Raw genomic sequence first — 113530 nt, 5'->3', positions numbered from 1 at the left:
GGCGCGGTCGTCGAAACCGTGCGGGAAGTCGTTGACGATCAGCAGCTGTTCAGCGGTGTCGAGGTCCGGGGGCAGCGAGTCGGCCGCTCCCCCACGCACCGCCATCTGCACCAGGTCGACGCGCTGGGTGAGCCGGGCCAGGACGTCGGCCACCCCCGCGGCTCCGACGGTGGGCGGGCCGTCGAGCACTCCCGACCGCACCAGCGGCGTGAGGGAGGAGGCGCCCGACCCGGCCGGATCTATGACGTGCACCGTGAACTCGCCCGGGGGATGCACCGCGAGCAGCCGCCCGGCATGCGCCACCGCCGTGTCCATGGCGAGGCGACGCAGTTCGTCGGAGTCCGCGAGCGAGTCGCCGAGGGCGGCGCGGCCGCTGTCGATCCACAGCCCGCGCTCCAACGGCAGCCGGACCAGCATCGGAATGCTCAGACTCTCACTCTCCGGCAGACGGAGATCACCCAGGCGCAAGGCCATCGGAACCTCCATGGGCACCCGGTAGCCGTGCCAGACCGGGTTGTCCCAGCGCGCGTACGCGGCGGGCAGCGCGGGCTCGACGACATCGGCCTCGGCACGGAGTTGCGCGAGGTCCCGGTCGAGGGCGGCCCGGGCCTGGTCCACCAGCTGGGCGTGCTTGGCCTGAGCCGCCTCGCGCGCGGCATCGCCCTGCCCGCCGATGCGGCTGCGCGGGTCGGACAGGACCTTGTCGAGCTCCTGCTCCATCCGCGAGTCGGCGAAGTCGACGGCGCTGCGATACGCGGCGGTGGTGCGGGCCAGGTCCTCGAACATGCCCCACACCTGGTTGTAGAGCCGCTCCTCCATGGACCAGCCGGTGGCGTCGCCCGCGACGGGCTGGGCGGGCTGCCCTGGCTGTGCGGGAGGTGCGGTCGGCGGGGGCGGAGGCGGCGCGGCGTTCTGCCTGCCGGGGTGGGTGTAGTTGATCGGATCGCCGGCGCCGGGTGCGGACGGCTGGGTGACGGCGGACGGGTCGGCCTGCGAGGCGCCCGCGGGGTAGTTCGTCTGCGGGGCTGTGGTGCCCTGCGCACCGGGCAGGTCGTACGGGGACTGCGGCGGCGATACGTTCCCGGAGGCGCCCTGGGGCGGTCCCGCGTACGGCTGGTCCCCTCCCGTCGCCGAGGTGGCCGCCTGTCGTGAGCGGTCCGCGTCCGGCGTACGGGGCGGGGGTGCCGCCACCGAGCGGGCCAGTCCCTGGGCCACCGCATCGTTGATGCTGCCCGCGAGCTGCTGCGCCTCGGGCAGGCCCTGGTCGGCGAGGAGTTCCGCGAGACCGCCCGCGTATCCCTGGCCGACCGCGCGGACCTTCCACGCGTCCTGTCTGCGGTAGAGCTCCAGGGCGACGACGGCCGATTCGGCGTCCAGGCCGGTGACGGTGTAGCTGGCGACCTCGGAGCCGTCGAGCCCGGTGACGGCGACGAAGGGGGCGGCGACGGCTCCGAACCGGACCGGGCCGCCGACCCCGGAGGGCAGCGCGAGCAGCACACTCACCCGGTGCACCGCCTCCGACAGGGCGTCCAGGTCGAAGGCGAGGCGGTGGTCGGCCGCCGCCTGCCTGGAGACCTCGAGTCCGGGCAGAGTGGGCGCGCCCGGGTGGGCCACCCACTCGACGCCGCGGACCCTGCCCTGCTCATCGCTGAGCGTGGCCCCGGCCACGATCGGCTTGCCGGCCGAAACGCGGACCTCAAGACGGACCTGGGAGAGCGGATGGTTCTGCCCCCGGACCAGCTCGGCCGTCATCGCCTTGTCCCCCTATGTCGCTTCGTGTGCTGCGCGCCGGGCTGCCTACAGCTGCGGCAGGATCGCGGGCATCAGGTCCTGGAACGTGCGGCCGTTGGCCGGCGTGCCGATGGCCGTCATCTGCCAGCCCGCACCCGCCCGGTGCACCTTCGCCATGATCTGGGCCGTGTACTGCCCACCGCCTGCGAGCGTGTAGCGGGCGAGCTCCTGGCCGTTGGTCTCGTCGACCAGACGGCAGAACGCGTTCTGCACCTCCTGGAACGTCTGGCCCGTGAAGGAGTTCACGGTGAAGACGATCTGGTCGATGTGGACCGGGATGCGCTGCAGGTCGACGAGGATGGACTCGTCGTCGCCCCCCTGACCCGCACCGCCGACGAGGTTGTCACCGGTGTGCCGCACGGAGCCGTCGTCGCTGACGAGGTGACGGAAGAACACGACGTCGACGGGCTGCTTGTCGGCGAACAGCACGGCCGAGGCGTCGAGGTCGATCTCCCGGGTGCGCGAGCCGAACAGGCCGCGCCGGGGTGCCGCCTGCCAGCCGAGCCCCATCCGCACCGCGGTGAGGGTGCCCCCGCCCTTCTTCTCCAGACTGATGGCCTGACCCTTGGTCAGATTGACGCCAGGCCCACCGGGCGTACCGCCCTTGGATACGTCGACCACGCGCAGATCCCCTCTCGAACTGTCCCCTGTTTCCGCGGAGTCCGCGGATGACCAGAACCCTACGCAGCGGCACTGACAGTGCCGAACCCTGGGGCGCACTTTGTGTCGGTCTTGCAACACAGTGCGTACAGGCCGGGGTCCGGCACCGGTATAAGGGCGTCAGGCGAGCCCGCCTTCCTTCATCTGCCGCAGCTCCTTCTTCATCTCGGAGACCTCGTCACGCAGCCGGGCCGCGATCTCGAACTGGAGATCGGCCGCCGCGGCACGCATCCGCGCCGTCATCTCCTCGATCTGCCCGGCGAGTTCGGCCGCGGGGCGGTCGGTCGGAACCGTCTCCTTGCCCTTGCCCTTGGCGGACCTGGCCGCCTTGCCGCCGAGGGCGGGCACCGGGGCCTTGGCACCCTTGCCCTCGCTCCCCTTGCGGTAACCCGAGCCGAGCAGCTGCTCCGTGTCGACGCCCTCGCGGGCGATCTGCGCCACGATGTCGTTGATCTTCTTACGGAGAGGCTGCGGGTCGATGCCCCTCTCCTTGTTGTAGGCGACCTGCTTCTCCCGGCGGCGGTTGGTCTCGTCGATGGCCTTCTCCATCGCCGGGGTGATCTTGTCGGCGTACATGTGGACCTGACCGGAGACGTTGCGCGCCGCACGGCCGATGGTCTGGATGAGAGAGGTGCCCGACCGCAGGAACCCCTCCTTGTCGGCGTCGAGGATCGCCACCAGGGAGACCTCGGGCAGGTCCAGGCCCTCACGGAGGAGGTTGATGCCGACCAGGACGTCGAACTCGCCCGCGCGCAGTTCCCGCAGCAGCTCGACGCGGCGCAGGGTGTCGACGTCGCTGTGCAGATAGCGCACCTGGATGCCGAGCTCCAGGAAGTAGTCGGTGAGGTCCTCGGCCATCTTCTTGGTGAGCGTGGTGACCAGGACGCGCTCGTCCTTCTCGGTGCGCTTGCGGATCTCGTGCACCAGGTCGTCGATCTGGCCCTCGGTGGGCTTGACGACGACCTCGGGGTCGACGAGACCGGTGGGCCGGATGATCTGCTCGACGAAACCGTCCCCCCGCGAGAGTTCGTACTTCCCCGGGGTAGCGGACAGATAGACCGTCTGCCCGATGCGCTTCTGGAACTCCTCCCACTTCAGGGGGCGGTTGTCCAGCGCGGAGGGCAGCCGGAAACCGTGGTCCACGAGGGTGCGCTTGCGGGAGGCGTCGCCCTCGTACATGGCGCCGATCTGCGGGACCGTGACGTGCGACTCGTCGAGGACGAGCAGGAAGTCGTCGGGGAAGTAGTCGATCAGTGTGTTCGGCGGGGAGCCCGGCTCACGGCCGTCGAAGTGCATCGAATAGTTCTCCACGCCGGAGCAGGAGCCGATCTGGCGGAGCATCTCGAGGTCGTAGGTCGTACGCATGCGCAGGCGCTGGGCCTCCAGGAGCTTGCTCTGCTTCTCCAGCTCGGCGAGACGCTCCCCCAGCTCCTTCTCGATGTCGTTGGCGGCGCGCTCCAGTCGCTCGGGGCCCGCGATGTAGTGGGACGCCGGGAAGACGTGCAGCGAGGTGTCGTCACTGATGACCTCGCCGGTGAGCGGATGGAGCGTGGAGAGGGCCTCGATCTCGTCGCCGAACATCTCGATGCGGACGGCGAGCTCCTCGTAGACCGGGAAGATCTCGATGGTGTCGCCGCGGACCCGGAAGGTGCCTCGCGCGAAGGCCACGTCGTTGCGCGTGTACTGGATGTCCACGAAGCGGCGCAGCAGGTCGTCGCGGTCGATCTCGTCGCCGACCTTGAGCTGGACCATCCGGTCCACGTACTCCTGCGGCGTACCGAGGCCGTAGATGCAGGAGACCGAGGCGACCACGATGACGTCGCGGCGGGTGAGCAGCGAGTTGGTCGCGGAGTGGCGCAGGCGCTCCACCTCCTCGTTGACCGAGGAGTCCTTCTCGATGTAGGTGTCCGACTGCGGGACGTACGCCTCGGGCTGGTAGTAGTCGTAGTACGACACGAAGTACTCGACGGCGTTGTTCGGCAGCAGCTCGCGGAACTCGTTGGCCAGCTGGGCGGCCAAGGTCTTGTTCGGTGCCATGACGAGCGTGGGGCGCTGGAGCTTCTCGATCATCCACGCGGTGGTGGCGGACTTGCCGGTGCCGGTCGCACCCAGCAGGACGACATCCTTCTCACCTGCGCGGATGCGCTTTTCCAGCTCGGCGATGGCCGCCGGCTGGTCACCGCTCGGCTGGTAGGGGCTGACGACCTCGAAGGGCGCCACCGAACGTTCGATCTTGGATACGGGCCGCATGGAATCAACCGTACGACCCCGCACTGACAACGGTGCCGGATCACCAGTTCTGCGGGGTACGGGAGCTCCGGCGTCCACGGTCCCGGCCGGGGCGGAGCGGCGGGCGGCGGCCGGAGTGCGGGACGGCCGGGTGGGCGGGGATGCCCGGCCTGTTGTCCTTGGGCGTCCAGTCGGGCTTCCCCATGACCATCAGGGGGTCGAACATCACGACGACGCCCGCCAGACAGAGGAAGACCAGCGGGCCGATCATCATGGGCGCGATCAGGGCGGCGGTCGAGTCCCCGACGGGAGTGCTGGACGTGCTGTGCAGATGGACGCTGAGGGCGGCCATGCCGGTGTAGTGCATGCCGGTGACGGCGAGCCCCATGACGAGGCTGGCGCCCACGCTCCAGAGGAATCCCCTGACCTGCCCGGCGGCCCACAGGGCGGCGGTGGCGGCGACGACGGCGATGACGACCGAGGCGGAGACGGTGAGGGTGTTGTACTCGAGCCTCCCGTTGAGGCTGATGCTCGCCATGCCCAGGTAGTGCATCGAGGCGACTCCCAGGCCGGTGATGGTGCCCCCGGTGAAGAGCGCCGTACCGGTGGCTCCCCGGTAGCCGACGATGAAGATCCCGACGCCGACCATCACGATGGCCACGCCCAGGCTCGCGAAGGTCAGCGGTTTGTCGTAGCGGATCGGGGTCTCCTCGACCGTGAACCCCATCATCGCGATGAAGTGCATGGTCCATATGCCCGAGGCGATCGCGGCCGAGCCGAGTGCGAGCCAGCCGGCCCGCCAGGAACGGGCGACGAGAAGCGATCTGGTGGTGCAGCGCAGCCCCAGCGCTCCTCCCAGGCAGGCCATGAGATATGCCACTACCGGTGTGACGAGTCCGTAGCTGAAGCCGTCGACCGTGCCCTGCATGCGCGGCTATCCTTCCCGCCCGGTTTCGCCCGGAATTTTCTGAATTGCCCCCACCCGCGGGACCGTAAGAACGGTCAGGGTTGAGGCAGAGAGTATGACCCCCACTGGAACGGTCGAACGATTTTCCGGCAAAGAAACACGGCCTCGCCCCACTTGTGCGGCGCCAGTGTGTGGACTCGGCCAACTCCATTCAATATGTGGCCATCCCGTACCCCTTTTCCGTTGACCTTCCTGTGTCACGCCGGCACCGGCCGCACCTGCTGACTCTCCGCCGTCACGCTCATGCTGTCCGTGTCCGGTCGCGGGGCGTTGTCAGTGGTGCGCCGTACGGTGGATCGCATGAACAGCCACGGGCAGAACGAGCAGCAGGTCGTGTGGGCGGTCGTCGGCACGGACATCGGTCCGCTGCTGCTGGCGGCGACGCGCGACGGCCTGGTGAACGTCGTGTTCCACGCCACGGACGCGGTGCGCGACAAGGCGCTCGACCGGCTCGCCTCACGTCTGGGCAGCGAGCCCGTCGAGGCACCCGGCTCCCCGCTCCTGGCCGAGCCGATACGTCAGGTCACGGCGTACTTCGCGGGCGAGCGGCGTGACTTCGAGCTGCCGCTGGACTGGTCGCTGATCTCCGGGTTCAACCGCCAGGTGCTGCGCGAGCTGGCGTCCGGCGTCCCGTACGGCGCGGTCGTGGGCTACGGCGACCTGGCAGGCCGGGTCGGCCAGCCGGGCGCGGCGCAGGCCGTGGGCGTGGCCATGGGCTCGAACCCGCTGCCGGTCGTCGTGCCGTGCCACCGGGTCGTCGAGCGCGACGGCGGCATCGGGGGCTTCGGGGGCGGGCTGGAGACCAAGCGGAAGCTTCTCGCGCTGGAAGGGGTGCTTCCGGAGCCGCTGTTCTAGGCGGAGCGGGCCCTGCTCTTCCAGGCGGAAGCGTGCCCTGCGCCGAACAGGCCCTCAGAGGCTGATGTGGTACGCCTTGCGGAGCGTCTCGTGAACGGTCCAGGTCGTGCGGTCGCCCTCGCGCAGGATCGCCGCGTCGCCGGGGCCCACCTCGATGACGTCGCCGTCCTCGACCTCGATCGTGGCACGGCCGCTGACGACGACGAAGAGCTCGTTCGCCTCGGTGTCGGTCACCACGCCGGGCGTGATCTGCCAGATGCCGCGCAGCTGCTTGCCGTCGGCCGACTCCCACAGCACCTTGCCCGTCACGACCGGGTCGCCGGAGACGATCTGGGCCGGGTCGAGCGGCTCCGGCTCGAGCTCGGCATCGGGGATGTGCACGGCGAAGGACGGCGTGGCCTGGGTGTTCGTGGTCATGAGCGGTCACCTTAAGGGCAAGCCGCCATCAGGGACCAGAAACCCCTGGCGCGAAGGGTGGCCGGACCGCACGCCTGGTAGCAGACTCCGCCATGCGCACAGCCGCTGACGTCCGAAGCAACGGGGCTGAAAGGACGGCGAACAGGCATGACCGGAAACAGGGCAGTCGCGTATCTCAAGCCGGGTGCGGTGGAGGTCAGGACCATCGACCACCCGACGCTTGAACTGCAGGACGGGCCGGGAGTGGCACCCGACAACGTCGGCCGCAAGTGCCGGCACGGGGTCATCCTCAAGGTGCTCGCCAGCAACATCTGTGGAAGCGACCAGCACATGGTGCGGGGCCGTACGACCGCGCCCGAGGGGCTGGTCCTCGGACACGAAATCACCGGAGAGGTACTGGAACGCGGCCCGGACGTCGAGTTCGTCGAGGTCGGGGACATCGTCTCGGTGCCGTTCAACATCGCCTGCGGGCGGTGCCGCAACTGCAAGGAACAGAAAACGGGCATCTGCCTGAACGTCAACCCGGCCCGGCCGGGCGCCGCCTACGGCTACGTCGACATGGGCGGCTGGGTCGGCGGGCAGGCCGAGTACGCCATGGTCCCGTACGCGGACTTCAACCTGCTGCGGTTCCCCGACCGGGACCAGGCACGGGAGAAGCTCCTCGACCTCACCATGCTGTCGGACATCTTCCCGACCGGCTTCCACGGCGCGGTCACCGCGGGCGCCGGGGTCGGCTCGACGGTGTACGTCGCAGGAGCGGGCCCGGTCGGTCTCGCAGCCGCGGCTTCGGCTCAGCTCCTTGGTGCCGCGGTCGTCATCGTCGGGGACCTCAACGCCGAACGCCTCGCCCAGGCACGGAGTTTCGGCTGCGAGACCGTCGACGTGTCACGCGGCAGCGTGGAGGACCAGATCGCGCAGATCCTCGGAGAGCCCGAGGTCGACGCGGCCGTCGACGCGGTCGGCTTCGAGGCCCGGGCCCACGGCCTGAACGCCCAGGAGGCGCCCGCGACCGTCCTCAACTCGCTGATGGGCATCACGCGCGCGGGCGGCGCCCTGGGCATACCCGGGCTGTACGTCACGGACGACCCCGGCGGGGTCGACCAGGACGCCCGGACCGGGACGCTGAAGGTGCGGCTCGGCCTGGGGTGGGCGAAGAGTCATCAGTTCACCACGGGGCAGTGCCCGGTGATGCGTTACCACCGGGGGCTGATGAAGGCGATCCTGCACGAGCGCGTGCACATCGCCAAGGCGGTCAACGCCACGGTGATCAGCCTGGACGACGCACCGCGCGGCTACGCCGAGTTCGACCAGGGCGCCAGCCGCAAGTACGTACTCGATCCGCATGGGGCACTGGCCGGCGTACGGCCGGTCTGAGGTCCTGAAGGGGTGCCCACGCGCGCGTGGGCACCCCTTCGCGCGCTACTCGTAGTGCCGCGCCTCGAAGACGTTTCCGTCCGGGTCACGGAAATAGAAGCTGCGCTTGGCCATTCCGCGGGCGCCGAAGGAGTCGTAGGAGAATTCCGAGACGGGGACGGTCCGCTCCTCCAGACGGGTCCGCAGCGCCTGGAAATCGTCCCCCTGGAGGGACAGGCATACGTGGTTGACCGGGTGGCCGGCGCTGTCGGCACCTCCGGGGACCATGTTCATGTACGCCGCCATGGGGAGCGGCATGAGATCGAAAATGGTCTCTTCATTGAGGCGTACGGAGGGGAACGGCGCCTTTCCCGCGGCGAATTCGGTGACCCTCAGGGGCTCCAGGCCGACCGCCTCCTCGTAGAAGCCGGCCGAGGCGACCGGATCGCGCACCCAGAGGACGACATGGTCGAGACGTGTCGAGTTGTCCGTCATGCCCCCAGGCTGAGGGCGCGCGGCGGTGGCCGCAAGGGTTTGACCTGGCGTGCCGCTCGCCAGAGATGAGGAAAGACGACCGACCAAACAGGAGGCAGACGCGTGATCGTGGTGTCCCAAGAGGTGCGAGAGGCGCTCGACGCGCGCCGGCCGGTGGTGGCCCTGGAGTCGACGATCATCGCGCACGGGTTGCCGCGCCCGCGCAATCTGCAGGTCGCTCTGGAGCTGGAGGATGTCGTACGGCAGGAGGGCGCCGTCCCCGCGACGATCGCCGTGCTCGACGGGCGGCCCCTTGTCGGACTGGACAAGGAGCAGTTGGAGCGCGTCGCCAACGAGGACGGGATCCGCAAGCTGGGGCACCGCGATCTGCCGCTCGCCGTGGCGTCGGGAGCGAGCGGGGCCACGACCGTGTCGGCGACGGCACTGCTGGCCGCCCGCGCGGGCGTACGTGTGTTCGCGACGGGCGGGCTCGGCGGGGTGCACCGGGAGTGGACGGTGACGCAGGACGAGTCGGCCGACCTGGGCCTTCTTGCGCGTACCCGGATCACGGTGGTGTGTGCGGGCGTCAAGTCGATCCTGGACGTGCCCGCGACGCTGCAGCGCCTGGAGACGCTGGGCGTGGCGGTGGCCGGATACGGCACGGAACGGTTCCCCGGCTTCTATCTGTCCGACTCGGGGCATCCGGTGGAGTGGACGCTTCGGTCGCCCGGGCAGGTGGCGGATGTCATGCGCGCGCAGGACACGCTGGACGGTCCGGAGTCGGCGCTCATTGTCGCGAACCCCGTCCCTGAAGAGGAGCAGCTCGATCCCGCGCTCCACACGCGCGTGCTCGCCGACGCACTGCACGCGTGCGAGGCGGAGGGCGTGACAGGGCAGGCCGTGACGCCGTTCCTGCTCGACTATCTGGTCCGGCACACGGACGGCGCCTCGCTGAGCGCCAACCTCGCGGCGGTACGCGGCAACGTACGCCTCGCGGGACGGATCGCGGCCGCCTGGGCCGGAGCGGCGTGAGCGCCAGACATCACGCGGCTGCCGGGAGCGCGCGCACGGGGGCGCTGCTCGTCGTCGGTGACGTGGTCACCGACGTCGTCGCCCGGCACCGCGGCCCGCTCGCGACGGGCACCGACACCGCCGCCACGATACGTACCCTGCCGGGCGGGGCAGGCGCCAACGTCGCATGCTGGGCGGCGTACTGGGGCTGCGCGGACGTGCGGTTGCTGGGACGGGTGGGTGCGGACGCGGCCGTATGGCACGAGCGTGAGCTGGCGGCTTGCGGAGTACGTCCTCTTCTCGTCGTCGATCCGGAGGCGCCGACGGGGACGGTCATCTGCCTGGTGGACGCGGGCGCCTCGGCGGAGCGCACGTTCCTCACGGACAGCGGAGCCGCGCTGCGGCTCGAACCCGGCGACTGGTCGGCCGCGTTGCTCGACGGGGTCGCGCGGCTGCATCTGTCGGGTTACCTGCTCTTCTCCGAGTCGGGGCGGGCGCTGGTGTCGGTGGCGCTGGAGTCGGCACGCGCGCGTGGCGTATCGGTGAGCCTGGACCCGGCATCGGCAGGGTTCCTCACGCAACTGGGCGTGGACCGCTTCCTCGCACTCGCCGAGGGCGTCGACATCCTGCTGCCCAGCCGTGACGAGGCCTTCCTGCTGACGGGGCTGCCCGATCCGGCGGACGCGGCGGCCAAGTTGAGCCACCACGTCCCCCTGGTCGTCGCCAAGCAGGGCGGCGACGGAGCCCTGGTGGCCCGTGCGGGCGCCGTCCACGCCCGTGTTCCGGCGTCGCCCGCCACACCCCACGACACCACGGGCGCGGGCGACGCCTTCACCGGAGCGTTCCTCGCCGCCCTGCTCTCGGGCGCGGAGCCCGAGGAGGCAGCGGTGGAGGGGTGCGGGGCGGGGGCGATGGCGGTGGAACGGGTCGGAGGAAGACCGCCGGCAAGTGCGTGACCGCGCTTTGCCGACTCCCTTCTCATTCCTAACCCTTGCGTCCCCAGGCCGAGATCATCGGTGCCGTCGCCAGGTCCAGGGAACCGGAGGCCACATTGGCCAGGTGGCGGTCGATCTCCTCGTGGGTGGCGAGGCCCGCGGTGACGAGCTGGTCCCGGATCTGACGGATCGTCGCGGATTCGAGCTCGGCGCAGGCGGGCGAAGTGACGGGGAAGTACGCGTCGGCCTCCACGCCGCGCAGCCCTGCCTCGCGGAGCAGCCGCGGGAGCTTTCGGCCGTACGCGAGATCGGCGCCGCGCTCCGCGAGAAGGCTGCGCAGTCCCTGGCGCAGCCGGTTCGCGAGCTGCTGCTCGGGGCCGTACTCGTCGAGGCAGAGCAATGGCTGCAGGGCGGGGTCGGCGTCCTCGACGAGGAGCCGGCCGCCGGGCCGCAGAGCCTTGATCATCGACCGCAACGCCCGCTCCCGGTCCGGCACATGAACCAGCACGAGCCGGGCGTGCACGAGGTCGAAGCCCTCACCCGGCGGCTCCTCGGCACCCACGTCGTGGACGCGTACCTCGACCGGCGGACGGGCGGCGGGCGCCACCAACGACGTGTCGATGTCGGTCGCGACGACCCGTCCGGTGGGGCCGACCTTCTTGGCCAGCCAGGACACCACGGACGTGCCGCCCGCGCCGACCTCCCAGCAGCGCCAGCCGGACCCGATGCCGAAGCGCTCGAGGTGCCGGAACGTCGTGGGGTCGAAGAGAGTGGCGAAGGCGTCGAAGCGCTGTCCCGCCTCGGTCTGTCGGTTGTCGAGGAGATACCCGTCGGTTCGCGTCATGGCGAGATCATCCCAGTTGGACCGCTTGTCCGGAATCGCCGACGCTCCCGTTGGCGACACTCACCCACAGCCCGGCGTATCGGCATACCGGAACGGAATGCTCCGTTCCCACAGGCTTCCCCGGCGAGCGAACCGGCCTGGCAAACTGGCACGCCAAGGCGCAAAGTGCGGCGCGAGGGGATCCACGCAAGGAGATCCAGATGTCCATGGCAGGGAATCTGCGGAAGGTCGCGGGCCTCGACAAGGTCAGCGGCCTCCGCAAGGTGGCGCGGCTGGCACGGCGACACACCCGTGTCGACCTGAGCCACCCCGCCCGGTCCCCGCTGGGTTCGGCGGTAGTGAACTGCGTGGCCTACCAGGACGGCGCCAGAGTCCCCGGCGGCCGCGATCTGGTCGACACCGTGGAGCGGGTCCGCAAGAAGAGCGACGGGTTCGTCTGGCTCGGGCTGCACGAGCCGACGGACCGGGAGTTCGCGGGCATCGCCGACCTCTTCGACCTTCACCCCCTGGCCGTCGAGGACGCGGTGGAAGCCCACCAGCGCCCGAAGCTCGAACGGTACGGCGAGACGCTGTTCGCGGTGTTCAAGACCGTCTGCTACGTCGAGCACAAGGAACTGACAGCGACCAGCGAGGTCGTGAACACCGGCGAGATCATGGTCTTCGTCGGGCCCGACTTCGTCATCACGGTGCGGCACGGAAGGCACGGGTCACTGGGCCCGCTGCGCGAGGAGCTGGAGTCCGATCCCCAACAGCTCTCCAAGGGGCCGGCCGCGGTGCTGCACGCGATCGCGGACCATGTGGTCGACGACTACGTGAATGTCACGGACTCGGTCCAGGCGGACATCGACCAGGTCGAGGCCGACGTCTTCGCCGAGAACGGCGCACGGGCCGACGCGGGCCGTATCTACCAGCTCAAGCGTGAACTCCTTGAACTGAAGCGGGCCGTGGTGCCGCTCGCCCGCCCGGTCCAGGAGCTCACCACCCGGCCGATACGGGTGGTCCCCCCGGAGATACAGGCCTACTTCCGCGACGTCTCCGACCATCTGATGCGGGTCACCGAGCAGATCGCCGCCTTCGACGAGTTGCTCAATTCCATCCTGCAGGCGCATCTGGCACAGGTCACAGTCGCGCAGAACGAGGACATGCGGAAGATCACGGCGTGGGCGGCGGTCATCGCCGTGCCGACGATGGTCTGTGGGGTGTACGGCATGAACTTCGACAACATGCCGGAGCTTCACTGGCGGTTCGGCTACCCGCTGGTCATCAGCGTGATCACCGTCGCCTGCCTCGTCCTGTACCGGGGATTCAGGCGCAACGGCTGGCTGTGACACCGGGGACGCCTCTCGCCCGGCACGGCCAACCGGACGAAGGGGCGTACTCGGGAACGAACGGGACGCGGTGCGGTCGGCGGGATCGGGAAGATCGACGAGGTCAGCTCGTCGCGCTCCTCGCGTAGACGCTCTCGACCCAGGCGGCGAGCTGCTCGTCCGTCAGGTGCTGGGCCAGGTCAGCCTCGCTGATCATGCCGACCAGGCGCTTGTTCTCGATCACGGGAAGCCGGCGGATCTGGTGCCCCTTCATCTCCTGAAGCACCTCGCCGACATCGGCGCCCGAGTCGATCCAGCGCGGAGTGCCCTGGGCCATCTCGCCCGCGGTGACCCGTGCCGGGTCGTGACCCATGGCCACACACCCGACCACGATGTCGCGGTCCGTGAGGATGCCGCATAGCCGTTCGTTCTCGTCACTGATGGGCAGGGCGCCCACGTTGAGCTCACGCATCAGCTGGGCGGCGCGGTCCAGGGTCTCGTGGGCGGGAATCCACTGGGCACCACGGTGCATGATGTCTCCGGCGGTGGTCATGAAGTACCTCCCGGTGCCGGACGGCCGGCGCGGCGCGAACGCACCGCTAGTCCCGGCGCCCTACATTCTCGCCGCGCGCCCGGAGAAACGCACCCGGAAGTTCCCGGTTCCGGGTCGGATTTCCCGGTTCCGGATCAGGCGGAGAAGCCGACGATCTTCTCCGGGACGACACGGATGATCACGCGGACCTCGTCGTCCTTCTCCGCCGGCGGGTCGATGCCGAGGTACTTGTGCGAGAGCTCGTACGGGAGGCGCTTGGCGTCGTCGGGGAGGATCTCGGCGGTGCCGCGGATCTCCACGGAGGTGTAGGGGTTGGCGAGGTCGAAGACCGAGAGGCTGATGCGGGGGTCCCGCTGGAGGTTGCGCACCTTCTGGCGTCCGGCGGTGGAGGAGAACAGCACGGTGTCGCCCTCACGTTTTATCCAGACCACGGAGTTCTGGGGAGCGCCGCCGGGACCGAGGGTGGCGACGCTGGCGAAGTTCTTGGCATCGAGGAGAGCGCGGGCCGATTCACCGAAGGAGATCGTCATGACCAGCAGCATAACTACATGCACGTGCATGTAGAAGGGTTTTGGACAACTGATCGAGATCAGCCGTTCCACGCCGGATGGCGCGGGTCGTCGGCGCGCACCAGAACATCGGCCGTGGCGCCCGGGTCCGCCTCGGTCTCGTAGCGCGCGAAGGCGGGGATGGTCCAGTGCTCGGCCTCGGGGGTACGGCGGCGGAGTGCGCCCGGGGAAAGGAGCACATGGACGCTGAGGTCGAAGGGGAACCAGTGGCGAAGGAGGAGGGGGCCGTGCAGCAACAGGGGGCTGCCGGGCGCGAGTTGGACGTACGGGCTGCGGGTGGCGCGGTCGGTCGCCGGGTCCCAGAGGTCGGGCAGGACACGGCCGTCACCACCGGGTTCGAGGGGGCCGAAGACCTCGCGCCACAGCGCGCCGGTGTCGAACCAGCCGTCGTAGTACGAATCCACGTCCTCGCGCCCGTATTCGAGCCGCAGCGACGAGGGGCGCAGGAAGCCCTCCGTGCCGACGACCAGCGAGGACCGGCCGCGTATGCGGAGCGCCTCGGAGACTCGGTGCGCGAGGTCGCCGGGGCGGGCGGCCGGGGCGCCGTCGAAGGCGATGCGCGGCCAGGGGCTGCCGTCGTCCGGTTTCAGGTCGAGCAGCCGCTCGGCGAGACGGTCGCCGAGCCGTTCCCAGGTGATCGCTTCGAGTCGCACAGGGCCCATGATGCCGCGATCAGGACGCGTTCTCGTAGGCGTGTGGGGCGGGAGGCGAGGAGGTGAGGGAGATGCGTCGCAGTTCAGGCGCGGGTGGCGTCGAGGAGGGGGCATCCGGGTTGCGCGGATCCGGTGGCTACCCGGGGACGGCTCGCCCTCGACGTAGATCCTGGGTCGGACGGGGGAATGAAACGCTTATGGCACCGATCGCAACTTCCGTACACCGCACTGGACTTCTCGTGGTCCAGCCGCTCAAGAAGCGGCAGTGTGCCGCGTGCCGGACCGGGCCGCTCACGCTGCTGGTGCTGGAGGAGGGGGCGCCGTGGTGCCTGGACTGCGCGGATCTCGGGCATCTGGTGTTCCTGCCGCGGGGCGACACCGCGCTGACGCGGAGGTCGCGGGAGGGGAGTGCGCTGTCGGCGGTGGTGGTGCGGTTCAACCGGCGCAGGAGCCGGTACGAGCGGCAGGGCGTGCTTGTCGAGGAGGCGGCGCTCGCCCGGGCCGAGGAACGGTGCCTGGCGGATGCGGAAGCCCGGCGGCGGCGACGGGCGCGGGACGCTCGGCGGCGGGAGGCGGAGGATCTGCGGTTCACGGAGGCGTTCGCGCGGGAGATCCTCCGGATGTTTCCCGGCTGTCCGGGTGACCGGGCTCGGGACATCGCCGCGCACGCGTCGGTGCGTGGGAGTGGGCGGGTCGGGCGCAGTGCCGCGGGCCGGGCGTTGTCCGAGGGCGCGGTGGTCTCGGCGGTGGGGGCGGCCGTGCGGCACGTGGACACGGGGTATGACCAGTTGCTGATGAGTGGTGTGGGTCGGTTTGAGGCGCGGCGGCGGGTCTCGGAGGTGGTGGAGGGCGTATTGCGGGGGTGGCGGGCTGGGGAGGTGTCGTCGTGACGAGGGCGTGGGGTCGCCTCGCTTGCGCGGGCGTCTCGTCCCCGGGCACTTCATCCCCGACCAGGTGCCTCATCCCAACCGGATGTCTCACCCACGCCGAGGTAGAAGCGGGTTTTCGCCCCCTCCGCCCCTGCCCGTCCCGTTCCTGGGGGCTGCCGCCCCCAGACCCCCGCTGTCGGCCTGAACGGCCTCGTCCTCAAACGCCGGACGGGCTGAAGACGCTCGGGACGGGCTGAAGGATCTCCGGCGTCGGAGAGTCCCGTCGGCTGGACACTCGCGTATGTTCGCGCGCCGCTCAGGCATGGTCACCGTCGTCGTACGGGTTTTCACTTGTGGTGATGGACTTCGGGGTCGATGTGGGAGTGGACATGATCGATGGGCCGTACTTCGTGCTGACGTTGCTGGGTGTGCTCGGGTGTGGGCTGGTGGCCGGGGTGTTCTACGGGTTCTCGACGTTCGTGATGCGGGCGCTCGCCGAGTTGCCGCCCGCGCAGGGGGTTGCCGCGATGAAGTCGATCAATGTGGTCGTACTGCGGCCGGCGTTCATGCTGGCGTTCATCGGGTCGGCGTTGCTGTGCGCCGTCCTCGCGGTGGTCACGTTCGTGCTGTGGCCGGACGAGGGGACGGTGGAACTGCTGCTGGGCAGCGCGCTGTATCTGTTCGGGTGCTTCGGGGTGACCATCGCCGCGAACGTCCCGCGCAACGACGCGCTCGCCAAGATGGACCCCGGGAGCCAGGAGGCCGCCGCGTACTGGCCCACGTACGTGCGCGAGTGGACGGTGTGGAACCACGTGCGCACGTTCGCGGCGGCCGCCGCGTCGATCTCGTACGTCCTTGCCCTCGCCTGAGTCTTCGTCCGAGCCCTCAGCTGAGCGGCGGGGCCCACGGAGGCGACGTATCGTGGCGGGAAAGGAGTGCCGCCCGAAGGCCGTGGGCCGAAGACGTCCGACGGCCGCGCGGCCCCGTGCCCGTCGCGTACGCAAGGGAGACGGCCATGGCCGATCCCAAGGGATTCATGACGACACCGCGCGAGGAGTACCCGCGTCGGCCCGTCGGGGAACGGGTGCGGGACTGGAACGAGGTGTACGTCCCCGGGGCGCTGTTGCCGATCATCAGCAGGCAGGCGGACCGCTGCATGGACTGCGGGATCCCGTTCTGCCACGACGCCTGTCCGCTGGGCAATCTGATCCCCGAGTGGAACGATCTCGTCTCCCGGGACGACTGGCGGGCGGCGAGCGACCGGCTGCACGCGACGAACAACTTCCCCGAGTTCACCGGGCGGTTGTGCCCCGCGCCGTGCGAGGCGGGCTGCGTGCTCGCGATCAACCAGCCCGCGGTCACCATCAAGAACGTCGAGGTCGCCATCGCCGACCGCGCCTGGGCGGACGGTCTCACGCCACCCCGCCCGCCGGACCGGCTCTCCGGGCGGACCGTCGCGGTCATCGGGTCGGGGCCCACCGGGCTTGCCGCGGCACAGCAGTTGACGCGGGCCGGGCACACCGTCGCCGTGTACGAGCGGGCCGACCGGATCGGCGGGCTCATGCGGTACGGGATCCCCGCGTTCAAGATGGAGAAGCGGCACCTGGACCGGCGACTCGGTCAAATGCGGGCGGAGGGAACCAAGTTCCGTACGTCGACGATGGTCGGGCGGGACATCGGGGCGGCGGAGCTGCGGGCGCGCTACGACGCCGTGATCCTCGCCGTCGGTGCAACTGCCTGGCGTGAACTACCGGTACCAGGGCGGGAGTTGCAAGGTATTCACCAGGCGATGGAGTACCTGCCGCTCGCCGACCGGGTGTGCGAAGGCGACCTGGAGACGTCTCCGCTGTCCGCCGCCGGCAAGCATGTCGTCATCGTCGGCGGCGGGGACACCGGCGCCGACTGTCTGGGGACCGCCGTGCGTGAGGGCGCGGCGTCCGTGACCCAGCTCGACATCTACGCGCAGCCGGAGGCGGAGCGCGACGAGGACGCCGAGCCCTGGCCGACGTATCCGAAGATCTACCGGCTCTCGGCCGCGCACGAGGAGGCCGGTGCGCTGGAGACGGCGCCCGCGGCGGACGCGGACGCGCGGCTCTTCGCGGCGTCCACGCTCCGCTTCACCGGGGACGCGGCCGGGCATGTGCGCTCGCTGCACCTAGTCGAGGTGGACGCCGGGCGCCGCCCGGTCCCCGGTTCCGCGCGGACGCTCCCCGCCGACCTGGTGCTGCTCGCTCTCGGCTTCTCCGGGCCCGACCGCCACGACGGCCTGATCGACCAGTTGGGGATCGCCCTCGATCCGCGCGGCACGATCACCCGTGACGCGGAGTTCGCGACCAACGTCCCCGGGGTGTACGCCGCCGGGGACGCGGCCCGCGGCCAGTCCCTCATCGTGTGGGCCATCGCCGAGGGCCGCGCGGTGGCGGCCGCGGTGGACCGCAGGCTGACGGGCGGCGACTCGCGACTGCCGGCGCCCATCGGACCGTACGACCGGCCCATGGCGGTGTAGGCACACCTGTCAGGCACGCCCGTCCGTGCCCGCCACCTTCGCCGTCGACAGCGCCACCCGGTTCCAGGTGTTGATCGTGAGGATCAGGGCCAGGACGTGGGCCAGTTCCTGGTCGTCGAAGACCGCGGCGGCCTGTGCGTAGACCTCGTCCGGGACGCCTCCGTCGGCGACCAGGGTGACCGCCTCCGTGAGGGCGAGGGCGGCGCGTTCCTTCTCCGTGAAGAAGTGGCGGGCCTCGCGCCACACCGCGACCAGGTGCAGCCGGTCCTCGCTCTCGCCGGCCTTGCGGGCGTCATTGGTGTGCATGTGGAGGCAGTACGCGCAGTGGTTGAGGTGCGAGGCGCGGATCTGGATGAGCTCGACGAGGGCGGGGTCGAGCCCCTCGCGGGCCGCCGCGTCGAAGCCGATGAGCGCTCGGAAGACCTTCGGGGCGGACTTCGCGAAGTCGAGGCGGGCGTTTTCGGCCACGGCGGTTCCGGCAGCCTCAGCGATGTTCGTGTTCGTGTTCGTCGTCATGACCATGAATCTACGGGCCCGAAAGACCCGCTGTAGGGTGCATTTCTGTGGCAGAAACATGGGTCAATTCGGCCGAGCGGATCGGTGCTGACCTGCACCTGGAGATGGCCGGGTCCGGCGGGCGCCGGGCCGCGCTGATCCGCGCCCTGCGTGAGGCCGTACGCAGCGGCAGGCTCACGCCGGGCACCCGGCTGCCGCCGTACCGCTCGCTCGCGGCCGACCTGGGCGTCGCGCGCAACACGGTCGCGGACGCGTACGCCGAGCTGGTCGCCGAGGGCTGGCTGACCGCCCGGCAGGGCTCGGGCACGCGGGTCGCGGAGCGCGTCGAACTGCCGGGCGCCCCCGCGCGCGTACCGAAAAAGGCACCTCCACGCGCGCGTGGACCTCTGCACGACCTGCGGCAGGGCACGCCGGACGCGTCGTCGTTCCCGCGTACCGCCTGGCTCGCGTCCTACCGGCGGGCCCTCCAGCAGGCGCCCAACGAGGCCTTCGGGCCCGGCGATCCGGCGGGCCGCGTCGAACTGCGTCACGCGCTCGCCGAGTACCTGGCACGCGCGCGTGGCGTGCGCACGGAACCCGGGCGGATCGTGATCTGCTCCGGTTTCGCGCATGCCCTGCGGCTGCTCTTTCCCGCGGTGCTACGGGGCCCGCTGGCCGTCGAGTCGTACGGCCTCGGCTTCCACCGCGAGCTGCTGACCGCCGCGTCCGTACGGACCGTGCCGCTGCCTCTGGACGAAGACGGCGCCCAGGTCGGCGAGTTGGGCCGGGAGAGGGCCGTACTGCTCACGCCCGCGCACCAGTTCCCGACCGGCGGACCGCTGCACCCCGAACGGCGTGCCGCCGTGATCGACTGGGCACGCGCGCGTGGCGGCGTGATCCTGGAGGACGACTACGACGGGGAGTTCCGCTACGACCGCAAGCCGGTCGGCGCCGTGCAGGGCCTTGACCCGGAGCGGGTCATCCACATCGGCTCGGTCAGCAAGAGCCTGTCGCCCGCGCTGCGGCTCGGCTGGATGGTCCTTCCGGAGCCGTACGTCGACGCCGTGCTCGCGGTCAAGGGCGAGCGGGAGGCCTGGGCGGGCGTACCCGACCAGCTCGCGCTCGCCGACTTCATCACGTCCGGGTCGTACGACCGTCATGTGCGGCGTATGCGGCAGCGGTACCGGGCGCGCCGTGACCGTCTCGTCGCCGCGCTCGCCGCACGGGCCCCGCACATCGAGATCACCGGCATCGCGGCCGGGCTGCACGCGGTGCTGCGACTGCCGCCGGGGACCGAGCAGTCGGCGGTCAAGGCCGCGGTCTGGCAGGGCGTCGCGCTCGACGGGCTGAGCGAGTTCCGGCATCCGCGGGCGGTGATGTCGGCGCCGGACGGCCTTGTCGTCGGGTACGCGACGCCGGCCGAGCATGCCTACGGGGCGGCACTTGACGCGTTGTGCGGGGTGCTGCCACCGGGATGACGACCCGGGCTCACCGGCCGCCGCCCACCGCCACTGACCGCCGTCGGCCGTCACTGGCCGTCGCTGGCCAGAAAGTGACCTCCAACTGACATACAAACCAACCACGGTGGGATCATTGAACGTAGGAGGCGTGTTGCTGTCGCGGCCGTGAACCGGTCATGACGGTGGCCCGCCCCCATCCTTCGTTCCGTCGTCAGGCGCAGGGCCACCCCCGCGCGTCCCCCCTGTTGACGGTCGGTCCTGGAGGGTGAGCGATGACAACGCTCGATGAACGGCATGAAGACGGGGCTCGCGACGGGGAAGAGCTCAGGGGCGGGAGTGCGCGCGCGGCGCGCGGCCTCGACGCCGTCCCCTTGGATCAACCCACCGCAGCACTCCCCCAGTTCGCAGGTTCCAAGGCCGCGCATCTCGCGCGGGCGGCGCGCGCCGGACTGCCGGTGCTTCCCGGGTTCGTGGTTCCGTACGAAGCCTCCGGTGTCTCCGACATCTCCGGCATCTCCGGGACCTCGGGTGATCCCGCCGCCCTCCGCCACGCCTGGCACGAGCTCTCCGGTGGTGGTGCCCGGCCCCTCGTCGTACGGTCCTCCTCTCCGCGGGAGGACACGCAGGAGTCGTCCCTGGCGGGCCAGTTCGCCTCTGTACTCGACGTACGCGGCTGGCGGGACTTCCGTACGGCGATACGGACCGTTCTCGACTCGGCTCACCGGTCCGACGGGAGCACCGCGCCGATGGCGGTGCTCGTGCAGCCGATGCTGAGGGCCCGTGTCGGAGGTGTTCTCTTCGGGGCGGATCCGGTCGAGGGGCGGGCCGACCGGATGCTGGTGAGCGCGGTGCGGGGCGGCCCCGACACGCTGGTCAGCGGTGAACAGCCCGGCACGAACTACTCGTTGAACCGATGGGGCCGGGCCCTTCGGACGGAACCGCCGAGCGGTGGCTCTCCAGAGGACGAACCTCCGCTCAGCTCCGCCCAGTTGCGCCGTCTGGCCCGGCTCGCGCGGCGCGCCCGGCGCGTCTTCGGCGGCCCTCAGGACATCGAGTTCGGCTTCGACGGTGACGGGCGCCTGTGGCTGTTCCAGAGCCGCCCGATCACGGCGATGGCGGCCCGGCCCGCGCGCCGGGCGCGGCTGCTCGGGCCCGGGCCGGTGGCGGAGACGCTGCCGGGGCAGTTGGAACCGCTGGAGGAGGATCTGTGGCTGGCGCCCATGGCGCGCGGGCTCGCCGCCGCGCTCGACATCGGGGGCAGCGCGCCACGGCGGCAGCTGCGGGCGGTGCCGGTCGTCACGGCGGTCGGGGGACGCGCCGCGGCGGATCTGCGGCTGCTCGGGGTCGTACCCGCGATGCACCGCCGGCTGGCGTTCCTCAACCCGGCGCCCGGCGCCCGCCGTCTCGGTGCGGCCTGGCGGGTGGGCCGTCTGACCGTGGCGCTCCCGGGCCTGGCGACGGACCTCGTCGCGGATGTCGACCGGCGGCTCACCGAGACCCCGCGGCCCGCCGAACTCCCCGGGCCGGCCCTCGTCGCCGCCCTCCGCTGGACCCGCACCACCCTGGTCTCCCTGCACGCCCAGGAAGCCCTGGCCGGGGCCCTCCTCCCGGAGAACCGCACGACCACGGCGGCAGGCACCGCCCTCGTCGCCCTCGCGGAAGCCCGCGCCCAGGGCGTCCCGGACAACCGGATCGTGGCCGCGGAGCCGGTGGTCCTGGCACTCGTGGCGCCCAGCCTGCGGGGTGAGTTGCGCCTGCCCGGGGGGCTGGGGGACGAGGCCGGGACCCGGCAGGGCGCGGGAGACGCGATCGGGCCCAGGCAGGGCGCGGGAGACCTGATCAGGCCCCAGCAGGGCGCGGGGCACGCGATCGGGGCTCGGACGGGCACGGGTGACGAGACTGGGACCCGGCAAGTCCTGCGGGACGAGACCCGGCCGGGCCCTGGTGACGAGGTCCTTCGGCGCGCGGCCGAGGAGGCCGGACCAAGCCATCGCACGGCCGAGGAAGCCGGACCAAGCCATCGCGCCCCCGCCTCCACGCCGTACAGCGCCAGTCCCACCCTCGTGACCACCCTCCGCCGCACCTCCCCCAGCCCGCTCCCCCCGCGTGAGGCCCTCCGTCTCCGGATCCGCTGGGTGCAGGAGTTGCAGGTGCGGTTGGTGCGTGAGGGGGCGTTGAGGCTGACGGTGCGCGGTGGGCTGAGCGATGCGGGGCGCGTCGGGCTGCTGCGGTGGGAGGAGTTCGTCGCGGCGCTGGAGGGCGCACGGCTGCCGGGGGACGTGGAGGAGCGGCTCCCCCGGTCCTTGTCCGCCCCGCTCCCCGACGCGTTCCGGCTGGCCGACGGCGGCGTGGTCGTCGCCGAACGACGGCGGACCGGCGGCGGGGCGCGCGGGGTGGCCGGCGGACGCGCCGCCGGTACCGCCTGGGACGGCATCGGGCCCCGCCCTCCGGACGCCGTCCTCGTCGTACGCACCCTCGACCCGGCGCTTGCGCCGCTCCTGCCGGGTCTCGCGGGACTGGTTGCCCAGACGGGCAGCCCACTGTCCCATCTTGCCGTGCTGGCAAGGGAGTTCGGCCTGCCAACCGTCGTCGGCGCGGACGATGCGGCACGCCGGTTCCGGCCGGGCTCCCGCCTCACGGTCGACGGCACCACCGGCGACGTACATCTGATGACCGGCCAGGTGTCGGGAGCCGCGCGATGAGGCGCGTCGCCTACCTCTTCGGAGGCTCGGCGGCCGCGGGCGCGGGCGTGTACGTCGTCGTCTACCTGTACCGGTGGCAGTGGCAACGGGCCATTCTCTGCGGGGTGTTGCTGCTCGTCGTCGAGGTGATGCTGCTCGGGATCGTGCTGCTCGGGCGGCTTTCGCGGATCGAGGAGCGGATCGAGGAGCGGATGCGCGAGACCGACCGACGCCAAGAGGACGCGTTCGCCCGACTCCACCGACAGGGCGGGTCACGGCAGGAGGACGTACTGGCCCGGCTACGCCAGAGAGAACCGTCGAACGACCAGTTCCGGTGGCTGGACGATCCCAGCAGTCACTCGTACGTCTTCGTGCCCGTGCTCATGGTCACCGGCGTGCTGCTGTCCGGGCTCGCCTGGCTGGTGCAGCGGATCGCGTCGGTCACGGCACGGCCGTCGGCCGAGCGGCGGCTCGCCGGGCGGCTGGCGATCCTGGCCGCGCCTGATGCGGCCGGGAACACCGACCTGGACGACCTGCCGCGGATCGGCGCCCGGCGCGACCGGCGCCGGACCGTGCGCCTGGTCGCCGCCGGAGTCGTCGGTGCCGTCCTGCTCACCGCGCTCGTGGGCGCCCTCGCCGAGCTCACCCAGACCCGCGAGGAGCACGGGAACGACTCCGAGGCGACCTCCGTACTCGTCCGGATCGACATGCGCGGCAAGGACATGACCGCGGAGCGGGGCACCCTCGCGGCGCACCAACTCTGGGAACGCTGCCGGGATTCGACGTCCGTGCCACTGAGCCGGGCCACCCTCGGCAGCCTGGGCGACGGCCTGTACGCCGGTGTCGTGCGGCCCGCGCTCACCGACCACGACCGTATGAGGCTGACCGGCTGCCTGGAGGACGCGAGCCTCGACCGGACCCACCTCACGGTCGTCGGCATCGGAGACACGGACGCGGACGACGACTGAGCCCGGGCCACTACCGGCGAGCACCGCACCCGCGCACACAACGCCCATATCACCGGCCCGGGTTACGATGCGAACGCGCCCATCGTCCCCGATCACCCCGGGTCGCCCATGGCTGTCGTCGCCGCACCCCCGCCCCATCCCACCCTGCCCACACGCCGGTTGCGCAGGACGATCCTGCGGTACCTCGGCGGAGTCACCCTCGGCTATCTCGCCCTGTGGGCCACCGGCGCGCTCGGGGTCCTGGCGCTGTCGTACTGGGCCCGCGAGGAGACCCCGGCACCCGAAGGGACGCACTCGGTACAGGGCATCCACCACTTCCAACCCGTTGGCAGGCAGGGGAAGTTGTGGCGGGGGGCCGCACCCTCCCCCGAGGGATACCGGGCGCTCGCGCGCCTCGGCGTCACCACCGTCGTCGACCTGCGCGCCGAAGACCTCACCGCGGCCCAGCTCGCCGGTCCCCACAGGGCCGGACTCGATGTCGTACGGCTGCCCGTCCGTGACGGACAGACCCCGACACCCGGCCAGGTGGAGCACTTCCTCCACGTGGTCGGCGAGGCATCGGGGCCGGTGTTCGTGCACTGCGGTGCGGGAGTCGGCCGTACGGGGGCGATGGCCGCGGCGTATCTCGTACGGACCGGTCAGCAGTCGCCTCCGGCGGCGGTCCGGCGCAATCTCGCGGTCGGACCGCCGTCGATCGAGCAGATCTACTACGGGCTGAGCCTCGGCCCGGGCCGCGCGGACCAGCCGCCGTTCCCAGTGATCGCGATCAGCCGCCTGGTGGACGCACCACGCCGTATGTGGAGTTGGCTCTAGCTCCAGTGTCGATCTCGACGGGGCCCTGCCCGGTCATGACGGTCTCCGTAAGTCCAAGCTGTAGTGGGTGTTCAAGTCAGCACCAAGATTAGGGAGTTGAGACAGCAGTAAGCAGAGGAGCGCAATCGGATCAGGACATTAGGAAGTCCGCCTCCCCCGCTTTCGCCCCCTGGATGAACGCGGTCATCTCGCCGGGCGTGTAGATCAGGGCGGGTCCGTCCGGATCCGCCGACTGGCGTACCGCGATGCGCCCGTCCGCGAGCTTCATCGCCTCCAGGCAGTTGCCTCCGTTGCCACCGCTCCACGGCTTGTGCCAGCCCTCGCTGCCCAGTTCGCGGGCGGGCATTCCGTTGTAGATGCGCGCGTTGCGTATCCGCGGCCTGATGCGTTCCATTCACAGCTCCTTGCGGAGATCCCGGAGGATCTCCTTCGTGCGATGTGCAGTAGCGGCCTGAGCCGCCATGCGGTCCATGACCTCGAGGTGGGTCGCCACCTCTGAGCGCGCGTCCAGGTAGACGGCGCCGGTCAGGTACTCGCTGTAGACCATGTCCGGGAGTTCCGGCACGGCAAAACGGAAGAGCACGAAGGGCCCGTACGTGCCGGGGTGCGGTCCCGAGGAGAACGGGATCACCTGCAGCGTCAGGTTGGGCAGCTTCGTGGCCTGGAGCAGCTTGTCGACCTGGGCGCGCATCACCTCGGGGCCGCCGATGGGGCGGCGCAGGGCCGTCTCGTCCATCACGGCCCAGATCCGCGGGGCGTCCGCGCGGGTGAGCAGATCCTGGCGCTGCATGCGCAGCGCCACATGCCGCTCGATGTCCTCGGGTCTCGTCTGGCCGATGGCGCCCGCCTTCAGGACGCCACGCGCGTACTCCTCGGTCTGCAGGATGCCGGGCACGAAATGGGGTTCGTACTGCCTGATCAGGGCCGCGGCGCCCTCCAGGCTGACGTACATCGAGAACCAGCCCGGCAGGATGTCGTGGAACCGCTGCCACCAGCCCGGTTTGTTGGCCTCCTCGGCCAGAAGCACGAAGCCCTCGGCCTCTTCGTCCGAGACGCCGTACGACTTCAGGAGGAGCTGGAGGTAGGGAATTTTGAGGGAGACCTCGGCCATTTCCATGCGGCGGACCGTGGCGGGCGCGACGCGCAGCACACGCGCGGCTTCCTCACGCTTGAGACCCGCGCGTTCCCGCAGGTCAAGCAGGCGCCGGCCGAGAACGACCTGGCCGACCGTCGGCGCGGACCGCGGTTCACTCACGTCCCACCTCCACAGGGTGCCTCACAGTCGGTTCACAGGGTCCTGACAGTCCGGACGGCGCCGTTCGGGGTCCGTTCCACGATCCCAACTGGCGCCGCTCGGCGTGCTGTTGCGAGCAGTGTGCCACGCGCCTTCGCGGAGTCACACAGCACTCTGCATTTTTCATAGTGGCTCTTGCCAAGTGTTCACGGCGGGGCGATAGTGGCAAGCGTGACTCCGTCCGTGCCGTTAGGAACAGACGCCGCCGAGGACCGCTGCGGTCCCGGCGCCGCCGCCCAGGACCAGCTTGGTCCCGGTGCCGCCATCGAGGACCGATCCGGTCTCCGTGCCGCCGCCGGGCCCCGCTCCGGCTTGGCCGCCGAGCGCCGGTTCCGCTTCGAGCTGGCCGCGCACCCGGGCTCCGTGGCCCGGGCCAGACGTCTGACCGACGCCTGGCTGTCCGGCTGGGCGGTGTGCGAGGACACCTGCGACACGGCGACCCTCGTCATCTCCGAGCTGGTCACCAACGCGATCGTGCACACCGCCGGTGAGCGGGTCGTCTGCGAGCTGCACCACGAAGACGACCTGGTGCGGATAGCCGTACGTGACGAGGGCTGCGCCCCTGGTGAGCCGCGCCCCTCGTCCCAGCGGCCCGAGGAGGAGCACGGGAGGGGATTGCTCCTCGTCGAGGCCATGTGCAGAGCCTGGGGGGCTCAGGAGACGGGCCCCGGGCTGCTGGTCTGGGCGGAGCTGGAGCACTCACCGAACGGACGTTCGACCAGTCGGCGTGACGCGGCCACCGAGCCCCGCTCCGACCTCGGGTGGAGCGCGAAGAAGCCTCCGGCCGACGGCCGGGGCGCCGGGACGGAAGCATGCTGGGGGATGGTGTTGTGAGGGGTACGTCGGTCGCGGGGCCCCGGGCTGAGGTCCTGAGCCTGGACACACTCGTCCGCCTCAAGCGCATGCAGCAGGCGTCCGGGCCGCTCAGACGTCTCCCCGTGCCCGAGGGCATGACGGTGCCGCTGGGGTGCGACGCGGTGTCGGTGCCCGCCCGCTTCGGACCGCTGCTGCTGCCCCGGCTGCCGCGCGTGGGCTGTGTCTACGCCGACCGGGCGAGCTGGTGGTGGATCGTGCCCTCCGACTCCGACGTCGCCCTGGAGTGGCCGGCGCCCGCGCACTACGCCACGGGCGCGGTCGTACCCGACGCGCCCCACACCCCCGGGCTCATCCACAGGCCCGCCGGCACCGTTCCTTACACCCCGCCGATCCCCCTCTATCTGGCCGTGTGCCAGGTGACGGGAACTACACCCGTCTGGTCGCGTCCGATCAGCGCGTAGGTCCCCCGGCCGGGTCCCACCGGCGTATCCGAATGCGCCGGTATCCGAAGTGCGCCGGTTGCCGCGAAACTTCGCGGCCGCCCCGGGTGGAGCGCCCCGTTCCGGGGGAATGCACCGTTCGTCCACTCCGGGGGAGGCCAACGGTGAGAAAGTCCGCGAGGAAAACAGCACGGCGCGGCAAGCGGGACGACGACAAACCGGCACCGTCCGAATCGGAGCACCTGCTCTTCGGCGGCCCGCTCCGCTACGACATGGGCTGGTCCCAACACGCCGACGCGTTCCTGGAGTTGAACTTCCGCGCCATGATGACGCGGCTGCCGTCCCTGCTCGCGTCCAGTTTCCGGCTCGCCTGGAAGGCGGACCGCCGCGCCGCCCGTATCGTGCTGGGCGCCGAACTGGCCCGCGGCGCGGCGCAGGCGGTGAGTCTGCTGGCCGTCAACAGCGTGCTGGGGCGGCTGATGGCGAGCGGCCCGGTCGAGGACCGGTTGCGCGGGGCGCTCCCGGCGCTGATCGCCGTCGCCGTCGTGATGCTGCTCGCGGCGCTGCTGCGGGCCGCGTCGACGTACGCGACCGGGCGGCTCGAGCCGAAGGTCGAGCGGGTCGCGACCGAGCTGTATCTGGAACGGGCGGCGGCCGTGGAGCTGGCCGCGATCGAGGACGACGCCTTCCACAAGCTGCTGGACACCGCGCAGTACGGCGCCCACTCCGCCCGGCGCATGATCACGATCGCCGCCCGGGTCGTGAACGCGATCATCTCGCTGTGCGCGGCGGCGGGTGTCCTGACCGTGCTGCATCCCGCACTGCTTCCGCTGCTCGTGACGATGACACTGCCGAGCGCGTGGAGCGCGCTGACCATCGCCCGGCGTCGCTACGAGTCGTTCCACACCTGGGTGCAGCACGCCCGCGCCGGGCATCTGATCGGCAGTCTGCTCACCGAGCCCGCCGCGGCTCCGGAGATCCGGGTGCACGGCGTCGGTCCGTTCCTGTTGCGCCACTACCGCTCGATGTCGGAGTCCGCCGAGGCCGAACAGGCGCGCCTGGCCCGGCTTTCCGCCCGCACCGGCCTGATCGCGGCGGCCTGGACCGGCCTCGCCACCGTGGCGACGTACGCGACCCTCGGCGGACTGCTGCTCGCCGGCGCGATGGCACTCTCCGTCGCCGGTACGGCGGTGATCGCGATCCGCACCGGCTCCGCGAGCCTCGGCACACTCGTCCTGGAGATCAACTCCCTCCACGAGGACGGCCTGTTCGTGGGCGACCTGCAGCGCCTGTACGTCGAGGCGGCCGAGCGCGCGATCCCCGTGGGCGGCGAGCCGCTGCCCGACGATCCGCGCGAAATACGCTTCGAGAACGTCACGTTCACCTATCCGGGCACCTCGACCAGGCCCGCGCTCGCGGATGTGACCCTGAATGTGCCGCTCGGCAAGATCGTGGCGCTGGTCGGGGAGAACGGCTCGGGCAAGACCACGCTGGTGAAACTGCTCGCGGGCCTGTACGCGCCCCAGCGCGGCCGGATCCTGTGGGACGACGTCGACGCGGCGACCGCCGACCGGCATCAACTCGCCGAGCGCATCGCGATGGTGGCGCAGGACTTCAAGCGGTGGCCGTTCACGGCCCGCGTCAACGTCGCGGTCGGCCGCACCTCGGCGCCACTGACGGACGAGCGGCTCGCCTCATCGGTGGCCGAGGCGGGGGCGGAGGACGTCGTCGCGGATCTGCCCCGCGGCCTCGACACGCTTCTCGCCCGCGGCTTCAGCGGCGGGCACGAGCTGTCGGGCGGGCAGTGGCAGCGGCTCGGCATCGCGCGGGCCGCGTACCGGCGCGGCGCCATCCTGATCGTGGACGAACCGACGGCGGCGCTCGACGCCCGGGCCGAGCTGGAGGTCTTCGAGAAGATCAGGGCGCTGGCGGGCACCGGCCAGACCGTCATCCTGATCACGCACAGGCTGGCGTCCGTGCGCCACGCCGATCTCGTGCACGTCCTCGACCAGGGCCGTCTCGTGGAGTCCGGCAGCCCGGACGAGCTCCTGGCCACGGGGGGCGTCTATGCGGAGCTGTACTCGCTCCAGGCGGGGCAGTTCACCGCGAAGGTGGCCACCAGGGAGGCCGGTTGACCCACCGGCGAGGCCGCAGGTCGATCCGCCGGGGAGGAAGCCCCGGGCAGCCGCAGGTCAGTGACGGGGAGGAAGCCCCGTCCAGCCCCCGACCTCACTCGACGAGGTCGCCGACACGCAAGACCACCAAGAACGCGTCCGTCGAGAGATCCATGACCACTTCCACGGCCTGGCCCTCCTTGCGACGCGCCTGCGCGAACTCCTCCGCGGGCCAGGACCCACGCGGCCCACCTGCGGGGAAGCGCTCCAGCACCGTTCGCCCGTTCACCTTGTACCTCCACGTAGCGCTGCTCTCGTAGAGTTAAACGCCCTCCATGGGGTGAACGGCTCGCAAAGTGACGGTACTGAGACGTAGTCGACACTTCGTCGCAGGTTCGATGTGAGGGCGTTATCGGCCCGTTCACACCTTTTGCGAATGCGGCGAGGGGTACGCGCATCAGTCCGCGTACTCGTCGTGGTACCGGATCCGTTCACTGCCCGCGGGTGCTCCCAGCGCCGATGAGCGCCCCCTGGGCTCCTCCCACTCCTCCTGCCGTCCCAGCGCGGTGAGGTCCAGCAGGCTGGTCGTGGAGCCGAGCCCGTCGAGTCCGCGTTCGTACGTCGAGTACGTGTGGAAAACACGGTCACGCTCCCGCAGGAAACAGCTCATCCCCGGCCGCTCGTAGGGCTCTTCACCGCCGAAGGATGCCTGGTAGTCGTAGTTGAACTCGTTGTCGTACGACGAGTACCACGGCACCGTCCAGCCCATGCGCGCCTTGAAGGGCAGGATTTTCGTGTGCGGTGCACGGGAGACGGCGGCGAATTCCGTACCCCTGGCCCGCAGATGCGCGAGGTGCCCGATCTGGTCGAGGAACGCCGAGCAGCTGCGGCAGCCGGCGGCCCACTCCGGCGCGAACATGAAGTGGTAGACGACGAGTTGGTGCCGTCCGTCGAAGAGGTCGAGCAGTGTCGCCTTCCCGTCGCCGCCCTCGAACACGTACTCCTTGTCGACCTCGACCATCGGCAGCCCGCGCCGCTCCGCGTTGAGCGCGTCCCGTGCACGCGTGGCGGCCTTCTCCTTGGCCAGCAGTTCTTCGCGCGCGGCGCGCCACTCGTCGCGCGAAACGATCTGCGGAAGCGTCATGTGCCCCTCCTATGAAACCTGTGCCTTCTGTGGGTGGACCGGAGGGAGGAGCGGAACTCATCGGCGGAACGCAGAATTTTCTGGACCGGTTTCCCGGCATCAGTACGTCACTCAGCATCAGTACGTCACGGCGTCAGTACGTCACCGGAAGCGCGAGCAGGCCGCGGGCGCGCAGAGAGGGCCGCCACCGCAGCTCGGCCGGGTCGGCGTCCAGCGCGAGATCCGGGAGGCGTTCCAGGAGCGCGGACAGGGCGATCTCCGTCTCCAGGCGGGCCAGCGGCGCGCCCAGGCAGTAGTGGATGCCGTGACCGAGCGCGAGATGGCCGGAGGCGTCGCGGCCGAGGTCGAGCCGGCCGGGGTCGGGAAAGCGGCTCGGGTCCCGGTTGGCGGCGGACAGGGACAGCAGGACGGTCTCGCCCGCGGCAACGGTGACGCCCCCGATCGTCACGTCCTCGACGGGGAAGCGCCGGATGGCGAGCAGCCCGGGCCCTTCGTGGCGGGCGAACTCCTCGACGGCGGCGGGGAGTCGGTCCGGGTTCGCCCGCAGCGCGGCAAGCTGGTCGGGGTGGGTGAGCAGCCCGAGGACGGCGTTGCCGATGAGCTGCACCGTGTTCTCGTACCCGGCGAACAGGATGAGGAACACTAGCGACATCAGCTCGTCCTCGGTGAGCCGGTCGCCCTCGTCCCGTACCGCGATCAGATCCGAGAGCAGGTCGTCCGCGGGCTCTTTCCGCTTGGCCGCGAGGAGTTGCGTGAAGAACCCGAGCATGGCCACGACCGCCTCCTTCGCCGCCGACGGACGAGCCGGGTCGGGTGCGACGAGCACGTCCGTCCAGACCCGGAAGTCCCGGCGGTGCTCGTCCGGGATCCCGAGCAGATCGCAGATGACGGTGATGGGAAGAGGCGCGGCGTACGCGGCGACGAGGTCCGTCCCGCCGTGTGTTCCGAGCGCGTCGAGGAGCCTGTCGGCGGTTTCTCTGACGGGCGTGCGCAGTTGCTCGATCCGGCGCGGTGTGAAGGCCCGTACGACCATGCGCCGGATGCGGGTGTGATCGGGCGGGTCCATGTTCAGGAGGTTGGCGTCGAGGGCAGGCGGCAGTGCCAGCCCCTGGTAACTCCCGGGCAGCGCATGCCGCTTGTCCAGCGAGAGCAGCGGGTTCGCGAGGGCCTCGCGTACGTCGTCGTACCGCGTGACGAGCCAGGCGGGGTTGCCGTCGGTACCGGCGATGCGGTGCACGGGCGCGGTGTCACGGAGGCGGTCGTAGACGGCGTACGGGTTGTCGATGAGGCCCGCTGCGGGGTCCTGTGGGGTGGACATGGCTCCACCCTAGGCAATGTCGATCAGGTGTCGTGGTCCCGGATCAGGTGTCGTATTCCTGGATCCGCTTCCCGTGACTCCGGTCGATCAAGGCGGGCAGCCGCTCCCCCAACTCCCTGACGGTGGACGGCAGATCGAGTGTGAGCAGTTCGCGATCCCGCATCAGCACCCGGCCGTCGACGATCGTGGTCCGTACGTCGCCGGCGCGGGCGCTGTGCACGAGCGTGGCCGCGAGGTCGTGCACCGGCTGGGTGTGCGGCCCGGTGAGATCCACCAGGATGATGTCCGCCCGTCGCCCCGGCGCGAGGCTCCCGGTCCGCTCGCCGAGACCGACGGCCAGCGCGCTCTGGAGCGTCGCGTGGTGCAGGGCTTGACGTGATGTCAGCCAGCGTGGATCGCCCTCGGTCGACTTCTGGACGAGTGAGGTGAGCGCCATGGACTCCCATACGTCCAGGGAGTTGTTGGAGGCGGCCCCGTCCGTGGCGAGCCCGACGGGAACGCCGATCTCACGCAGGGCGCGCACCGGCGTCGGCCCCCACGCGAACTTCAAGTACCCGCGGGGCGCGGTCGCGACGGCGACGGATCCCGCTGCCGCCGCCCGCTCCAGCACCGGCAGGTCGCGCTCGACGATGCCGGTGCCGTGCGCGATGAGCACACTGGTGCCGGTGCCGAGGATCCCGGTCCGCTCCAGGATCTCGATCGGTGTACGGCCGTGCCGGGCAAGGCTGTTGTCGGTCTGGTCGCGGCTCTCGGAGGCGTGGAGGTGTACGGGAAGGCCATGCGCGCGGGCGAGCTCGGCGGTCGCGGCGAGGTCGGCGTCGTCCACGGTGTACGGGGCGTGCGGGGCGAGGGCGGTGGTGATGCGGCCGTCGGCCGATCCGCGGTGCCGCAGCGCGAACTCCAGTGACTTTTCCCGGCCTTCGGGACCTCCCGAGGAGAAGAACGCCTCCCCCAGATGCGCGCGCAGCCCGCTCTCCGCCACCACGGCGGCGACGGTGTCCATCGAGAAGTAGTGGTCGGCGAAGCAGGTGACCCCGCCGCGGATCATCTCGGCGCAGGCGAGCCGTGCGCCCAACTCAACGTCCCGGACGGTGAGGTTGGACTCGATCGGCCAGATGAAGTCGTTGAACCACTCCTCGGCGGGCAGATCCTCGGCGATGCCGCGCAGCGCGACCATCGGCGAGTGCGTATGGCAGTTGATCAGGCCGGGCATCGCCACCTGGCCACGGCCGTCGATGCGCTCGACGGCGTCCACGGCGGACGCGCCGCCGGTGACGGCCTCGATGACCCCTCCTCGTACGACGATCGAGGCGTCCTCGACGAAGGCGATCCCCTCGTGATCGTCGTGCACGAGGGCGGTGCATCCGGTGATGAGGAGATCGGCGGGGCCCTGCCCGGAAGAGGGGCCTTGCCCGGAAGAGGCCGGGGACGGAGTCGCGGGAGACGGCGTCATTGCGTCACCGTACGACGGTGTCCTGCGGCCGGGGGACATGAACCGCGCATCCGTTGCCGAGCCGGCCGCCCCAGCGGTCTCCGTACCGAACCCGCGACGTCCGAACCCCGACGTCACACAGCGACGGGCACCTCGGGCCCCTGCTTCACACGAAGCCCCGCCCGCTCCCGCCCCTCGGCCAATTCGTGGAGGAGTTCGGCGATCCGCTCGGTGTGGCGGGGCGTGAGCCGCCCGTTGTCGTCGAGCTGGACGGCGCACGCCGTGGTCGTGTCGACGAGTCGTTCCAGGGTGGCCGCCACCTCGTCCGTGCCCTCCGCGTGCCGTGCGAGGGCGGGGAGTTCGGCGGCGGCGAGGTCGATCGCGGCACGGGCTTCGGCGAGCGCGCGATAGGCCTCGCGGCGCAGGGCCCAGCGGCCGGCCTTGTCGTCCGTCGTACCTTCGTTCAGCACATGCGCGAGGTAGGCGTCCGCCGCCTCCACGGCGCGGGCGAGCCGGGCCCGTACCGTCCCTCCGCGCTGCCCGAGCGCCGGCAGATGCCCGACGAGCAGCACGATCGCGCAGGCCAGCAGCGTCTCGCCGATGCGGCTCCAGGCGGCCGGCGGCTCCCCCGCCACCATGACGAGGGCGAGCACGAGCACGGTGACGACGGCGGTCTGCGCCGCGAAGTGCCGTGTGGCGACGGGGATCAGGGCGCCGCATACGGCCACGACGGCGACCAGCCCTGCGGGCCTGGGCAGCAGTGCGGCGAGCCCCGCGAAGACGATGGCGCCAAGGACGGTCCCCGCCGCCCGGCACAGCACGCGCGAGGCGAGCGGCCCGAGGTCGGGCTTGACGAGGAAGACGGCGGTCGCGGGGAGCCAGTACCAGTGGGAGTGGTTCCCGTACCACTGGGCGTGGTGCAGGGCCTGCGCCACGCCCGCGCTGGCGCCGAAGCAGAGGGCGACGCGGAGCCCGTACTCACGCCCTCCCGCGCCGAAGGCGGTGCGCGCGAGGGACAGGGCGGTACGGCGCCGGGTGTGCAGGTTCCTTCCGGTGCCGCCCCCGTCGAAGGCGTCGGCGGCGTGCAGCAGCGCGTCGTCGAGGGCGCGCAGGGCGGGCGCGGAGCGGGAGGGCGCGGGCAGTGGTCCGGTGTGCGCGCCGGTCCGTACGGCGGTGGCGAGCCGTCGGGGTCCTTCCGCGGCCCGCGCGGGCACCGCCTCGCCCACCCAGGCGAGCGCGGTCGCGGCCTCGGCGAGCGGCAGCGCGGCGGCGTACTGCGCGTGCAGCCGCCGCTCGGCCCCGGAGCTGGCGTACCGCCGCAGCCGGGGCCCGGCGAGCGCGTCCTGTGCGTGGTCGAGCGCGGCGGTCAGCGCGACCCTGCGAGCGGTCGCGTCCGTCCCCCCTGCGGCGATCAGCAGCTCGGCGATCGCGTCGTACACGGCGCCGACGGCGTCCCGCTCCCCGTCGAACCGGTAGTCACCGGCGGTGACCGCGGTCGTCGGCAGCGCGAGCCGCAGGGCGATGAGCCACCCGGCGCCGGCGAGGTAGAACAGCGCGCGCTGCCACCCGGGTTCGGGCAGCGGCATCCCGGCCCCGATGGCGCAGGCCACGAGCAACTGCGTGCCGGCCCCGGAGGCGACGGGCCCGACGGCGCTCATGCCGCCCGCGACGAGCCCGAGAACAGTGAGGAACAGGGTGAGGGTCACCGCCCCGACATGCTCTCCGGCGTACGACCCGACGAGCAGCCCTCCGGCCCCCGCGAGGCCGGGCACCCCAATCCTCCTGACGGCGGCCCGCCGGCTCCCGGGCCGGTCGTTGATCCCGGCGAGCATGGCCCCGAGCGCCGCGACCACTCCGACGGACGGCTGCCCGGCGACCACCGCCACGAGCAGCAGCGGCCCGGCCGCCAGCGCACCCCGGACGACCGCGCTCCAGGGAACGGGTCCCCGCTGGGCGCGCAGGGCATGGGCGAGCCAGGGCGGCAGGGCGACGCTGGGGAGTGGCACGGGGCTCCTGTCGGGCGAGGGCGGGGGCGCCTTCGGGCGACATCGGCCGGGCTGTTGTGGTGCCTACGGTAGATCGAGTTACTGGAGGGAATGGAACGCAAGTGTTTCGGCGAGGTGACGCTTCGCGTGGAGGGCGCGTTCTTTATGAACGCAACCCCTGTACGAAGCCGATGCACGCGACCGGCGTCCATGGCCGATGTACGCAAAAACGGGAGCGGGCCCGAGGGCGTAGCCGGCCCCCGGACCCTGTGATGCCACCCAATTCACACGCCGGCACGCTTGAGGACCCAGGTCAGTCGTCATGTCGCCGCGTCCTGCCTTTGGACCACCGCACATCGAGCTGTGCGGGCCGGACTTGAACCGGCATTTCGACGTCCGGGGCCTGGGCCCGGTCGATCCGGCGATGGGCGGCGAATACTGAGTCTGGAGCAAGAGTCTGAGATTGACCGCGGTCCGCCCTTTACTGCTTTGGTGGGTACGACCGCTCATCACGACAAGCTTCAGCTTCAGCTTTGCGCTCCTCGCGCACCCCGGCCGTGGTGCATTGGCCGGGAGTTCTGGAGGCTACCCGAACAGGTAGCCGAACACGGAGTCGCCGACGTGCTGGTCGACGACGTCCACGCCGTTCGCCTCCTCGCGGGCGAACTTGACGGCCTGCTGCAACTTCTCGACGCGGCCGAGGAGTTCGTTGACGCGCCGGGCGGGCAGGGCGCCGGAGAACTTCACGGTCGTCCAGTACCCGACGGGTATGTCCTCGTAGTACACCTCGACCTGAGCGGGATGCTTCTCGGTAGCCTCGGCCTTGACGTGGTTTCGGGGCACCTTCTTCGTACGAAGCGTCCGCACGGGCTCGGTCTTCCACGCATCGGTGGAGGGATCCTGCACCCACGACTCGGAGGCGTCGAGGACGGGCAGCTTCCGCACAAACGTGTTGAGGTCGGTGAGCTGCTTCTCGAGGAACAGCAGATACGACACGGGCACCTCGGCGACGAGCACCCGCCCGTCGACCTTCACATCCGCGCGCGCCGTGCAGTTCGCCCAGTCCTTGGTGGCGGTCACATCGAACAGCCGCGTCAGCGTCCCCGCGGTCTCCCGCAGCACGTCCTCGGCCTGCACCTGCACCCGGGTCGACTCGGGCGGCAACTGCTCGCCCTCCTCGTCCTTCGGCTGGTACGTCCGCGAGATGCCGGCCAGCAACGCGGGCTTCTGCAGCCCATGATGAGCGGACGTCAGGTCCTGATGGGACTTGGACTTGATGCCCTTCTCCACTGCGATGATCTGATTGAGTTTCGCCACGTCGGTGACGGTATCAGCGTCAACAGGACCTTCTCGAACGATTATTCGGCGTCGGGCCCGGGGGCATGTCCCGGTGTCAGCTCCCGGCCACCGCCTCCCGCAGCGCCGCGAGCTCCCCGTACATCGTCCCGCCCGGGCAGTCCGTCTCCATCCAGTCGCGGTGGCCGCTGATTTCGGGGACGTCCTTCTTGGTGCCGTTGACCGGGTTGGTGTACGTGACCTGGGCCTTGGGGTCGACGCCGTGGAGGCGGGTCAGGACTCGGGTCAGGCGGGTGAGGGCAGTGCGGGCGGCGTCGGTGGGGCCCTGGTCGACCAGGGTGCCGAGGAGGGCGATGCCGAGGTTGCCCGAGTTGAAGCCGCCCACGTGGAAGGCGGTGACGAGCTTGCCGTCGGCGTCGTGCGCGGGGATGCCGTCGTCGCCCGAGTAACGGCCCTCGTAGATACGGCCCTTCTCGTCGATGAGGAAGTGGTAGCCGATGTCGCCCCAGTCGTTGGTGACCGCGTGGAACTGGTAGATCGCGCGCACCGTGGCGGCCGGGTCCGGGTCGCCGTTGGGGGTGTCGGTGTGGTGGACCGTGATCGTCTGGAACGGGTAGTACGCCGTCGGCGAGTTCTCCGTACCGTCCGCCTTGAAGCGCAGCGACTCGTCCGCGCCCCAGGCCGCGCGCGACAGGTAGGCGACGCCCCGCACGCGGGTCGTGTCCTTCGGTACGGCGACCTCGCGCCGCGGGCCCTGCGTGGTGTCGAGGGCCAGCGAGCGCAGACCGCTCGCGCCGTCCGGTGCCTTCAGCTCGTAACCGGAAGCCTGGTCGGCGGGGATGAGCAGCGCGCCGCCGTTGCTGCCCGAACAGCCGCTGCCACTCAGGGACTTCCAGGTGCCCTTGCCTCCGTCGGCGTCGGTCAGCCGGATGCCGCCGCCCACGGTTTCACTCGTACCGGCCCAGCTCACGCCCACGTAACCGATGGGGAAGGCCGCCTCTACGGGCCCTTCGCCGGTGGCCGCCTTGGCGCGGGTCCTGGGGAAGGTCTCGGAGTTCGTACCGGCCTCGGCGGCACCCGGGTCCGTGGCGTCGGGCGTGGTGTTCGCCATCACGACGGGCGTGAGCGCGGCGCCTGCCGCGACCGCGCCCGCGGCGCCGATCAACCCGCGCCGTGTGACACGGGACCGGGCGCGGTGGGAGGTGGGGGGAACAGTCATGGGAGGCGTCCTTCGAGGTTCCTTGGAGACTCGACGGAGCCTACGGCTCCGGATTACCGCCTCGGCGCACCCGCCCCGACACAGTCACCGGATTCACCCCTCACCCGCCCACCTTGTCCGCGAATTCCACCTGGCATTCGAACTCGACGCCGCCGCACGGTAATTGACACGTACACGCAACGCCTGGGAAAACACCGCTTCCTACGGTCGGCGGCGAGCGTCCGTCGCCGACCTGCTAGGAGCCGTGTCACGTGAAGATCGCCCACCGTACAGCCGCCCTGCTCTGTACGTTCGCCGTCGCCGCAGGGGTCTCGCTGTCCAGCGCGAGTGCCCAGCCCAAGGAGAAGGAGGATGTGCCCGAGGTCGCCGTGATCGGGACCGGCGGCACCATCTCCGGAGTCAGTACCAGCCGCGTCTCCTTCCAGGACTACAAGTCGGGGCAGCTCGCGATCTCCAAGATGGTGGACGAGTTGCGGCCCGAGGTGGACGGGGTCGCCGATGTGACGACCGAGCAGTTCGGGAACAAGGGGTCGGGCGGGTACTCCATCGCGGACTACCGCAAGCTCACCGCGTCCGTCGACGCCGCGCTCAAGAAGAACGACGCGGTGGTGGTGACCACTGGTACGGACACGATGGAGGAGTTCGCGTACTGGCTCGACCTGACCGTGCGCAGCGACAAGCCGGTGATCCTCACCGGCTCGATGCGGCCGTGGACGGTCATCGGCACCGACGCGCCCGCCAATCTCTACAACGCGATCAAGCTGGCCGCGAGCAACAAGACGAAGTGCTACGGCACCGTCGTCATGCTCAACGACCAGATCCAGGCCGCGCGGGAGGTCCGCAAGACCAACGCCCTGCGCATGGACACCTTCGAGAGCGGCCCCTCCGGGGAACTCGGCGTCATCGACCAGGACAACATCCGGCTCAACCGGGCGCCGGCCCGCGTCCAGAAGTGCGGCAAGGCGAGCTGGCGTACACCCTTCGACCTGGACCGGATCGTCGGCAAGGTGAGTGACAAGGAGAGCACGCCACTGCCGAGGGTGGAGATCGCGTACTCGTACCAGGACGCCGGCGGTGAGGCGATCACGGCGTTCGCGGACGCCGGGGCGAAGGGCATCGTGACCGCGGGCACGGGCGCCGGAGGCATCTCGCCCGCGATGTCGACCGCGCGGACCGAGGCGGTGAAGAAGGGGGTGACGTTCGCGTCGACCACCCGTACCGGGTCGGGGGCGGTGTACGGCTCGTCCGACACCACCGGCGTCATCGGCGCGGAGGATCTGACCGCGCAGAAGGCCCGGCTCCTCCTGCTCCTCTCACTCGCGGCGACGGGCGACGAGAAGCAGATACGGACGTGGTTCGCAACGCTGGGGACGGCGCAGTTCACCACGAAGTAAGGGGCGACTGCCGGTTCGCGGGCAGGGGCGGGGCCGGCAGTGGGGCAGGGCGTGCGAGCCACCCGGGCCCGCACGACCCGGGTATCCCCGCCCCGCGCGGATACCCGGCGTGCCCCGGACACCCGGCACGATTCGAACCTTGGACGCGACTCGCCCCCTCGACGTGGACCCGATATTCGGATGCGGCCCCGCCCCCATGCCCCGCATCATCGGCAGGTTGCCCACCGCCGGCGACGAAGGCCCGAGCCGGGCCGAAGCCGAAGATCCCCGGGAGCCCGCATGGTTCAGCGCGTCACCGTCCCCAGCCTCTTCACCCCGCCCCTCTACTCCCACGCGTCCGTGGTCGAGGCAGGCACGAAGCTCGCCTTCCTCGCCGGGTCCGTACCCCTCGACGCCAAGGGGAACATCGTCGGCGAGGCCGATCCCGTACGGCAGGCCCAGCAGGTGCTGGCCAATCTCGACGAGCAACTGCGCGCGGTCGGCAGCGACATGACGCATGTCGTGTCGACCGACGTGTACGTCGTCGGCAGTGAGCCGGCGGTGCTGTCCGCGGTCTGGGAGGTCGTCGAGGCGTCCGGGCTCAGCGTCGGCCCGCACTCGTCGACGCTGATCGGGGTGGCCTGCCTCGGGTACACCGGCCAGCTGGTGGAGATCACGGCAACCGCAGTCGTGCCCGAGCCGGACCGCACCTAAGGCGTACCCGCGTTCCGCGCCAGCTCCAGCGCGTGCGACTCCCACCACTGCCCGGCCGCCGGCCCGCCCCGGCACGTCCCGTCCGACTCCCCCGGCCGTTTGATCCACAGATACGCGTCGATCAGCGGATCCCCCGTCAGGACGGTCGGCGGCGTACCCAGGGCCCTGCCCGGCGGATTGCACCAGGAATCCGTACCGGTGTAGGGCCCGTTGCCGTTCCTGCTCGTGTCGACGACGAAGTGCGTGCCGCCCAGCTCCTCCGACAGCTGCTTCCCGTACGCCGAACTGGCCGCGTCGGTCTGGAAGTTGGAGACGTTGAGCGCGACGCCGTCCGCGCGGGAGACCCCCGACTCCGTCAGGGCGTCGACCATGCGCCATGCCTCGGGAATCCAGGCGGAGTTGCCCGCGTCGAGGTAGACGCGGGTGCCCGGTTGCCGCTTGAAGCGGTCGACGGCGTACGCGAGCAGCGCGTACCGCTCCTTCGCCACGACCCGGGTGCAGCCCGCCACCAGCTGGGCCACGGCGTCCGGTTCGACGATCACGTACGCGCCCCGGTCGCCGAGGCCCGCCGCGAACTCGTCGACCCAGGTGCGGTAGGCCGCCGCGGTCGGTGCTCCTCCGCCGGAGTAGGCGCCGCAGTCGCGGTTCGGGATGTAGTACGCGACGAGCACGGCCGTACGTCCCTGGCGCGCGGCCGCGGTCGTACGGTCCCGCACGACCGCTTCCGGGCCGGGCCCGTTGAGCCACTCGGCCTGGGCGCGGGTGGCGATGCGGTCCATGAGCAGGGCGTCCGCGGTGCGTCCGGTGGCCCGCCACTCGGCGGCCTGCCGGGCGGCGCGGGAGTCGGGGTCCACCCAGAAGGGGTCGTCGGCGGCACCGGAGGCGCCGGTGCAGCAGAGACCGACGAGCGCGACGGCCAGGAGTGCTCTCAGCGACGGCACGGGCGGCTCCGTTCACGGGGTGGGTCGACTGTCCGTCCTCCCCAGAGGGTGCGGTCAGGGCCCGCCGCCGCCCCGCCGTCCACGGCCGGGTCGCCGCAGGATCACTCCGACGGAGGCGAGGCCGTGCCCCTGCCAGTACCGGTGCCCGTACCCGTACCCGTACCTCCGGGGGACCCCCACGTCCGCCGCTTCGGCAATGGCTTCGCATAGCTCCCCGCCCGGCTGGTCGTGAGCCCCAGCGAGACGAGCGACTCGGCGAGCTTGACCGCCGCGGCCACCCCGTCGACGACGGGCAGCCCCAGCTTCTCCCCCACCGCCCGCTGCAGCCCGGTCATCCCGGCGCACCCGAGGACGAGCACCTCGGCGCCGGCCGCCCGGGCCCGCTCGGCGGCTGCCACGAAGGCATCCTCGGTGCGCTGGGCGTCGCCGAGGTCGAGGACGCCGAGCCCGGTGCCGACGACGGCGGCGCAGTGGGCGGCGACCCCGGCCGTGTGCAGGCTGTCCTCGATCTGGCCGCGCGAGCGCTCCAGGGTGGTGACGACCCCGTACCGCCGCCCTAGCAGGCACGCGAGATGGGCGGCGGCCTCGGTGATGTCGACGACGGGTACGTCGAGGAGTTCCCGGGCGCCCTCGCGTCCGTGTTCCCCGAACCCGGCCATGACGACGGCGTCGTAGGGACCCTCGTACGTCCGCAGGGTGTCGAGGACGGCCGCCGCGGAGAGATGGCTGTCGAGCCAGCCCTCCGCGGACTCCGGTCCCCAGGCGGGCGTCAGCCCGGTCACGGTGGTGCCCGGGCCTGCGGCGGCCCGGGCACCTCGTACGATCTCCTCGGTCATCTCCTGCGTCGTGTTGCAGTTGGTGACGACGATCCGCACGCTCAGCCCGCCACAGAAGCGGGGACGGCGGCGCGCTCCGAGCGGCACAGCACCGCGTACAGTCCGGCCGCCAGCGCCGTACCGATGAACCAGGAGTACGGGGCCACGTCGCTGAAGTCCTTGACCAGCGCGAGCACCGCCGCGACCGCCGCGGAGGGCAGGAACGCCCACAGCGCCTTGGGGTTGACGCCCTTTTTGTAGTAATAGGGCGATCCCGGCTGGGCGTTGAAGAGCTGGTCGACGTCGACGCGGCCGCGCTTGACCCAGTAGTAGTCGAGCATGATCACGCCGAACAGCGGTCCCAGGAAGGCGCCGAGGCCGCCGAGGAAGTAGTTGACGACCGTGGGGTTGGAGAAGAGGTTCCAGGGGGTCACAAGGAGTGCGGCGACCGTACTGATCATGCCGCCGATCCTGAAGGTGATCTTCTGCGGCCAGACGTTGGCGAGGTCGTACGCCGGTGAGACGAAGTTGGCGACGATGTTGACGCCCATGGTGGCGATGGCGAAGGTCAGGGCGCCGAGGACGAGGACCCAGGTGTTGCCGACCTTGGCGACGAGCAGCGCCGGGTCGGTGATGGCCTCGCCGAACACCTCGATGGAACCGGCCGTGACGATGACCGAGACGATCACGAAGGCCGTCGAATTGATGGGCAGGCCCCAGAAGTTGCCGCGCTTGACGGTCTTGTAGCCGGGCGCGAAGCGCGAGAAGTCGCAGAAGTTGAGCATCAGGGTGCCGTAGGTGGCAAGGATCAGCCCGATCGCGCCGAACCACTGCCGCCACTGCTCGCCGACCGACACCGGGTGCGGGGTCGAGGTGAGGGAGATGGTCCAACCCGCCTTGGACAGAACCCAGATGGCGAGCGCGATCATGACCAGCCAGATGGCAGGGCCGCAGAAGTCCTGGAACTTGCGGACCGACTCCATGCCCTGGCTGATGATCATCGCCTGGATCAGCCAGAGCGCGACGAACGACACCCAGCCGAGCGCGTCCAGGCCGAGGAAGGAGTGGTGGGTCCAGGACTCCAGCCCTGGCCAGGCCGCGAGCAGCATCACGTTGACCGCGACCGACGCCAGATAGGTCTGGATGCCGTACCACATGATGGCGATGACAGCCCTGATCAGCGCGGGGATGTTGGCACCCCAGACGCCGAAGCTGATGCGGCTGACGACGGGGAAGGGCACACCGGTGCGCTGCCCGATCCGGCCCATCAGGTTCATCCCGGCGTAGATGATCACGAAGCCGACGAGCAGCGAGGTGAAGATCTGCCAGACGTTCATGCCGAGGACCAACAGGCCTGCCGCGAACGTGTAGTTGCCGAGGTTGTGGACGTCGGACATCCACATGGCGAAGAGGTCGAAGACCTTCCAGTTCCGCTTCTGCGCGGGCGCGAGGTCTTCGTTGGTGAGGCGGGGATCGGGGACGAACGCGGCGGTGCCGGTGGCTTCGGCACGGTCGGCGAGGGACACGGGGCCTCCATGGGCGAGGGGACGGAGGGCGGCCTTTCGGTCTTGTTCGGCATGGCTTGACATGGCCTAGGCTGGCCTTTTGACCCGCCTTTGGTATACCAAACTGTCGTCATGTTCCCGCCGCCGATGACGCCCGCCCATGTCCTTGCAGTTACGACTCCGTAAAACACCCCCGAGGTCGGCGAACATGGACCCATGACGAAGATCGAACCCCTGGGTGCGGTGCGGGAGCGCGTTCTCGCCGCGCTACGGCAGGAGATCATCGCCGGACGGCTGCGCCCCGGTGACCGGCTGGTCGAACGCGAGCTCGCCGAGCGCTTCGGGGTCTCCCGGGTCCCGGTCCGCGAGGCGATCCGTTCACTGGTCGGCGAGGGGTTCGTGCACTTCGAGACGCCGCGCCGCACGGTGGTGCGCCGGCTGACCCCGACCGACGTGAAGGAACTCTTCGAACTGCGCGAGGCCCTCGAGGTCTACGCGGCCGGGCTCGCCGCCTCCCGCTCCACACCGCAAGACCTCGCGGAACTACGGGAGTTGCTCGACCGCGCGACGACCGCGACCCGCGCCGGGGACGCCGAGACGATCACCGACATCAACACCCGTTTCCACGACCGCATCCTCGCCATGGCGGGCAACGGCCTGCTGATCTCCGTCATGGAACCGGTCGACGGCCGCCTGCGCTGGCTCACCCGGCAGAACGAGGAGTGGCCCCAACTCCTCACCGAACACCACGAGTTGTACGACTCCATCGCATCCGGCGACCCGGACCGCGCCCGCGCGCACGCCCTCGCACACGTCCAGGCCAACTACCGGTCGACGGTGCGCCATCTCTTCGGGGACGGCTAGCGAATCCCCGCATGCGGGGAGCGGCCACTAGCCCGGATACGGCTTCGTCGGCAGCCCCGCCGCATCCGCCGCCGCGTACAGCACGTCCCGCAGCATCGCGGGGGTAAGCCGCCCGGTGAAGGTGTTGCGCTGGCTGACGTGGAAGCATCCGAAGAGCTCGATCGAGCCGGATGCGAGCGGCGGTCCGGACTCGAGCGGCGCTCCGAGCGTGAGCCGCGCTCCGTGTGCGAACGCGGGGCGGGGACGGGGCACCGCCCACCCCGCCGCGGCGAAGGCGGGCAGCGCGGCCTGCCACCCGAAGGCTCCGAGCACGACGACCGCCCGCAGTGAGGGCCGCAGCAGCTCCAGTTCCCGCACGAGCCACGGCCGGCAGGCGTCCCGCTCGTCCGGGGTCGGCTTGTTGGCCGGCGGAGCGCAGTGCACGGGCGAGGTGATGCGTACGCCGTACAGCTCCAGCCCGTCGTCCGCGCTCACCGCGGTCCCCCTCGACGCGAGCCCCACCTCGTGCAGCGCCGCGTAGAGCACATCGCCGGAGCGGTCCCCCGTGAACATCCGCCCGGTCCGGTTCGCACCGTGCGCGGCGGGCGCGAGGCCGACGATCAGCAGGGACGCGTCGGCGGGTCCGAACCCCGGGACCGGCCGTCCCCAGTACGTCTCGTCGGCGAAGGCCGCGCGCTTGGTACGGGCCACGTCCTCACGCCACTCGACAAGGCGGGGACAGGCCCGGCACTCCGTGATCCGCCCGTCCAACTCCGCAAGACCGCCGACATCCATGCCACCACCGTACGACCGGGGCGATCAGGCCGGTCAGGCCGGTCAGGCCGGTCAGGTCATCGCCGCCCCGGCCGCCACGAACCCGCAGATCAGCAGGAACAGGATGGCGAGGAGCGGCCAGACGAAGCGGAGGTACTTGTCGTAGCCGACCTTGGCGAGGGCGACGCCGCCGATGGTGACGGCGGTGGTGGGGACCCAGAGGTTCATCCAGCCGCTGGCGGACTGCCAGGCGGTGACGACCACCGCGCGGGAGACGCCCGCGAAGTCGGCGAGCGGGGCGAGGATCGGCATGGCCAGGGTCGCGTGGCCCGAGGTGGAGGGGATGAGGAAGGCCAGCGGCAGGTTCACGACGAAGACGATGATCGCGAAGACGCCCGAGGAGGTGCCCTTCACGACGCCCTCGATGGAATGCAGCACGGTGTCGGTGATCTTCGAGTTGTTCATGATCACGGTGACTCCGCGCGCCAGCACGATCACCAGCGCCGGTGAGATGAAGTCCGCCGCGCCCTGGATGATCGTCGCGCTCAGCTTCTGCTCGCCCATCCGCGCCACCAGCCCGATCAGCACCGCCGCGCACAGGAACAGCGCCGCCAACTGCGGGAAGGACCAGCCGAGTTCGAAGCCGTACGGTGTCGCGTCCGCCTCGCCCGTGAGCGCGCTCGCCCAGGGCACCACCGAGAAGATCATGAAGGCGAAGACCAGCGCCGTCGCGACAAGGACCGCCTTGTGCAGGCCGGTCAGCTCGGGCACCTCGCCCGCGGCCTCACTCGCCTGCTCGCGGTCGCCGGGCAGGAACCCGGTGAGCGACCGGTCCGGGGTCTTCTGTACGCGTCGCGCGTACCGGATGACGTACGCGACCGTCACCGCCGTCAGCACCACCCACATCACGAACCTCAGCACGATGCCGTCACCGAGCGAGATGTCCGCGGCGGACGAGGCCACACCCGTCGCGAAGGGGTTCACCGTCGAGCACAGCACGCCGATCCCGGCACCGAGAATGATCGTGCCGACGGCCACCATCCGGTCGTACCCGAGCGCCAGCATCAACGGCACGATCAGCCCGTAGAAGCCGAGCGTCTCCTCGGCGAAGCCCTCCACCGTGCCGAGCACCGAGAACACCACCATCACGCCCGCGATGAGCAACGCCCCCCGCTCGCGCAGCCGGTGGGCGAGACGGCCGATGCCCCGGTCGAGGGCGCCCGTGGCGAAGACGACGGTGATGAAGGCCCCGATGGCGAGCACGAAGAGGAACACGCCCGCGCTGCCGTACAGTTCACCGGCCATGTCGGGCCCGACCTGCCCGCTCGTCTCGTCCTGGACGCCGTAGAGGCCGTTGACGGGAGAGAGGAAGAGGTCGTTGAGCCGGTCGACGAAGCTCTGGCCGGAGTCGACCCGGTGGTAGGTGCCCTGGACGGGTGCGCCCGCGTCGTCGCGGTCGTACTGCCCGGATGGGATCAGAAATGCCAGCGCCCAGACCGCGATCGTGACGATGGCGAGGACGGTCAGCGCGCTGGGAAAGGTGAACTTGTGTTTACGCGGAGGCTCTTCGGTGTCGATCGTGCTGGTCAAGACGCCCCCTCGGCCCGGAAGCCGGCCGCGTACTCCCGTACGAAGGCGCACATCGCCACCACCGTGTTGCGCAGCTCCGAGAAGAGCACCCGCTCGTTGGGGGCGTGCAGATTGCACATGCTGTCCTGCGCGCCGAAGAGCAGCACCTCGGCGTTCGGGGCGGCCCGGGCCAGCCCGTTGACCAGCGGGATCGAACCGCCCGTCGCGACGTACGACGCGTCCTCGCCCCAGGCCTCGCGCAACGCGGTGAGCGCGGCACGGTAGGCGGGACCGCCGGTCGAGGCCTCGTAGCCGGGGCCCGTGTCGCCCGGCGTGACGGTGAGCGGGACACCGAAGGGCCGCAGCGAGCGCAGATGCTCGACGAGCCTCGCCCGCGCCTCCTTCGCGTCCTGCTTCGGGTGAAAGCGGAGGTTGAGCTTGGCGCGCGCGTACGGGACGACGGCCGACGCCGCGTGCTCGACGCTCGGCGCGTCCAGGCCGATCACGGTGATCGCGGGCCCGCTCCACAGCCGCTCACCGAGGCTCCCGCTGCCGATCAGCGGCAGCCCTTCCCGTACGCCGGCCAGGCTCCGGAACTCGTCCTCGGTGTATGTCGTCCCCGTCCACTCGTCGCGCCTGAGCCCCTCCACGGCCACGTCACCGTGCACGTCGTGCAGCGTGGACAGGGCCGTCAGCAGGACCAGTAGCGCATCCGGTGCCGCGCCGCCGAACTCCCCGCTGTGGCGGGGCTCTTCGAGCGTGCGGACCTCGACGATCACCTCGGAGGCACCGCGCAGCCCGGTGGTCAGCGTGGGCGTGCCCGGCCGCAGATTCCCCAGGTCGGCGATGACCCTGGCATCGCAGGCGAACCGCTCGGGATCGCTCGGCGGATAGTCGTCGAAGGGGCTGCCGTACTCCTCCTGCCCCTCGAACACGATCTTCACCCCGACCGGCGGCCGCCCCTCGTACGCCCGCAGCATCCCCAGATGCGCGATCACGTTCGACTTGTCGTCGGCGATCCCGCGCGCCCTGAGTCCGCCCTCGACGGGCGTCGGCTCGAAGGGCGGCGACAGCCACAGCTTCTCGTCGCCGGGCGGCTGCACGTCGTAGTGCGAGTAGAGGAGGACGGTGGGCGCGTCCGGGCTCGGCGGCGGGATCTCGGCGAAGATCACGGGCGCGGTGTCGGGGAGGTCGATACGGTCGATCCGCTCGACACCGGCCTCCCGCAGCAGCCGTACGAGGAGATCGTGGGCCTCCTGGACCGGCTCGGCCGGGAATCCGGGGAAGGCGACGGAGGGAATGGCGGCGAGCCGTTCCAGGTCGGCGCGAAGGCCGTCCATCAACGCGTCGACCTTCGCTGCTGTCTCCACGTGGGGCCCCTCGCTGTTGCCTGCCGTTGCCTGCTGCCGCCCCTCGCCGCCTACTGTCGCCTGGACGACCTCAGGCAACAGCCTCCGGGCTCCCTCGGGCGGTCGCATCCGGGGTGGGCCGTGCGACGGAAATTTCCCCCGGGCCGCCCGGGCCGGGGGACTAAAGTCGAGGCATGGCTTCAGAGGGTGCGGACGTCGACGTCGATGCGGGTGTCGACGCAGATGTCGACAAAGGCGTCGAGAAGGTCGAGAAGAAGGACGCGGGCGGCTCGGCCGATGCCGTAGCCGCGGCCAAGGCCGCCGGCCCGGCCGGCGGCGAGAGCGTGCGGGTCGACAGCTGGATCTGGTCCGTGCGTCTGGTCAAGACCCGCTCGATGGGTGCCACCGCATGCCGGGGCGGGCACGTCCGCGTGAACGGCGAGCGCGTCAAGCCCGCCTATGCCGTGCGCGTCGGCGACGAGGTACGGCTGCGGCATGCGGGCCGGGAGCGGGTCGTCGTCGTGAAGCGCGTGATCCGCAAACGGGTCGGCCCGCCCGTCGCCGCCGAGTGCTTCGTCGACAACAGCCCGCCGCCCCCGCCGCGCGAGGCCATCGCCCCCGCGGGCATCCGCGACCGCGGCGCGGGCCGCCCGACCAAGCGCGACCGCCGCGAGATGGAACGCCTCCGCGGGCACGCCGGCCCGCCGGCCGGCCCCGACGGCTCCTGAACACCCAGGGCCACCGGCCACCGGCCGTCAGCCGTCAGGGGAACTTCCGAGAACCGGTACGCCGATGCACCGTCGAGGGCGCCCCTGTCGTTCTGGGGTGCCCTCGACGGTGCACGGTGGTCGGCGACCGGTCGCTCAGGCCCGTCGTCGCACCAGGCGGAGCAGCTCCGTGGTGTGACTCCGGCGGGCCCACGCGATCAACGCCAGCGGCAGGATCAGGATGAGCGGCGTCGCCACGTACGGCCCGTGCAGGACCGTGACGTTCACGATGAACGCACCGACCATCAGCGCGCTGAGCGACACCGCCGCCACCGAGGACAGCAGCGGGATCAACAGCGCGATACCGCCAGCGAGTTCGAGCACGCCGATGATGTACATCCCCGTGCTGCCCCACCCGAGCTTGTCGAAGCCCTCGGCCGCCGACGGGTGCGCGATCAGCTTGGGCAGCGCGCTCGCGAGGGCGAAGAAGAGGCCGAGTGTGATCTGCAGGGCGCCGAGGGAGATCCGGGCGCCGCGGCTGTGGGGGGTTCCGGCGGTGGTGGCGGAGGGGGCGCAGGTGACAGAGGTGACGGGGATGGTGGTCTCGGACATCGGGGTCTCCTGTGTGAAGCGGTCGCTGTTGCTTTCACAGAGGTAGACCGGGTGCGCGTCCGGAACTCATCGGCGCGGGAAGGGATTTGATTCGCCCCCTCCGCCCCTGCCCATTCCCGTCTCCTGGGGCCCGCGGCGGAGCCGCTGATGGATGCAGCGCCCCCAGACCCCCGATCGCCCGAAGGGCTCGTCCTCAAACGCCGGACGGGCTGAAGATCCCTCCCCAGATTGAACAGCTCAGCCCTTCACCGCCCTCACCCACATCCCGTCCTCCGTCAGATACCGATCCACCCTCAACCCCGCCTCCCCCAGCGCCTCCTCGAACTGCTCCTTCGTCAGCGGTCGGGCCAGGAATGTCTGGGTCCACGTGGCGTCCGGGAACACGTACTCCGCGTGTATCGAGTCGACCCCGTCGCCGACCGGCTCCGCCGACACGATCCGTATGGTGAAGCCGGTGGGGTCGAGCCGCTCGCGGGGCACGTTCGTGTGGTAGTCCGGCCCCTCGCGCTGGATCAACACACAGCCGTCCTCGGCGACATGGCGGGCGCATGTCTTCAGCAACCCGCGCCGCACCTCGACGTCACCGGCGTGCACAAGGAAGGAGGCGAGCATGACCACGTCGAACGTCTCGCCCAGGTCGAGGTCCTCGATCGGGCCACATATCGTGCGCGCCCCGCGGACCCGCTCCAGCATCTCGGCCGACTCGTCCACGGCCGTGACCGTGAACCCGCGCTCCAGGAGCGGATGGGTCACCCGCCCCACCCCGCTGCCCAGTTCCAGGATGTGCGCGCCCGCCGGCACGGCCGCGCTGATGATGTCCGGCTCCTCACCGACGGACAGACGCGTATACAGCTCGACCGCACAGCCGTCCGGAGTGATCGCACCGGGTCCGGTTCCCTCGTACCCCTCACGCATCTCAATCTTCATACCCGTCCAACGGGCGGCCTCCGCACGCCCGTTCCCACCCCGCCGTCACTCTTTCGGGTGGATCACAACGCGAACCAGCCATGCCCCCCGTACCAATGCCCACCCGCCCGCAGATGATCCCCCACCGCCCGCTCGACACTGTTGCGCCGCGGCAGTTGCTCGACCGGCAGCTCCGGATCGCCGAAGACGAAGCCGACGGGCACCTGGTCGTCCGGGGTCGTCTCCTCGTAGGCGATCTCGAAGCGGTCCTGGAAGCGGACGATGTTGGAGTCCGCCGGCAGGTACCGCTTGAGCTGCGGATCGAGCAGCCAGGAGTGGCAGATGGCGACGTCGTAGCGCTCGTCGGGGTAGTGCAGGGCGAAGAACTCCCGTGCCAGGGCGAGCGAACGGTCGCAGGCGGCCGGGCTCAAGGGGCCATGGAAGTCGGTGATGTGCAGGCTCAGGCAGTAGTCGCCCGGCCCTGGAGCGGGCCCTCCGCCCTGCCCCGTCGCCGCAACCGCCCGCCCCATCCGCTGCCCCAGCCGCGCCCGCTGGAACTGCAGCCGGCCCAGCTGGAACAGCTCACCGTGGAAATGCAGGGCGATCCACCACGGGAACAGCAGCCCGGAGGTACCGAGCCGTCGATGGTGCACGGCCACATGCCGGCCGAGGTCGGCGAGGGTGCGCCGGGACACGTCGTCCGGGATACCGCGCGAGCGGTGGTAGGCGCGCACGAACGGGAGCGCCGCGACAAAGACGTACAGGTGGAAGCAGCGCCCCAGCGCACCCGTCGACGCAGGGAACGGAGGCGGCTCCCACCCCTTGTCGATCTCCCCCATGTCCCGCACGAAGCGGCGGACGCACCGCGCGAGGAGTGTCATCGCCTCCGGGTCCGCCACCAACCGGGCGCGCAGCGCGACGAGTTCGTTGATGTGCTCATGGGCCACGGTCAGGTCGAGCAGGATGTCCGGCAGCTCGTCCGCGTCCGGAAGCAGCGCCTCCACGCCGGGCGCGCCCTCACTCTCCAGGTCCCTCAGCCAGTCGGCGAGCCTCGCGTTCGCCCGCAGCGCCTCCAGCAGCACCTTCGCCTCCCCCGTCGCCCAACCGCCGTCCCATGGTGAACGTGCACCACGAAGAGTACGTTTTCCGGGTAGGAGTAGTGATCCGGATGCGTACAGGCAGTGAACCGACGACAGCGCGCAGTGCTCTGCGGATGCGTTTCTGGCTGAGCGCCTGGGGCCTGATCTGGGCGACCGCCGGGACGGCCGGGTTCGCCCTGGCCGGGCGGCCGGGATGGGCGGCCGCCTGCGGCGTGCTGTGGGTGATCGTCACCGTGGACATGGCCATGATCCTGCGCCACATCCACCAGGGCCCGCACTACCAGCCGGGCCGCGACATCCCGCCGTACCGCCCGCCGGAACAGCACCACCCGTAACCGGATCAGAGCCCGCGAGAGGCCTGTGAGGACCTACGAGTCGAAGCGCGCCGCTTCGAGATACTGCGGCTTCGGGTCGAGCGCCGCCGCCAGCCTGAAGTGGCGTTTCGCCTGCTCGGGGCGGAGCTGACGTTCATAGGTGCGGGCGAGCGCGAAGTGCGCGAACGCGTTGTCCGGCTCGCGCTCCAGAACGATCGTGAACTCCAGCTCGGCGGGACGCAGTTGCGCGGCGGCGAAGAAGGCACGCGCGCGCAGCAGCCGCGCGGCCGTGTTCTCCGGATGCGCGTCGATGACTGAGTCGAGCAACTTCACCGCGCCCCGCGGATCGCGGGCGGCGAGCAGCTGCTCGGCGGCGCGGAAGTCGATGACATGCGTCTCCGGAGTACGTCCGGTGGAACCGCTGGTCTCGGGCACGGCTGAGTCCTTCCCTCACTGCACGGGTTCAACGCCCCGATCGGGGGCCCCTATTCCATGGTTGTCGTCACGCAGCTCTCATGGTCGTCGTCACAAGGCGCCCGTAGTCGCTCGTCACACGCGTCCCCCGCCCCGCCGGCGCACAGTCGCAGCACTCCCGCGGCTGCCCGCCACCCGCCGTCGGACATCGTCACAGAGCGAGCAGCCCGAGCACCAGGCCTAGCACGATCAGCGCCCCGCCCGCCACGACGAAGGCCCAGTCCGCTCCGGCGCGCTCGCTGCCGAGCAGCACCGTCTCGCGCGGGTCGTCGGCGTCGTAGGCGAGACGTATGTGACCGCCCTCGGGCAGCGGCCGATGCCGGCTGCGCGGCACCGGCGAGACGACCTCCACGACGCGTCCGTCCGCCGTCTCGAACTGCAGCAACGGCCGGTCCAGGCCCGGCTGCGGAGGTTTCACCAATGCCTCGGCGACTTGCCCCGCCGCGCTGATGCGCCGTGTCTGCCGCAGGCCGTACGCCCCCGCCAGCAGCGCCAGCAGGCCTCCCAGAGCGGTCAAAGCCGCGAGTACGACCATTCCCCGGCCCCCCTCAGGTCGCCCTGGACGCTCGCTCGACGAGGTCTGCCCATACCTCCCGTACGCGCCGCTCCAGCTCCTCGAGAGGTACGTCGTTGTCGATGACGACGTCGGCGATCTCCAGGCGCTTGTCGCGGGTGGCCTGGGCGGCCATGCGCGCGCGGGCGTCCTCCTCGGTCATGCCGCGCAGCCGTACGAGACGGTCGAGCTGGGTGCGGGGACTGGCGTCGACGACGATCACGAGGTCGTACAGCGCGGCAAGGCCGTTCTCGGCGAGCAGGGGCACGTCGTGCACGACTACGGCGTCTTGGGAGGCGGCGTTCTCCAGGTCGCGGGAGCGGGCACCCACCAGGGGGTGCACGATCGAGTTGAGGGTGGCGAGCTTCTCCGGGTCGGCGAAGACGATCGAGCCCAGCTTCGGCCGGTCCAGGCTGCCGTCCGGTGCGAGCACGTCCTCGCCGAAGGCGTCGACGACCGCCGCGAGCCCGGGAGTTCCGGGCGCGACGACCTCACGCGCGATCCTGTCCGCGTCGATCAGCACCGCGCCGTGCTCGACGAGCAGCCGCGAAACCTCGCTCTTGCCGGCGCCGATACCACCGGTCAGGCCCACTTTCAGCATGCCCAGAAGCTTAGAGCCCGCCTCTGACAACGGCCCCTGAGCCCCCGGAACGAGGGGGTCAGCCCTCGCCTTCCCGCTCCGCCAGGAACCGCTCGAACTCCAGCCCGATCTCGTCGGCCGAAGGGATTTCCACGGGTTCGGCGAGCATGTTGCCGCGTGTCTCGGCGCCCGCGGCGGCGTCGTACTGGTGCTCGAGGCCCTGGACGAGGGCGACAAGCTCCTCGTCGCCCTCCTGGATCTGCCGGTCGATCTCGGTCTGGGTGCGGTGTGCCTCGGTGCGCAGGGAGTGCGCGATCGCGGGGAGCACCAGGCCGGTCGCGGCGGTGATCGACTCCAGGACGGTCAGCGCGGCGTCGGGGTACGCGGAGCGGGCGATGTAGTGCGGCACGTGCGCGGCGACGCCCAGGATGTCGTGCCCGGCCTCCATGAGGCGGTACTCGACGAGCGCCTCGGCGCTGCCGGGGACCTGTGCCTCGTCGAAGGGGCTGCGGTGGCCCGGCACCAGGTCGGTGCGGTTGCCGTGCGGGGTGAGGCCCACGGGACGCGTGTGCGGGACGCCCATCGGAATGCCGTGGAAGTTCACGGAGAGGCGGACGCCGAGCCGCTCCACGATCTGCTGGACGGCGGCGGCGAAGCGCTCCCACTCGACGTCCGGCTCGGGGCCGGAGAGCAGCAGGAAGGGCGCGCCGGTGGCGTCCTGTACGAGGCGTACATCAAGGGTCGGCTCTTCGTAGTCGGTCCAGCGGTCGCGCTTGAACGTCAGCAGCGGACGCCGGGCCCGGTAGTCAACGAGCCGGTCGTGGTCGAAACGGGCCACGACCTGGTGCGGCAGCGAGTCGAGCAGCCGGTCGACGATCTGGTCGCCGGTCTCGCCCGCGTCGATGTATCCGTCGAAGTGGTAGAGCATGACCAGTCCTGCCGACTCCTGGGCGAGCGCCATGTCGACAACAGCCAAGCCCTTCGGCTCCCATGCGTACAAACCCTGCGGATCAAGCACTGTGACCGCTCCTCCTCGTGTTCGTACTGCACAACGTGGTGTGGAGCGCGGGCATTCCCCTCCAGCGCTCCACACGGTCACCTCTTACCGACTTTTCAGCCCCCACGAGCGGCTGAGAAAGCGGCTGCGAACGGTCACAGACGACTACGGACGACTACAGGAGTGTCACGCGGACAGCACGCGCGCGTGGAGCGCGGTGACCGCCTTGCGGGCGGACGTGAACGCGCCATGCTGCCAGGCGTCGGTGTAGCTGAGCCAGTCGCCCGCAAAGTAGACGCGGCCGGTGGGCTCGTTCAAGGGCTTGTAGCGGGCGTCGTCGGGGCCGCCCGGGGTGTCGTGCCAGGCGGCCTCCAGGTGGGGCGTCTGGCGCCAGTGGTGCGAGAAGGAGGACGCGAGTTCGGTGCGGTACTTCTCGCCGTAGATCTTCACGCCCGCGGCCACCGCACGCGTCTCGCGGGCCTTGGGGGTGAGCTTGGCGTACGAGTCCGCGTCGTCGCCGTAGTTGTAGTAGCCGATCATCACGCCCCGCTCGCCGTGGAACCCGTACGAGGGGTGCCAGATGTGGGTGACGTCCTGGTCGGTCTCGGTGATACCGCCGTAGATGTTGTGGTCCAGCTCCCACCAGCGCGAGCGGTACTCGAGCCCGATCTTGCCCGCCGACGAGGGAGTGATCGCCTCCAGGGCGCTCTGCACTCCGGAGCCGAGGTTGTGCGGGATCTTGGCGAGGATGTTGGGCGGCAGGGCACCGATGCAGTAGTCGGCGTCGATGGACCTGGTGCGGCCGCCCTGGGTGTAAGTGACGGTAACGCCACTCCCCTTGTCGGTGATTTTCGAAACGGCCGCCCCTGTACGTATGCGCCCGGCCCCGATCGCCTTCGTGAGCGCGCGCGGTATCTGGTCCATGCCGCCCACCGGCTGGAACATCAGCATCGCCTGGTCGAACCCGAACTCGAAGGAGAAGTAGCGGCCCACCCCGCTGGCGAAGACCTCGGAGGCGGACGGGACGTCACCGAGGAGCACGCCGGGGGTCCCGGCGGCGGCCGGGACCGTGGTGTATCCGCGGCGCTCACCGCCCTCGTAGGTCAGCTTGTCGCCCAACTCCCCGAAGTCCTTGAGGAACTCGACGAGCTTCTCCTGGTCGGTGGCGGTCAGCTCCTTGTCGAGAGCACCCTTGTCGGTGGCCTTGGCGAGCAGCTCGGAGACATAGCCGTAGACATCGGCCTTCGCGGTCCGGTACCGCATCGGCTTGGTCATGCCGGTCGACTCGTTGTAGATGTACGCGTCCGCGTTCGTGTTCGTGAACACCTCGATGGGGACGCCCAGTTCGCGGCAGTAGTCGAGGGTGACCATCCACTGCGGGAGGCGGGCGGGGCCCGCGTTCATGTACTGGCCCTCGCTGAAGCGGGCCTTCTGGGTGTTGCCGTAGAGGTCGGTGGTCGAATCACCGCCGCGGACCGTGAAGTTGCGGCCACCGGTGCGGTCCCTGGCCTCCAGGACCGTACAGTCGTAGCCGGCCTTGCCCAGTTCGTACGCGGCCGCCAGTCCGGCGATGCCGCCACCGACGATGACGACCTTGGCGGCGCCGCGTCCGGTGAGGGTGAAGTCGCTCGATTTCAGGGCACGGAAGGGCTGTTCACGGCCTGCGGCCTGCGCGGTGGGCGCGAGACCGAGGGCTCCCATGGTGGCGAACATCGCGCCCGCACCACCGGTGAGACCCACATTGCGCAGGAACGAACGCCGGCTCGCACCCGGCCCACTCTGAAGTTCTGCCATGGCTTCGGCTCCTCTGTCGATCTTGATCGATCGAGGAAGCCTCCCAACGCCCCGTTACGGCACGTCCGTTCATCGTGTATCCCCCACGTTTCTGCAATCCCGGCGACACAGCGGACACCCGCACAGGGCACAGGAAACGCACTGCGGGCCCGCACCCAGAAGGGTGCGGGCCCGCAGTTACTTACCGACCAGCCGGAGCCGGCTCAAGCGATCAGCTCTGGCCTCCGGCCAGCTTCTCGCGGAGGGCGGCCAGGGCCTCGTCCGACGCCAGGGCGCCGGAGGTGTCGTCCGACTCCGAGGAGTACGAACCACCCGTGACGCCCGCGGCAGCACCGGCGGCGGGGGCGGCAGCACCCTCGGCCTCGGCCTGCGCGTCCGCCTCGCGGGACTTGATGACCTGCGCCTGGTGCTGCTCGAAGCGCTGCTGCGCCTCGGCGTACTGGGTCTCCCACACCTCACGCTGGGATTCGAAGCCCTCGAGCCAGTCGTTGGTCTCGGGGTCGAAGCCCTCGGGGTAGATGTAGTTGCCCTGGTCGTCGTACGACGCGGCCATGCCGTACAGCGTCGGGTCGAAGTCGACCGAGGCCGGGTCGGCGCCGAAGGCCTCGTTGGCCTGCTTCAGCGAGAGGCTGATGCGACGGCGCTCGAGGTCGATGTCGATGACCTTGACGAAGATCTCGTCGTTGACCTGGACGACCTGCTCCGGGATCTCCACGTGGCGCTCGGCCAGCTCGGAGATGTGGACCAGGCCCTCGATGCCCTCGTCCACGCGGACGAACGCACCGAACGGAACGAGCTTCGTGACCTTACCCGGGACGACCTGACCGATCTGGTGCGTCCGGGCGAACTGCTGCCACGGGTCTTCCTGCGTCGCCTTGAGCGACAGGGAGACACGCTCGCGGTCCATGTCGACGTCGAGGACCTCGACGGTGACTTCCTGGCCGACCTCGACAACCTCGGAGGGGTGGTCGATGTGCTTCCAGGAGAGCTCGGAGACGTGAACCAGACCGTCGACGCCACCCAGGTCCACGAACGCACCGAAGTTGACGATCGAGGAGACGACGCCGGAGCGGACCTGACCCTTCTGCAGGGTCGTGAGGAACGTCTGGCGAACCTCGGACTGGGTCTGCTCGAGCCAGGCACGGCGGGACAGGACCACGTTGTTGCGGTTCTTGTCCAGCTCGATGATCTTGGCCTCGAGCTCCTTGCCCACGTACGGCTGGAGGTCGCGGACGCGGCGCATCTCGACGAGGGAAGCCGGCAGGAAGCCACGGAGGCCGATGTCGAGGATGAGACCACCCTTGACCACCTCGATGACGGTGCCGGTGACGATGCCGTCCTCTTCCTTGATCTTCTCGATGGTGCCCCAGGCGCGCTCGTACTGGGCGCGCTTCTTCGAGAGGATCAGGCGGCCTTCCTTGTCCTCCTTCTGGAGAACAAGGGCTTCGATCTCGTCGCCGACCTTGACGACCTCGTTCGGGTCGACGTCGTGCTTGATCGAGAGCTCGCGGCTCGGGATGACACCTTCGGTCTTGTAACCGATATCGAGGAGAACCTCGTCCCGGTCAACCTTGACGATGACGCCGTCGACGATGTCGCCATCGTTGAAGTACTTGATCGTCTCGTCGATCGCGGCGAGGAATGCTTCCTCGTCACCGATGTCGTTGACCGCAACCTGCGGAGTGGTGGCGGTGGTCTCGGTGCTGCTCGTCATGTGGGTAAGGGCTCCGGTACGGACAGTGAGTCGTAGGTACTGCTTACGCCGGGAGCCCGTTTCGCTCTGCAGAAGGCCGGACAGCCAAGGAAGCGCCGGATCCGGAGGGTGTTTGTGAACAAACACCGCCGGTGGCGCCCCGAAAACCGAGGGGTCATACATACAGATGCGAGCGCAACCTGCTACGTCTGAGGTGCGCAGGCCCGCAGCGCAACTTGTAGCATACGGGGGCAGCCGGACAGGGTCAATGCGCGAAGGCGCACACCCGGGGCGGAACGCCGCATACCCGGCACAAGACCTGTCACACGAGGCCACGCGGGCCGTAGTTGGCCCCTGCCGTGACCCGTCCCCGGACGGGTTGAGGAGGATGGGTCCGCAGACTAATACGAGGGAGCCGATCATCCAAGAGCCCGAACCGTTCGAGCCCGAAGCCACCCGACGCGACGCGGATGTCACGGAGAGTTCCCGCGCCAATCGCGGCTGGTGGGACCGGAACGCGGACGAGTACCAGACCGAGCACGGCACCTTCCTCGGAGACGACCGATTCGTGTGGTGCCCCGAGGGGCTCGACGAGGTGGAGGCCGAGCTGCTCGGCCCGCCGGAGGACCTCAAGGGGAAGGACATCCTGGAGATCGGCGCCGGCGCGGCCCAGTGCTCGCGCTGGCTGGCCGGGCAGGGGGCGCGTCCGGTGGCCCTGGACCTCTCCCACCGCCAGCTCCAGCACGCGCTGCGGATCGGCGGAACCGTGCCCCTGGTGGAGGCCGACGCGGGCGCCCTGCCGTTCGCGGACGGCTCCTTCGACCTGGCGTGCTCGGCGTACGGTGCGCTGCCGTTCGTCGCCGACCCGGTGCGCGTGCTGCGCGATGTACGCCGGGTGCTGCGTCCCGGCGGCCGTTTCGTCTTCTCCGTGACGCACCCGGTCCGCTGGGCCTTCCCGGACGAGCCGGGCCCCGAGGGCCTGTCGGTCGCCTCCTCCTACTTCGACCGCACTCCGTACGTGGAGCAGGACGAGGAGGGCCGCGCGGTGTACGTCGAGCACCACAGGACGATCGGCGACCGCGTCCGCGACATCGTGGCCGGCGGCTTCACCCTCCTCGACGTCGTCGAGCCGGAGTGGCCCGCTTGGAACACCCAGGAGTGGGGCGGCTGGTCCCCGCTGCGCGGGAATCTGATCCCGGGCACGGCGATCTTCGTCTGCGTACGAGACTGAGCAGGTGATCCGTTACGACGCCCTGGACCTGCTGCCCGTACGCGGCGCGCTGCCCGGCCTGAGCGACTCCCTGGAGGCGCACGGTGCGGCGGTCCTCGTCGCACCGCCCGGTACGGGCAAGACGACCCTCGTGCCCCTGGCGCTCGCCGGACTGCTGGACGAGGGCCCGGCACGCCGCGTCGTCGTCGCCGAGCCGCGCCGCATCGCCGCCCGGGCGGCCGCGCGGCGGATGGCGTGGCTGCTCGGGGAGAAGGTCGGCGAAAGCGTCGGGTACACCGTGCGCGGGGAGCGTGTGGTGGGGCCACGCGCGCGCGTGGAGGTCGTCACGACCGGTGTGCTGCTGCAACGGCTCCAGCGGGACCAGGAGTTGGCGGGCGTCGACGTGGTCGTGCTCGACGAGTGCCATGAGCGGCATCTGGACGCCGACACGGTGGCCGCCTTCCTGTTGGACGTGCGGGCCGCTCTCCGCCCCGAGCTGCGGCTGGTGGCCGCGTCCGCGACGACCGACGCCGAGGGGTGGGCCCACCTGCTGGGCGACGCGCCGGTGGTCGAGGCACAGGGGATCTCGTATCCGGTCGAGGTGGTGTGGGCGCCGCCCGTGCGCCCTGTGCGGCCGCCCCATGGGATGCGTGTGGACCCGGTACTCCTCACACATGTGGCGTCGCAGGTGCGCCGAGCGCTGGCCGAGTACGAGGGGGACGTCCTGTGCTTCCTCCCGGGGGTCGGTGAGATCGCGCGGGTCGCCGGGCAGTTGGGGGATCTCGGCGGTGTCGAGGTGCTCCAGGTGCACGGCCGGGCGCCGGCCGCCGTGCAGGACGCGGTGCTGTCGGGCGGGGCGGGGCGCCGGGTGGTCCTCGCCACCTCCGTGGCCGAGTCCTCGCTGACGGTTCCGGGGGTCCGGGTGGTCGTCGACTCCGGGCTCGCGCGGGAGCCGCGGGTGGACCACGCGCGCGGGCTGAGCGCGCTGGCGACCGTACGGGCCTCGCAGGCGGCGGGGCGGCAACGGGCGGGGCGGGCCGGTCGTGAGGCACCTGGGCGGGTGTACCGCTGCTGGTCCGAGGCGGAGGACACGCGTCTCGCCCGCTTCCCCGCGCCGGAGATCAAGGTGGCCGACCTGACGGCGTTCGCCCTGCAGGCGGCCTGCTGGGGCGATCCGGACGCCACCGGGCTCGCGCTCCTCGACCCGCCGCCGGGCGGCGCGATGGCCGCGGCGCGCACGGTGCTGTCGGCCGTGGGTGCCGTCGACGCCGCGGGGCGGGCGACCGAGCGGGGTGTGCGCATGTCCCGGCTCGGGTTGCATCCGCGACTCGCCCGGGCCCTGCTGGACGCGGCACCCGTGGTCGGCGCGGACCGGGCCGCCGAGGTGGTCGCCCTCCTGAGCGAGGAGCCGCCACGGGAGTACGGCGACGATCTGGCGGCGGCCTGGCGGGCGGCCCGGCGCGGCGGCGACGCCTACGCGGCCCGCTGGCGCACGGAGTCCCGCCGTCTGCGCACGTCGTCCACGGCCCTCACCGGATCGTCGGCCCGCGCCTCTCAGCCGGGTGCCGGGGACGACTGGGTCGCCGGGCTCGTGGCCGCCCTGGCGTTCCCCGAACGCGTCGCGCGGGCCCGGGGCGGGTCCCACCTCATGGTGTCGGGGACCCGGGCCGAGGTGTCGGAAGGTTCGGGCTTGCGCGGGGCGCCCTGGCTCGCCGTGGCCGTCGCGGACCGGCCGGTCGGCGCCGGGCACGCGCGCGTGCGGCTCGCGGCCGTCATCGACGAGGAGACGGCGATGCGGGCCGCGGCGAGCCTGCGCTCCCGGGGCGACGAGGTCCACTGGGCCGACGGTGACGTCGTCGCGCGGCGGGTCGAGCGGCTCGGGGCCGTGGAGCTGACGGTGCGGCCGATCAGGAACGCCGACGCCGGGCTCGTACGGGATGCGCTTCTTGAAGGGCTGCGGGAGGAGGGGTTCGGCCTGTTGCGGTGGTCTCAGGATGCCGAGGTGCTGCGGCGGCGGCTCGCGTTTCTGCGGCTGCATCTGGGCGCCCCTTGGCCCGACGTGTCCGACGACGCGCTCCACGCGCGCGTGGACGAGTGGCTGGAGCCGGAGCTGAGCCGCGCCCGGCGGCGGGCCGATCTCGCGCGGATCGAGGCGGGGCAGGCCTTGAACCGTCTGCTGCCCTGGGCCACCGGGGACGCCGCCCGCCTCGACGAGCTCGCGCCCGAGCGGATCGGGGTACCCAGCGGGTCCAGAATCCGGATCGACTACGCGGACCCCGAACAGCCCGTGCTCGCGGTGAAGTTGCAGGAGATGTTCGGGCTGGCACGGACGCCGCGCGTCGCCGGTGTGCCCGTACTCGTGCATCTGCTCTCGCCCGCGGGGCGGCCCGCAGCCGTCACCGCCGACCTGGCCTCCTTCTGGAGGGAGGGCTACAAGGCCGTACGGGCCGAACTGCGCGGGCGCTACCCCAGGCATCCCTGGCCCGAGGACCCGGCGACCGCCGAGCCGACGCGGTACACGAACGCGCGGCTCAGGCGCTGACCGGCTCGGGTTCCGCCGCGCCCGTGGGCGCGGGGTCGCCGCCGCGGCGGCTGCGTGCCTCCAGGTAGAGGGAGAGCGACAGGAGCCCCGCGCCGAGGATCAGGAAGCCCCAGGGGAGGTACGTGGTCATCATCAGGACCAGGGTGCGGTTGGACTTGACCAGGTCGACCGTGTACTCGATGTAGTCCTCGCGCATTTTCACGTGCCCGGAGAAGGCCGTCACCTTGTCGCGGTCCCCCAGGAGGGTGCCGCCGCGCAGCTCCTCCTGGTGGATCTCCTCGCCGTAGACGGGCGCTCCGGTGACCGGCTCCACCCAGAACTTGCGGACCGTGGTGTACCAGCGGGTGGTGCCCGTCTTGGCGACCGACTCCGGGGTGACGCCCTCCACGGGCATGATCTTCGGGAACTTGACCTTGGTCCAGGGGATGGTCTGCTCGAAGTAGTAGACCTCTACGCCCCGGAATTTCTGGGTGCCCTTGTAGTGAATGGGGGCCGAGGTGCGGGTCTGCGCGTCGAAGTACTCGTAGTCCCTTTTCTCCGTGTTGAAGGGCCACTTGAACTCGATGCCCTCGCGGGTGACGGGGTCGCCGTCGACCGACTCGCCGGTGGCGTGGACGGGGTCCTGGCTGTGCGCGTCGAAGATGTAGCGCTCGGGGAGCTTGGAGACCATCTCCCCGTCGGGGCCCTGGACGTAGGAGAGGGAGTCCCAGACGACGACGTCGCGGCCCGCGGTCTTCTCGATCTTCTCGGATTCTTCGACGTTGCCCTTGAGGGTCTGCACGATGGTGACCTTGGGGACCTTCTTGGCCGTCATGGTGCCGTAGTCGAGGAGGGTCGCGTCCTTCGCCTCCAGGACCATGTCCTGGTACTGGTTGGCGGGGACCTTGGCCAGGCGCGGGAAGGCGTACCAGTGCAGCAGGGGGGACAGTGCCGCGAAGAACACGGCGAAGGCGAGCAGGATCAGGCTGACCTTGCGGCGCATGTCGGCGTCCTCCCTGAGCGCTATGGGTGTGTGGGGACGGTGGTGAGCATCGGCTTCGGCGAGGTCTTGCCTGCCGGTGAGCCCATGGCCGTGATCGTGAACACCAGGGCGAGCGCCACGGCGAGACCGATCGCGGCGGCTATGAGGGCACGCATGCGGGGCCTCCCCGGGGGCCGGAAACTGGAACTGATACATCGTCAGGTCCGGCACCGTAGCAACGGCGGGGCGAGATGAGAACACGTTGCACACACAACGACGAGGGCGCCCCTCCGCCGGAAGCGAGGGGCGCCCTGACCGTGCGCGTGCGGACGTACGGACTACGCCGTGGTCGTCGGCTCCGGCTCGGGGGTGGCCGCCGCGGCCACCGTCAGTTCGACCGTCAGCGTCGCGCCGCCCGTGGTGGTGATGCGGAGCAGGAACGTGCCGGTGGTGTCGTCCGCGTACAGCTTCGGGAGCTTCAGCAGACCGTCGGCGTCCGTGGTGAGGTCCGCGAGGGTGCGTACGGTGTTGCCGTCCGCGTCCTTGAAGTACGGGCCCTTGTCGTTCTCGGTGGCGTCGTCCGCCGACTTGATGAGGGTGGCGGTGGCCGCGACCTTGTCCGCGACCGCGCCGTTGTAGGTGGCCTTCACCTCGACCTGGTCCGCGAACTCGCCGCCCGGCACGCAGGTCAGGGCGGTGTCGCTGGTGCGTACGAGGGTGTCGGCCTGGCGCGCCGTGACGCTCGCCGTGTAGTCGAGGCCGGTCAGCGTGCGGCCCACGACGGTGGTGCGGACGATGAAGTCGCCGGTCTTCTCGCCTGCCACGAGCGCGGGCGCGGTGGCCGTGCCGGCGCTGTCGGTGACGACCGTGGCGACGGTCTCGCCGCCGGTGAAGGTGGCGTCCGTGGTGTCGCCGACGATCGTGAACCGCACCCGGACCTTGGCGACCGCCTTGCCGGCCTTGGTCTCGGTCCGCACCGCGACCTGCTCACCGAAGGTGTCGCCCGCCGTCGCGGTGAGCGCCCCGGTGCCCGCGTCCTCCAGGTGGTCCACGGTTTCGGTGGGGGTGGGCGTGGTGGGGAGGGTCGGACCGGGCGGGGTCGGGCTGGGGGTTGTGGTGCCGCCGCCCGACGGGGGGCTCGGCTTCGGGGGAGTCGGTGCCGGGGTACTCGGGGTACTCGGCGTGCTCGGGCTCGGGCTCGGACTCGGCGAGGTGGTGGCCCCGTCCGAGCCGTCGCTGCGGTTCGAGGGCAGCGCGCCCGTGCCGTCCGGCACCTCGTGGGTGCCCTTGCGGTAGTACTCCAGCCACGACAGGACGGTGTTGAGGTACTCCGTCGAGTTGTTGTAGCTGAGGATCGCGCTGTTGAGGTCGGCCTGGTCGGACAGGTCCCAGCTGAACCGGCACAGGTAGTTGCCCGCCGCGAGCGCCGCGTCGTAGATGTTGTTGGGGTCCTTCTTGCCGTCGCCGTTGCCGTCCTCGCCCGCCCACTCCCAGGTGGACGGGATGAACTGCATCGGGCCGACCGCGCGGTCGTAGGTGCTGTCGCCGTCGTACGCGCCGCCGTCGGTGTCGCCGATGTTCGCGAAGCCGTTGCCGTTGAGGACCGGGCCGAGGATCGGGGTGATGGTGGTGCCGGCGGCGTCGACGTTGCCTCCGCGGGCCTGGCCGGACTCGACCTTGCCGATCGCGGCGAGGAGCTCCCAGGGGAGGTTGCAGCCCGGCTTGGACGCGCTGAGCGAGTCCGCGGCCTTCTTGTAGGCGTCGAGGACGGTCGCGGGTATGCCTGCCTCGGCTTCGCCGGTGGCGGCGGGGGTGCCGATGGTCGGCGCCGGGACGGGCGTGTTCAGGGGCGGAAGGTCCGTGTAGTACGGCGAGTTGCCGGTGGCGCTGCCGTCGCCGTTCCCGTCGGGCGTGGACTCGGCGTCGGCGCCGGTGGTCTGTCTGCCCTGGCCGTCGGTGGTCACTCCCGGGGCCTGGGAAGCGGACAGAGCCGCGACCGCGGCCGCGGCCACAGCCGTGGTCATCGCTCCCTTGCGCAGCCTCGTACCGAAATGCGCCACCATTGAGTGAGTCCCTCCCGTGGACATCCGCTTACGCACCTTCTTGCCGTGCGCTTTGCACCTGTGCACTTGCTTCTGGTGCGTTTTCTTCTGCGTTTTCCTCTGGTCGTTCGGCCGCGTTCCCCTGCACGGCGACCCAGGTGACCCTACGACAACTCCAGTCGCCGGGGCACCCGTTCGTGCCCGATTTTCACCAGTTGGCCATGTCCGATTGTGCGGTAGGACGCCGCCCCGGGTGTCCCCCCGGACAGTTCTCATGCGTCCCTCATACTGGGCGTCCACCGGGTGCCGGTGACCGCGGCGACCGATATACCCGGCCAACGTGAGCCCCAGGGGGACGACTTGCCCTTCACACTCAGCCATGCCGCGGCCGTGCTGCCCGCTGTGCGCGGCGACGGAAGCGGCCGCGGCCGGCTGGTGCCGGCGGCCCTCGTGGCCGGTTCGTTCGCTCCCGACATGACCTATTACGCGGCAAGTGTGCTGTCCGGAGCGATGGAGTTCGGCGCCTTCACCCACTCCTTCACCGGTGTGTTCACCTTCGACGTGCTCGTCGCCTGGGCTCTCGTGGGTGCGTGGCTGGTGCTGCGCGAGCCGCTGGTCGCACTGCTGCCGCGGGCGCGGCAGGGGCGGGTCGCGGGTCTACTGCGCTGCGGGGCGGCACGTGAACGTCTGTGTCCGTCGGTGGTGTTGCGGTGGTACGCCTCGGCGGCGCTCGGCGCGCTGACGCATGTCGTGTGGGACGCGTTCACACATCACGACCGGTGGGGTGTGGAGCTGGTGCCCGTCCTGGGCCGGCAGGCGGGAGGCTCGCCCCTGTACTGGTATGTGCAGTACGGCAGTTCGGCGGTGGCGGCCGTCGTCATCGCGCTCTTCGTGCTCGTCGCGGTGCGGCGTACGCCGTCGGGCGAGCCCGTGGGGGTGCCCGTACTGTCCGGTTCCGACCGGTGGGCGGCCGGTGCCGTGATCGGGGGTTGCGCGCTGGTCGGCGCGGTGCAGCGGGCTTCGCTCTGGCTCGCCGGGCGGGGTGCCGACGCGAAGCCCTGGGAGTGGATCCCGACGCTGTGTTTCGGCGCGGGCGCCGGGCTTGTGCTCGGCCTCGCGCTGTACGCGCTGGGGGTCAGGATGTGGCGTCCCGCTCCGGCTCGTCCCAGCCCGGCAGCGGCTCGTACGGAGCCGAGCCGTCCGACTCCTCGCTGATCGCGTTCTCGGGGGTGGGGCCCTGCACCAGACCGCGCCCGTCGCTCAGGCCGCGCTTCTGGTTGAGTCCGCGGTGGACGGCCTGCGCGATGCGCTCGATGGTGCGCACTCCGTACGCCATCGTCGGGTTGTCGTGCGAGAGGACGACGATGCGGTACGTGCGGCCGCGGCCGGTGAACGCGCCGACGCTGTGTACGCGCCAGCCGTGCGTCGCGCGCGGCAGCCAGCCGTTCTTGACGTGGGCCTTCAGGCCTTTCGGCATACCGGCGGGCACGCCCCAGCGCTGGTCGCGGCGGACCTGGCTGAGCAGCTTCAGACCGTAGGCGCGGGTCTTCAGGAACGAGCGGGTGTTGGTGAGCACGGCGAGCAGCCGCATCTGATCGGCCGCTGTGGTGCGGGTCAGGCCCCAGTAGCCCTTCGGGCCGAGAGCGGTGCCTTTCGTCCCGGCGCGGGCCAGGATGCGGCCCAGGTAGGCGTGGCCGAGGTCGGTCCACAGTCGCAGGGCGGCGGGGTTGTCGGACCTGGTGATCATCGGGCGGACGTTGGCCAGCTCCCAGCCGGTGAGTTTGCGCCCGAGTTCCTCGGCCCGGCGCAGGGCGCCCTCCATGATCACGACCTTGGCGACGCTCGCCGAGTCGTACTGGCGCGCGCTCGCGAGGGTGCAGGTCAGGCCGGTGTCGTCGTCGTGCACCGCCACGGAGACGGTGCCCTGGCGGGACGAAAGCGCCGCCCGGAGGTCGCGGGACATCCGGGCGGCGAGGTCGGGGTCACGGGTGGAGCGGCAGGCCGCGGGCACCTGCGCGGTGCTCGCGTGCGCGGCGACCGCGGGTATCGGCGCGAGGAGCGCCGAGACGACGGCCGTGGCTATGGCCGTGTGGCGGTTGAGCATGCGTATACCCATGCCCGCATCCTTACGGGCGCCTCGGCCGCGGGGCGCCTTTGCGGGGGCCACGCGAGTGACACCGGCCGGGGTGGGGGCGTACCTCAAGGTTCCGCACCGGGCTCCGGGCCACCGCCTCCGGGCCACCGCCTCCGGGCGGACCCAGGGGGTCCGCCCGGTCAGGCTGAACGCGGCCGGCGAAGCCCGGTGCGGTTCGGCAGCGCCCCGAAGGGGCGCGGGGAACTGCGCGACGAGCCCCCACCGGGCCCGCGGTGAACGAACCGCAAACGCAGCGGAGCGCTAGTGCGCCGCCGACTCCCAGTCGTCCCCGGAGCCGACGGACACGTCCAGAGGCGCCCGGAGCTGCACAGCGGACGCCATTTCGCGCCGGACCAGTTCCTCGGTCTTCGCGCGCTCGCCGGGCGCGATCTCCAGGACGATTTCGTCGTGGACCTGGAGGAGCATCCGGGACTTGAGATCGGCTTCGCGCAGGGCGCTGTCCACCTTGAGCATGGCGATCTTGACGATGTCGGCGGCCGTGCCCTGGATGGGCGCGTTCAGAGCCATCCGCTCGGCCGTCTCGCGCCGCTGCCGGTTGTCGCTGTTGAGGTCGGGCAGGTGGCGGCGGCGGCCGAACAGGGTCTCCGTGTAGCCCGTGGCGCGGGCCTCGTCGACGACGCGGCGCAGATAGTCGCGTACGCCGCCGAACCGCTCGAAGTACGTGTCCATCAGCCCGCGTGCCTCGCCCGCGTCGATGTTCAGCTGCTGGGAGAGGCCGAAGGCCGACAGGCCGTACGCCAGTCCGTACGACATCGCCTTGATCTTGCGCCGCATCTCCGCGTCGACCGCGGACCGCTCCACGGAGAACACCTGCGAGGCGACCGTGGTGTGCAGGTCCTCCCCGGAGGTGAACGCCTCCAACAGGCCCTCGTCCTCGGACAGGTGGGCCATCACGCGCAGTTCGATCTGGCTGTAGTCCGCGGTCATGAGCGACTCGAAGCCCTCACCGACCACGAAGCCGCGGCGGATCGCGCGGCCCTCGTCGGTGCGGACCGGGATGTTCTGCAGGTTCGGGTCCGTGGACGACAGGCGGCCCGTCGCGGCCACGGTCTGGTTGAAGGTGGTGTGGATGCGGCCGTCCACCGCGATCGTCTTGATCAGGCCCTCGACCGTCGACCGGAGCCTCGCCTGCTCACGGTGGCGGAGCATGATCACCGGCAGATCGTGGTCGGTCTGCCCGGCCAGCCAGGCCAGCGCGTCCGCGTCCGTGGTGAAACCCGTCTTGGTCTTCTTCGTCTTGGGCAGGTCGAGTTCGCCGAAGAAGACTTCCTGGAGCTGCTTGGGCGAGCCGAGGTTGAACTCGTGCCCCACGGAGGCGTGCGCCTCCTTCACGGCCTGCTGCACGGCGGCCGCGAACATCTGCTCCATGGCTTCCAGATGCGTCCGGTCGGCCGCGATGCCGTGCCGCTCCATCCGGGCCAGCAGGGCGGACGTCGGCAGCTCCATGTCGCGCAGCAGATCGGCCGCGCCGGCCTCCTCAAGCCGCTCGCCGAACGCCTCGCCCAGGTCGAGGATCGTGCGGGCCTGCACCATCAGCGCGTCGGCCTCGGCCTGGTCGTCGGTGCCGAAGGCGAGCTGCCCGTCGGCCGCGGCGGTGGGCCCCAGCTCCCGGCCGAGGTACTCCAGGGACAGTGCGTCGAGGGCGAAGGAGCGGCGCCCCGGCTTGACCAGGTACGCGGCGAGCGCGGTGTCCATGGACACGCCCTCGATGGTCCAGCCGTGCTCGGCGAAGACCCGCATCGCGCCCTTGGCGTTGTGCATGACCTTGGGGCTGCCGGGGTCGGCGAGCCACTTCTCGAACGAGTTGTCGTCGGCCTCGTCCAGCTGCGTCGGGTCGAACCACGCGGCCGCGCCATCGGCGGCGGCGAGCGCGACCTCGGTCACGGAGCCCGCGCCGAGCGCCCAGGTGTCGACCGTGGCCAGCCCCAGGATCTCCGTGCCGTGCTCGGCGAGCCACGGCTTCAGCTCGCCCGCGCCCAGCACCGTGCCGTCGAGTTCGACGCCCTCGGCGACCGGCTTCGTCTCCTCGGACTCCTCGGCCCCCGGGTCGACGGCGAGGAGCCGCTCACGCAGTGACGGGTTCCGGATCTCCAGGGTGTCCAGGACCATCGCCACGGCCTTGCGGTCGTACGCGGCGCGCTCCAGGTCGGTGACCGTCTTGGGCAGCTCGACGTCCTTCACCATCTCCGTGAGACGGCGGTTGAGCTTCACCGCGTCCAGGTGGTCGCGGAGGTTCTGCCCGGCCTTGCCCTTGACCTCGTCGACGCGCTCGACCAGCTCCGCGAAGGAACCGAACTGGTTGATCCACTTCGCGGCGGTCTTCTCACCGACGCCGGGGATGCCCGGCAGGTTGTCGGACGGGTCGCCGCGCAGCGCCGCGAAGTCGGGGTACTGGGCCGGCGTCAGCCCGTACTTCTCGAAGACCTTCTCCGGAGTGAAGCGGGTCAGCTCCGAGACGCCCTTCGTCGGGTACAGCACCGTCGTGTGCTCGGAGACCAGCTGGAAGGAGTCGCGGTCGCCGGTGACGATCAGCACCTCGAACCCCGCGGCCTCGGCCTGCGTGGCGAGCGTCGCGATGATGTCGTCGGCCTCGAAGCCGTCGACCGCGAACCGCTCGGCGTGCATCGCGTCGAGCAGCTCGCCGATCAGCTCGACCTGGCCCTTGAACTCGTCGGGGGTCTTGGACCTGTTCGCCTTGTACTCGGTGAACTCCTCGGAGCGCCACGTCTTGCGGGAGACGTCGAACGCCACCGCGAAGTGCGTGGGCGCCTCGTCGCGCAGCGTGTTCGCCAGCATCGACGCGAAGCCGTAGATCGCGTTCGTCGGCTGGCCCGTCGCGGTCGTGAAGTTCTCCGCGGGCAGCGCGAAGAACGCGCGGTACGCCAGCGAGTGCCCGTCCATGAGCATCAGCCGGGGACGCGTCTCGCCGGAGGTCTTGTCGCTCTTCTTCGATGCTGTTTCTGCCACGACCCCGATCCTGCCACGTGGCACTGACACTGAGAGCCGTCGCGGTCCGGCACGGTCGTTGTCAGCGCCTCGTGCGAGGATCGGAGACGTGCATCACACACGCAGGTGGATGTGCATCACACGTGCAGGTGAAGGGGTCCCCGCGATGGCCAGCAAGCCGCCCAAGAGCGATCCGGTTCAGGACGCGCCGCAGGTCGCCGAGCCGAAGCACGCGGCAGCGGGACTGCCCGCCATCGGGCACACCCTGCGCATGGCCCAGCAGCAGATGGGCGTGCGCCGTACCGCGCTCACCCTCCTGCGGGTCAACCAGAAGGACGGGTTCGACTGCCCGGGCTGCGCCTGGCCGGAGCCGGAGCACCGGCACGCGGCGGAGTTCTGCGAGAACGGCGCGAAGGCGGTCGCCGAGGAGGCCACCCTGCGCCGGGTCACCCCGGACTTCTTCGCCGCCCACAGCGTGGCCGACCTCGCCACCCGCAGCGGCTACTGGCTGGGCCAGCAGGGCCGCCTCACCCACCCCATGTACCTGGCGGAGGGCGCCGAGCACTACGAAGCGGTGCCCTGGGAGCGGGCCTTCGACATCGTCGCCGAGGAACTCGCCGCGCTCGGCTCCCCCGACGAGGCCCTCTTCTACACCTCCGGGCGCACGAGCAACGAAGCGGCCTTCCTCTACCAGCTGTTCGCCCGCGAGCTCGGCACGAACAACCTGCCGGACTGCTCCAACATGTGCCACGAGTCGTCGGGTTCCGCCCTCAACGAGACCATCGGCATCGGCAAGGGCAGCGTCCTGCTGGACGATCTCTACAAGGCGGACCTGATCATCGTCGCCGGGCAGAACCCGGGCACGAACCACCCCCGCATGCTCTCCGCCCTGGAGAAGGCCAAGGCCAACGGCGCGAAGATCATCACGGTCAACCCGCTGCCCGAGGCGGGCATGGAGCGCTTCAAGAACCCGCAGACCCCCCAGGGCATGCTCAAGGGCGCCGCACTCACCGACCTGTTCCTGCAGATCCGCCTCGGCGGCGACCAGGCACTCTTCCGCCTCCTCAACAAGCTGATCCTGGAGACGGAAGGCGCCCTCGACGAGGACTTCATCGGCGAACACACCCACGGCTACGAGGAGTTCGCCGAGGCCGCCCGGGAAGCCGACTGGGACGAGACCCTCACCGCGACCGGCCTCACCCGGGAGAAGATCGACGAAGCCCTTCGCCTGATCCTCGCCTCGAAGCGCACCATCGTGTGCTGGGCCATGGGCCTCACCCAGCACAAGCACGCCGTGCCGACGATCCGCGAGGTCGTCAACTTCCTTCTGCTGCGCGGCAACATCGGCCGCCCCGGAGCGGGCGTGTGCCCGGTCCGCGGCCACTCGAACGTGCAGGGCGACCGCACGATGGGCATCTTCGAGCGGCCCTCCGCAGCCTTCCTGGACGCCCTGGAGAGGGAGTTCGGGTTCGCGCCGCCGCGCGAGCACGGCTACGACGTCGTACGGGCCATCCGCGCGCTGCGCGACGGCGACGCGAAGGTCTTCTTCGCGATGGGCGGCAACTTCGTGTCGGCGTCGCCCGACACCGAGGTGACCGAGGCGGCCATGCGCCGCGCCCGCCTCACCGTGCACGTGTCGACGAAGCTGAACCGCTCGCACGCGGTCACCGGCGCGCGTGCCCTGATCCTGCCGACCCTCGGGCGCACCGAGCGTGATCTCCAGGGCAGCGGCGAGCAGTTCGTGACCGTGGAGGACTCCATGGGCATGGTGCACGCCTCACGCGGCCGCCTGGAGCCCGCGAGCGAGCACCTGCTGTCCGAGCCGGCCATCGTCGCCCGGCTCGCGCGTCGCGTGCTCGGCCATGAATCCCGTACGCCCTGGGAGGAGTTCGAGAAGGACTACGCGACCGTCCGCGACCGCATCGCGCGCGTGATCCCCGGCTTCGAGGACTTCAACGCACGCGTGGCGAACCCTTCGGGCTTCGCGCTCCCGCACGCCCCGCGCGATGAGCGCCGCTTCCCCACGGCCACCGGCAAGGCCAACTTCACGGCCGCGCCCGTGGAGTACCCGAAGCTCCCCGAGGGCCGGCTGCTCCTGCAGACCCTGCGCTCGCACGACCAGTACAACACCACGATCTACGGCCTGGACGACCGCTACCGGGGCATCAAGAACGGCCGCCGGGTCGTCCTCGTCAACCCGGAGGACGCCGCCGGACTCCGCCTCGCCGACGGCTCATACGTCGATCTGGTCAGCGAGTGGAGGGACGGCGTCGAACGCCGCGCGCCCGGCTTCCGCGTCGTGCACTACCCCACCGCCCGGGGCTGCGCGGCCGCCTACTACCCGGAGACCAATGTCCTGGTCCCGCTGGACGCGACCGCCGACACCAGCAACACCCCTGCCAGCAAATCCGTCGTCGTACGTCTGGAACAATCGGCAACCGACTGAGCGTTTGCTCAGTGAGCCGGTGGGATCGATCCACAACGATCCGCACACAGTGATCCACGACGGACGGAGTCGGGCCCGATGGGCGAGCAGCACACCGTGAAGTTCCCGCAAGAGGTCATCGACGAGTACGCGGCGCTCGGCGTCGACCTGCCCGCACTCTTCTCGGCGGGCCACCTCGGCCAGCGCATGGGCGTGCAGATCCTCGAAGCCTCCGCCGAGCGGGTCGTGGGCACGATGCCGGTGGAGGGCAACACCCAGCCCTACGGCCTCCTGCACGGCGGCGCCTCCGCCGTCCTCGCGGAGACCATCGGCTCCGTCGGCGCGATGCTGCACGGCGGCAGCTCCAAGCTCGCCGTGGGGGTCGACCTGAACTGCACGCACCACCGCGGGGTGCGCTCCGGCCTTGTCACGGGTGTGGCCACGCCCGTGCACCGCGGGAGGTCCTCGGCGACGTACGAGATCGTCATCACGGACGAGGCCGGCAAGCGCGTCTGCTCCGCCCGGCTGACCTGCATGCTCAAGGACGCACCCACCGGCTGACGCGGACGCCTCGGCACCGGCCGGCGGTGGCACCCGCCGGTGCCGGGCGGCTCCTCCGCGGCCGCTACGGAGCGGGGGCGGCGAGCGGGTCCCGGTCGGCGTCCGCAAGTTGGCGCCAGCGGCTGACAAGGGCGCGGGACACCAGGAAGACCAGTACGCCGTCGAGGGTGTGCCACAGGAAGTGCGTGCCGAGCGGGAACGCCCCGCAGATCTCCTGGTCCACGGTGCGGGCGGACAGCGCGAGGGCGAACACCACAGCCGCCAGGGCGAATTGCCGCCAGTGGGCGGCCCGGCCCGCGTCCGCGGATCCTCGCAGCGTCACCGCCAGGCCGGTCATCAGCAGCAGCACGGGGACGTACATGCCGGAGCGGTTGGGGATCAACTCGCCGGCCGGCACGCCGAACACGGCGGTGAAGGCCCCGAAACCGGCCACTCCCAGCACGCACCGCCGCCAGGCGAGGCCGTAGAACCAGCGCAGGACGCACCCGAGGCAGAAGAGCACGAACAGCGTGATGGGCACGACGTCCAGCGCCTGGGACCACCGCGTCGCCAGTGTGTGGAAGGCGAAGCTGCCGATGCCGATGAGTGCCATGAGCGGAGCCAGCAGCCCGATGCTCGCGGGCACGGACCGACAGGGCCTGAGGATGCGCCAGATCGCCAACGCCGCGACGAGGAAGGCCAGATTGGTCAACGCGTTGACGGGTTCGGCCCAGAAGGCCGCCGACCCTCGCTCGCAGTACTCGTCGAGGTGCTCGTTCCAGTTCACGGTCCTCCATCCTGTCCGGTCCGCATCCGTTGATCCCGGGCACCCGGCCCCTTAGCGTCAAGGTATGGGAACGGCAGGGGCCGGCTGGACGCGGGCAGCGCTCGGGACAGGACTGGCTCTTCTCACCGGCGTCCTGCTCACCGGATGCGGGGAATCCGGCGCGAAGGACGGGACGACGACGGCCTCGCGGACCGGCTCCGGCACCCCGTCTCCGTCCGGTTCCCCCTCCCCCGAGGTCACGCCTCCCGAGGACCTGTGCGCCCAACTCGTCTCGTACTGGTCGCGGGAGGCGCTGGACCAGGACTCCTACGGGGACTACCAGTCGATGGGCCTGTCCAACGGGCAGTACGAGATCCTGGTGAAGGTCGTGGACGCCGCCCGGGCCGAGGAGAAGCGCAAGGGCGAGGAGGCGGCCGAGCTGTTGATCGACCGCCGGGCGCGCGAACTGTGCGCGGAGCGCTACCGCGACGGCGCCCCGAGCGGAGGTCCCTGGCAGTGAGCGACATCGGTCCCGTCGAACCGGGCGAAGGCACCCACGCACGGGACACCCCGGATCCGGAGACCCCACGGCCCCCCGAGGCCCCGCGCGGGCCGCTCATGCAGCTGTACGCCCGGCACCGCCGCGCCGCGCTCGCCGCCGGGATGTCCGCCGCCGTCCTCGTCGTCGGCGGCTATCTCTACGCCACCCGGCCCCGGCAGCCTCCGGCCCCCGCCCCGCCCTACCCGTCCCAGGTGACCGAGGTCGTTTACGCGGGCAAGGAGGGCCCGTCCCCGAACCATCCGCGCGGGGCCTTCACCTTCGCGGTGGAGCTCACCGTGAGTTCCGGCCCTCCGGTCACCGTGTTGCGGATCGATCAGCCCTCCGCCGGCTTCTCCCTCACCTCGGATCCGCACCCTCCGTTCCGGACAAGGGCCGGTTTTCCTCACAGGATCACGATCACCGTGCACGTCAACGAATGCGCGAAAGTGCCCCGGAACGCCGGGTTCCCTTTCCTGGACGTAACTCTGCGTAATACGCACGCAATACAAGTGCACAGCTTCATCCTGGGTGAGCTATACGCACAAGACCTCTCGGAAGCACTCCAGGTAGCCTGCGGCAACAATTCCATGTCATCACCAAAGTCCTAGAACACTCCTGAACACACCCCTCCGGGTCCTGCGCGTTCTCAACATGCGGACAGGGCGAATCAGCCGGAATTCCGCTGTTCCACCCACTCAGTACCGCTCTGCATTACCTCGTGTCATAACAAGAGCGTCACAGCCTTCCCCAGACCCTCCTCGTTGTTCCCATCACCCGCTTAGAGTCACGCCCAGTCACCGCGCCAGGGATTCGAAATCATTTCGGCTCAGCTCAGCGCTCGACTCGGCCGCTTCCATGGGGGAGGGCCGCGCCAGGGAAAGGACTGACCGTGCGTCAACGTTCGTTCATCGCCATCACCGCCGCGCTGGCGGCGGGAGCACTCACCCTTACCGCCTGCGGCTCGCGCGACGACGACGGCGGCTCGGGCTCCGGTGACAGTGGCACCACCGTCACCATAGGCATCGACGCCCCGCTGACCGGCGACCTGTCCGCTCTGGGCCTCGGCATCAAGAACTCCGTGGACCTCGCGACCAAGCAGGCCAACGAGCAGAAGTACGTCGACGGCGTCACCTTCAAGATCGAGGCCCTCGACGACCAGGCGCTGCCCTCCTCGGGCCAGCAGAACGCCTCCAAGCTCGTCGCCGACAAGGAGGTCCTCGGCGTAGTCGGACCGCTGAACTCCTCCGTCGCCGAGTCCATGCAGAAGATCTTCGACGACAACAAGCTCGTCGAGGTCTCTCCCGCCAACACCAACCCGGCCCTGACCCAGGGCACGGAGTGGAACACCGGCACGAAGAAGCGCCCGTACGCGTCGTACTTCCGCACCGCGACCACGGACGCCATCCAGGGCCCGTTCGCCGCGCAGTACGTCTACAACGACTCCAAGAAGAAGAAGGTCTTCGTCATCGACGACAAGAAGACCTACGGCGCCGGTCTGGCCGCCACCTTCACCGAGGAGTTCAAGAAGCTCGGCGGCACTGTGGTCGGCACGCAGCACATCGACCCCGAGACCAAGGACTTCTCCGCGGTCGCCACCCAGGTGAAGAGCTCCGGCGCGGACGTCGTCTACTACGGCGGCGAGTACCCGCAGGCCGGCCCGCTCAGCAAGCAGATCAAGGCCGCGGGCGCCAAGATCCCGGTGGTCGGCGGTGACGGCATCTACAGCGCCGACTTCATCAAGCTGGCCGGCTCCACGGCCACCGGCGACCTCGCCACCTCGGTCGGCGCGCCGGTCGAGGAGCTCGCCTCCGCCAAGGAGTTCGTCGCCAACTACAAGGCCGCGGGCTACAAGGACGCCTACGAGGCGTACGGCGGCTACTCCTACGACTCGGCCTGGGCGATCATCGAGGCCGTGAAGAAGGTCGTCGACGACAACGACGGCAAGCTTCCGTCCGACGCCCGCGCCAAGGTCACCGCTGCCATGCAGAACGTCTCCTTCGACGGTGTGACCGGCAAGGTCTCCTTCGACGAGTTCGGTGACGCGACCAACAAGCAGCTCACCGTCTACGCGGTCGAGAACGGCGCCTGGAAGGCCGTGAAGTCCGGCACCTACACAGGCTGACCCCCACCCGCACCACAGACGAGCCGCGCGGGGCGCTGCACCACAGGCGCCCCGCGCGGACTCGCATCCAGCCCCCACTCGTCGAACATCCGACGTCCGAACGTCTCGGAGGACATGCGGTGAACGAACTGCCGCAGCAGCTGGTCAATGGCCTGCTACTGGGATCCATGTACGGGCTCGTCGCCATCGGCTACACAATGGTCTACGGCATCGTCCAGCTCATCAACTTCGCCCACGGCGAGATCTTCATGACCGGGGCCTTCGGCGCTCTCACGGTCTACCTGTACATCCTGCCCGACGGCACCACCATGTGGCTCGCGCTGCCCCTGATGCTCATCGGCGCCATCGTCGTCTCCACCACGGTCGCTGTGGGAGCCGAACGGTTCGCCTACCGACCGCTGCGCAGCGCACCACGCCTCGCCCCCCTCATCACCGCCATCGGCCTCTCCCTCGCCCTCCAGCAGGCGGTGTGGGCCTGGTACCCGGACGCCAAGTCCGCCATCATCTTCCCGAGCATCCCCGGCGGGCCCTTCGAGATCGGCAGCGTCACCATCCAGACCGGCGACATCTTCCTCTTCGTCGCCGCCCCCATCAGCATGGCGATCCTCGCCTACTTCGTGATGAAGACCCGCACCGGACGCGGCATGCAGGCCACCGCCCAGGACCCGGACACCGCCAAGCTCATGGGCATCAACACCGACCGCATCATCGTGGTCGCGTTCGCCCTCGGCGCCGCCTTCGCCGCCATCGGGGGCGTGGCCTACGGGTTCAAGTACGGCGAGATCAACTTCCGGATGGGCTTCATCCTGGGCCTCAAGGCCTTCACCGCCGCGGTCCTCGGTGGCATCGGCAACATCTACGGAGCCATGATCGGCGGCCTCGTCCTGGGCCTCGCCGAAACCATGGCCACCGCCTACATCGCCGACGTCCCCGGAATGTCGCAGCTCGGCGGCCAGTCCTGGGCCAACGTCTGGGCCTTCGTACTTCTCATCCTCGTACTCCTGTTCAGGCCACAGGGCCTGCTCGGTGAGCGCGTGGCGGACAGGGCGTGACACCGATGACCACACAGACCACCGCTCCCGAGACGCCCAGCACCCCGAACCCGGGAGAGCTCAAGGGCCTCGTCGCCATCCCCCCCACCATCGGCCGCGCCCTCGCCACCGGTGGCGGCGCACTCGCCGTCGTCTCCGCCTTCCTCGCCTGGACCTGGACCGACGAGTTCCCCGGTGACCTCACCGTCTACGGCTACCCGGGCGGCCTCCAGGTCCTCGTCCTCATCGGCGGCGCCCTCACCACCCTGTTCGGCCTCGCCTCGTACGGCGTCAAGGGCCTGGGCTGGCTGGTACCCGCGGGCGCCTCCAGCGCCCTGAAGCTCGCCGCGCTCGGCACCTTCGCCACCGCCTGGTTCACAGTCATCGCGATCACCGTCCAGCTCGGCGGGATCGTCAACCTCGAACCCGGCGGCTACATCGTCGCGATCGCCACCCTCGGCTCCCTCCTCGGCGCTCTCTCCCTGCCGTTCCAGCGGCCGGAACCCGACATCGCCGACCCCGAGGACACCCCCCGCGAGCGGCTTCTCCTCGACGTACGCAACCAGGTCAGTGTCATCAAGGCGGCCTTCGCCTCCGGCACCCCCGCCCCGGCCCGCAAGCTGCCCTCGTACGCCGAGATCCTGATCATCGTCGCGGCGCTCGCCCTGGGTCTGATCGTCTTCACGTACGGCATCGGCACCGAGTACGACGAGCTCTTCGTCGGCTTCCTCATCACCACGGGCTTCGCCTTCGCCGCCGCCGCCAAGGCGGGCCTCGTCAGCCGGATCTCCGCGCTCACCGCGAAGCACCGCAACGTGACGATGCTCGGCGCGTTCCTCGCCGCCGCCGCCTTCCCCTTCACCCAGTCCGACGACCAGTACGCGACGATCGGCGTCTACATCCTGATCTTCGCCACCGTCGCCCTCGGCCTGAACATCGTCGTCGGCCTCGCCGGCCTCCTCGACCTCGGATACGTCGCCTTCCTCGGTGTCGGCGCCTACACCGCGGCCATGGTCTCCGGTTCCCCGTCCTCGCCGTTCGACGTCCACTTCCCGTTCTGGGCCTCGGCCCTGCTCGGCGCCGCCGTCGCCATGGTCTTCGGCGTCCTCATCGGCGCGCCCACCCTGCGGCTCCGCGGCGACTACCTCGCCATCGTGACCCTCGGCTTCGGTGAGATCTTCCGCATCGCCGTCCTCAACATGGACGGCACCTCGGGCCCGGACATCACCAACGGCTCCAACGGCATCGCGTCGATCCCGAACCTCAACATCCTGGGCTTCGACTTCGGCGCGGAACACAGCTTTGCCGGGTTCACCATCGCCCGATTCGCCAACTACTTCCTGCTGATGCTCCTCATCACGTTCGTCGTCGTGATCGTCTTCCGGCGCAGCAGCGACTCCCGCATCGGCCGCGCCTGGATCGCCATCCGTGAGGATGAGACCGCCGCTCTGGCCATGGGCATCAACGGCTTCCGGGTCAAGCTCATCGCCTTCGCCCTCGGCGCCGCTCTCGCCGGCCTCGCGGGTACGGTGCAGGCACACGTCACCTACACCGTGACCCCCGAGCAGTACACCTTCGCCAACGTCGTCCCCCCCAACTCGGCGTTCCTGCTCGCGGCAGTCGTCCTCGGCGGCATGGGCACCATCAGCGGACCGCTCGTCGGCGCCGCACTGCTCTACCTCATCCCGGCCAAGCTCCAGTTCCTGGACGACTACCAGCTCCTCGCCTTCGGCCTCGCGCTCGTCCTGCTGATGCGCTTCCGCCCTGAGGGCCTCATCCCGAACCGGCGCCGCCAGCTCGAATTCCACGAAGACGCGGAAGCACCCACAGTCCTCAGCAAGGCAGGGGTCTGACCACCATGACTACCGAGACCACCACCCCGGCAGCCTCCTCCGGCGCCAACTCCCCCGGCGAAGTCGTACTCGACGCCCGTGGCGTCACCATGCGCTTCGGCGGCCTCACCGCCGTACGCAATGTCGACCTCACCGTCAACAGCGGCGAGATCGTCGGACTGATCGGCCCCAACGGCGCCGGCAAGACGACCTTCTTCAACTGCCTCACCGGGCTCTACATCCCCACCGAGGGAGAGGTCCGCTACAAGGGCACCGTCCTGCCGCCGAAGTCCTTCAAGGTCACCGCGGCCGGCGTCGCCCGTACCTTCCAGAACATCCGTCTCTTCGCCAACATGACGGTCCTGGAGAACGTGCTCGTGGGCCGCCACACCCGCACCAAGGAAGGCCTCTGGTCGGCCCTCCTGCGCGGACCCGGCTTCAAGAAGGCCGAGAAGGCCTCCGAAGAGCGCGCGATGGAGCTCCTGGAGTTCATCGGCCTGGCCGCCAAGCGCGACCACCTCGCCAGGAACCTCCCCTACGGCGAGCAGCGCAAGCTCGAGATCGCACGAGCCCTGGCCAGCGAGCCGGGCCTGCTCCTTCTCGACGAGCCCACCGCCGGCATGAACCCGCAGGAGACCCGGGCCACCGAGGAACTCGTCTTCGCGATCCGGGACATGGGCATCGCCATCCTCGTCATCGAGCACGACATGCGGTTCATCTTCAACCTCTGCGACCGCGTCGCCGTCCTCGTCCAGGGCGAGAAGCTCGTCGAGGGCGACAGCGAAACCGTCCAGGGCGACGAGCGCGTCATCGCCGCCTACCTCGGCGAGCCCTTCGAGGACGCCCCCGGTCACGAAGAGCTCGCCGAGGTCGAAGCCGCCGAGGCGAACGCCGACACCACGACGGACGCCGCGCCCGGCAAGGAGAACGACCGATGACCGCACTGCTCGAAGTCGAGGACCTCCGAGTCGCCTACGGCAAGATCGAAGCCGTCAAGGGCATCTCGTTCAAGGTCGAGGCCGGCGAGGTGGTCACCCTCATCGGCACCAACGGCGCCGGCAAGACCACCACCCTGCGCACCCTGTCCGGCCTCCTCAAGCCCGTCGGCGGCCAGATCAAGTTCCAGGGCAAGTCGCTGAAGAAGACCCCCGCCCACCAGATCGTCTCGCTGGGGCTCGCCCACTCCCCCGAGGGTCGGCACATCTTTCCCCGCATGACCATCGAGGACAATCTGCGGCTCGGTGCCTTCCTGCGCGACGACAAGCCGGCCATCGCGAAGGACATCCAGCGCGCCTACGACCTCTTCCCCATCCTCGGGGAGCGCAGGAAGCAGGCCGCGGGAACCCTCTCCGGCGGTGAGCAGCAGATGCTGGCCATGGGCCGGGCGCTGATGTCCCAGCCCAAGCTGCTCATGCTCGACGAACCCTCCATGGGCCTCTCGCCGATCATGATGCAGAAGATCATGTCGACCATCGCCGAGCTCAAGTCCCAGGGCACGACGATCCTCCTCGTCGAGCAGAACGCCCAGGCGGCGCTCTCCCTCGCCGACCACGGACACGTCATGGAGGTGGGCAGCATCGTCCTCTCCGGCGCCGGGCAGGACCTCCTGCACGACGAGTCGGTCCGGAAGGCGTACCTGGGCGAGGACTAGCTCCTTCCGCGCGTACGAGAAGGCCCGCACCCCCTTGCCGGGGGTGCGGGCCTCTTCCGTTCCACGCGTCGGGCTAGCCCTTCGCGGACTTCTTCTCCTCGGCGTCCTGGATGACCGCCTCGGCGACCTGCTGCATGGACATACGCCGGTCCATCGAGGTCTTCTGGATCCACCGGAACGCGGCCGGCTCCGTCAGTCCGTACTGGGTCTGCAGAACCGACTTCGCACGGTCGACCAGCTTCCGGGTCTCCAGCCGCTGGCTGAGGTCCGCGACCTCCTGCTCGAGCTGCTTCAGCTCCGTGAACCGCGAGACCGCCATCTCGATCGCGGGCACCACGTCGCTCTTGCTGAACGGCTTCACCAGGTACGCCATCGCGCCGGCGTCGCGCGCCCGCTCGACCAGGTCGCGCTGCGAGAAGGCGGTCAGCATGAGCACCGGGGCGATGCCCTCCTCGGCGATCTTCTCCGCCGCCGAGATGCCGTCGAGCTTGGGCATCTTCACGTCGAGGATCACCAGGTCGGGCTTGTGCTCCCGGGCCAGCTCGACCGCCTGCTCACCGTCGCCCGCCTCTCCTACGACGCTGTAGCCCTCTTCCTCCAGCATCTCTTTGAGGTCGAGACGAATCAGCGCCTCGTCCTCAGCGATGACGACGCGGGTCGTCAGCGGAGGCACGTGCGACTTGTCGTCGTCGGGCGCGTCTACGGGCTGGGGCGACTCGGGGGCGGTCACGGGGGCTCCTCATTACGGGCCGGGCAGTGCTGCTGCCCAAGAGCCTACCTAGCTGCAGCAAGCTGCGGTGACCCGGTATGCTTCCGGGCAGCCACTTGAGCCGGGTTGGTGGAACGGCATACACGGAGGTCTCAAACACCTCTGCCTGAGAGGGCTTGCGGGTTCGAATCCCGCACCCGGCACATTTTGCGCGTAAGCGGAGGCTCACATCTCGTGAGCCTCCGCTTTTTGCTGCACGCTGCCACGGTCGGTGACACAGCGTGCCCGCCTACTTGGGGCTGTCGTCCTCGCCGATGTGATGCACCCGCACGAGGTTCGTCGAGCCCGAGACCCCGGGCGGGGAGCCGGCCGTGATGACGACGATGTCGCCCTTCTCGCAGCGGCCGTACTTCAGGAGCAGCTCGTCGACCTGGTCGACCATCGCGTCGGTGGAGTCGACGTGCGGGCCCAGGAAGGTTTCGACGCCCCAGGTGAGGTTGAGCTGGGAGCGGGTCTCCGGGGCCGGCGTGAAGGCGAGCAGCGGGATCGGGGAGCGGTAGCGGGAGAGACGGCGGACGGTGTCCCCGGACTGCGTGAAGGCGACCAGGAACTTGGCGCCGAGGAAGTCGCCCATCTCCGCGGCGGCACGAGCCACGGCGCCGCCCTGGGTGCGGGGCTTGTTGCGTTCCGTCAGGGGCGGGAGGCCCTTTTCGAGGATGTCCTCTTCGGCGGCTTCGACGATCCGGCCCATCGTGCGGACGGTCTCGATGGGGTACTTCCCGACGCTGGTCTCGCCGGAGAGCATCACGGCGTCGGTGCCGTCGATGACGGCGTTCGCGACGTCGGAGGCCTCCGCGCGGGTGGGGCGGGAGTTCTCGATCATCGAGTCGAGCATCTGGGTGGCGACGATGACGGGCTTGGCGTTGCGCTTGGCCAGCTTGATCGCGCGCTTCTGGACGATCGGGACCTGTTCCAGAGGCATTTCGACGCCGAGGTCGCCGCGGGCGACCATGATGCCGTCGAAGGCGGCGACGATGTCGTCGATGTTCTCGACGGCCTGCGGCTTCTCCACCTTGGCGATCACGGGAAGGCGGCGGCCTTCCTCGTCCATGATGCGGTGGACGTCCTCGATGTCGCGGCCGCTGCGGACGAACGACAGGGCGATGACGTCGCATCCGATACGCAGGGCCCAGCGGAGGTCCGCTTCGTCCTTGTCGGAGAGGGCGGGGACGGAGACGGCGACGCCGGGGAGGTTGAGGCCCTTGTTGTCCGAGACCATGCCGCCTTCGATGACGGTGGTGTGGACGCGGGGGCCGTCGACGGCGGTGACTTCGAGGCAGACCTTGCCGTCGTCGACGAGGATGCGCTCTCCGGTGGTGACGTCTCCCGCCAGTCCCGCGTAGGTGGTGCCGCAGGTCTGGCGGTCGCCCTCGAAGCCTTCTTCGACGGTGATGGTGAAGGTGTCTCCGCGTTCAAGCAGTACGGGGCCTTCGGTGAAGCGGCCGAGTCGGATCTTCGGGCCTTGAAGGTCGGCGAGGACGCCGACGCTGCGGCCGGACTCGTCGGAGGCCTTGCGTACGCGCTGGTAGCGCTCCTCGTGGTCGGCGTAGCTGCCGTGGCTGAGGTTGAAGCGGGCTACGTCCATTCCGGCTTCGACCAGTGCCTTGATCTGGTCGTACGAGTCGGTGGCGGGGCCCAAGGTACAGACGATCTTTGCTCGGCGCATGTTTCGAGCGTAGGCCTTACCGGCGGGTAGGGAATTGGTGCCGCATGACTACTCAACAACCTTTGCGTGAAGGGTTATTGACAAGCGTTGAATTGTGCGCCGGGGTGCTCTGATGAGCGCCGGTGGTCGCTTTCAGTACGCCCTCGGCCACAATTCCGAATACTTCTCCGCAGGACTGGAGCAGGACTGGAGCAGGACTAGAGCTGGGGTGGCGCCATGGTGAATCGGGCGTTGACTTGCGCGTAGACACGCTGGCGTTGGGGTTCCAGGTCCAGGGGGGCGGCCTCTTCGGCGGTGTCCGCGGCGTAGGCCATGGAGCGCATGGCGCGGCCGGGCGCCGCGGGGTAGGGCGGTGCGGCGTTCTCGGCGCCGATGTCGGCGAGTTCGACGAGGGCGGAGAGGGTGGTGCCGAGGGCCTCGGCGTATTCGCGGGCGCGCTGGACGGCTTCGTGGACGGCTTGCCGGCGGGCCTGGCGGTAGGACGGCGAGTCGGGGCGCAGGGCCCACCAGGGTCCGTCGACGCGGGTGAGGTCGAGGTCCGCGAGCCGGGTCGTCAGCTCCCCGAGGGCCGTGAAGTCGGTGAGTTCGGCGGTGATGTGGACGCGGCCGTGATAGGCGCGGATGCGTTCGCCGCGGCCGTGCTTGGTGAGTTCGGGGCTGATGGAGAAGGCACCGGTCTCCACGTGCTCGACCGCGTCGCCGTACGACTTCACGAGGTCCAGCGCGGTGGTGTTGCGGCGGGTGAGGTCGGTGAGGGCGTCGCGGCGGTCGGTGCCGCGTGCGGTGACGGTGATGCCGATGCGGGCGATCTCGGGATCGACCTCCAGGCGGGCTTCGCCGCGGACGGCGATGCGGGGTGAGTCGGGAGTGCCGTAGGGGAGGGCGGGTTGGGGTTCCTCTGCGGTGGGTGCCATACGTCCCACTCTGTCACTGAGAGGCCGGTTGGAATGCCCACAGGTCACCAGATCGAAACCTCCCGGACCTGTTGCGGTGGTGGCTCGTGGGCCAGAATCTACGCGCGTCGTTGACCGTTTCCTGAGGAGTCGCTGAGATGTCGTTGAACCGCCGTAAGTTCCTGAAGAAGTCCGCCGTGACGGGGGCGGGGGTCGCGCTCGCCGGGGCGGTGGCGGCTCCGGCTGCCACGGCTGCTGAGGCGAAGAAGGGCGGGAAGCCCGTGAAGCGGTACTCCCTGACGGTGATGGGCACGACCGATCTGCACGGTCATGTTTTCAACTGGGACTACTTCAAGGACGCGGAGTACAAGGACACGGCGGGCAACGCGCAGGGGCTGGCGCGGATTTCGACGCTGGTGAACGCGGTCCGCAAGGAGAAGGGCCGTGGCAACACGCTGCTTCTGGACGCGGGCGACACGATTCAGGGCACTCCCCTGACGTACTACTACGCGAAGGTCGACCCGATCACCGCCAAGGGCGGTCCTGTCCACCCGATGGCGCAGGCGATGAACGCGATCGGCTATGACGCGGTGGCCCTTGGCAACCACGAGTTCAATTACGGCATCGAGACGCTGCGGAAGTTCGAGGAGCAGTGCCGTTTCCCGCTGCTCGGCGCCAACGCGCTGGACGCGAAGACGCTGAAGCCGGCTTTCCCGCCGTACTTCATGAAGACGTTCCACGTGAAGGGTGCGCCGCCGGTCAAGGTCGCCGTTCTCGGTCTCACCAACCCCGGTATCGCGATCTGGGACAAGGCCTATGTCCAGGGCAAGTTGACGTTCCCGGGGCTGGAGGAGCAGGCGGCGAAGTGGGTGCCGAAGCTGCGGTCGATGGGGGCGGACGTGGTGGTCGTGTCGGCGCACTCCGGTTCGTCGGGCACGTCCTCGTACGGTGATCAGCTGCCGTACGTCGAGAACTCGGCGGGGTTGGTGGCGCAGCAGGTGCCGGGGATCGACGCGATTCTGGTCGGGCACGCGCATGTGGAGATTCCCGAGCTGAAGGTCACCAACACCGCGACCGGCAAGACGGTGGTTCTCTCGGAGCCGCTGGCCTACGCGGAGCGCCTGTCCCTCTTCGACTTCGAGCTGGTTTTCGAGAAGGGCCGGTGGACGGTCGAGTCGGTGGCGGCGTCGGTCCGCAACTCGAACTCGGTCGTCGACGACCCGAAGATCACCAAGCTGCTCAAGGACGAGCACGACGTGGTCGTCGCGTACGTCAACCAGGTGGTCGGCACGGCCACGGAGACGCTGACTACGGTCGAGGCGCGGTACAAGGACGCCGCGATCATCGACCTGATCACCAAGGTGCAGGAGGACGTCGTCAAGGCGGCGCTCGTGGGCACGGAGTACGCCTCGCTGCCGGTGATCGCGCAGGCCTCGCCGTTCTCGCGCACCTCGGAGATCCCGGCCGGCAATGTGACGATCCGGGATCTGTCGAGCCTGTACGTGTACGACAACACGCTGGTCGCGAAGGTGATGACGGGCGCGCAGGTGCGGGCGTACCTGGAGTACTCGGCGAACTACTTCGTGCGGACGGCGGCGGACGCGGTGATCGACACGGCGAAGCTGACGAACGCGAACAACCGGCCGGACTACAACTACGACTACGTGTCGGGGCTGCGGTACGACATCGACATCGCGCAGGCCGAGGGTTCGCGGATCAAGAACCTGACGTACAACGGTGCGGCGCTGGACGACGCGCAGCAGTTCGTGCTGGCGGTGAACAACTACCGCGCCAATGGCGGCGGCGCCTTCCCGCATGTGGCGTCGGCTACCGAGGTGTGGGCCGAGTCGACGGAGATCCGCACGCGGATCGCGGAGTGGGTGACCGCGAAGGGGTCGCTGAACCCGGCGGAGTTCGCTTCGGTGGACTGGAAGCTGACTCGGGACGGCACGCCCGTGTTCTAGGCCGTGGTTGACGATGCAGCCGCGGGTGTAGGTGGGGGCTGATGCCGGGTGGGTGGGTCGGGGGCGTGCCGGTACGTCCGCCCGTCGCCGCCGGATCAGACGTTGGCCGGGCAGTGAAGCGTCCGGTGACGCGGGCGTACGCGACGGGCTTTGGACGTACCGGCACGCCCCCTCCCGCCGGTGGGCGGCAGCGGGGGGTGTGGTGGGGGGCGCTCCCTCCGGACCGGGCCCCGCTCCTCGAACGCCTACGGCGTCCGGTGGGCGGGGCGGTGCCGTCCCGATCCCCCACCCACCCGCGGGGGCTACGCATTCAGCCCAGGGAGTCACCATCCAGCCCGTCCGGCGTTTGAGGACGAGCCTGTGCCGTCCCGATCCCCCTCCCACCCGTGGGGGCTGCGCTTTTCAGCCCAGGGAGTCACCATCCAGCCCGTCCGGCGTTTGAGGACGAGGCCTTCGGGCGAGCGGGGGTCTGGGGGCGGAGCCCCCAGGTACGGGTTGGGTAGGGGCGGAGGGGGCGAAAAACCATTCCCCACGGCAGCCCGGGTGGCGGCCCGCAGGAAACGCCGATGGCCCGGGTGATCTCCAGCGGCTTCTTGCCGTCGCGGGTGCTGAGCCGTGCTTGGAAGGCTTCGCTTCTTACCTGCCCTCCACCAAGGGGATCAGGGTGCGTTCCTGGCGGGCGGACGGGATCTGTGGTTGTTGATCGAGTCCGAAGCTGGTGAAGGCCGTTCGGCGTGGGAGCGGGTAGGGGTCTTTGCCGGTGAGGGAGTTGAGGATGGTGGCGCTGCGCCAGGCGGCGAGGCCGAGGTCGGGGGCGCCGACGCCGTGGGTGTGGAGTTCGGCGTTCTGGACGTAGACGTGGCCGGTGACGGACGGGTCGAGGACCAGGCGGAACTGGTCGTCGATGCGGGGGCGTTCGGAGCTGTCGCGGCGCAGGTAGGGGTCGAGTCCGGCGAGGATGCGGCCGAGGGGGCGTTCACGGTAGCCGGTGGCGAGGACGACGGCGTCGGTGGTGAGGCGGGAGCGGGCGCCTTGTTGGGTGTGTTCGAGGTGGAGTTCGACTTTGGTGGTGGCGACGCGTCCTGCGGTGCGGACGGTGACGGCGGGGGTGAGGACGGCGTCGGGCCAGCCGCCGTGCAGGGTGCGGCGGTAGAGCTCGTCGTGGATGGCGGCGATGGTGTCGGCGTCGATGCCTTTGTGGAGTTGCCATTGGGCGGCGACGAGCCGGTCGCGGACGGGTTCTGTGAGGTGGTGGAAGTAGCGGGTGTAGTCGGGGGTGAAGTGCTCCAGGCCGAGCTTGGAGTACTCCATGGGGGCGAAGGCTTCGGTGCGGGCGAGCCAGTGGATCTTCTCGCGGCCTGCGGGTCGGTTGCGCAGGAGGTCGAGGAAGACTTCGGCGCCTGACTGTCCGGCGCCGATGACGGTGATGTGTTCGGCGGTGAGGAACTGCTCGCGGTGTTTGAGGTAGTCGGCGGCGTGGATGACGGGCACGCCGGGGGCCGCCACGAGGGGCTTGAGCGGTTCGGGGATGTTGGGGGCGGTGCCGACGCCGAGGACGATGTTGCGGGTGTAGGAGCGGCCGAGGGATTCGGCTTCCCCGTCGGCGTCGAGTTGGCTGAAGTCGACTTCGAACAGGGCGCGTTCGGGGTTCCAGCGGACGGCGTCGACCTGGTGGCCGAAGTGGAGTCCGGGGAGGCTGTCGGCGACCCAGCGGCAGTAGGCGTCGTACTCGGCGCGCTGGATGTGGAAGCGCTCGGCGAAGTAGAACGGGAAGAGCCGGTCGCGGTCCTTGAGGTAGTTGAGGAACGACCAGGGGCTGGCGGGGTCGGCGAGGGTCACCAGGTCGGCAAGGAAGGGGACTTGGAGGGTGGCGCCGTCGATGAGGAGGCCGGGGTGCCAGTCGAAGCCGGGGCGCTGTTCGTAGAAGACGGTGTCGAGTTCGGCGAGGGGCTGGGCGAGGGCGGCGAGGGAGAGGTTGAAGGGGCCGATGCCGATGCCCACCAGGTCGCGGGGTGCAACGGCGGCGGGGTGTGGGGGGTTGGGCGTCGGGCTCATCGGGGGGTGTGTCCTTCCACCAGTTTCAAGAGCGTGGCCAGGTCGCCTGGCCGGGTGTGGGGGTTGAGGAGGGTGGCTTTGAGCCAGCGGCGGCCGTCGAGGGTGGCGCGTCCGAGGACCGCGCGGCCTTCGTGCAGGAGGGTGCGGCGTACGGCGGCGACGGCGGCGTCGGTGGCTTCGGTGGGCCGGAACAGGACAGTGCTGATGGTCGGCCGGTCGTAGAGCTCGAAGCCGGGGTGGGCGGCTATGAGGTCGGCGAACTCGTGAGCGCGCGCGCAGACCTGGTCGACGAGGGCGCCGATTCCTTCTCGTCCGAGGGTTTTGAGGGTGACGGCGATCTTGAGGATGTCGGGGCGCCGGGTGGTGCGCAGGGAGCGGCCGAGGAGGTCGGGGAGGCCCGCTTCGGTGTCGTCGTCGGCGTTGAGGTAGTCGGCGCGGTGTTCCAGTGCGGCGAGGTCGCGTTCGTCGCGGACGGTGAGGAGGCCCGCGGCGACGGGCTGCCAGCCGAGTTTGTGCAGGTCGAGGGTGACGGTGTGGGCGCGGTCGAGTCCGTCGAGCAGGCCGCGGTGCCGGTCGCTGAAGAGGAGGCCTCCGCCGTAGGCGGCGTCGATGTGGAGGCGGGCGCCGTGGGCCTCGCACAGGTCGGCGATCTCGGGCAGCGGGTCGATGAGGCCGGCGTCGGTGGTGCCGGCGGTGGCGGCGACGAGCAGGGGGCCCGGCAGCTCGGTGAGGGCTTCGCAGAGGGCGGCGGGGTCCATCGTGCCGGCGGGGGCGGGGACGACGACGGGGTCGGGCAGGCCGAGGAGCCAGGCGGCGCGGGGCAGGGAGTGGTGGGCGTTGGCGCCGTGCACGAGCCGCACGCCGCCGTGTGCGCTTCCGTGTGCTTCCCGGGCGAGGAGGAGGGCGAGTTGGTTGGACTCGGTGCCGCCGGTGGTGACGAGCGCGTCCGCCGCGCCGGCTTCGCGCGCCAGCGTCCGTGTCACGAGTGCCTCCAGTTCGGAGGCGGCGGGGGCCTGGTCCCAGGAGTCCAGGGAGGGGTTGAGGACGGAGACGGCGAGGTCCGCGGCGGTGGCGACGGCGAGGGGCGGGCAGTGCAGGTGGGCGGCGCACAGCGGGTGGGCGGGGTCCGCGGCGCCCTCGGCGAGGGCCCGTACGAGGGTGTGCAGGGCGTCGTCGCTGCCTTGCCGGGGCAGTACGTCGCCGACCGCGTCCCGCACCCGTCGGGCCACCGCCTCCGGCCCTCCGGCGGGCAGCGGCCCTCCCCTCGCCTCGCCGCCCTCGCGCAGTGCGTCGAGCACGGTGTCGAGCAACGGCCGCAGCGCGCCGGGGCCTTCGGGACCTGAGGCGAGGTGCGGCCTGCTCATGGGTGTCCTCCGGTGGGCGCGCGGCAGGGTGGAGTCCAAGCCTGTACGCAGATCGGGTCGGCGCGCCCGCGAAGGACAACGATCCGACCCAAAAGGGGGTACTGCCGTACGGAGGAAACGTGTTGGAGCGGCCGAGGTGCTAGGAGTCGTGCGCGCGGGCCGGGTTGACGCCGCGCGTTGACGTGGGGGCCCTCTCCTCAGGTGGTGAAGTCGGCCCGGTGGTCGACGGCCCATTCGGCGAAGGTGCGGGCCGGGGACCCTGTGACCGCCTCGACCGTCATGGTGATCTCCGGGCGTATGCCCACGGTGGCCGCGAGGGACTTCAGGACGCCCGGGAGCATCTGAGGCGGGACGTGCGGGAAGAGGTCGCGGCCCACCTCGTCGGGCGGGACCTCGACGAAGCGCAGTTCGCGGCCGAGGGCACGGCCGATCGCCGCGATCTGCTCGCCGGTGGTGACCGCGGCGGGGCCCGTGAGTCGGTGGACGGCGCCGGTGTGTCCGTCGTCGAGGAGGGCGCGGGCGGCGACGGCGGCTATGTCGCCCTCGTGGATGGGCGCGGTGAGGGCGCCCGCGTAGGGGCCGCGGACGGTGTCGCCGGAGCGGATCTGCGGGGCCCACTGGCGGGCGTTGGCGGCGAACGCGTTGGGGCGCAGGAAGGTCCACTCCACGCCGCTGTCGCGGACTTGTCTCTCGATGGCGGCGTGCCAGGCGTAGACGGGGTGGGTCTCGTCGGCGCCCTCCCGGATGATCCCGGAGGAGAGCATCACGACGTGCCGGACGCCCGCCGCACGGGCCGCGTCGAGCACCGCTCCGGTCCGGTCACCGGTGGCCTGTACCTGGAGGAACAGTTTGGACGCGCCCTTGAAGAGGGCGGCCGGGTCGGTGAGGTCGAGGCGCGCGACCTCGGCCGCCGCGGGGAGCGTCGCCTGTTCCGGGTCCCGGGTCAGGGCCCGCACGGGCCGGTTCTCGGCGACCAGACGGCCGACGAGCGCACGGCCCACGTTCCCGGTGGCACCGGTCACAACGATCATGCGTTCTCCTCCTTGGGCTGATCATCCCTGGCCTCCCCGAGCCTAGGGTCTGTCTGACAATTCCCGTCTGCCCCGCGACGCCATGCACGCACTCTCGCCGCACCGGGCGCAGACCCAAGTACGTCCAGTACGAGGCTCTACGCCCGGCACGCCGAGAGCACGCACCTGACGCCGCGAGGCCGCCCTCCGGGCGACGACGGGAATTGTCAGACAGACCCTAGGAGGGATGATCAGCCCGCCGCATCGTCTTGCGGGAACCGGCTCTCAGGTCGCCGGTCCTACGCCTCCCTGACCCGCAACGCCCGCGCCAGGTCGTCCAGTTGATCGGCGAGCTTGCGACGCAGGGCCGGGATGGGGTCGGCGTCGCGGAGGCAGGCCTCGCCGAGGGCGAGGGTCTCCGGGGCGACGGCGTGGACGGGGAAGGCCCAGCGTCCCGCGGCTTCGGCGATGGCGGGGCCGCGGCGGGCGGCGAGGGCCACCGCGTCGGGCCAGAAGCGCTCGACGTACTCCCTGACCAGGTCGGCCTGTTCGGGCTGCCAGAAGCCCTGGGCGGTGGCGGTGAAGAGGTAGTTGGAGAGGTCGTCGTTGGTGAACATCGCCTCCCAGGCCGCCTGCTTGGCCTGCGGGTCGGGCAGCGCGGCGCGGCAGCGGGCGGCGCCTTCCTGACCGGTGGCGCTGGGGTCCTGGACGAGTTCGGCGTCGATGACGGCGTCGTCGATCGCGCCGAGGACGGCGAGCCGGCCCAGGATGCGCCAGCGCAGCTCGGGGTCGAGCTCGGGGCCGCCGGGGACGGTGCCCTCGGAGAACCAGGCGCTGATGGTGTCCGGGTGGGCGGCGACGTCGATGAAGTGGCGTACGGCGGTGAGGCGCAGGCCGGGGTGGGAGCCGTCCTCGGTGCGGCGGATGAGGTCGCGGCACAGGGAGGTGAGGATGGCGAGGGCGGCAGGGCGCTCCTCGGGGCGTACGAAGCGGTCGGCGACCTGTGCGGCGGCGAAGGACAGGACACCCTGGACGAGCGCGAGGTCGGTCTCCTCGGGCAGGTGGGCGGCGGCGGTCTCCAGGTAGGCGGCCGGGGCGAGTTCACCGTCGCGGGCCATGTCGCGCAGGGTGTTCCACAGGACCGCGCGGGTGAGTCCGTCGGGGATCGCGGAGAGGCCGCGCAGGACGGTTTCCAGGGAGGTCTCGTCGAGGCGGATCTTGGCGTACGTCAGATCCGCCTCGTTGGGGACGACCAGGGCGGGGCGGCGGCCGGGGAAGCTCTGGGCCGTGTCGTCCATGGGCAGGTCGAGGCTGATGCGCTCGCGCGGGACGAGGGTGCGGCCGTCGGCGGGTTCGCGGTCGTAGAGGCCGACCTCCACACGGTGCGGGCGGCTGCCGTCGCGGTCGACGGTGAGCGACCAGCCGGGCCTGTCGTCGGTGACGGTGGTGGTGAGGGTGTCGACGCCGGTGGTGCGCAGCCAGGCGTCGGCCCAGGCGTGCACGTCCCGTTCGGTGGCCCCGGCGAGGGAGTCGATGAAGTCGGCGAGGGTGGCGTTGCCGAACTTGTGGCGGGCGAAGTGGGTGTTGATGCCGTCGAGGAAGTCCTTCTCGCCGAGCCAGGCGACGAGTTGGCGCAGCGCGGAGGCGCCCTTGGCGTAGGAGATGCCGTCGAAGTTGAGCATCGCGGACGCGGTGTCGGGGACCGCGTCCGGGTCGGGTGCGACGGGGTGCGTGGAGGGACGCTGGTCGGCGTCGTAGCCCCAGGGCTTGCGGCTGACGCCGAACTCGGTCCAGGTCTCGGTGAACCGGGTCGCTTCGGTGAGGGTCTGGTAGCCCATGTACTCGGCGAAGGACTCGTTCAGCCAGATGTCGTCCCACCAGCGCAGCGTGACGAGGTCGCCGAACCACATGTGGGCCATCTCGTGCGCGATGACCATGGCGCGGGTCTGCCGCTCGGTGTCGGTGACGGCGGAGCGGTAGACGAAGTCGTCGCGGAAGGTGACGAGTCCGGGGTTCTCCATGGCGCCGGCGTTGAACTCGGGGACGAACGCCTGGTCGTAGGAGTCGAAGGGGTAGGGCTCGTCGAACTTCTCGTGGTAGCGGTCGTAGCAGGCGCGGGTGACGTCGAGGATCTCGTCGGCGTCGGCGTCCAGGTAGGGGGCCAGCGAGCGGCGGCAGTGGATGCCGAAGGGGAGGCCGCGGTGCTCGGTGCGTACGGAGTGCCAGGGCCCCGCGGCGACGGCGACGAGGTAGGTGGAGATCAGCGGGGTCGCGGCGGCTTCCCAGCGGCCCTCCCCGAGGTGTTCGGTGACGCCGTTGGCGAGGACGGTCCAGCCCTCGGGGGCGGTGACGGACAGCTCGAAGACGGCCTTCAGGTCGGGCTGGTCGAAGGCGGCGAAGACGCGCTGGACGTCCTCCATGAACAGCTGGGTGTAGAGGTAGGTCTCGCCGTCGGTGGGGTCGGTGAAGCGGTGCATGCCCTCGCCGGTGCGGGAGTAGCGCATCGCGGCGTCGACGCGCAGCTCGTGCTCGCCTGCGGTCAGGCCCTTGAGCGGCAGCCGGTTCTCGTCGAGGGTCTCGGGGTCGAGGGGCTGCCCGTCGAGGGTGACGGAGCGCAGCTCGGCGGGCTTCAGCTCGACGAAGGTGTCCGCGTCTGTGCGGGCCGTGAACCGGATGACGGTCCGGGAGTCGAAGGTGTCGTCGCCACCGGTCAGGTCGAGTGCGATCCCGTAGTGGTGGACGTCGAGGAGCTTGGCACGGGTCTGCGCTTCGTCGCGCGTCAGTACGGACATGGGGACATGCTGCCTGATGGGTCCGACAGCGCACAGAGGTGGCCCGTTTTACGGCCTTTGCCCCCGCCTGACGACGAGGTCCGGACCTGCCCCTGGCTGGCACCGCTCCCGGCTAGGAGGTCCGGTCCTGCCTCAGCTTCCCGTGGCGGGCCTCGCGCTGGAGGGGCACGCGGGTGTCGGGGTGCGCGAGGGCGGGGTCCGGGGTGTGTTCCTTGACCAGGGCGCGCAGTTCGCGCACTTCGCGTTCCAGGCTCTGGTAGCGCTGGTGGGTGTCGTACAGGTAGCGGACCTTGGTGCGCAGGGCCCAGGGGTCGATGGGTTTCATGACGAGGTCGGCGACGCCGAGGCCGAAGGCGGTGGCGGTCAGTTCGGCGTCGGGGCCGAAGCCGGTGACCAGGATGATGGGGATGTGCTGGGTCTGTCCCACGCGCCGCATGTAGCGCACGACGTCGAGGCCGCTGACGCCGGGCATGCGCACGTCGAGGACGAGCAGTCCGACCTGGCCGCGCAGGACTTCCTTGAGCGCCTCGTCGCCGCTGGTCGCCCGTGACAGGAGGTAACCCAGCGGGGCCAGGGCGCTCTCCAGGGCGTACAGCGTGTCCTCATGGTCGTCGACGATGAGGATCTTGGCGTCCGAAGGCATGGCCCGACGTCCCCTCGTTTGGACATACCAGCTTATGCCCGCACGGACTCACGACGTGCGCCCGCGGTGGAGAAGGAGTGCTCGGTGCAAAGGCAGCGCAGAGCGCTCAGCGCAGGATGCACGGTGGGGCGGGCCGCTGTCACTCCCCCGTGTCGGCGATGGTGTCGACAGTGCCGTCCGCGATGCGCTCGTGGTGCCGGATGACCTCGGCGATGATGAAATTGAGCAATTTTTCGGCGAAGGCCGGATCCAGCTTGGCGTTCTCGGCGAGTCTGCGCAGCCGGGCGATCTGGTGGGCCTCGCGGGACGGGTCGGCGGGCGGCAGTTGATGGGCGGCCTTGAGGTGGCCGACCTGCTGCGTGCACTTGAAGCGCTCGGCGAGCATGTGGACGACGGCGGCGTCGATGTTGTCGATGCTGTCGCGCAGCCGGTCGAGTTCGGCGCGGACGGCCGGGTCGACCCGGGGGCCCGCGCCGGCGGTCGCCTCGTTGGTGTTGCTGTTGGTCATGGGGACCAACCCTACGTGGCGTGCACACACTCCCTGCAGGCGTATGGGCGCTCCCTATGTGGCGGGCGAACGCTCGATCATGGGTGGATCGTCGGGGTCAGGTATCCGGTCGCTCCAGCCGCCGGGCACCGTACGGCCCTGCTGTTCCCGGAAGCGGACGGGTGCCATGCCGACGCGTCGGGTGAACAGGCGGGAGAAGTAGGCGGGATCGTCGTAGCCCACCTGTCGGGCGACCGCGGCGACGGGGAGATCGGTGGCGGCTAGCAGCTCCTTGGCGCGGCCCAGGCGGATGCCGAGGAGGTAGTCCTTGGGGCTGCGTCCGGCGGCGCGGCGGACGGCGGTGCGCAGTTCGGCGGGGGTCATGCCGTGCCGGGCCGCGTGCTCGGCGACGGACAGTGGCTGGAACGCGTCGCGGGCGAGGGCTTGCAGGACCGGGGAGCCGTCGGGGGCGAGATCGGCGCGGGCGCGGCGCAGCGCGACGAGGAGTTCGTGGACGGCGGCACCCGTCTCGACCTCCAGGAGGGGGTTGTCGCGGCGGGCGGCGCGGGCGATGCGGCCGATGACGGCGCGGGCGCCGGCGGCGTCGGAGAGGGGCACGACGGGCCGGTCCGGTTCGATGTAGCCGAGTTCGGTGTACGTCGCCGTCGCGGGCCCGGTGAAGTCGACGAAGCACTCGTCCCAGCCGGAGTCGGGCCCGTAGTGGTGCGGTACCCCGGGGACCAGCCAGATCAGGGCGGGCGCGGTGACGGTGAGGCGGTGCCTGTCGGGTGTCCGGTACCAGCCGCCGCCCTCGCCGATCACGACGGCCACGTGGTGGTCGAGGGTGCGGGGCCCGACGGTGGGCAGCTCGCCGTACTGGAGGCCGACGCCGAGGCAGACGAGACCGAGCCGGTGATGCACGGGACCGGGGGTGAAATAGCGCATCCAGGTGTGGTACATCCGCTTTAGCCCCTCCCCTTTGGCTCCTCAGATCTGTCCAACCAGCCTTGATCTTTGTCCATGGACCGGGCCGTCGCCAGCGGTGAGGGTGGGCCCATGAGCGAGTTCACGGTGGGGGACACGGATTTTCTGCTGGACGGGCGGCCGGTGCGGCTGCTGTCCGGCGCGCTGCACTACTTCCGGGTGCGCGAGGAGCTGTGGGAGCACCGGCTCGGGATGCTGCGGGCGATGGGGCTCAACTGCGTGGAGACGTACGTTCCGTGGAATCTGCACGAGCCGCGGCCCGGCGACTTCCGCGACGTGGAGCAGCTGGGGCGTTTCCTGGACGCGGCCGGACGGGCGGGCCTGTGGGCGATCGTGCGTCCGGGCCCGTACATCTGCGCGGAGTGGGACAACGGCGGGCTGCCGCACTGGCTGACGGGCCGGCCGCGGACCCGGGACGCGGAGTATCTGCAGCAGGTGGAGCGCTGGTTCGGCCGGCTGCTGCCCGAGATCGTGCCCCGGCAGATCGACCGGGGCGGCCCGGTGCTCATGGTGCAGGTCGAGAACGAGTACGGCAGCTACGGCTCGGACCGGGTGTATCTGCGCCGGCTGGCCGACCTGCTGCGTGACAGGGGCGTGACCGTCCCGCTGTTCACCTCGGACGGCCCCGAGGACCACATGCTCACCGGCGGCTCGATTCCGGGAGTCCTCGCGACCGCCAATTTCGGCTCCCACGCGCGCGTGGCCTTCGAGACGCTGCGCCGTCACCAGCCCCAGGGGCCGCTGATGTGCATGGAGTTCTGGTGCGGCTGGTTCGACCACTGGGGCGCCGGTCATGTCGTACGGGATCCGGACGACGCGGCCCAGGCGCTGCGGGAGATCCTGGAGTGCGGTGCGTCGGTCAACCTCTACATGGCGCACGGGGGGACGAACTTCGCGGGCTGGGCGGGCGCCAACCGGGGCGGCGGCGCACTGCACGACGGCTCCCTGGAGCCCGACGTCACCTCCTACGACTACGACGCGCCCATCGACGAACTCGGGCGGCCCACCGAGAAGTTCTGGCGCTTCCGGGAGATCCTCGCCGAGTACGCGGACGGCCCGCTGCCCGACGTACCGCCGGCGCCCCCGGCGCTCGCCGAGCCCGTGGCACTGGACCTCGACGCATGGGCCTCCCTGGACGACGTACTGCGGACGCTTGGCGGCCCCGGGGACGAGTACCCCGTACCGCCGACCTTCGAGGAACTGGACGTCGACCAGGGGCTCGTCAAGTATGAGGTGACCGTGCCCGGCCCCCGGCAGCCGTACCCGCTCACCCTGCGCGGGCTGCGGGACCTGGCGGTGGTGTACGTCGACGGGGCGGCGGCCGGGGTGCTGACCGAGGACGACGCACGGCTCAAGGAGCCCGTCGCGGGGCACTCGCGCGTGGAGCTGTGGGTGGAGTCCCTGGGGAGGGTCAACTACGGTCCGCGCAGCGGCGAGCCGAAGGGCGTCACCGGAGGCATCCTGCACGAGCGGCAGTATCTGCACGGGGTGCGGGCGCAGGGTCTGCGGCTGGACGCGGTGGACGACGTCGGCCCGGTCCCCTTCGGCGAACTCCCCGCGGACGGCTCCCGCGGCCTGTACCGGGGCACCTTCACGGTACGCGGCGCGGGGGACGCCTTCCTCGAACTCCCGGGCTGGACCAGGGGGTTCGTGTGGATCAACGGGTTCAATCTGGGCCGCTACTGGTCCGTGGGCCCGCAGCGCTCGCTGTACGTCCCCGGTCCTGTGCTGCGCGAGGGCCTCAACGAGGTGTGGGTGCTGGAACTTCAGGAGGCTCCGCGGCTTCCCGAGCCTTCGTCTTCGCCGGTGTTGCGCGGGCCGGACCGGGGCTGACGGTGGGAGGCAGGGCGCCCGCGACCGGGGCAGGTCGCGGGCGCCCACGAGCGCGTGTGGCGTCAGAGGGTCAGAGCGTTGCCGCCGCGGCGGCTATGGCCGATGCGAACGTCGAGACCTCGGAGTAGACGCCGGGGGCGTTGGCGCGGGCGCAGCCGATGCCCCAGCTGACGATGCCGACCTGGATCCAGGCGTTGGCGCTGTCCCGGCGGAACATCGGGCCGCCGGAGTCGCCCTGGCAGGTGTCGACGCCGCCCGCCGCGTAGCCGGCGCAGATCTCGTCGCTCGCGACGAGGCCGCTGTAGCCACTGTAGGAACGACACGTGGCGTCACTGACGAACGGCACGGTGGCCTTCAGCATGTAGCGCTGCTGGGCGCCGCCCTCGGAGGCCGAGCCCCAGCCCGCGATGGTGAAGGTGCCGGTGTTGTACTGCGTGGTGGTGGCGATCTTCAGCGTCGACTGGGTGGTGATGGGCGAGGCGAGCTTGATGAGCGCCCAGTCCTTGCCGTTGCCGTTGTAGCCGGGGGCCCGGTAAACGTAGGTGGACTTGACCTGGACCCGGCCGGTGGTGGACTGGAGGTCGACAACACCGGCGGTGGCGGTGATGCTGGTGTTGGCGCCGGTGCCGCTCACACAGTGCGCGGCGGTGAGCACGATCTGCTGCGTGTAGAGCGCGCCGCCGCAGCCCATGGAGAGCCGGACCATGAAGGGGAACTCGCCCTGCGCGGCGCGGGTTCCGCCGACGACGGGCGCGGGCGCGGCCTGCGCGCTGGAGAGGGGCTGGAGCGAGACGGCCGCGAGAAGGACGGCGCCGATGGCGAGCGCTCTCTTGACGCCGGTGAATCTCTTCAGAAACTTCAACGTGCTTCCCTTCGTGGGGGGTTGAACGCGCAGCGGGGAGCCGCACGTCACGCACAGCACTGGGCCGCGGCACCGATGGAGCCGACCGACCCGGACACGTGGCATGTGCCTGCCAAGCTGTTGCGGATTATGAAGAGCCCTCCGCACCCCCGGCAAGGACCTCATTCCAGCCACACCGAGTCCGCCACCCGCCTCCGCACCCCGCCGCCCGGCGGACCCCCGGCCTACAGTGGAAGTCAGTTCCGGCGTCTTCAGGGGGTGCGGACGTGGCGAACGGCGGACCCGTCGAGCACGGCTACCCGCACCTCGACACGGTGCGGGCCTCGATCACCGCGCTCTACAAACGGCTCTCGTACGACACCGTCCACACCTTCGCGACCAGCGTGGCCCCCGCCGACGTGGCCTTCAGCGACACCGACGACCTGCATCTGGGCGCGCAGCGCGTGGCCCAGGAGATGGTGCGCCACTACCACCTCCCGGACGCCCGGATGATCGTCGGCTTCCGCGAGATGACCCACGCGGCGAACGTCGAACTCGCCGCGGGCCCCGAGTACTTCATCGAACTCAACGACCGGTTCCGCACCCACCGCCGGGACATCGGCGCGGCCCTCGCCCACGAGGTCATGCACGTCTACCTGCACCGCCTCGGCCTCGACTTCCCCGGCACCCGCGACACCGAGATCCTCACGGACACCGCGGCGACCTACCTCGGCGCGGGCTGGCTCCTCCTCGACGCCTTCCGCGAGGACGCGGACTCCTCGCAGAAGCTCGGCTATCTGACGCCGGAGGAGTTCGGCTACGTCCTCGCCAAGCGGGCGCTGGTCTTCGGCGAGGACCCCTCGATCTGGTTCACCAGCCCGCAGGCGTACACCGCGTACACCAAGGGCATGGCCCAGGCCCACCACGACGAACGGCAGCCCCCGCTGACCGCCGCCGGCTGGGCGGGCCGCCACCGCTACGCCAAGGACCGCCGCTACGCCCAGGACCACCACACCCCCGGCCCACAGCCCGGCGTCCCCTACACCTTCACCCCCGACGGCCGCGGCCCGCTGCGCGTGTCGTTCCCCTGCCCCACCTGCCACCAGCGGATCAGGGTGCCGGTACGCGGCCGGGTACGGGCACGGTGCGCGCTGTGCCGGACGGTGCTGGAGTGCGACACGTAGGTGACGAGACGTAAGAGGTGAGGCAGAACACCCCAAAAGCCTTTGCCTCACCCGGCCTTCGGGAGCGAGGGTCGAAGGATGAGCACGAACGACCCCACGGCGCTTCTCTTCACCGCTGTGTACGAGGGTGACGAGGACGCGGTCGTACGGCTGCTGCGCTCCGGCGCGGATCCGGAGTCCGTGGACGAGGACGGCCAGACGGTGCTGTACCTGGCGGCGGTGAGCGACCAGCCCGACATCGTACGGCTGCTGCTTGCGGCCGGCGCCGCGCCCGACCGGCTCAGCGCGGGCTCCGACGCTCCGCTGTGCGGGGCGGCGTGCGGCGGGCACACCGAGGTCGTACGGGCCCTGCTCGCGGCCGGGGCCGGTCCCGACACCGTGGAGGAGTTCGGGTTCACGGCGCTGGCGTGGGCGTTGCGGTGCGGCCATGTCGCCGTGGCGGAGGCCCTTCTCGCGGGCGGCGCGGATCCGGACCGGCCCGGGCCGAGCGGCGAGCTCCCGCTGGTCGCGGCCGCGCGGCGGGGGTCGCCCGGCTGCGTGCGCGCCCTCCTCGCGCACGGCGCGCGGTCCCGCTCCGAGGCCCTCGCGGAGGCGCGCCGCTGGCTGGCCCTCGACGTCGAGGCCGAACTCCGCGCGGGCCTCGAGCAGGCCTACGGCCCCGGCCGCCGCTCCGTCACCCACCGCCACCCGGCGGACGGCGGCGTCATCATCGAGGTCCAACTCCTCGACACGCAAGGCAACCCGACGGCGGGCAACGACCAGCAGACGGGGCATGCGGAGATAGCCACGCTGCTCGGCGGGTGAGGGGTTTTTTCGCCCCCTCCGCCCCTACCCATTCCCGTCCCTTGGGGGCTCCGCCCCCAAACCCCCGCTCCTCAAACGCCGGAGGGGCTGAAGATTTCCCCGGCCGGCGCTGAAATCTTTCGCCCCGGCCGGAGCTGAAATCTTTCAGCTCCGGCCGGGGCTAGAGATCTTTCAGCCCGTCCGGCGTTTGAGGACGAGGCCGTCCAGGCCGAAGCGGGGGTCTGGGGGCGGCAGCCCCAGGAACGGGACGGGTAGGGGCGGAGGGGGCGAAAAAACCCAACCCTCACCCCGCCCCGTACACCGCCCCCGGCACCTCCGCCCCCGCCAACAACTTCACCGCCGCATCCCCCGCCTCGGCCGGAGTCCACCGCGCCCCCTTGTCCACACCCGGCCCCGCCCGCCACCCCTCCATCACAGTGATCCGCCCACCCTCCGCCTCGAAGACCCGCCCGGTGACCCCGGCACTCGCCGCGGACCCGAGCCACACCACCAACGGAGACACGTTCTCCGGTGCCATCGCGTCGAAGCCCCCGCCACCCTCAGGCGCGGCCATCGTCGACGCGAACGCCCCCTCCGTCATCCGCGTCCGCGCGGCAGGCGCGATCGCGTTGACCTGAACCCCGTACCGCCCCAACTCGGCGGCGGCGACAAGCGTCAGCCCCACGATCCCGGCCTTCGCAGCGCTGTAGTTCCCCTGCCCGACAGACCCCAACAACCCCGCCCCGCTACTGGTGTTGACCACCCGGGCGACAGGCGGACGCCCGGCCTTGGCCTCCGCCCGCCAGTACGACGCCGCATGCTTCAACGGCAGGAAGTGCCCCTTGAGATGGACCCGCATCACGGCGTCCCAGTCGTCCTCGTCGAGATTGACCAGCATCCGGTCGCGCAGGAACCCCGCGTTGTTGACGAGGGTGTCGAGGCGCCCGTACGTCTCCAGCGCGGCGCGCACGAGGGACGCGGCACCCTCGGTCGTCGCGACGTCGCCCCCGTGGGCCACCGCCACCCCGCCCGCCGAGCGGATCTCGTCGACGACCTGCACGGCGGGAGACCCGGAACCGGGCGCGCCGTCGAGACCGACCCCGAGGTCGTTGACAACGACCCGCGCCCCCTCGGCGGCGTACGCGAGCGCGTGCGCCCGGCCGAGCCCGCGGCCCGCACCCGTGACGACGACGACCCGGCCCTCACACAGCAACGGTGCACTCATCCCAGCTCTCCTCAGCTCTCCTTGTTGGCGGTCGCGGCATCGAGGAAGGCCGGCCGCTCCCCGCCCCCGTGGACGAGCAGCGAGGCCCCGCTGATGTACGCGGCGGCGTCGGAGGCGAGGAAGACGGCGGCCTCTCCGACGTCGTACGGCTCGGCGAGGCGGCCCAGCGGCACGGTCCGCGCGACGGCGGCGACCGCGTCCTCGTCCCCGTAGTGCAGGTGCGACCGTTCGGTGCGGACCATGCCGACGACGAGGGTGTTGACCCGGACATCGGGGGCCCACTCGACGGCCATCGAACGGGCCAGGTTCTCCAGGCCCGCCTTGGCCGCCCCGTACGCCGCCGTGCCGGGCGAGGGCCGCGTCCCGCTCACGCTGCCGATCATCACGACCGCCCCCTTGGCCCGCCGGAGATGGCGGTGCGCGGCGAGGGAGGCGGTCAGCGGCGCGATGAGGTTGAGCTCGATCACCCGCGCGTGGCGTTCGGCGTCCGGCTCCGCGAGCGGCAGGTATGGGGAACCGCCCGCATTGTTGACCAGGACGTCGACCCGGGGCAGGGCGTCGAAGAAGTCGCGGACGGCGGGCGGGTCGCGCAGATCCACGGACGCGAACCCGACACCCTCGACCGGCACTTCGGGCGGCCTGCGCGCGCAGACCACTACGTCGGCGCCCGCCCGTGCGAAGGCCCGCGCGATCCCGGCCCCGACCCCGCGGGTGCCGCCCGTGACGACGACGGTCCTGCCGCCGAGATCCACGTTGTCCACAGGGCCTCCCGCTGGGATGCATTCGCTGCTAGCTTCGAAATCGCACCTAACAAACGTTTGGTGGAAAGATAGCTGAAGGTAGCTGATGTGCCCATGGGTGTCTCCACCTCGACCCCGGAAAAGGGGATCTCCGTCGTCACGGTCGACTTCCCGCCGGTGAACGCACTGCCGGTGCGGGGCTGGTTCGACCTGGCCGACGCCGTCCGCGCGGCCGGCCGCGACCCGGGGATCCGCTGTGTCGTGCTGACCGCCGAGGGCCGCGGTTTCAACGCTGGCGTGGACATCAAGGAGATACAGCGGGACACCACCGGCGGTACGCAAGGTCATGACGTGCTCATAGGCGCGAACCGCGGCTGCTTCGAGGCGTTCGCGGCGGTGTACGAGTGCGAGGTGCCGGTGGTCGCGGCGGTGCAGGGCTTCTGTCTGGGCGGCGGGATAGGCCTCGTCGGCAACGCGGACGCGATCGTGGCGAGCGACGACGCCACCTTCGGGCTGCCCGAGCTGGACCGGGGGGCACTGGGCGCGGCCACCCATCTGGCCCGTCTGGTCCCGCGGCACCTGATGCGCGTCCTCTACTACACCTCCCGCACCGCGACCGCGGCCGAGCTGCACGCGCACGGCTCGGTGTGGCAGGTCGTGCCGCGCGCCGAACTGCGCGCGGCCGCCCTGGAGCTGGCCCGCGAGATCGCCGCGAAGGACGGCCGTCTCGTCCGGCTCGCCAAGGCCGCCATCAACGGCATCGACCCCGTCGACGTACGCCGCAGCTACCGCTTCGAGCAGGGCTTCACCTACGAGGCCGCTCTCAGCGGGGTGGCCGACCGCGTTCGCGATAGCTTCGGCAAGGAGGCCACTCAGTGAGCGACAAGACCATGTCGGCCCAGGAGGCCGTGGGCCGCCTGGAGAGCGGGATGACCCTCGGCATCGGCGGCTGGGGTTCGCGCCGCAAGCCGATGGCCCTGGTGAGAGCACTGCTCCGGTCCGGGATCACCGATCTCACCGTCGTCTCGTACGGCGGCCCGGACGTGGGCCTCCTCGCCGCCGCCGGGCGGATACGGAAGCTGGTGACCGCCTTCGTCACCCTCGACTCGATCCCGCTCGAACCGCACTACCGCGCGGCGCGCGAGAGCGGCGCCTTCGAGCTGATGGAGGTCGACGAGGCGATGTTCATGTGGGGGCTGCACGCCGCCGCGAACCGGCTGCCCTTCCTGCCGGTGCGCGCCGGACTCGGCTCCGACGTGATGCGGGTCAACCCCGGGCTGCGGACGGTCACTTCGCCTTACGCCGATGAACTCTCCGGCGTCAGGGAGGAGTTCGTCGCCATGCCCGCCCTACGGCTGGACGCGGCCCTGGTCCACATGAACCGCGCGGACCGGCTCGGCAACGGCCAGTACCTGGGCCCGGACCCGTACTTCGACGACCTGTTCTGCGAGGCGGCGGACGCGGCGTACGTCTCCTGCGAGCGGGTGGTCGACACGGCGGAGCTGACCAAGGAGGCCGCGCCGCAGACCCTGCTGCTCAAGCGGTCGAGCGTGACGGGTGTCGTCGAGGCGCCGAACGGCGCGCACTTCACGTCCTGCGCGCCGGACCACGGACGCGACGAGGCCTTCCAGAAGCTGTACGCGACCACGCCGTACGCGGAGTTCGCCGAGCGGTTCCTCGGCGGCGACGAGCACGCCTACCAGAGCGCCGTCCAGGCCTGGCAGAAGGAGCAGCACCAGTGAGCCCGACACCGGCCGAGTACTGCGTGATCGCCTGCGCCGAGGCGTGGCGGCACAACGGCGAGGTGCTCGCCAGCCCCATGGGCCTGATCCCGTCCATCGGCGCCCGCCTCGCCAAGCGCACCTTCTCCCCCGATCTGCTGCTGACCGACGGCGAGGCGATGCTCGTCGGCCTCGACGGGACACCGGAGGGCTGGCTGCCGTACCGGCAGCACCTGACGATGGTGACCGGCGGGCGCCGGCACGTGATGATGGGCGCGAGCCAGATCGACCGCTTCGGCAACCAGAACATCTCGTGCGTCGGCGACTGGGCCAGGCCCAAGCGCCAACTGCTCGGCGTGCGCGGCGGGCCGGTCAACACCCTCAACAATCCGACCAGTTACTGGATCCCGAAGCACTCCACGCGCGTCTTCGTCCCGAAGGTCGACATGGTGTGCGGAGTCGGGTACGACCGCGCCGCCGCGGCGGGTCCGAGCGCCACCCGCTTCCACCGCATCCCCCGCGTGGTGACCGACCTCGGCGTCTTCGACTTCGCCACCCCCGACCACTCGATGCGCCTCGCCTCCCTGCATCCGGGCGTCACCGTCGAGCGGGTCAGGGAGGCGACGGGCTTCGAGCTGTACGTCCCCGACGAGGTGCCGTACACCCGCGAACCGACCCCGGCGGAGCTGGAGTTGATCCGCGAGGTCATCGACCCGAAGGGCGCACGGGACCGCGAGGTTCCCGGGGCGGGAATGATTCCCGGGGCCGCCAAGACCGGGGTCCCAACGGCCGGGGCCGCCGAAGCCGGGGGCCGCTGATGGACACCGCGTTCACCCGGCTCGTCGGGATCCGCCACCCGATCGTGCAAACCGGCATGGGCTGGGTGGCGGGCCCCCGCCTGGTCTCCGCCACGGCGGAGGCGGGCGCACTGGGCGTCCTGGCCTCCGCGACGATGACCCTCGACCAACTGCGGGACGCCGTACGGGAAGTCAGGTCCCGCACGGACGCGCCGTTCGGCGTGAATCTACGGGCCGACGCGGGAGACGCGGGCGACCGGGTGCGGATCATCATCGACGAAGGCGTACGCGTCGCCTCCTTCGCACTGGCCCCCTCACGCGAGCTGATCGCGGAGCTGAAGGAGGCGGGCGTGGTCGTCATCCCCTCCGTCGGGGCGCGCCGGCACGCCGAGAAGGTGGCCGCCTGGGGTGCGGACGCGGTGATCGTGCAGGGCGGTGAGGGCGGCGGGCACACCGGCGAGGTGGCGACGACCGTGCTGCTGCCGCAGGTGGTGGACGCGGTGGACATCCCGGTCGTGGCGGCGGGCGGTTTCCACGACGGGCGGGGGCTGGTGGCCGCGCTGGCGTACGGCGCGGCGGGCGTCGCCATGGGCACGCGTTTCCTGCTGACCTCCGACTCGACGGTCCCGGACGCGGTGAAGGCGCGGTACCTGGCGGCGACGGTCAAGGACGTCACGGTCACGACGGCCGTCGACGGACTCCCGCACCGCATGCTGCGTACGGACTTCGTCGACTCCCTCGAGAAGTCGGGCCGTACGAGGGCTCTCGCTCAGGCCGTCCGCCGGGCGGCCGGCTTCAGGAAGATATCCGGACTCTCCTGGCCTGCCATGATCCGCGACGGCCTCGCGATGAAGCACGGCAAGAACCTGTCCTGGAGCCAGGTCCTCCTCGCCGCCAACACGCCCATGCTGCTCAAGTCCGCGATGGTGGACGGGCGTACGGACCTCGGGGTGATGGCCTCCGGGCAGGTCGCCGGGGTGATCGACGACCTGCCCTCGTGCACCGAGCTGGTGGACCGGATCATGACCGAGGCCGAGGAGACGTTGAAGTCCTTGGAGCTACTCAGAGCCGCTCGATGATGGTGACGTTCGCCTGACCGCCGCCCTCGCACATGGTCTGGAGCCCGAACCGGCCCCCGGTGCGCTCCAGTTCGTGCAGCAGGGTCGTCATCAGCTTCACGCCGGTGGCGCCCAGCGGATGGCCAAGGGCGATCGCGCCGCCGTTGACGTTGACCTTCTCCGGGTCGGCTCCGGTCTCCTTCAGCCAGGCGAGGACGACCGGGGCGAAGGCCTCGTTGATCTCGACAAGGTCGATGTCGCCGATGGACATGCCGGTCTTCTTGAGGGCGTGCGCGGTGGCCGGGATGGGCGCCGACAGCATACGGATGGGGTCCTCGCCGCGTACGGAGAGGTGGTGCACGCGGGCGCGAGGGGTCAACCCGTGTTCCCGGACGGCCCGTTCGGAGGCGAGGAGCATGGCGGCTGCGCCGTCGGAGACCTGGGAGGAGCAGGCGGCGGTGACGGTGCCACCGTCGATGACCGGTTTCAGGGCGGCCATCTTCTCCAGCGAGGTGTCCCGGCGCGGGCCCTCGTCGACCGTGACCTCCCCGTGCGCCACCGTCTCGCGCGCGAAGCGGCCCTCGTCGATGGCACGGATCGCGCGTTCATGGGAGCGGAGGGCGAACTCCTCCTGGTCCAGGCGGCTGATGCCCCACTTGGCGGCGATCAGTTCGGCGCCGTGGAACTGGTTGACGGGCCGGTCTCCGTAGCGCGCCCGCCAGCCCTCGCTGCCCGCGAAGGGGCCCTGGGTGAGGCCGAGCGGTTCGGTGGCCTGGCGGGAGGCGAACGCGATGGGTATCTGGCTCATGTTCTGGACGCCGCCCGCGACCACCAGGTCCTGGGTGCCGGACAGGACGCCCTGGGCGGCGAAGTGCACGGCCTGCTGGGAGGACCCGCACTGCCGGTCGACGGTGACTCCGGGCACCTCCTCGGGCAGCCCGGCCGCCAGCCAGGCGGTGCGGGCGATGTCCCCGGCCTGCGGCCCGACCGTGTCGAGGCACCCGAAGACGACGTCCTCGACGGCGGCCGGGTCCACACCCGAGCGCTCGACCAGGGCTTTGAGGACATGTGCGCCGAGGTCGGCCGAGTGGACGCCGCTCAGGCCTCCCCTGCGCCGCCCGACGGGCGTACGAACCGCTTCGACGATGTAGGCCTCGGCCATGACAACTCCCTCAGGGAAATGCGGACATGGGGCTCGCGGACATGGATCTATTCGCGTACGGAGATCCCGTCGAGCACCATCGACAGGTACTGCCGGGCGATCTCCTCCGGGCTGTGGTGCCCGCCGGGCCGGTACCAGGACGCGGCGACCCACACGGTGTCGCGGACGAACCGGTAGGTGAGCCGGATGTCGAGGTCGGCCCGGAAGACCTCGGCGGCGACACCGCGCTCCAGCGTGCTCAGCCACGCCTTCTCGAAGTTGCGCTGCGACTCGGTGAGGAACGCGAAGCGCTGCTGCGCGGCGAGGTGTCTGGACTCCTTCTGGTAGATCGCGACGGCGGCGCGGTGCCGGTCGATCTCCCGGAAGGACTCGGTGACCAGGGCCTCCAGGGTTTCCCGGGGGCCGAGTTCGGCGTCCAGGACGGTGTCGTACCCGTCCCAGAGCTCGTCGAGGAAGGTTCGCAGGATCTCCTCCAGCATCGATTCCTTGGAGTCGAAGTGGTAGTAGAGACTGCCCGCGAGCATTCCGGCCTGGTCGGCGATCTTGCGTACGGTGGTGGCGTTGTAGCCCTGCTCGGCGAAGACCTCGGCGGCCGTGTCGAGCAGTTCGCGGCGCCGCTCGGGCGAGGCGGTCACCTGGGGCTTCTTCTTGGTAGGCACGGGCCCATTGTGGTCCTGTGCTCCTCGTATCCACGCATGCCGACCGCCTCGCCCCTACGCGTGCTGGCTGCTGACGGAGACGACTTCCCCGGTCATGTACGAGGAGTAGCCGGACGCCAGGAACACGATCACGTTGGCCACCTCCCAGGGCTCGGCGTACCGCCCGTACGCCTCGCGCGCCGTCAGCTCCTCAAGGAGCTCCGGAGTGGTCACCTTCGCCAGGTGCGGGTGCATGGCGAGGCTCGGTGACACGGCGTTGACCCGCACTCCGTAAGCGGCGGCCTCGATCGCGGCGCAGCGGGTGAGCGCCATGACGCCGGCCTTCGCGGCGGCGTAGTGCGCCTGCCCGGCCTGGGCCCGCCAGCCGACGACGGAGGCGTTGTTGACGACCACTCCGCCGCCGGCCTGCTCCTTGAGCATCCGCAGGGCCGCCCTCGTACACCGGAACGTGCCGTTCAACGTCACGTCGAGCACCTTCGACCACTGCTCGTCGGTCATGTCGACGAGGGCCGAAGTACCGCCGAGACCGGCGTTGTTGACGACTATGTCCAGGCCTCCGTGCAGTTCTCGAGCCGTGTCGAGGAGGGCTTGTACCTGGTCCTCGTCGGTGACGTCGCAGGGCAGCGAGGCGACACTCGACGCACCGAACTCGGCTGCCAGGGCCTCGGCGCTCTCCTTGAGCCGTCGCGCGTGCGCGTCGCCGATCAGCACGCGGGCGCCCTCTTCGAGGAACCTGCGCGCCGTAGCTCCGCCGATACCGGCGCCGGCCGCGGCGGTGATGACGGCCGTACGCCCCTTCAGCAGCCCGTGCCCGGATACGTACGCCGGACTCTCGACGTCGCTCATGGCTCCACGCTAACCTACCAAACACTTGTTAGGGAAGGTTGCCGCCGAAGGGTTCCCCCGAAGGGTGCTGCCGATGGATCTCGACCACTCCCCCGCCGACGAGGCGTTCCGCGCCGAGGCCCGGGCCTGGCTCGCGGCCCATGTGCCGCTCGCCCCCCTCCCCTCCCTGGAGACCGCGGAGGGCTTCGCCGCCCACCGCGCGTGGGAGTCCGAACTCGCCGCGGACCGCTGGTCGGTGGTGTCGTGGCCGACGGCGTACGGCGGCCGGGGCGTGGACATCGTCCGGTGGCTGGTCTTCGAGGAGGAGTACTACGCGGCGGGCGCGCCGGGCCGGGTCAGCCAGAACGGCATCAACCTGCTGGCCCCCACCCTCTTCGACCACGGGACTCAGGAGCAACGCGCGCGCGTGCTGCCGTCGATGGCGACGGGCGAGACCATCTGGGCGCAGGCATGGTCCGAGCCCGAGGCCGGTTCCGACCTGGCCTCGCTCACCTCCCGCGCGGTGCGCACGGACGGGGGCTGGCTGCTGAGCGGGCAGAAGACGTGGTCGTCGCGGGCCGCGTTCGCGGACCGTGCGTTCGGCCTGTTCCGCAGCGAGCCGGACACCCCGAAGCCCCACCAGGGCCTCACCTACCTGATGTTCGACCTGCGTGCACCGGGTGTGACGGTCCGCCCGATCGGCCGCCTGGACGGCAGACCCGCCTTCGCCGAACTCTTCCTCGACTCCGTCTTCGTCCCCGACGAGGACGTGATCGGAGAGGTGGGCCAGGGCTGGCGGGTCGCCATGTCGACAGCGGGCAACGAACGCGGTCTGACGCTCCGCTCCCCGGGCCGTTTCCTGGCCGCCGCCGACCGGCTGGCCGACCTGTGGCGCACCCACGCCGACCCCGCGGACACGGCCCTGCGCGACCGGGTGGCCGACGCGGTGATCGGCGCCCGCGCCTACCAGCTCTTCACCTACGCCGGCGCCTCCCGTTTCGCCGCCGGGGAGCCGATCGGGCCGGAGTCCAGCCTGAACAAGGTCTTCTGGTCCGAGTACGACATCGCGCTGCACGAGACGGCGCTCGATCTGCTCGGCCCGGAGGGCGAGTTGGCGGACACCGACTGGTCCGAGGGCTATGTCTTCTCCCTCGCCGGCCCCCTCTACGCCGGCACCAACGAGATCCAGCGCGACATCATCGCCGAGCGCCTCCTCGGCCTCCCGAAGGGCCGCCGCTGATGCGCTTCCTCCTCGATGCCGAGCAGCGCGCCTTCGCCGACTCGCTGAACGCGCTGCTGACGGCGGCGGACACACCGCCGGTCATACGTGCCTGGGCCACCGGCGACCGTACCCCCGGCCGCGCCCTGTGGTCCCGCCTCGCCGACGCGGGCGTCTTCGCACTGGCGGTACCGGAGGCGTACGAGGGCGTGGGCCCCCTCCCGGCCGAACTGGCCGTCGCCTTCATCGAGTTGGGCCGCCACGGGGTGCCGGGCCCACTGGTGGAGACGGTGGCCGCGGCCGTGCTCCTCTCCGAGCTGGGCGAGTCGGGCTCCGCCAAGCGCCTGCTGCCCGCACTGGCCTCGGGCGAGGCGCTGGCGACGGTCGCCCTGCCCGGCGGGGGCCCGTTCGTCCTGGACGCGGAAGCGGCGGACATCCACCTGACGGTGGACTCCCCCGAAGCCCCCACACGGGACACCACCCCGCCCGCCCGCCTGCACCTCAGCGGCAGCGGCAGCGGTCCCACAGGATCAGCACGCCCCTCCCTCGACCCCGCACGCCACCTCACCCTCCCCCACCCCACCGGCGAACTCCTCGCCACCGGCCCCCACGTGACCCACGCCGCCGCCCAGGCGCTCACCTGGGCCAGGCTCGCCACCGCCGCCCAGTCGCTCGGTGTCGGACTCGCCCTCCTCGACCGGACGGTGGAGTACGTCAAGCAGCGCACCCAGTTCGGTGTCCCCATCGGCTCGTTCCAGGCCGTCAAGCACCAGCTCGCGGACGCGAAGATCGCCCTGGAGTTCGCGCGCCCCCTGCTGTTCGGCGCGGCGCTGTCCATGGCACCGGCCGACGTCGCGGCGGCCAAGGTCGCGGCGGGCGAGGCGGCGTACGCGACCGCCCGTACGGCGCTGCAGCTGCACGGCGCGATCGGCTACACGGCCGAGTACGACCTGTCCCTCTGGCTCACCAAGGCCCGTGCCCTGCGCACCGCGTGGGGCAGCCCGGCCGAGTGCAGGGCCGAAGTCCTCACCGTTCACGGTCCACGAAGCACAGACAGCGCTGTCAGTGGTGGTGATCCTCGCTCGTAAGCTCCCGGTACTCCTCCGCCGTCGGCTTCGGGATCTGTGTGTCGGGCCCGTACATGGCCCGGGCCAGACGCGCCCGCAGCTTGCGCGAGGGACCGACGCGGCGGGTGACACCGTTCGCGTCGACGAGCGGACCCACCTCGTACGGCGTCGCCTGGTCGTGCTGGGTGAGGGCGAACCGCTGTGCCTGTGTGAGCGGTTCGTGGACCTCGACGAACTCGCCGTGCGGGAGCCGCTTGATGAGGCCCGACTCCCGTCCGTGCAGCACCTTGTCGCGGTCCCTGCGCTGCAACCCCATACAGATCCGCCGCGTGACGACGAAGGCGAGCACCGGCACGGCGAAGAAGGAGATCCGCACGAACCATGTGATCGAGTTGATCGACAGGTGCAGATGCGTGGCCACGATGTCGTTGCCGCCGCCGATCAGCAGCACCCCGTACAGACTCAGCCAGGCCACGCCGAGACCCGTGCGGGTGGGCGCGTTGCGCGGCCGGTCCAGGATGTGGTGTTCGCGGGTGTCCCTGGTGATCCATGACTCGATGAACGGGTACACGCCGATCGCCAGCATGATCAGCGGGAAGAGGGAGAAGGGGATGAAGACGCCCAACGCCAGTGTGTGGCCGAAGGCGTTGATCTCCCATCCCGGCATCACCCGGATCAGCCCCTCGGAGAAGCCGAGGTACCAGTCGGGTTGGGCGCCGGTGGTGACCAGGTCGGGGCGGTAGGGCCCGAAGGCCCACACGGGGTTGACCGTCGCGATCGCCCCCATCATCGACAGCACCCCGAACACGAGGAAGAAGAAGCCGCCCGCCTTGGCCATGTAGACCGGCATGAACGGCATGCCGACCACGGACTTCTGGTCCCGTCCGGCCCCGGGGTACTGCGTGTGCTTGTGGTAAAAGACCAGGATCAGATGGGCGACCACCAGGCCCAGCATGATCCCGGGCAGCAGGAGCACATGGATCGGGAAGAACCGCGGAATGATGTCGTGGCCCGGGAACTCCCCTCCGAAGAGGAAGAAAGAGAGGTACGTCCCCACCACCGGGACCGACAGGATCGCACCCTGCGCGAAGCGGACACCGGTGCCCGAGAGCAGGTCGTCGGGGAGCGAGTAGCCGGTCAGGCCGGTGATGATCCCGAGGAACAACAGCGTCCAGCCGAACACCCAGTTGACCTCGCGCGGCTTGCGGAACGCGCCGGTGAAGAACACCCGCATCATGTGCACGAGCATCCCGGCGACGAACACGAGCGCCGCCCAGTGGTGGATCTGCCGGATCAGCAGCCCGCCGCGCACGTCGAAACTGATGTCGAGCGTGGACTCGTACGCCCGCGTCATGATGACGCCGTTGAGGGGTTCGTAGGAGCCGTTGTAGACGACCTCGATCCCGCTCGGCTCGAAGAACAGTGTGAGGTAGACGCCGGTGAGGATCAGGACGATGAAGCTGTAGAGGCAGACCTCGCCCAGCATGAACGACCAGTGGTCCGGAAAGACCTTGCGCAGGTTGGTCTTGGCCATCGGGTACAGCCCGAGACGCCCGTCGGCCCAGTCCGCGAGCCGCTCGCCCTTGGCCGGCCGCACCGGTCGCCCGTTCCGCCCGGCCCCCACCGATCGCGCGCCCATGTGTAGCCTTCCCCTCGGCTTCCCTCAGGGTGGCACGGCGTCCCGGCTAAGCCAACGGGAGCGTCAGGATCCCCGCCAACTGGGCCTGTTGGGCGATACCGACCACGGCGGCAGGGCCCATCGCGTGCAGCACGGCTGCTTCCTCGCCGGTGAGCAGCGCGGCGTCGTACCGGCGAAGGGGCAGCCCGGCCACCTCGGCGCTCCCGTCGAGGGCGACCACCAGAGCGGGCGCGGCGGGGAGGGTCAGGCGGCCGCGTACGACGGCGACCGTCGGGGCCGTGCGGCCGGCGCCCCGGCGCCACATCACGTTGAGGTTCACGACCGGGCCGTCGAGCAGCCGGCAGTCGGTGGGGACATCGCCCCTGAAGTCCTGCGGTACGTAACGGGAGTCGACGAGCCGCCGCTCCCCGCCCACGGTCAGGTCCATGCCCGCGCCCTCGACGACGGTGAGGGTGCGGTCGATGTCGGGGAAGGCCGAGAACGGCCCGTCCGCGGCGACCTCGGCGAGACTCACCCGCCAGTCGAAGTCGTCCATGCCCGCGCCCTCGGGCGAGGCGACGATCTCGCGGGTCACCCCGCCCCCGTTCTTCCAGGGCACGGCGAGCCGGTCGGCGGCGGGCAGGAGACGTACGGTCACTGCACGATTCCCCGCGCCCGCGCCGCCGCCAGCCACTGCGGGAACTCCCCCACGATCCGGTCGTACAGCTCGCTGTCGGACACCTTCCGAGGCTCCGAACCAGCATGGAAGAACCCGGCGTTGTCGACGATCCGCTGCTGCGGCACCGGCAACTCGTCCAGCTTGCGCAGGAATTCGAACTGCCTGCTCCCCGGATCCCCGAACCCTATGAACTGCCAGAACAGCGGAAGCTTCGCCGCCTTGCACAAGTACCGTTCGGCGGCGAGCTTGTTGATCGGTCCGCCGTCGGTCTGGAAGACGACGAGGGCGGGGTCCTTGGAGCCGCTGTCGAGGTAGTGGTCGATGACCGCGTCCATGGCGAGGTGGTAGCTGGTCTTGCCCATGTGCCCGAGCCCGGACACGATCTGGTCGATGCGTCCCTGGTGGTTGACGAGGGCGATGTCGGTGACGGCGTCGATGTCGGTGGAGAAGAAGACGACCGGCACCGTCCCGTCGTCGTCGAGGTGCGCCGAGAGCCCCAGCACCCGGTCGGCGAGCGCCTGCACACTGCCGTCCTTGTAGTACGGCTTCATCGACCCCGAGTAGTCCACGACCAGGTACACGGCGGCCCGCTGCCCGCTCAGCCCGTGCTTGGTGAGGGAGACCCCGGCGCTCTTGTACAGACTGACCAGCGCGGGCGCGGTCTCCTCCACCTTGGTGAGGCTGATTCCGGCCATGCTGGGCTCCCATCGCGCGAGGGTCGCGGAAGTGCCGAGATTACGTCACCGCAGGCACGGGCAGGCATCGCAGGCCCCTGCCGTCCCACGCGTACACCGGCATTCGCTATTTTGTTCGCCGCAGCCCCACCGGCTCACCGTCCCGCTGTCACCCGCACACATCTCCCGAGGAGCCGACGTGGAGCCCGAGTCCACCGTCACCACCTGCTACCGCCATCCCAAGGTGGAGTCGCATGTGCGCTGCACCCGGTGCGACCGCTACATATGCCCGGACTGCATGCGCGAGGCGGCCGTCGGTCACCAGTGCCCGGAGTGCGTGAAAGAGGGCGTGCGGTCCGTGAGAGAGGCCCGCACGGCCTTCGGCGGCCGGATCTCGACGGCGCCCGTGGTGACGTACGTACTGATCGCGCTCAACGTGCTGGCCTACGTGGGTGAACTGGTGCGCCCGGCGATCGTGGACCGGTTCGAGATGCTGGGCGCGAGTCTGGTGGGTCCGGACGGTCTGTACTACGTCTGGCAGGCCGTCTACCCCTCGGACTTCCACGCGGAGGGTGTGGTGGACGGGGAGTGGTACCGGCTGCTGACCGGCGCCTTCCTCCATCTGCCGCCCACCGAGGGCACGTTCGGGGTTCTGCACATCGTGATGAACATGGTGTCGCTGTGGAACATCGGCCGCGTCGTGGAGTCCCAGCTCGGCCGGATCCGCTATGTCGCGCTGTATCTGCTGTCGGCGCTCGGCGGCTCGGTCCTCGTGCTGCTGATCGCGCCGGAAACTCCCACGCTCGGCGCCTCGGGTGCGATCTTCGGCCTGGGGGCCGCGTACTACGTCATGGCCCGTCGGCTGGGCGCGGACATGCAGAGCGTCAACCGCTTCATGGCGGGCCTGCTGCTGTGGCTGCTGATCTCCGCGGGGCTCACCTCCTGGCAGGGCCACCTCGGCGGCCTCCTGACC

The 113530-nt window shown here is 70.5% G+C and carries 103 protein-coding genes and 1 tRNA gene (2 of these 104 cut by a window edge); 44 read left to right on the top strand and 60 right to left on the bottom strand.

Going from position 1 to position 113530, the window contains the following annotated elements:
• From OG266_RS33860 to OG266_RS33845, 4 genes are all read right to left on the bottom strand, one after another.
• Nucleotides 1-1752, bottom strand: partial view of a TerD family protein gene (locus tag OG266_RS33860; RefSeq protein WP_371550344.1) — the 5' portion only. 276 nt of this gene lie to the left of the window's left edge; only the first 1752 of its 2028 coding nucleotides appear in the window; its start codon is at nt 1750-1752; its stop codon lies off the left edge, out of view.
• Nucleotides 1753-1797: 45 nt separating this feature from the next.
• Nucleotides 1798-2412: a TerD family protein gene (locus tag OG266_RS33855; protein WP_266465709.1), complete on the bottom strand. Its 615-nt coding sequence runs from the start codon at nt 2410-2412 to the stop codon at nt 1798-1800.
• A 159-nt stretch (nt 2413-2571) separates the two neighbouring features.
• Nucleotides 2572-4701, bottom strand: coding sequence for an excinuclease ABC subunit UvrB (gene uvrB / locus OG266_RS33850; protein ID WP_266465706.1), 2130 nt, complete (start codon nt 4699-4701; stop codon nt 2572-2574).
• A 40-nt stretch (nt 4702-4741) separates the two neighbouring features.
• Nucleotides 4742-5608: an MHYT domain-containing protein gene (locus OG266_RS33845; protein ID WP_371550342.1), complete on the bottom strand. Its 867-nt coding sequence runs from the start codon at nt 5606-5608 to the stop codon at nt 4742-4744.
• Nucleotides 5609-5947: 339 nt separating this feature from the next.
• Here OG266_RS33845 and OG266_RS33840 point away from each other — a divergent pair, with 339 nt between their 5' ends.
• Complete coding sequence (locus OG266_RS33840) at nt 5948-6502, top strand: methylated-DNA--[protein]-cysteine S-methyltransferase (RefSeq protein WP_266465701.1); 555 nt, start codon at nt 5948-5950, stop codon at nt 6500-6502.
• Nucleotides 6503-6556: 54 nt separating this feature from the next.
• Here OG266_RS33840 and OG266_RS33835 read toward each other — a convergent pair whose 3' ends face one another.
• Nucleotides 6557-6919: a cupin domain-containing protein gene (locus OG266_RS33835; RefSeq protein ID WP_266465697.1), complete on the bottom strand. Its 363-nt coding sequence runs from the start codon at nt 6917-6919 to the stop codon at nt 6557-6559.
• Nucleotides 6920-7066: 147 nt separating this feature from the next.
• Between OG266_RS33835 and fdhA the strand changes: the two genes are divergently transcribed.
• Nucleotides 7067-8293 carry a formaldehyde dehydrogenase, glutathione-independent gene (gene fdhA, locus OG266_RS33830; RefSeq protein WP_371550340.1) on the top strand — a complete coding sequence of 409 codons (1227 nt, stop codon included), beginning with the start codon at nt 7067-7069 and terminating at the stop codon, nt 8291-8293.
• Nucleotides 8294-8338: 45 nt separating this feature from the next.
• Here the strand turns inward: fdhA and OG266_RS33825 are convergent, their stop codons facing one another.
• The gene (locus tag OG266_RS33825) at nt 8339-8767 is read right to left on the bottom strand and encodes a VOC family protein (RefSeq protein ID WP_266465690.1); all 429 of its coding nucleotides are present in this window, start codon (nt 8765-8767) and stop codon (nt 8339-8341) included.
• A 102-nt stretch (nt 8768-8869) separates the two neighbouring features.
• Here OG266_RS33825 and OG266_RS33820 point away from each other — a divergent pair, with 102 nt between their 5' ends.
• Complete coding sequence (locus tag OG266_RS33820) at nt 8870-9778, top strand: pseudouridine-5'-phosphate glycosidase (RefSeq protein ID WP_371550338.1); 909 nt, start codon at nt 8870-8872, stop codon at nt 9776-9778.
• Entirely contained in the window at nt 9775-10713 is a 939-nt protein-coding gene (locus tag OG266_RS33815) for a carbohydrate kinase family protein (RefSeq protein ID WP_371550336.1), read from the top strand. The genes OG266_RS33820 and OG266_RS33815 overlap by 4 nt, the downstream gene beginning before the upstream one ends.
• Before the next feature lie 28 nt (nt 10714-10741).
• Here the strand turns inward: OG266_RS33815 and OG266_RS33810 are convergent, their stop codons facing one another.
• The gene (locus tag OG266_RS33810) at nt 10742-11536 is read right to left on the bottom strand and encodes a methyltransferase domain-containing protein (protein WP_371550334.1); all 795 of its coding nucleotides are present in this window, start codon (nt 11534-11536) and stop codon (nt 10742-10744) included.
• A gap of 200 nt (nt 11537-11736) precedes the next feature.
• Between OG266_RS33810 and OG266_RS33805 the strand changes: the two genes are divergently transcribed.
• Nucleotides 11737-12864, top strand: coding sequence for a magnesium and cobalt transport protein CorA (locus OG266_RS33805; RefSeq protein ID WP_371550332.1), 1128 nt, complete (start codon nt 11737-11739; stop codon nt 12862-12864).
• 103 nt (nt 12865-12967) lie between these two features.
• Here the strand turns inward: OG266_RS33805 and OG266_RS33800 are convergent, their stop codons facing one another.
• The 3 genes from OG266_RS33800 to OG266_RS33790 all read right to left on the bottom strand — a co-directional run bounded on the left by OG266_RS33800 (nt 12968) and on the right by OG266_RS33790 (nt 14627).
• On the bottom strand, nt 12968-13396 hold the full coding sequence (locus OG266_RS33800; RefSeq protein WP_329548280.1) for a CBS domain-containing protein: 429 nt from the start codon (nt 13394-13396) through the stop codon (nt 12968-12970).
• A gap of 134 nt (nt 13397-13530) precedes the next feature.
• Complete coding sequence (locus OG266_RS33795) at nt 13531-13926, bottom strand: PPOX class F420-dependent oxidoreductase (protein WP_266465672.1); 396 nt, start codon at nt 13924-13926, stop codon at nt 13531-13533.
• 59 nt (nt 13927-13985) lie between these two features.
• A complete protein-coding gene (locus OG266_RS33790) occupies nt 13986-14627 on the bottom strand; it encodes a uridine kinase (RefSeq protein WP_371550330.1) in 642 nt (213 codons plus the stop codon).
• 188 nt (nt 14628-14815) lie between these two features.
• Between OG266_RS33790 and OG266_RS33785 the strand changes: the two genes are divergently transcribed.
• The 3 genes from OG266_RS33785 (at nt 14816) to OG266_RS33775 (ending at nt 17993) form a co-directional block, all read left to right on the top strand.
• Nucleotides 14816-15508 carry a DUF2293 domain-containing protein gene (locus OG266_RS33785; RefSeq protein WP_371550328.1) on the top strand — a complete coding sequence of 231 codons (693 nt, stop codon included), beginning with the start codon at nt 14816-14818 and terminating at the stop codon, nt 15506-15508.
• A 368-nt stretch (nt 15509-15876) separates the two neighbouring features.
• A complete protein-coding gene (locus OG266_RS33780) occupies nt 15877-16356 on the top strand; it encodes an anthrone oxygenase family protein (RefSeq protein WP_329548277.1) in 480 nt (159 codons plus the stop codon).
• A gap of 146 nt (nt 16357-16502) precedes the next feature.
• Nucleotides 16503-17993, top strand: a complete 1491-nt coding sequence (locus OG266_RS33775) for a glutamate synthase subunit beta (protein WP_266465661.1) — start codon at nt 16503-16505, stop codon at nt 17991-17993.
• A gap of 9 nt (nt 17994-18002) precedes the next feature.
• On the opposite strand, the gene OG266_RS33770 is transcribed toward OG266_RS33775, so the two are convergent.
• Complete coding sequence (locus OG266_RS33770) at nt 18003-18509, bottom strand: carboxymuconolactone decarboxylase family protein (RefSeq protein ID WP_371550326.1); 507 nt, start codon at nt 18507-18509, stop codon at nt 18003-18005.
• Nucleotides 18510-18556: 47 nt separating this feature from the next.
• On the opposite strand from OG266_RS33770, the gene OG266_RS33765 reads away from it, so the two are divergent.
• The 4 genes from OG266_RS33765 (at nt 18557) to OG266_RS33750 (ending at nt 24410) form a co-directional block, all read left to right on the top strand.
• Nucleotides 18557-19966, top strand: a complete 1410-nt coding sequence (locus OG266_RS33765) for a PLP-dependent aminotransferase family protein (RefSeq protein WP_371550324.1) — start codon at nt 18557-18559, stop codon at nt 19964-19966.
• A 254-nt stretch (nt 19967-20220) separates the two neighbouring features.
• A complete protein-coding gene (locus OG266_RS33760; protein WP_371550322.1) occupies nt 20221-22650 on the top strand; it encodes a PEP/pyruvate-binding domain-containing protein in 2430 nt (809 codons plus the stop codon).
• Nucleotides 22647-23597, top strand: coding sequence for a hypothetical protein (locus OG266_RS33755; protein ID WP_371550320.1), 951 nt, complete (start codon nt 22647-22649; stop codon nt 23595-23597). Before OG266_RS33760 ends, OG266_RS33755 begins: the two co-directional genes overlap by 4 nt.
• Before the next feature lie 108 nt (nt 23598-23705).
• Nucleotides 23706-24410, top strand: coding sequence for a tyrosine-protein phosphatase (locus OG266_RS33750; RefSeq protein ID WP_371550318.1), 705 nt, complete (start codon nt 23706-23708; stop codon nt 24408-24410).
• A 130-nt stretch (nt 24411-24540) separates the two neighbouring features.
• Here OG266_RS33750 and OG266_RS33745 read toward each other — a convergent pair whose 3' ends face one another.
• Together OG266_RS33745 and OG266_RS33740 are read right to left on the bottom strand one after the other, a co-directional pair.
• Nucleotides 24541-24804, bottom strand: coding sequence for a DUF397 domain-containing protein (locus OG266_RS33745; RefSeq protein WP_371550317.1), 264 nt, complete (start codon nt 24802-24804; stop codon nt 24541-24543).
• Nucleotides 24805-25665, bottom strand: coding sequence for a helix-turn-helix transcriptional regulator (locus OG266_RS33740; RefSeq protein WP_266465640.1), 861 nt, complete (start codon nt 25663-25665; stop codon nt 24805-24807).
• A gap of 201 nt (nt 25666-25866) precedes the next feature.
• On the opposite strand from OG266_RS33740, the gene OG266_RS33735 reads away from it, so the two are divergent.
• From OG266_RS33735 to OG266_RS33725, 3 genes are all read left to right on the top strand, one after another.
• The gene (locus OG266_RS33735; protein ID WP_266465636.1) at nt 25867-26538 is read left to right on the top strand and encodes an ATP-binding protein; all 672 of its coding nucleotides are present in this window, start codon (nt 25867-25869) and stop codon (nt 26536-26538) included.
• 68 nt (nt 26539-26606) lie between these two features.
• Nucleotides 26607-26981 (top strand): hypothetical protein, encoded by a 375-nt coding sequence (locus OG266_RS33730; protein WP_371553050.1) that lies wholly within the window; start codon nt 26607-26609, stop codon nt 26979-26981.
• A gap of 251 nt (nt 26982-27232) precedes the next feature.
• Complete coding sequence (locus OG266_RS33725) at nt 27233-29095, top strand: ABC transporter ATP-binding protein (protein WP_371553049.1); 1863 nt, start codon at nt 27233-27235, stop codon at nt 29093-29095.
• A 94-nt stretch (nt 29096-29189) separates the two neighbouring features.
• On the opposite strand, the gene OG266_RS33720 is transcribed toward OG266_RS33725, so the two are convergent.
• From OG266_RS33720 to OG266_RS33690, 7 genes are all read right to left on the bottom strand, one after another.
• On the bottom strand, nt 29190-29363 hold the full coding sequence (locus OG266_RS33720; RefSeq protein WP_266465633.1) for a hypothetical protein: 174 nt from the start codon (nt 29361-29363) through the stop codon (nt 29190-29192).
• A gap of 168 nt (nt 29364-29531) precedes the next feature.
• Entirely contained in the window at nt 29532-30218 is a 687-nt protein-coding gene (locus OG266_RS33715; protein ID WP_371550315.1) for a DUF899 domain-containing protein, read from the bottom strand.
• A 133-nt stretch (nt 30219-30351) separates the two neighbouring features.
• Nucleotides 30352-31536, bottom strand: a complete 1185-nt coding sequence (locus tag OG266_RS33710) for a cytochrome P450 (protein ID WP_371550314.1) — start codon at nt 31534-31536, stop codon at nt 30352-30354.
• Nucleotides 31537-31579: 43 nt separating this feature from the next.
• Nucleotides 31580-32989, bottom strand: coding sequence for an amidohydrolase (locus OG266_RS33705; RefSeq protein WP_371550313.1), 1410 nt, complete (start codon nt 32987-32989; stop codon nt 31580-31582).
• Nucleotides 32990-33102: 113 nt separating this feature from the next.
• On the bottom strand, nt 33103-34974 hold the full coding sequence (locus OG266_RS33700; protein ID WP_371550311.1) for an FUSC family protein: 1872 nt from the start codon (nt 34972-34974) through the stop codon (nt 33103-33105).
• A gap of 564 nt (nt 34975-35538) precedes the next feature.
• On the bottom strand, nt 35539-36270 hold the full coding sequence (locus OG266_RS33695; RefSeq protein ID WP_266465619.1) for a hypothetical protein: 732 nt from the start codon (nt 36268-36270) through the stop codon (nt 35539-35541).
• 76 nt (nt 36271-36346) lie between these two features.
• Nucleotides 36347-37468: a peptidoglycan recognition family protein gene (locus tag OG266_RS33690; RefSeq protein ID WP_371550309.1), complete on the bottom strand. Its 1122-nt coding sequence runs from the start codon at nt 37466-37468 to the stop codon at nt 36347-36349.
• A 251-nt stretch (nt 37469-37719) separates the two neighbouring features.
• On the opposite strand from OG266_RS33690, the gene OG266_RS33685 reads away from it, so the two are divergent.
• The gene (locus OG266_RS33685) at nt 37720-38862 is read left to right on the top strand and encodes an asparaginase (protein WP_371550307.1); all 1143 of its coding nucleotides are present in this window, start codon (nt 37720-37722) and stop codon (nt 38860-38862) included.
• 279 nt (nt 38863-39141) lie between these two features.
• Nucleotides 39142-39555, top strand: coding sequence for a RidA family protein (locus OG266_RS33680; RefSeq protein ID WP_266465612.1), 414 nt, complete (start codon nt 39142-39144; stop codon nt 39553-39555).
• Here the strand turns inward: OG266_RS33680 and OG266_RS33675 are convergent.
• The 3 genes from OG266_RS33675 to OG266_RS33665 all read right to left on the bottom strand — a co-directional run bounded on the left by OG266_RS33675 (nt 39552) and on the right by OG266_RS33665 (nt 42837).
• The gene (locus OG266_RS33675) at nt 39552-40496 is read right to left on the bottom strand and encodes a glycoside hydrolase family 6 protein (protein WP_371550305.1); all 945 of its coding nucleotides are present in this window, start codon (nt 40494-40496) and stop codon (nt 39552-39554) included. The genes OG266_RS33680 and OG266_RS33675 overlap by 4 nt on opposite strands.
• A 101-nt stretch (nt 40497-40597) precedes the next feature.
• Nucleotides 40598-41371 (bottom strand): aspartate/glutamate racemase family protein, encoded by a 774-nt coding sequence (locus tag OG266_RS33670; RefSeq protein ID WP_371550303.1) that lies wholly within the window; start codon nt 41369-41371, stop codon nt 40598-40600.
• A 2-nt stretch (nt 41372-41373) separates the two neighbouring features.
• Nucleotides 41374-42837 (bottom strand): NCS1 family nucleobase:cation symporter-1, encoded by a 1464-nt coding sequence (locus OG266_RS33665; RefSeq protein WP_371550302.1) that lies wholly within the window; start codon nt 42835-42837, stop codon nt 41374-41376.
• 195 nt (nt 42838-43032) lie between these two features.
• Here OG266_RS33665 and OG266_RS33660 point away from each other — a divergent pair, with 195 nt between their 5' ends.
• Nucleotides 43033-43680 (top strand): GntR family transcriptional regulator, encoded by a 648-nt coding sequence (locus OG266_RS33660; RefSeq protein WP_371550300.1) that lies wholly within the window; start codon nt 43033-43035, stop codon nt 43678-43680.
• Nucleotides 43681-43707: 27 nt separating this feature from the next.
• On the opposite strand, the gene OG266_RS33655 is transcribed toward OG266_RS33660, so the two are convergent.
• From OG266_RS33655 to OG266_RS33645, 3 genes are read right to left on the bottom strand one after another with little or no spacing between them, the layout of a single operon-like run.
• On the bottom strand, nt 43708-44454 hold the full coding sequence (locus OG266_RS33655; RefSeq protein ID WP_371550298.1) for a uracil-DNA glycosylase: 747 nt from the start codon (nt 44452-44454) through the stop codon (nt 43708-43710).
• 51 nt (nt 44455-44505) lie between these two features.
• Nucleotides 44506-46011 carry a YfcC family protein gene (locus OG266_RS33650; RefSeq protein WP_371553048.1) on the bottom strand — a complete coding sequence of 502 codons (1506 nt, stop codon included), beginning with the start codon at nt 46009-46011 and terminating at the stop codon, nt 44506-44508.
• Between the two features lie 8 nt (nt 46012-46019).
• Nucleotides 46020-47372 carry a M20/M25/M40 family metallo-hydrolase gene (locus tag OG266_RS33645; protein ID WP_371550296.1) on the bottom strand — a complete coding sequence of 451 codons (1353 nt, stop codon included), beginning with the start codon at nt 47370-47372 and terminating at the stop codon, nt 46020-46022.
• Between the two features lie 173 nt (nt 47373-47545).
• On the opposite strand from OG266_RS33645, the gene OG266_RS33640 reads away from it, so the two are divergent.
• Nucleotides 47546-48079, top strand: a complete 534-nt coding sequence (locus OG266_RS33640; protein WP_371550294.1) for an RNA-binding S4 domain-containing protein — start codon at nt 47546-47548, stop codon at nt 48077-48079.
• Between the two features lie 135 nt (nt 48080-48214).
• On the opposite strand, the gene OG266_RS33635 is transcribed toward OG266_RS33640, so the two are convergent.
• The 3 genes from OG266_RS33635 to OG266_RS33625 all read right to left on the bottom strand — a co-directional run bounded on the left by OG266_RS33635 (nt 48215) and on the right by OG266_RS33625 (nt 50658).
• The gene (locus OG266_RS33635) at nt 48215-48670 is read right to left on the bottom strand and encodes a DoxX family protein (protein WP_266465588.1); all 456 of its coding nucleotides are present in this window, start codon (nt 48668-48670) and stop codon (nt 48215-48217) included.
• A 237-nt stretch (nt 48671-48907) separates the two neighbouring features.
• Nucleotides 48908-49585, bottom strand: coding sequence for a class I SAM-dependent methyltransferase (locus tag OG266_RS33630; protein WP_371550292.1), 678 nt, complete (start codon nt 49583-49585; stop codon nt 48908-48910).
• Between the two features lie 74 nt (nt 49586-49659).
• Complete coding sequence (locus OG266_RS33625; protein WP_371550290.1) at nt 49660-50658, bottom strand: acyltransferase domain-containing protein; 999 nt, start codon at nt 50656-50658, stop codon at nt 49660-49662.
• A gap of 86 nt (nt 50659-50744) precedes the next feature.
• Here OG266_RS33625 and OG266_RS33620 point away from each other — a divergent pair, with 86 nt between their 5' ends.
• Nucleotides 50745-51011, top strand: a complete 267-nt coding sequence (locus OG266_RS33620) for a DUF6343 family protein (RefSeq protein ID WP_266465583.1) — start codon at nt 50745-50747, stop codon at nt 51009-51011.
• Nucleotides 51012-51044: 33 nt separating this feature from the next.
• Here OG266_RS33620 and OG266_RS33615 read toward each other — a convergent pair whose 3' ends face one another.
• The 6 genes from OG266_RS33615 to rpsA form a co-directional block, all read right to left on the bottom strand.
• Nucleotides 51045-51425, bottom strand: a complete 381-nt coding sequence (locus tag OG266_RS33615; RefSeq protein WP_266465581.1) for a tetratricopeptide repeat protein — start codon at nt 51423-51425, stop codon at nt 51045-51047.
• A gap of 190 nt (nt 51426-51615) precedes the next feature.
• The gene (locus OG266_RS33610) at nt 51616-51999 is read right to left on the bottom strand and encodes a DUF3592 domain-containing protein (RefSeq protein WP_371550288.1); all 384 of its coding nucleotides are present in this window, start codon (nt 51997-51999) and stop codon (nt 51616-51618) included.
• A 13-nt stretch (nt 52000-52012) separates the two neighbouring features.
• The gene (coaE, locus tag OG266_RS33605) at nt 52013-52618 is read right to left on the bottom strand and encodes a dephospho-CoA kinase (RefSeq protein ID WP_371550286.1); all 606 of its coding nucleotides are present in this window, start codon (nt 52616-52618) and stop codon (nt 52013-52015) included.
• A 58-nt stretch (nt 52619-52676) separates the two neighbouring features.
• Nucleotides 52677-53615, bottom strand: coding sequence for a PAC2 family protein (locus OG266_RS33600; protein ID WP_266465574.1), 939 nt, complete (start codon nt 53613-53615; stop codon nt 52677-52679).
• Between the two features lie 165 nt (nt 53616-53780).
• Nucleotides 53781-55388: an FAD-dependent oxidoreductase gene (locus tag OG266_RS33595; RefSeq protein WP_329548234.1), complete on the bottom strand. Its 1608-nt coding sequence runs from the start codon at nt 55386-55388 to the stop codon at nt 53781-53783.
• 211 nt (nt 55389-55599) lie between these two features.
• Entirely contained in the window at nt 55600-57102 is a 1503-nt protein-coding gene (gene rpsA, locus OG266_RS33590; RefSeq protein ID WP_329548233.1) for a 30S ribosomal protein S1, read from the bottom strand.
• A 367-nt stretch (nt 57103-57469) separates the two neighbouring features.
• Between rpsA and OG266_RS33585 the strand changes: the two genes are divergently transcribed.
• The gene (locus OG266_RS33585) at nt 57470-58312 is read left to right on the top strand and encodes a class I SAM-dependent methyltransferase (protein WP_266465564.1); all 843 of its coding nucleotides are present in this window, start codon (nt 57470-57472) and stop codon (nt 58310-58312) included.
• A 4-nt stretch (nt 58313-58316) separates the two neighbouring features.
• Entirely contained in the window at nt 58317-60833 is a 2517-nt protein-coding gene (gene hrpB / locus OG266_RS33580; RefSeq protein ID WP_371550282.1) for an ATP-dependent helicase HrpB, read from the top strand.
• Here the strand turns inward: hrpB and OG266_RS33575 are convergent.
• From OG266_RS33575 to OG266_RS33565, 3 genes are all read right to left on the bottom strand, one after another.
• The gene (locus tag OG266_RS33575) at nt 60823-61815 is read right to left on the bottom strand and encodes a DUF3068 domain-containing protein (RefSeq protein WP_371550280.1); all 993 of its coding nucleotides are present in this window, start codon (nt 61813-61815) and stop codon (nt 60823-60825) included. The two genes, hrpB and OG266_RS33575, sit on opposite strands and share 11 nt — an antisense overlap.
• Before the next feature lie 20 nt (nt 61816-61835).
• The gene (locus tag OG266_RS33570; protein ID WP_329548229.1) at nt 61836-61970 is read right to left on the bottom strand and encodes an SPW_0924 family protein; all 135 of its coding nucleotides are present in this window, start codon (nt 61968-61970) and stop codon (nt 61836-61838) included.
• 162 nt (nt 61971-62132) lie between these two features.
• Nucleotides 62133-63857: a lytic transglycosylase domain-containing protein gene (locus tag OG266_RS33565; RefSeq protein ID WP_371550278.1), complete on the bottom strand. Its 1725-nt coding sequence runs from the start codon at nt 63855-63857 to the stop codon at nt 62133-62135.
• A gap of 339 nt (nt 63858-64196) precedes the next feature.
• Between OG266_RS33565 and OG266_RS33560 the strand changes: the two genes are divergently transcribed.
• Complete coding sequence (locus OG266_RS33560) at nt 64197-65051, top strand: DUF4184 family protein (protein WP_371550277.1); 855 nt, start codon at nt 64197-64199, stop codon at nt 65049-65051.
• On the opposite strand, the gene OG266_RS33555 is transcribed toward OG266_RS33560, so the two are convergent.
• Both OG266_RS33555 and polA read right to left on the bottom strand, forming a co-directional pair.
• Complete coding sequence (locus OG266_RS33555) at nt 64972-65952, bottom strand: serine hydrolase (RefSeq protein ID WP_266465548.1); 981 nt, start codon at nt 65950-65952, stop codon at nt 64972-64974. The two genes, OG266_RS33560 and OG266_RS33555, sit on opposite strands and share 80 nt — an antisense overlap.
• Before the next feature lie 279 nt (nt 65953-66231).
• Entirely contained in the window at nt 66232-68958 is a 2727-nt protein-coding gene (gene polA, locus OG266_RS33550) for a DNA polymerase I (RefSeq protein ID WP_371550274.1), read from the bottom strand.
• A 145-nt stretch (nt 68959-69103) separates the two neighbouring features.
• On the opposite strand from polA, the gene OG266_RS33545 reads away from it, so the two are divergent.
• Nucleotides 69104-71383, top strand: a complete 2280-nt coding sequence (locus OG266_RS33545; protein ID WP_371550272.1) for an FdhF/YdeP family oxidoreductase — start codon at nt 69104-69106, stop codon at nt 71381-71383.
• A gap of 78 nt (nt 71384-71461) precedes the next feature.
• Complete coding sequence (locus tag OG266_RS33540) at nt 71462-71923, top strand: PaaI family thioesterase (protein ID WP_266465539.1); 462 nt, start codon at nt 71462-71464, stop codon at nt 71921-71923.
• A gap of 64 nt (nt 71924-71987) precedes the next feature.
• Here the strand turns inward: OG266_RS33540 and OG266_RS33535 are convergent, their stop codons facing one another.
• Nucleotides 71988-72689 (bottom strand): ceramidase domain-containing protein, encoded by a 702-nt coding sequence (locus OG266_RS33535; RefSeq protein WP_266465535.1) that lies wholly within the window; start codon nt 72687-72689, stop codon nt 71988-71990.
• A gap of 64 nt (nt 72690-72753) precedes the next feature.
• Here OG266_RS33535 and OG266_RS33530 point away from each other — a divergent pair, with 64 nt between their 5' ends.
• From OG266_RS33530 to OG266_RS33500, 7 genes are all read left to right on the top strand, one after another.
• On the top strand, nt 72754-73188 hold the full coding sequence (locus OG266_RS33530; protein ID WP_371550270.1) for a hypothetical protein: 435 nt from the start codon (nt 72754-72756) through the stop codon (nt 73186-73188).
• On the top strand, nt 73185-73817 hold the full coding sequence (locus tag OG266_RS33525) for a Tat pathway signal sequence domain protein (protein ID WP_371550268.1): 633 nt from the start codon (nt 73185-73187) through the stop codon (nt 73815-73817). The genes OG266_RS33530 and OG266_RS33525 overlap by 4 nt, the downstream gene beginning before the upstream one ends.
• A 281-nt stretch (nt 73818-74098) precedes the next feature.
• Nucleotides 74099-75331, top strand: a complete 1233-nt coding sequence (locus tag OG266_RS33520) for a branched-chain amino acid ABC transporter substrate-binding protein (protein ID WP_266465527.1) — start codon at nt 74099-74101, stop codon at nt 75329-75331.
• A gap of 119 nt (nt 75332-75450) precedes the next feature.
• On the top strand, nt 75451-76383 hold the full coding sequence (locus OG266_RS33515) for a branched-chain amino acid ABC transporter permease (RefSeq protein ID WP_266465525.1): 933 nt from the start codon (nt 75451-75453) through the stop codon (nt 76381-76383).
• Between the two features lie 5 nt (nt 76384-76388).
• Nucleotides 76389-78215, top strand: coding sequence for a branched-chain amino acid ABC transporter permease (locus OG266_RS33510; RefSeq protein ID WP_371550266.1), 1827 nt, complete (start codon nt 76389-76391; stop codon nt 78213-78215).
• A 5-nt stretch (nt 78216-78220) separates the two neighbouring features.
• The gene (locus OG266_RS33505; protein WP_266465519.1) at nt 78221-79132 is read left to right on the top strand and encodes an ABC transporter ATP-binding protein; all 912 of its coding nucleotides are present in this window, start codon (nt 78221-78223) and stop codon (nt 79130-79132) included.
• Entirely contained in the window at nt 79129-79845 is a 717-nt protein-coding gene (locus OG266_RS33500) for an ABC transporter ATP-binding protein (protein WP_266465516.1), read from the top strand. Before OG266_RS33505 ends, OG266_RS33500 begins: the two co-directional genes overlap by 4 nt.
• A gap of 73 nt (nt 79846-79918) precedes the next feature.
• On the opposite strand, the gene OG266_RS33495 is transcribed toward OG266_RS33500, so the two are convergent.
• A complete protein-coding gene (locus OG266_RS33495; protein WP_266465514.1) occupies nt 79919-80575 on the bottom strand; it encodes an ANTAR domain-containing response regulator in 657 nt (218 codons plus the stop codon).
• Nucleotides 80576-80674: 99 nt separating this feature from the next.
• Between OG266_RS33495 and OG266_RS33490 the strand changes: the two genes are divergently transcribed.
• Nucleotides 80675-80757: transfer RNA gene (locus OG266_RS33490), tRNA-Leu, on the top strand.
• Between the two features lie 86 nt (nt 80758-80843).
• Here OG266_RS33490 and pyk read toward each other — a convergent pair.
• Together pyk and OG266_RS33480 are read right to left on the bottom strand one after the other, a co-directional pair.
• Nucleotides 80844-82280 carry a pyruvate kinase gene (pyk, locus tag OG266_RS33485; RefSeq protein WP_266465511.1) on the bottom strand — a complete coding sequence of 479 codons (1437 nt, stop codon included), beginning with the start codon at nt 82278-82280 and terminating at the stop codon, nt 80844-80846.
• 197 nt (nt 82281-82477) lie between these two features.
• Complete coding sequence (locus tag OG266_RS33480) at nt 82478-83194, bottom strand: SIMPL domain-containing protein (protein ID WP_329548215.1); 717 nt, start codon at nt 83192-83194, stop codon at nt 82478-82480.
• Between the two features lie 137 nt (nt 83195-83331).
• On the opposite strand from OG266_RS33480, the gene OG266_RS33475 reads away from it, so the two are divergent.
• Complete coding sequence (locus tag OG266_RS33475; RefSeq protein WP_371550263.1) at nt 83332-85137, top strand: bifunctional UDP-sugar hydrolase/5'-nucleotidase; 1806 nt, start codon at nt 83332-83334, stop codon at nt 85135-85137.
• A gap of 636 nt (nt 85138-85773) precedes the next feature.
• Here the strand turns inward: OG266_RS33475 and OG266_RS33470 are convergent.
• From OG266_RS33470 to OG266_RS33440, 7 genes are all read right to left on the bottom strand, one after another.
• Nucleotides 85774-87192, bottom strand: a complete 1419-nt coding sequence (locus OG266_RS33470; protein WP_329548214.1) for a SidA/IucD/PvdA family monooxygenase — start codon at nt 87190-87192, stop codon at nt 85774-85776.
• The gene (locus OG266_RS33465; protein ID WP_371550261.1) at nt 87189-88556 is read right to left on the bottom strand and encodes an aspartate aminotransferase family protein; all 1368 of its coding nucleotides are present in this window, start codon (nt 88554-88556) and stop codon (nt 87189-87191) included. Before OG266_RS33465 ends, OG266_RS33470 begins: the two co-directional genes overlap by 4 nt.
• Nucleotides 88557-88753: 197 nt before the next feature.
• Nucleotides 88754-89587 carry an NAD(P)H-binding protein gene (locus OG266_RS33460; protein ID WP_371550259.1) on the bottom strand — a complete coding sequence of 278 codons (834 nt, stop codon included), beginning with the start codon at nt 89585-89587 and terminating at the stop codon, nt 88754-88756.
• Between the two features lie 278 nt (nt 89588-89865).
• A complete protein-coding gene (gene pepN / locus OG266_RS33455) occupies nt 89866-92358 on the bottom strand; it encodes an aminopeptidase N (RefSeq protein WP_371550257.1) in 2493 nt (830 codons plus the stop codon).
• 112 nt (nt 92359-92470) lie between these two features.
• A complete protein-coding gene (locus OG266_RS33450; protein ID WP_266465494.1) occupies nt 92471-93001 on the bottom strand; it encodes a two-component system response regulator in 531 nt (176 codons plus the stop codon).
• Between the two features lie 139 nt (nt 93002-93140).
• A complete protein-coding gene (locus OG266_RS33445; RefSeq protein WP_266465491.1) occupies nt 93141-93509 on the bottom strand; it encodes a chorismate mutase in 369 nt (122 codons plus the stop codon).
• A gap of 54 nt (nt 93510-93563) precedes the next feature.
• On the bottom strand, nt 93564-94448 hold the full coding sequence (locus OG266_RS33440) for a helix-turn-helix domain-containing protein (protein WP_371550254.1): 885 nt from the start codon (nt 94446-94448) through the stop codon (nt 93564-93566).
• Nucleotides 94449-94544: 96 nt separating this feature from the next.
• Between OG266_RS33440 and OG266_RS33435 the strand changes: the two genes are divergently transcribed.
• On the top strand, nt 94545-96305 hold the full coding sequence (locus OG266_RS33435) for a beta-galactosidase family protein (protein ID WP_371550253.1): 1761 nt from the start codon (nt 94545-94547) through the stop codon (nt 96303-96305).
• A gap of 70 nt (nt 96306-96375) precedes the next feature.
• Here the strand turns inward: OG266_RS33435 and OG266_RS33430 are convergent, their stop codons facing one another.
• Nucleotides 96376-97158 carry a trypsin-like serine protease gene (locus OG266_RS33430; RefSeq protein WP_266470765.1) on the bottom strand — a complete coding sequence of 261 codons (783 nt, stop codon included), beginning with the start codon at nt 97156-97158 and terminating at the stop codon, nt 96376-96378.
• A 275-nt stretch (nt 97159-97433) separates the two neighbouring features.
• On the opposite strand from OG266_RS33430, the gene OG266_RS33425 reads away from it, so the two are divergent.
• Together OG266_RS33425 and OG266_RS33420 are read left to right on the top strand one after the other, a co-directional pair.
• Nucleotides 97434-98330, top strand: coding sequence for a hypothetical protein (locus tag OG266_RS33425; protein ID WP_329548206.1), 897 nt, complete (start codon nt 97434-97436; stop codon nt 98328-98330).
• 78 nt (nt 98331-98408) lie between these two features.
• Nucleotides 98409-99134 (top strand): ankyrin repeat domain-containing protein, encoded by a 726-nt coding sequence (locus tag OG266_RS33420; RefSeq protein ID WP_371550251.1) that lies wholly within the window; start codon nt 98409-98411, stop codon nt 99132-99134.
• A 283-nt stretch (nt 99135-99417) separates the two neighbouring features.
• Here OG266_RS33420 and OG266_RS33415 read toward each other — a convergent pair whose 3' ends face one another.
• Together OG266_RS33415 and OG266_RS33410 are read right to left on the bottom strand one after the other, a co-directional pair.
• Nucleotides 99418-100338: an SDR family oxidoreductase gene (locus OG266_RS33415; protein WP_371550249.1), complete on the bottom strand. Its 921-nt coding sequence runs from the start codon at nt 100336-100338 to the stop codon at nt 99418-99420.
• 11 nt (nt 100339-100349) lie between these two features.
• Entirely contained in the window at nt 100350-101090 is a 741-nt protein-coding gene (locus tag OG266_RS33410) for an SDR family oxidoreductase (RefSeq protein WP_371553046.1), read from the bottom strand.
• Nucleotides 101091-101192: 102 nt separating this feature from the next.
• Between OG266_RS33410 and OG266_RS33405 the strand changes: the two genes are divergently transcribed.
• From OG266_RS33405 to OG266_RS33390, 4 genes are read left to right on the top strand one after another with little or no spacing between them, the layout of a single operon-like run.
• Nucleotides 101193-101957: an enoyl-CoA hydratase family protein gene (locus OG266_RS33405; RefSeq protein ID WP_329548203.1), complete on the top strand. Its 765-nt coding sequence runs from the start codon at nt 101193-101195 to the stop codon at nt 101955-101957.
• Entirely contained in the window at nt 101954-102820 is an 867-nt protein-coding gene (locus OG266_RS33400) for a CoA transferase subunit A (protein ID WP_371550247.1), read from the top strand. Before OG266_RS33405 ends, OG266_RS33400 begins: the two co-directional genes overlap by 4 nt.
• A complete protein-coding gene (locus tag OG266_RS33395) occupies nt 102817-103617 on the top strand; it encodes a CoA-transferase subunit beta (RefSeq protein ID WP_371550245.1) in 801 nt (266 codons plus the stop codon). The genes OG266_RS33400 and OG266_RS33395 overlap by 4 nt, the downstream gene beginning before the upstream one ends.
• The gene (locus OG266_RS33390; protein WP_371550243.1) at nt 103617-104675 is read left to right on the top strand and encodes an NAD(P)H-dependent flavin oxidoreductase; all 1059 of its coding nucleotides are present in this window, start codon (nt 103617-103619) and stop codon (nt 104673-104675) included. The genes OG266_RS33395 and OG266_RS33390 overlap by 1 nt, the downstream gene beginning before the upstream one ends.
• On the opposite strand, the gene OG266_RS33385 is transcribed toward OG266_RS33390, so the two are convergent.
• The 3 genes from OG266_RS33385 to OG266_RS33375 are packed head-to-tail and all read right to left on the bottom strand — an operon-like array spanning nt 104659 to nt 107321.
• On the bottom strand, nt 104659-105816 hold the full coding sequence (locus OG266_RS33385; RefSeq protein ID WP_326723779.1) for an acetyl-CoA C-acetyltransferase: 1158 nt from the start codon (nt 105814-105816) through the stop codon (nt 104659-104661). The two genes, OG266_RS33390 and OG266_RS33385, sit on opposite strands and share 17 nt — an antisense overlap.
• A gap of 47 nt (nt 105817-105863) precedes the next feature.
• On the bottom strand, nt 105864-106475 hold the full coding sequence (locus OG266_RS33380) for a TetR/AcrR family transcriptional regulator (protein ID WP_266465462.1): 612 nt from the start codon (nt 106473-106475) through the stop codon (nt 105864-105866).
• 54 nt (nt 106476-106529) lie between these two features.
• Nucleotides 106530-107321: an SDR family oxidoreductase gene (locus OG266_RS33375; RefSeq protein WP_371550240.1), complete on the bottom strand. Its 792-nt coding sequence runs from the start codon at nt 107319-107321 to the stop codon at nt 106530-106532.
• 73 nt (nt 107322-107394) lie between these two features.
• Between OG266_RS33375 and OG266_RS33370 the strand changes: the two genes are divergently transcribed.
• A complete protein-coding gene (locus OG266_RS33370; RefSeq protein WP_371550238.1) occupies nt 107395-108540 on the top strand; it encodes an acyl-CoA dehydrogenase family protein in 1146 nt (381 codons plus the stop codon).
• Nucleotides 108540-109607 (top strand): acyl-CoA dehydrogenase family protein, encoded by a 1068-nt coding sequence (locus tag OG266_RS33365; RefSeq protein WP_371550237.1) that lies wholly within the window; start codon nt 108540-108542, stop codon nt 109605-109607. Before OG266_RS33370 ends, OG266_RS33365 begins: the two co-directional genes overlap by 1 nt.
• Here the strand turns inward: OG266_RS33365 and OG266_RS33360 are convergent.
• The 3 genes from OG266_RS33360 to OG266_RS33350 are packed head-to-tail and all read right to left on the bottom strand — an operon-like array spanning nt 109582 to nt 112578.
• Nucleotides 109582-111225, bottom strand: coding sequence for a cytochrome bc complex cytochrome b subunit (locus OG266_RS33360; RefSeq protein ID WP_371550235.1), 1644 nt, complete (start codon nt 111223-111225; stop codon nt 109582-109584). The two genes, OG266_RS33365 and OG266_RS33360, sit on opposite strands and share 26 nt — an antisense overlap.
• 46 nt (nt 111226-111271) lie before the next feature.
• Nucleotides 111272-111862: a HutD family protein gene (locus tag OG266_RS33355; RefSeq protein WP_371550233.1), complete on the bottom strand. Its 591-nt coding sequence runs from the start codon at nt 111860-111862 to the stop codon at nt 111272-111274.
• A complete protein-coding gene (locus tag OG266_RS33350; protein ID WP_329548193.1) occupies nt 111859-112578 on the bottom strand; it encodes a VWA domain-containing protein in 720 nt (239 codons plus the stop codon). Before OG266_RS33350 ends, OG266_RS33355 begins: the two co-directional genes overlap by 4 nt.
• A gap of 178 nt (nt 112579-112756) precedes the next feature.
• On the opposite strand from OG266_RS33350, the gene OG266_RS33345 reads away from it, so the two are divergent.
• Nucleotides 112757-113530 carry the 5' portion of a rhomboid family intramembrane serine protease gene (locus tag OG266_RS33345; RefSeq protein ID WP_371550232.1) on the top strand. Its footprint extends 147 nt past the window's final position, so only the first 774 of its 921 coding nucleotides appear in the window; the start codon lies at nt 112757-112759; the stop codon falls past the right edge of the window.

Source organism: Streptomyces sp. NBC_00554, from assembly GCF_041431135.1.
GTDB lineage: Bacteria > Actinomycetota > Actinomycetes > Streptomycetales > Streptomycetaceae > Streptomyces.
The sequence above is the reverse complement of the archived record's forward strand: the minus strand, read 5'-3'. Positions and strand labels throughout refer to the sequence as shown.

What these genes read in the sequence shown, in the direction of transcription:
- OG266_RS33760 (WP_371550322.1), top strand. Translation starts at nt 20,221, where the DNA reads ATGACAACGCTCGATGAACGGCATGAAGACGGGGCTCGCGACGGGGAA.
- OG266_RS33680 (WP_266465612.1), top strand. Translation starts at nt 39,142, where the DNA reads ATGGTTCAGCGCGTCACCGTCCCCAGCCTCTTCACCCCGCCCCTCTAC.
- uvrB (WP_266465706.1), bottom strand. Translation starts at nt 4,701, where the DNA reads ATGCGGCCCGTATCCAAGATCGAACGTTCGGTGGCGCCCTTCGAGGTC.
- OG266_RS33570 (WP_329548229.1), bottom strand. Translation starts at nt 61,970, where the DNA reads ATGCGTGCCCTCATAGCCGCCGCGATCGGTCTCGCCGTGGCGCTCGCC.
- OG266_RS33360 (WP_371550235.1), bottom strand. Translation starts at nt 111,225, where the DNA reads ATGGGCGCGCGATCGGTGGGGGCCGGGCGGAACGGGCGACCGGTGCGG.
- OG266_RS33800 (WP_329548280.1), bottom strand. Translation starts at nt 13,396, where the DNA reads ATGACCACCGCCGGAGACATCATGCACCGTGGTGCCCAGTGGATTCCC.
- OG266_RS33835 (WP_266465697.1), bottom strand. Translation starts at nt 6,919, where the DNA reads ATGACCACGAACACCCAGGCCACGCCGTCCTTCGCCGTGCACATCCCC.
- OG266_RS33595 (WP_329548234.1), bottom strand. Translation starts at nt 55,388, where the DNA reads ATGGCAGAACTTCAGAGTGGGCCGGGTGCGAGCCGGCGTTCGTTCCTG.
- OG266_RS33420 (WP_371550251.1), top strand. Translation starts at nt 98,409, where the DNA reads ATGAGCACGAACGACCCCACGGCGCTTCTCTTCACCGCTGTGTACGAG.
- OG266_RS33555 (WP_266465548.1), bottom strand. Translation starts at nt 65,952, where the DNA reads ATGGGTATACGCATGCTCAACCGCCACACGGCCATAGCCACGGCCGTC.
- OG266_RS33795 (WP_266465672.1), bottom strand. Translation starts at nt 13,926, where the DNA reads ATGACGATCTCCTTCGGTGAATCGGCCCGCGCTCTCCTCGATGCCAAG.
- OG266_RS33640 (WP_371550294.1), top strand. Translation starts at nt 47,546, where the DNA reads ATGGCTTCAGAGGGTGCGGACGTCGACGTCGATGCGGGTGTCGACGCA.
- OG266_RS33415 (WP_371550249.1), bottom strand. Translation starts at nt 100,338, where the DNA reads ATGAGTGCACCGTTGCTGTGTGAGGGCCGGGTCGTCGTCGTCACGGGT.
- OG266_RS33385 (WP_326723779.1), bottom strand. Translation starts at nt 105,816, where the DNA reads ATGGCCGAGGCCTACATCGTCGAAGCGGTTCGTACGCCCGTCGGGCGG.
- OG266_RS33585 (WP_266465564.1), top strand. Translation starts at nt 57,470, where the DNA reads ATGGGTCCGCAGACTAATACGAGGGAGCCGATCATCCAAGAGCCCGAA.
- OG266_RS33610 (WP_371550288.1), bottom strand. Translation starts at nt 51,999, where the DNA reads ATGGTCGTACTCGCGGCTTTGACCGCTCTGGGAGGCCTGCTGGCGCTG.
- OG266_RS33470 (WP_329548214.1), bottom strand. Translation starts at nt 87,192, where the DNA reads ATGAGCCCGACGCCCAACCCCCCACACCCCGCCGCCGTTGCACCCCGC.
- OG266_RS33630 (WP_371550292.1), bottom strand. Translation starts at nt 49,585, where the DNA reads ATGCGTGAGGGGTACGAGGGAACCGGACCCGGTGCGATCACTCCGGAC.
- OG266_RS33710 (WP_371550314.1), bottom strand. Translation starts at nt 31,536, where the DNA reads ATGTCCACCCCACAGGACCCCGCAGCGGGCCTCATCGACAACCCGTAC.
- OG266_RS33840 (WP_266465701.1), top strand. Translation starts at nt 5,948, where the DNA reads ATGAACAGCCACGGGCAGAACGAGCAGCAGGTCGTGTGGGCGGTCGTC.
- OG266_RS33440 (WP_371550254.1), bottom strand. Translation starts at nt 94,448, where the DNA reads ATGTACCACACCTGGATGCGCTATTTCACCCCCGGTCCCGTGCATCAC.
- OG266_RS33845 (WP_371550342.1), bottom strand. Translation starts at nt 5,608, where the DNA reads ATGCAGGGCACGGTCGACGGCTTCAGCTACGGACTCGTCACACCGGTA.
- pyk (WP_266465511.1), bottom strand. Translation starts at nt 82,280, where the DNA reads ATGCGCCGAGCAAAGATCGTCTGTACCTTGGGCCCCGCCACCGACTCG.
- OG266_RS33785 (WP_371550328.1), top strand. Translation starts at nt 14,816, where the DNA reads ATGGCACCGATCGCAACTTCCGTACACCGCACTGGACTTCTCGTGGTC.
- OG266_RS33705 (WP_371550313.1), bottom strand. Translation starts at nt 32,989, where the DNA reads ATGACGCCGTCTCCCGCGACTCCGTCCCCGGCCTCTTCCGGGCAAGGC.
- OG266_RS33435 (WP_371550253.1), top strand. Translation starts at nt 94,545, where the DNA reads ATGAGCGAGTTCACGGTGGGGGACACGGATTTTCTGCTGGACGGGCGG.
- OG266_RS33745 (WP_371550317.1), bottom strand. Translation starts at nt 24,804, where the DNA reads ATGGAACGCATCAGGCCGCGGATACGCAACGCGCGCATCTACAACGGA.
- OG266_RS33445 (WP_266465491.1), bottom strand. Translation starts at nt 93,509, where the DNA reads ATGACCAACAGCAACACCAACGAGGCGACCGCCGGCGCGGGCCCCCGG.
- OG266_RS33810 (WP_371550334.1), bottom strand. Translation starts at nt 11,536, where the DNA reads ATGACGCGAACCGACGGGTATCTCCTCGACAACCGACAGACCGAGGCG.
- OG266_RS33500 (WP_266465516.1), top strand. Translation starts at nt 79,129, where the DNA reads ATGACCGCACTGCTCGAAGTCGAGGACCTCCGAGTCGCCTACGGCAAG.
- OG266_RS33635 (WP_266465588.1), bottom strand. Translation starts at nt 48,670, where the DNA reads ATGTCCGAGACCACCATCCCCGTCACCTCTGTCACCTGCGCCCCCTCC.
- OG266_RS33730 (WP_371553050.1), top strand. Translation starts at nt 26,607, where the DNA reads ATGCAGCAGGCGTCCGGGCCGCTCAGACGTCTCCCCGTGCCCGAGGGC.
- OG266_RS33350 (WP_329548193.1), bottom strand. Translation starts at nt 112,578, where the DNA reads ATGGCCGGAATCAGCCTCACCAAGGTGGAGGAGACCGCGCCCGCGCTG.
- rpsA (WP_329548233.1), bottom strand. Translation starts at nt 57,102, where the DNA reads ATGACGAGCAGCACCGAGACCACCGCCACCACTCCGCAGGTTGCGGTC.
- OG266_RS33790 (WP_371550330.1), bottom strand. Translation starts at nt 14,627, where the DNA reads ATGGGCCCTGTGCGACTCGAAGCGATCACCTGGGAACGGCTCGGCGAC.
- OG266_RS33460 (WP_371550259.1), bottom strand. Translation starts at nt 89,587, where the DNA reads ATGATCGTTGTGACCGGTGCCACCGGGAACGTGGGCCGTGCGCTCGTC.
- OG266_RS33530 (WP_371550270.1), top strand. Translation starts at nt 72,754, where the DNA reads ATGGGAACGGCAGGGGCCGGCTGGACGCGGGCAGCGCTCGGGACAGGA.
- OG266_RS33660 (WP_371550300.1), top strand. Translation starts at nt 43,033, where the DNA reads ATGACGAAGATCGAACCCCTGGGTGCGGTGCGGGAGCGCGTTCTCGCC.
- OG266_RS33750 (WP_371550318.1), top strand. Translation starts at nt 23,706, where the DNA reads ATGGCTGTCGTCGCCGCACCCCCGCCCCATCCCACCCTGCCCACACGC.
- OG266_RS33775 (WP_266465661.1), top strand. Translation starts at nt 16,503, where the DNA reads ATGGCCGATCCCAAGGGATTCATGACGACACCGCGCGAGGAGTACCCG.
- fdhA (WP_371550340.1), top strand. Translation starts at nt 7,067, where the DNA reads ATGACCGGAAACAGGGCAGTCGCGTATCTCAAGCCGGGTGCGGTGGAG.
- OG266_RS33390 (WP_371550243.1), top strand. Translation starts at nt 103,617, where the DNA reads ATGGACACCGCGTTCACCCGGCTCGTCGGGATCCGCCACCCGATCGTG.
- coaE (WP_371550286.1), bottom strand. Translation starts at nt 52,618, where the DNA reads ATGCTGAAAGTGGGCCTGACCGGTGGTATCGGCGCCGGCAAGAGCGAG.
- OG266_RS33805 (WP_371550332.1), top strand. Translation starts at nt 11,737, where the DNA reads ATGTCCATGGCAGGGAATCTGCGGAAGGTCGCGGGCCTCGACAAGGTC.
- OG266_RS33505 (WP_266465519.1), top strand. Translation starts at nt 78,221, where the DNA reads ATGACTACCGAGACCACCACCCCGGCAGCCTCCTCCGGCGCCAACTCC.
- OG266_RS33370 (WP_371550238.1), top strand. Translation starts at nt 107,395, where the DNA reads ATGGATCTCGACCACTCCCCCGCCGACGAGGCGTTCCGCGCCGAGGCC.
- OG266_RS33450 (WP_266465494.1), bottom strand. Translation starts at nt 93,001, where the DNA reads ATGCCTTCGGACGCCAAGATCCTCATCGTCGACGACCATGAGGACACG.
- OG266_RS33715 (WP_371550315.1), bottom strand. Translation starts at nt 30,218, where the DNA reads ATGACGCTTCCGCAGATCGTTTCGCGCGACGAGTGGCGCGCCGCGCGC.
- OG266_RS33475 (WP_371550263.1), top strand. Translation starts at nt 83,332, where the DNA reads ATGTCGTTGAACCGCCGTAAGTTCCTGAAGAAGTCCGCCGTGACGGGG.
- OG266_RS33565 (WP_371550278.1), bottom strand. Translation starts at nt 63,857, where the DNA reads ATGGTGGCGCATTTCGGTACGAGGCTGCGCAAGGGAGCGATGACCACG.
- OG266_RS33825 (WP_266465690.1), bottom strand. Translation starts at nt 8,767, where the DNA reads ATGACGGACAACTCGACACGTCTCGACCATGTCGTCCTCTGGGTGCGC.
- OG266_RS33690 (WP_371550309.1), bottom strand. Translation starts at nt 37,468, where the DNA reads ATGACTGTTCCCCCCACCTCCCACCGCGCCCGGTCCCGTGTCACACGG.
- OG266_RS33510 (WP_371550266.1), top strand. Translation starts at nt 76,389, where the DNA reads ATGACCACACAGACCACCGCTCCCGAGACGCCCAGCACCCCGAACCCG.
- OG266_RS33575 (WP_371550280.1), bottom strand. Translation starts at nt 61,815, where the DNA reads ATGCGCCGCAAGGTCAGCCTGATCCTGCTCGCCTTCGCCGTGTTCTTC.
- OG266_RS33375 (WP_371550240.1), bottom strand. Translation starts at nt 107,321, where the DNA reads ATGAGCGACGTCGAGAGTCCGGCGTACGTATCCGGGCACGGGCTGCTG.
- OG266_RS33620 (WP_266465583.1), top strand. Translation starts at nt 50,745, where the DNA reads ATGCGTACAGGCAGTGAACCGACGACAGCGCGCAGTGCTCTGCGGATG.
- OG266_RS33465 (WP_371550261.1), bottom strand. Translation starts at nt 88,556, where the DNA reads ATGAGCAGGCCGCACCTCGCCTCAGGTCCCGAAGGCCCCGGCGCGCTG.
- OG266_RS33545 (WP_371550272.1), top strand. Translation starts at nt 69,104, where the DNA reads ATGGCCAGCAAGCCGCCCAAGAGCGATCCGGTTCAGGACGCGCCGCAG.
- OG266_RS33755 (WP_371550320.1), top strand. Translation starts at nt 22,647, where the DNA reads ATGAGGCGCGTCGCCTACCTCTTCGGAGGCTCGGCGGCCGCGGGCGCG.
- pepN (WP_371550257.1), bottom strand. Translation starts at nt 92,358, where the DNA reads ATGTCCGTACTGACGCGCGACGAAGCGCAGACCCGTGCCAAGCTCCTC.
- OG266_RS33365 (WP_371550237.1), top strand. Translation starts at nt 108,540, where the DNA reads ATGCGCTTCCTCCTCGATGCCGAGCAGCGCGCCTTCGCCGACTCGCTG.
- OG266_RS33405 (WP_329548203.1), top strand. Translation starts at nt 101,193, where the DNA reads ATGGGTGTCTCCACCTCGACCCCGGAAAAGGGGATCTCCGTCGTCACG.
- OG266_RS33770 (WP_371550326.1), bottom strand. Translation starts at nt 18,509, where the DNA reads ATGACGACGAACACGAACACGAACATCGCTGAGGCTGCCGGAACCGCC.
- OG266_RS33480 (WP_329548215.1), bottom strand. Translation starts at nt 83,194, where the DNA reads ATGGCACCCACCGCAGAGGAACCCCAACCCGCCCTCCCCTACGGCACT.
- OG266_RS33725 (WP_371553049.1), top strand. Translation starts at nt 27,233, where the DNA reads ATGGGCTGGTCCCAACACGCCGACGCGTTCCTGGAGTTGAACTTCCGC.
- OG266_RS33655 (WP_371550298.1), bottom strand. Translation starts at nt 44,454, where the DNA reads ATGGATGTCGGCGGTCTTGCGGAGTTGGACGGGCGGATCACGGAGTGC.
- OG266_RS33780 (WP_329548277.1), top strand. Translation starts at nt 15,877, where the DNA reads ATGATCGATGGGCCGTACTTCGTGCTGACGTTGCTGGGTGTGCTCGGG.
- OG266_RS33540 (WP_266465539.1), top strand. Translation starts at nt 71,462, where the DNA reads ATGGGCGAGCAGCACACCGTGAAGTTCCCGCAAGAGGTCATCGACGAG.